General features: G+C 58.3%; 108 protein-coding genes and 2 pseudogenes (1 of these 110 cut by a window edge). 65 read left to right on the forward strand and 45 right to left on the reverse strand.

Translation table 11 applies throughout. The features are described from left to right. The first annotated feature begins 149 nt into the window (after window positions 1-149). Genes F3J36_RS13940 through F3J36_RS13950 form a run of 3 tightly spaced genes read left to right on the forward strand, consistent with a single transcriptional unit; the run spans window position 150 to window position 3443 of the window. Window positions 150-1127, forward strand: a complete 978-nt coding sequence (locus F3J36_RS13940; RefSeq protein ID WP_166719894.1) for a glycosyltransferase family 2 protein — start codon at window positions 150-152, stop codon at window positions 1125-1127. Window positions 1128-1143: 16 nt separating this feature from the next. Beyond that, on the forward strand, window positions 1144-2451 hold the full coding sequence (locus F3J36_RS13945; RefSeq protein WP_166719895.1) for an oligosaccharide flippase family protein: 1308 nt from the start codon (window positions 1144-1146) through the stop codon (window positions 2449-2451). Then, the gene (locus F3J36_RS13950) at window positions 2448-3443 is read left to right on the forward strand and encodes a glycosyltransferase family A protein (RefSeq protein ID WP_166719896.1); all 996 of its coding nucleotides are present in this window, start codon (window positions 2448-2450) and stop codon (window positions 3441-3443) included. Before F3J36_RS13945 ends, F3J36_RS13950 begins: the two co-directional genes overlap by 4 nt. Window positions 3444-3609: 166 nt before the next feature. On the opposite strand, the gene F3J36_RS13955 is transcribed toward F3J36_RS13950, so the two are convergent. Next, on the reverse strand, window positions 3610-3855 hold the full coding sequence (locus F3J36_RS13955; RefSeq protein WP_127833726.1) for a hypothetical protein: 246 nt from the start codon (window positions 3853-3855) through the stop codon (window positions 3610-3612). Here F3J36_RS13955 and F3J36_RS13960 point away from each other — a divergent pair. Next, window positions 3843-5132, forward strand: coding sequence for an HAAAP family serine/threonine permease (locus F3J36_RS13960; RefSeq protein WP_021507261.1), 1290 nt, complete (start codon window positions 3843-3845; stop codon window positions 5130-5132). The genes F3J36_RS13955 and F3J36_RS13960 overlap by 13 nt on opposite strands. Before the next feature lie 99 nt (window positions 5133-5231). Here the strand turns inward: F3J36_RS13960 and F3J36_RS13965 are convergent, their stop codons facing one another. Beyond that, window positions 5232-6788, reverse strand: a complete 1557-nt coding sequence (locus F3J36_RS13965; protein WP_058758001.1) for a methyl-accepting chemotaxis protein — start codon at window positions 6786-6788, stop codon at window positions 5232-5234. Window positions 6789-7264: 476 nt separating this feature from the next. On the opposite strand from F3J36_RS13965, the gene F3J36_RS13970 reads away from it, so the two are divergent. Next, window positions 7265-7600 carry a hypothetical protein gene (locus tag F3J36_RS13970; protein WP_166719897.1) on the forward strand — a complete coding sequence of 112 codons (336 nt, stop codon included), beginning with the start codon at window positions 7265-7267 and terminating at the stop codon, window positions 7598-7600. A 564-nt stretch (window positions 7601-8164) separates the two neighbouring features. Here F3J36_RS13970 and F3J36_RS13975 read toward each other — a convergent pair. After that, window positions 8165-9127, reverse strand: coding sequence for a chemotaxis protein (locus F3J36_RS13975; protein WP_021507259.1), 963 nt, complete (start codon window positions 9125-9127; stop codon window positions 8165-8167). Between the two features lie 141 nt (window positions 9128-9268). After that, window positions 9269-10648 (reverse strand): ATP-dependent RNA helicase DbpA, encoded by a 1380-nt coding sequence (gene dbpA, locus F3J36_RS13980; protein ID WP_159377459.1) that lies wholly within the window; start codon window positions 10646-10648, stop codon window positions 9269-9271. A gap of 391 nt (window positions 10649-11039) precedes the next feature. Here dbpA and F3J36_RS13985 point away from each other — a divergent pair, with 391 nt between their 5' ends. Beyond that, entirely contained in the window at window positions 11040-11237 is a 198-nt protein-coding gene (locus F3J36_RS13985; protein WP_010618157.1) for a hypothetical protein, read from the forward strand. Window positions 11238-11346: 109 nt separating this feature from the next. Here the strand turns inward: F3J36_RS13985 and F3J36_RS13990 are convergent, their stop codons facing one another. Together F3J36_RS13990 and F3J36_RS13995 are read right to left on the reverse strand one after the other, a co-directional pair. Beyond that, window positions 11347-12708, reverse strand: a complete 1362-nt coding sequence (locus F3J36_RS13990; RefSeq protein ID WP_166719898.1) for an amidohydrolase family protein — start codon at window positions 12706-12708, stop codon at window positions 11347-11349. An 89-nt stretch (window positions 12709-12797) separates the two neighbouring features. Beyond that, window positions 12798-13658, reverse strand: a complete 861-nt coding sequence (locus F3J36_RS13995) for a LysR family transcriptional regulator (protein WP_031279666.1) — start codon at window positions 13656-13658, stop codon at window positions 12798-12800. Window positions 13659-13745: 87 nt separating this feature from the next. Between F3J36_RS13995 and F3J36_RS14000 the strand changes: the two genes are divergently transcribed. From F3J36_RS14000 to yniD, 6 genes are all read left to right on the forward strand, one after another. Continuing rightward, entirely contained in the window at window positions 13746-14918 is a 1173-nt protein-coding gene (locus F3J36_RS14000) for a cyanate transporter (RefSeq protein WP_166719899.1), read from the forward strand. A gap of 227 nt (window positions 14919-15145) precedes the next feature. Next, window positions 15146-16795 carry an L-lactate permease gene (lldP, locus tag F3J36_RS14005; RefSeq protein ID WP_136546371.1) on the forward strand — a complete coding sequence of 550 codons (1650 nt, stop codon included), beginning with the start codon at window positions 15146-15148 and terminating at the stop codon, window positions 16793-16795. Further along, window positions 16792-17577 carry a transcriptional regulator LldR gene (gene lldR / locus F3J36_RS14010; RefSeq protein WP_166719900.1) on the forward strand — a complete coding sequence of 262 codons (786 nt, stop codon included), beginning with the start codon at window positions 16792-16794 and terminating at the stop codon, window positions 17575-17577. Before lldP ends, lldR begins: the two co-directional genes overlap by 4 nt. Beyond that, on the forward strand, window positions 17577-18767 hold the full coding sequence (lldD, locus tag F3J36_RS14015) for an FMN-dependent L-lactate dehydrogenase LldD (protein ID WP_088516211.1): 1191 nt from the start codon (window positions 17577-17579) through the stop codon (window positions 18765-18767). The genes lldR and lldD overlap by 1 nt, the downstream gene beginning before the upstream one ends. Window positions 18768-18829: 62 nt before the next feature. Continuing rightward, window positions 18830-19258 (forward strand): OsmC family protein, encoded by a 429-nt coding sequence (locus F3J36_RS14020; protein ID WP_021313986.1) that lies wholly within the window; start codon window positions 18830-18832, stop codon window positions 19256-19258. Window positions 19259-19337: 79 nt separating this feature from the next. After that, complete coding sequence (gene yniD, locus F3J36_RS24225) at window positions 19338-19445, forward strand: small membrane protein YniD (RefSeq protein ID WP_021507251.1); 108 nt, start codon at window positions 19338-19340, stop codon at window positions 19443-19445. Between the two features lie 111 nt (window positions 19446-19556). Here yniD and F3J36_RS14025 read toward each other — a convergent pair whose 3' ends face one another. After that, window positions 19557-19796, reverse strand: a complete 240-nt coding sequence (locus F3J36_RS14025) for a hypothetical protein (protein WP_021507249.1) — start codon at window positions 19794-19796, stop codon at window positions 19557-19559. A 111-nt stretch (window positions 19797-19907) separates the two neighbouring features. After that, window positions 19908-20078: a hypothetical protein gene (locus F3J36_RS14030; protein ID WP_007887091.1), complete on the reverse strand. Its 171-nt coding sequence runs from the start codon at window positions 20076-20078 to the stop codon at window positions 19908-19910. Window positions 20079-20289: 211 nt separating this feature from the next. On the opposite strand from F3J36_RS14030, the gene F3J36_RS14035 reads away from it, so the two are divergent. From F3J36_RS14035 to F3J36_RS14055, 5 genes are all read left to right on the forward strand, one after another. Further along, entirely contained in the window at window positions 20290-20475 is a 186-nt protein-coding gene (locus F3J36_RS14035; RefSeq protein WP_021507248.1) for a hypothetical protein, read from the forward strand. Between the two features lie 208 nt (window positions 20476-20683). Further along, a complete protein-coding gene (locus F3J36_RS14040; RefSeq protein ID WP_031279665.1) occupies window positions 20684-20992 on the forward strand; it encodes a PTS sugar transporter subunit IIB in 309 nt (102 codons plus the stop codon). An 88-nt stretch (window positions 20993-21080) separates the two neighbouring features. After that, window positions 21081-22397, forward strand: a complete 1317-nt coding sequence (locus F3J36_RS14045; RefSeq protein ID WP_166719901.1) for a PTS sugar transporter subunit IIC — start codon at window positions 21081-21083, stop codon at window positions 22395-22397. Then, window positions 22397-22711: a PTS lactose/cellobiose transporter subunit IIA gene (locus tag F3J36_RS14050; RefSeq protein WP_010618140.1), complete on the forward strand. Its 315-nt coding sequence runs from the start codon at window positions 22397-22399 to the stop codon at window positions 22709-22711. The genes F3J36_RS14045 and F3J36_RS14050 overlap by 1 nt, the downstream gene beginning before the upstream one ends. 12 nt (window positions 22712-22723) lie before the next feature. Beyond that, a complete protein-coding gene (locus F3J36_RS14055; protein ID WP_159377453.1) occupies window positions 22724-24163 on the forward strand; it encodes a glycoside hydrolase family 1 protein in 1440 nt (479 codons plus the stop codon). A gap of 51 nt (window positions 24164-24214) precedes the next feature. Here F3J36_RS14055 and F3J36_RS14060 read toward each other — a convergent pair whose 3' ends face one another. Further along, a complete protein-coding gene (locus F3J36_RS14060; protein WP_021507244.1) occupies window positions 24215-25594 on the reverse strand; it encodes an NAD-dependent succinate-semialdehyde dehydrogenase in 1380 nt (459 codons plus the stop codon). A gap of 152 nt (window positions 25595-25746) precedes the next feature. On the opposite strand from F3J36_RS14060, the gene F3J36_RS14065 reads away from it, so the two are divergent. Further along, window positions 25747-26631, forward strand: coding sequence for a LysR substrate-binding domain-containing protein (locus F3J36_RS14065; RefSeq protein ID WP_058757992.1), 885 nt, complete (start codon window positions 25747-25749; stop codon window positions 26629-26631). On the opposite strand, the gene F3J36_RS14070 is transcribed toward F3J36_RS14065, so the two are convergent. After that, on the reverse strand, window positions 26626-27645 hold the full coding sequence (locus F3J36_RS14070; RefSeq protein WP_141097292.1) for a LacI family DNA-binding transcriptional regulator: 1020 nt from the start codon (window positions 27643-27645) through the stop codon (window positions 26626-26628). The genes F3J36_RS14065 and F3J36_RS14070 overlap by 6 nt on opposite strands. Window positions 27646-27738: 93 nt before the next feature. Further along, entirely contained in the window at window positions 27739-28386 is a 648-nt protein-coding gene (locus tag F3J36_RS14075; RefSeq protein ID WP_021507241.1) for a CPBP family intramembrane glutamic endopeptidase, read from the reverse strand. A 534-nt stretch (window positions 28387-28920) separates the two neighbouring features. Between F3J36_RS14075 and F3J36_RS14080 the strand changes: the two genes are divergently transcribed. Together F3J36_RS14080 and F3J36_RS14085 are read left to right on the forward strand one after the other, a co-directional pair. Further along, window positions 28921-29220, forward strand: a complete 300-nt coding sequence (locus F3J36_RS14080; protein WP_058758053.1) for an I78 family peptidase inhibitor — start codon at window positions 28921-28923, stop codon at window positions 29218-29220. A gap of 248 nt (window positions 29221-29468) precedes the next feature. Beyond that, window positions 29469-29786, forward strand: coding sequence for a hypothetical protein (locus F3J36_RS14085; protein ID WP_021507239.1), 318 nt, complete (start codon window positions 29469-29471; stop codon window positions 29784-29786). A gap of 12 nt (window positions 29787-29798) precedes the next feature. Here the strand turns inward: F3J36_RS14085 and F3J36_RS14090 are convergent, their stop codons facing one another. Continuing rightward, window positions 29799-30050, reverse strand: coding sequence for a biofilm development regulator YmgB/AriR family protein (locus F3J36_RS14090; protein WP_021313231.1), 252 nt, complete (start codon window positions 30048-30050; stop codon window positions 29799-29801). A 393-nt stretch (window positions 30051-30443) separates the two neighbouring features. Here F3J36_RS14090 and F3J36_RS14095 point away from each other — a divergent pair, with 393 nt between their 5' ends. Beyond that, window positions 30444-31742 (forward strand): multidrug efflux MFS transporter, encoded by a 1299-nt coding sequence (locus F3J36_RS14095; RefSeq protein ID WP_088516215.1) that lies wholly within the window; start codon window positions 30444-30446, stop codon window positions 31740-31742. Here the strand turns inward: F3J36_RS14095 and F3J36_RS14100 are convergent. Both F3J36_RS14100 and F3J36_RS14105 read right to left on the reverse strand, forming a co-directional pair. After that, the gene (locus F3J36_RS14100; protein ID WP_088516216.1) at window positions 31675-34761 is read right to left on the reverse strand and encodes a beta-galactosidase; all 3087 of its coding nucleotides are present in this window, start codon (window positions 34759-34761) and stop codon (window positions 31675-31677) included. The genes F3J36_RS14095 and F3J36_RS14100 overlap by 68 nt on opposite strands. 489 nt (window positions 34762-35250) lie before the next feature. Then, window positions 35251-35403: a hypothetical protein gene (locus F3J36_RS14105; protein WP_155519908.1), complete on the reverse strand. Its 153-nt coding sequence runs from the start codon at window positions 35401-35403 to the stop codon at window positions 35251-35253. 18 nt (window positions 35404-35421) lie between these two features. Here F3J36_RS14105 and iraP point away from each other — a divergent pair, with 18 nt between their 5' ends. The 4 genes from iraP to F3J36_RS14125 all read left to right on the forward strand — a co-directional run bounded on the left by iraP (window position 35422) and on the right by F3J36_RS14125 (window position 38851). Continuing rightward, a complete protein-coding gene (iraP, locus tag F3J36_RS14110) occupies window positions 35422-35676 on the forward strand; it encodes an anti-adapter protein IraP (RefSeq protein ID WP_021507236.1) in 255 nt (84 codons plus the stop codon). A gap of 85 nt (window positions 35677-35761) precedes the next feature. Further along, entirely contained in the window at window positions 35762-36067 is a 306-nt protein-coding gene (locus F3J36_RS14115) for a PsiF family protein (RefSeq protein WP_058757988.1), read from the forward strand. A gap of 199 nt (window positions 36068-36266) precedes the next feature. Next, on the forward strand, window positions 36267-37178 hold the full coding sequence (gene lpxO / locus F3J36_RS14120; protein WP_166719902.1) for a lipid A hydroxylase LpxO: 912 nt from the start codon (window positions 36267-36269) through the stop codon (window positions 37176-37178). A gap of 146 nt (window positions 37179-37324) precedes the next feature. Beyond that, entirely contained in the window at window positions 37325-38851 is a 1527-nt protein-coding gene (locus F3J36_RS14125) for an FAD-dependent oxidoreductase (RefSeq protein ID WP_166719903.1), read from the forward strand. A gap of 116 nt (window positions 38852-38967) precedes the next feature. Here F3J36_RS14125 and proC read toward each other — a convergent pair whose 3' ends face one another. Continuing rightward, window positions 38968-39780 (reverse strand): pyrroline-5-carboxylate reductase, encoded by an 813-nt coding sequence (gene proC / locus F3J36_RS14130; RefSeq protein ID WP_021507232.1) that lies wholly within the window; start codon window positions 39778-39780, stop codon window positions 38968-38970. A gap of 144 nt (window positions 39781-39924) precedes the next feature. On the opposite strand from proC, the gene F3J36_RS14135 reads away from it, so the two are divergent. Next, window positions 39925-40368, forward strand: coding sequence for a YaiI/YqxD family protein (locus F3J36_RS14135; RefSeq protein WP_010616571.1), 444 nt, complete (start codon window positions 39925-39927; stop codon window positions 40366-40368). Here the strand turns inward: F3J36_RS14135 and F3J36_RS14140 are convergent, their stop codons facing one another. After that, on the reverse strand, window positions 40369-41055 hold the full coding sequence (locus tag F3J36_RS14140; protein WP_058775202.1) for a DUF2076 domain-containing protein: 687 nt from the start codon (window positions 41053-41055) through the stop codon (window positions 40369-40371). A gap of 332 nt (window positions 41056-41387) precedes the next feature. On the opposite strand from F3J36_RS14140, the gene aroL reads away from it, so the two are divergent. Next, window positions 41388-41912, forward strand: coding sequence for a shikimate kinase AroL (gene aroL, locus F3J36_RS14145; RefSeq protein WP_021507230.1), 525 nt, complete (start codon window positions 41388-41390; stop codon window positions 41910-41912). A gap of 110 nt (window positions 41913-42022) precedes the next feature. Continuing rightward, window positions 42023-42214: a YaiA family protein gene (locus F3J36_RS14150; RefSeq protein WP_021507229.1), complete on the forward strand. Its 192-nt coding sequence runs from the start codon at window positions 42023-42025 to the stop codon at window positions 42212-42214. Window positions 42215-42290: 76 nt separating this feature from the next. Here the strand turns inward: F3J36_RS14150 and F3J36_RS14155 are convergent, their stop codons facing one another. Beyond that, entirely contained in the window at window positions 42291-42485 is a 195-nt protein-coding gene (locus F3J36_RS14155; RefSeq protein ID WP_132466392.1) for a hypothetical protein, read from the reverse strand. Between the two features lie 17 nt (window positions 42486-42502). Between F3J36_RS14155 and F3J36_RS14160 the strand changes: the two genes are divergently transcribed. From F3J36_RS14160 to ppnP, 5 genes are all read left to right on the forward strand, one after another. Further along, window positions 42503-43261 carry an IclR family transcriptional regulator gene (locus tag F3J36_RS14160; RefSeq protein ID WP_058757986.1) on the forward strand — a complete coding sequence of 253 codons (759 nt, stop codon included), beginning with the start codon at window positions 42503-42505 and terminating at the stop codon, window positions 43259-43261. Window positions 43262-43443: 182 nt separating this feature from the next. Continuing rightward, window positions 43444-45003, forward strand: coding sequence for an OPT/YSL family transporter (locus F3J36_RS14165; RefSeq protein ID WP_166719904.1), 1560 nt, complete (start codon window positions 43444-43446; stop codon window positions 45001-45003). Between the two features lie 15 nt (window positions 45004-45018). Next, on the forward strand, window positions 45019-45951 hold the full coding sequence (locus F3J36_RS14170) for a DUF1177 domain-containing protein (RefSeq protein ID WP_021507226.1): 933 nt from the start codon (window positions 45019-45021) through the stop codon (window positions 45949-45951). Between the two features lie 2 nt (window positions 45952-45953). Next, window positions 45954-46631 carry an AroM family protein gene (locus tag F3J36_RS14175; protein ID WP_166720000.1) on the forward strand — a complete coding sequence of 226 codons (678 nt, stop codon included), beginning with the start codon at window positions 45954-45956 and terminating at the stop codon, window positions 46629-46631. Between the two features lie 104 nt (window positions 46632-46735). Then, a complete protein-coding gene (gene ppnP, locus F3J36_RS14180; protein ID WP_010616577.1) occupies window positions 46736-47020 on the forward strand; it encodes a pyrimidine/purine nucleoside phosphorylase in 285 nt (94 codons plus the stop codon). Window positions 47021-47215: 195 nt separating this feature from the next. On the opposite strand, the gene rdgC is transcribed toward ppnP, so the two are convergent. Beyond that, on the reverse strand, window positions 47216-48127 hold the full coding sequence (gene rdgC / locus F3J36_RS14185) for a recombination-associated protein RdgC (RefSeq protein ID WP_021507129.1): 912 nt from the start codon (window positions 48125-48127) through the stop codon (window positions 47216-47218). Between the two features lie 147 nt (window positions 48128-48274). Here rdgC and mak point away from each other — a divergent pair, with 147 nt between their 5' ends. After that, window positions 48275-49186, forward strand: coding sequence for a fructokinase (mak, locus tag F3J36_RS14190; RefSeq protein ID WP_021507130.1), 912 nt, complete (start codon window positions 48275-48277; stop codon window positions 49184-49186). 60 nt (window positions 49187-49246) lie between these two features. Here mak and F3J36_RS14195 read toward each other — a convergent pair whose 3' ends face one another. From F3J36_RS14195 to eat, 3 genes and pseudogenes are all read right to left on the reverse strand, one after another. Continuing rightward, the gene (locus F3J36_RS14195) at window positions 49247-50179 is read right to left on the reverse strand and encodes a LysR family transcriptional regulator (RefSeq protein WP_166719905.1); all 933 of its coding nucleotides are present in this window, start codon (window positions 50177-50179) and stop codon (window positions 49247-49249) included. 126 nt (window positions 50180-50305) lie between these two features. Next, a pseudogene (locus F3J36_RS14200) lies at window positions 50306-51303 on the reverse strand (aldo/keto reductase). Between the two features lie 209 nt (window positions 51304-51512). Then, complete coding sequence (gene eat / locus F3J36_RS14205; RefSeq protein ID WP_058758051.1) at window positions 51513-52877, reverse strand: ethanolamine permease; 1365 nt, start codon at window positions 52875-52877, stop codon at window positions 51513-51515. Window positions 52878-53144: 267 nt separating this feature from the next. On the opposite strand from eat, the gene F3J36_RS14210 reads away from it, so the two are divergent. Together F3J36_RS14210 and F3J36_RS14215 are read left to right on the forward strand one after the other, a co-directional pair. Continuing rightward, complete coding sequence (locus F3J36_RS14210; RefSeq protein WP_125309098.1) at window positions 53145-54149, forward strand: phosphotransferase enzyme family protein; 1005 nt, start codon at window positions 53145-53147, stop codon at window positions 54147-54149. A 229-nt stretch (window positions 54150-54378) separates the two neighbouring features. Continuing rightward, window positions 54379-55518 carry an AraC family transcriptional regulator gene (locus F3J36_RS14215; RefSeq protein ID WP_021507136.1) on the forward strand — a complete coding sequence of 380 codons (1140 nt, stop codon included), beginning with the start codon at window positions 54379-54381 and terminating at the stop codon, window positions 55516-55518. On the opposite strand, the gene F3J36_RS14220 is transcribed toward F3J36_RS14215, so the two are convergent. Then, window positions 55400-55780 (reverse strand): cell envelope integrity TolA C-terminal domain-containing protein, encoded by a 381-nt coding sequence (locus F3J36_RS14220; protein ID WP_247653185.1) that lies wholly within the window; start codon window positions 55778-55780, stop codon window positions 55400-55402. The two genes, F3J36_RS14215 and F3J36_RS14220, sit on opposite strands and share 119 nt — an antisense overlap. Window positions 55781-55980: 200 nt before the next feature. Between F3J36_RS14220 and F3J36_RS14225 the strand changes: the two genes are divergently transcribed. Genes F3J36_RS14225 through F3J36_RS14235 form a run of 3 tightly spaced genes read left to right on the forward strand, consistent with a single transcriptional unit; the run spans window position 55981 to window position 57679 of the window. Continuing rightward, on the forward strand, window positions 55981-56658 hold the full coding sequence (locus F3J36_RS14225; RefSeq protein WP_021507138.1) for a CsgG/HfaB family protein: 678 nt from the start codon (window positions 55981-55983) through the stop codon (window positions 56656-56658). Window positions 56659-56669: 11 nt separating this feature from the next. Then, window positions 56670-57026 (forward strand): DUF4810 domain-containing protein, encoded by a 357-nt coding sequence (locus F3J36_RS14230; RefSeq protein WP_021507139.1) that lies wholly within the window; start codon window positions 56670-56672, stop codon window positions 57024-57026. Then, the gene (locus F3J36_RS14235; RefSeq protein ID WP_104189124.1) at window positions 57023-57679 is read left to right on the forward strand and encodes a DUF799 domain-containing protein; all 657 of its coding nucleotides are present in this window, start codon (window positions 57023-57025) and stop codon (window positions 57677-57679) included. Before F3J36_RS14230 ends, F3J36_RS14235 begins: the two co-directional genes overlap by 4 nt. A gap of 45 nt (window positions 57680-57724) precedes the next feature. On the opposite strand, the gene F3J36_RS14240 is transcribed toward F3J36_RS14235, so the two are convergent. Next, a complete protein-coding gene (locus tag F3J36_RS14240; protein WP_166719906.1) occupies window positions 57725-61402 on the reverse strand; it encodes an AAA family ATPase in 3678 nt (1225 codons plus the stop codon). Beyond that, window positions 61399-62616, reverse strand: a complete 1218-nt coding sequence (gene sbcD, locus F3J36_RS14245) for an exonuclease subunit SbcD (protein WP_166719907.1) — start codon at window positions 62614-62616, stop codon at window positions 61399-61401. The genes F3J36_RS14240 and sbcD overlap by 4 nt, the downstream gene beginning before the upstream one ends. A 197-nt stretch (window positions 62617-62813) precedes the next feature. On the opposite strand from sbcD, the gene phoB reads away from it, so the two are divergent. The 6 genes and pseudogenes from phoB to proY all read left to right on the forward strand — a co-directional run bounded on the left by phoB (window position 62814) and on the right by proY (window position 70196). Continuing rightward, complete coding sequence (gene phoB / locus F3J36_RS14250) at window positions 62814-63503, forward strand: phosphate response regulator transcription factor PhoB (protein ID WP_021507143.1); 690 nt, start codon at window positions 62814-62816, stop codon at window positions 63501-63503. 15 nt (window positions 63504-63518) lie between these two features. Next, entirely contained in the window at window positions 63519-64832 is a 1314-nt protein-coding gene (phoR, locus tag F3J36_RS14255) for a phosphate regulon sensor histidine kinase PhoR (protein WP_021507144.1), read from the forward strand. Between the two features lie 18 nt (window positions 64833-64850). Next, window positions 64851-65777 (forward strand): PstS family phosphate ABC transporter substrate-binding protein, encoded by a 927-nt coding sequence (locus F3J36_RS14260; protein ID WP_058781206.1) that lies wholly within the window; start codon window positions 64851-64853, stop codon window positions 65775-65777. A gap of 165 nt (window positions 65778-65942) precedes the next feature. Then, a pseudogene (locus F3J36_RS14265) lies at window positions 65943-67049 on the forward strand (cobalamin-independent methionine synthase II family protein). 402 nt (window positions 67050-67451) lie between these two features. Further along, window positions 67452-68771 carry a branched-chain amino acid transport system II carrier protein gene (gene brnQ / locus F3J36_RS14270; protein WP_088516226.1) on the forward strand — a complete coding sequence of 440 codons (1320 nt, stop codon included), beginning with the start codon at window positions 67452-67454 and terminating at the stop codon, window positions 68769-68771. 69 nt (window positions 68772-68840) lie between these two features. Beyond that, a complete protein-coding gene (proY, locus tag F3J36_RS14275; RefSeq protein ID WP_166719908.1) occupies window positions 68841-70196 on the forward strand; it encodes a proline-specific permease ProY in 1356 nt (451 codons plus the stop codon). Between the two features lie 42 nt (window positions 70197-70238). On the opposite strand, the gene F3J36_RS14280 is transcribed toward proY, so the two are convergent. The 4 genes from F3J36_RS14280 to F3J36_RS14295 form a co-directional block, all read right to left on the reverse strand. Beyond that, window positions 70239-72191, reverse strand: a complete 1953-nt coding sequence (locus F3J36_RS14280) for an acyltransferase family protein (RefSeq protein WP_166719909.1) — start codon at window positions 72189-72191, stop codon at window positions 70239-70241. Window positions 72192-72467: 276 nt separating this feature from the next. Continuing rightward, window positions 72468-73703: a histidine-type phosphatase gene (locus tag F3J36_RS14285; protein ID WP_166719910.1), complete on the reverse strand. Its 1236-nt coding sequence runs from the start codon at window positions 73701-73703 to the stop codon at window positions 72468-72470. Continuing rightward, window positions 73700-74509 (reverse strand): inositol monophosphatase, encoded by an 810-nt coding sequence (locus F3J36_RS14290; protein WP_021507151.1) that lies wholly within the window; start codon window positions 74507-74509, stop codon window positions 73700-73702. The genes F3J36_RS14285 and F3J36_RS14290 overlap by 4 nt, the downstream gene beginning before the upstream one ends. Window positions 74510-74671: 162 nt before the next feature. After that, on the reverse strand, window positions 74672-75253 hold the full coding sequence (locus F3J36_RS14295) for an ACP phosphodiesterase (RefSeq protein WP_166719911.1): 582 nt from the start codon (window positions 75251-75253) through the stop codon (window positions 74672-74674). A gap of 104 nt (window positions 75254-75357) precedes the next feature. On the opposite strand from F3J36_RS14295, the gene queA reads away from it, so the two are divergent. Genes queA through secF form a run of 5 tightly spaced genes read left to right on the forward strand, consistent with a single transcriptional unit; the run spans window position 75358 to window position 80802 of the window. Further along, entirely contained in the window at window positions 75358-76428 is a 1071-nt protein-coding gene (gene queA / locus F3J36_RS14300; protein WP_166719912.1) for a tRNA preQ1(34) S-adenosylmethionine ribosyltransferase-isomerase QueA, read from the forward strand. A 39-nt stretch (window positions 76429-76467) separates the two neighbouring features. Beyond that, entirely contained in the window at window positions 76468-77592 is a 1125-nt protein-coding gene (tgt, locus tag F3J36_RS14305; RefSeq protein ID WP_021507154.1) for a tRNA guanosine(34) transglycosylase Tgt, read from the forward strand. A 25-nt stretch (window positions 77593-77617) separates the two neighbouring features. Continuing rightward, entirely contained in the window at window positions 77618-77950 is a 333-nt protein-coding gene (gene yajC / locus F3J36_RS14310) for a preprotein translocase subunit YajC (RefSeq protein ID WP_021507155.1), read from the forward strand. A gap of 25 nt (window positions 77951-77975) precedes the next feature. After that, window positions 77976-79823: a protein translocase subunit SecD gene (secD, locus tag F3J36_RS14315; RefSeq protein WP_071813591.1), complete on the forward strand. Its 1848-nt coding sequence runs from the start codon at window positions 77976-77978 to the stop codon at window positions 79821-79823. A 10-nt stretch (window positions 79824-79833) separates the two neighbouring features. Further along, window positions 79834-80802 carry a protein translocase subunit SecF gene (gene secF / locus F3J36_RS14320; protein WP_058769379.1) on the forward strand — a complete coding sequence of 323 codons (969 nt, stop codon included), beginning with the start codon at window positions 79834-79836 and terminating at the stop codon, window positions 80800-80802. 64 nt (window positions 80803-80866) lie between these two features. On the opposite strand, the gene F3J36_RS14325 is transcribed toward secF, so the two are convergent. Both F3J36_RS14325 and lysM read right to left on the reverse strand, forming a co-directional pair. After that, window positions 80867-81439 carry a DUF3251 domain-containing protein gene (locus F3J36_RS14325; protein WP_031279646.1) on the reverse strand — a complete coding sequence of 191 codons (573 nt, stop codon included), beginning with the start codon at window positions 81437-81439 and terminating at the stop codon, window positions 80867-80869. Between the two features lie 15 nt (window positions 81440-81454). Continuing rightward, window positions 81455-81892 carry a peptidoglycan-binding protein LysM gene (gene lysM / locus F3J36_RS14330; RefSeq protein WP_166719913.1) on the reverse strand — a complete coding sequence of 146 codons (438 nt, stop codon included), beginning with the start codon at window positions 81890-81892 and terminating at the stop codon, window positions 81455-81457. 171 nt (window positions 81893-82063) lie between these two features. Here lysM and nrdR point away from each other — a divergent pair, with 171 nt between their 5' ends. The 6 genes from nrdR to pgpA all read left to right on the forward strand — a co-directional run bounded on the left by nrdR (window position 82064) and on the right by pgpA (window position 86125). Continuing rightward, the gene (nrdR, locus tag F3J36_RS14335) at window positions 82064-82513 is read left to right on the forward strand and encodes a transcriptional regulator NrdR (protein WP_031279647.1); all 450 of its coding nucleotides are present in this window, start codon (window positions 82064-82066) and stop codon (window positions 82511-82513) included. A gap of 3 nt (window positions 82514-82516) precedes the next feature. Beyond that, window positions 82517-83620, forward strand: coding sequence for a bifunctional diaminohydroxyphosphoribosylaminopyrimidine deaminase/5-amino-6-(5-phosphoribosylamino)uracil reductase RibD (gene ribD, locus F3J36_RS14340; RefSeq protein WP_166719914.1), 1104 nt, complete (start codon window positions 82517-82519; stop codon window positions 83618-83620). Window positions 83621-83713: 93 nt separating this feature from the next. After that, window positions 83714-84184 carry a 6,7-dimethyl-8-ribityllumazine synthase gene (gene ribE, locus F3J36_RS14345; RefSeq protein WP_021507162.1) on the forward strand — a complete coding sequence of 157 codons (471 nt, stop codon included), beginning with the start codon at window positions 83714-83716 and terminating at the stop codon, window positions 84182-84184. Between the two features lie 19 nt (window positions 84185-84203). Further along, window positions 84204-84623: a transcription antitermination factor NusB gene (gene nusB / locus F3J36_RS14350; RefSeq protein ID WP_031279648.1), complete on the forward strand. Its 420-nt coding sequence runs from the start codon at window positions 84204-84206 to the stop codon at window positions 84621-84623. Window positions 84624-84669: 46 nt separating this feature from the next. Further along, on the forward strand, window positions 84670-85647 hold the full coding sequence (gene thiL, locus F3J36_RS14355) for a thiamine-phosphate kinase (RefSeq protein WP_166719915.1): 978 nt from the start codon (window positions 84670-84672) through the stop codon (window positions 85645-85647). Continuing rightward, a complete protein-coding gene (gene pgpA, locus F3J36_RS14360) occupies window positions 85634-86125 on the forward strand; it encodes a phosphatidylglycerophosphatase A (protein ID WP_166719916.1) in 492 nt (163 codons plus the stop codon). Before thiL ends, pgpA begins: the two co-directional genes overlap by 14 nt. Window positions 86126-86279: 154 nt before the next feature. Here the strand turns inward: pgpA and F3J36_RS14365 are convergent, their stop codons facing one another. The 4 genes from F3J36_RS14365 to xseB form a co-directional block, all read right to left on the reverse strand. Further along, a complete protein-coding gene (locus tag F3J36_RS14365; RefSeq protein ID WP_021507166.1) occupies window positions 86280-87254 on the reverse strand; it encodes an aldo/keto reductase in 975 nt (324 codons plus the stop codon). A gap of 67 nt (window positions 87255-87321) precedes the next feature. Further along, the gene (gene dxs / locus F3J36_RS14370) at window positions 87322-89187 is read right to left on the reverse strand and encodes a 1-deoxy-D-xylulose-5-phosphate synthase (protein ID WP_021507167.1); all 1866 of its coding nucleotides are present in this window, start codon (window positions 89185-89187) and stop codon (window positions 87322-87324) included. 19 nt (window positions 89188-89206) lie between these two features. Continuing rightward, window positions 89207-90106 carry a (2E,6E)-farnesyl diphosphate synthase gene (ispA, locus tag F3J36_RS14375; protein WP_166719917.1) on the reverse strand — a complete coding sequence of 300 codons (900 nt, stop codon included), beginning with the start codon at window positions 90104-90106 and terminating at the stop codon, window positions 89207-89209. After that, window positions 90106-90348 (reverse strand): exodeoxyribonuclease VII small subunit, encoded by a 243-nt coding sequence (gene xseB / locus F3J36_RS14380; RefSeq protein ID WP_021507169.1) that lies wholly within the window; start codon window positions 90346-90348, stop codon window positions 90106-90108. Before xseB ends, ispA begins: the two co-directional genes overlap by 1 nt. 234 nt (window positions 90349-90582) lie before the next feature. Between xseB and thiI the strand changes: the two genes are divergently transcribed. Further along, complete coding sequence (gene thiI, locus F3J36_RS14385; RefSeq protein WP_021507170.1) at window positions 90583-92031, forward strand: tRNA uracil 4-sulfurtransferase ThiI; 1449 nt, start codon at window positions 90583-90585, stop codon at window positions 92029-92031. A 141-nt stretch (window positions 92032-92172) separates the two neighbouring features. On the opposite strand, the gene yajL is transcribed toward thiI, so the two are convergent. Beyond that, window positions 92173-92784, reverse strand: a complete 612-nt coding sequence (gene yajL / locus F3J36_RS14390; protein ID WP_058781215.1) for a protein deglycase YajL — start codon at window positions 92782-92784, stop codon at window positions 92173-92175. Next, the gene (panE, locus tag F3J36_RS14395; RefSeq protein ID WP_166719918.1) at window positions 92738-93658 is read right to left on the reverse strand and encodes a 2-dehydropantoate 2-reductase; all 921 of its coding nucleotides are present in this window, start codon (window positions 93656-93658) and stop codon (window positions 92738-92740) included. Before panE ends, yajL begins: the two co-directional genes overlap by 47 nt. A gap of 127 nt (window positions 93659-93785) precedes the next feature. Between panE and F3J36_RS14400 the strand changes: the two genes are divergently transcribed. Then, a complete protein-coding gene (locus F3J36_RS14400; RefSeq protein ID WP_021507173.1) occupies window positions 93786-94277 on the forward strand; it encodes a YajQ family cyclic di-GMP-binding protein in 492 nt (163 codons plus the stop codon). Here the strand turns inward: F3J36_RS14400 and F3J36_RS14405 are convergent. Then, complete coding sequence (locus F3J36_RS14405; protein ID WP_166719919.1) at window positions 94274-96040, reverse strand: sigma-54-dependent Fis family transcriptional regulator; 1767 nt, start codon at window positions 96038-96040, stop codon at window positions 94274-94276. The genes F3J36_RS14400 and F3J36_RS14405 overlap by 4 nt on opposite strands. 261 nt (window positions 96041-96301) lie before the next feature. On the opposite strand from F3J36_RS14405, the gene F3J36_RS14410 reads away from it, so the two are divergent. Both F3J36_RS14410 and adhP read left to right on the forward strand, forming a co-directional pair. Further along, window positions 96302-97822 carry an aldehyde dehydrogenase family protein gene (locus F3J36_RS14410; RefSeq protein WP_127833753.1) on the forward strand — a complete coding sequence of 507 codons (1521 nt, stop codon included), beginning with the start codon at window positions 96302-96304 and terminating at the stop codon, window positions 97820-97822. Window positions 97823-97852: 30 nt separating this feature from the next. Beyond that, window positions 97853-98893, forward strand: a complete 1041-nt coding sequence (adhP, locus tag F3J36_RS14415) for an alcohol dehydrogenase AdhP (protein ID WP_058757960.1) — start codon at window positions 97853-97855, stop codon at window positions 98891-98893. Between the two features lie 56 nt (window positions 98894-98949). On the opposite strand, the gene F3J36_RS14420 is transcribed toward adhP, so the two are convergent. The 8 genes from F3J36_RS14420 to F3J36_RS14455 form a co-directional block, all read right to left on the reverse strand. After that, window positions 98950-100314 (reverse strand): MFS transporter, encoded by a 1365-nt coding sequence (locus F3J36_RS14420; protein ID WP_166719920.1) that lies wholly within the window; start codon window positions 100312-100314, stop codon window positions 98950-98952. A gap of 203 nt (window positions 100315-100517) precedes the next feature. Continuing rightward, window positions 100518-101405, reverse strand: a complete 888-nt coding sequence (cyoE, locus tag F3J36_RS14425) for a heme o synthase (protein WP_021507178.1) — start codon at window positions 101403-101405, stop codon at window positions 100518-100520. A gap of 13 nt (window positions 101406-101418) precedes the next feature. Then, window positions 101419-101748, reverse strand: coding sequence for a cytochrome o ubiquinol oxidase subunit IV (locus F3J36_RS14430; protein WP_022549333.1), 330 nt, complete (start codon window positions 101746-101748; stop codon window positions 101419-101421). Beyond that, window positions 101748-102362 (reverse strand): cytochrome o ubiquinol oxidase subunit III, encoded by a 615-nt coding sequence (locus F3J36_RS14435; RefSeq protein ID WP_021507179.1) that lies wholly within the window; start codon window positions 102360-102362, stop codon window positions 101748-101750. Before F3J36_RS14435 ends, F3J36_RS14430 begins: the two co-directional genes overlap by 1 nt. After that, a complete protein-coding gene (gene cyoB / locus F3J36_RS14440) occupies window positions 102362-104344 on the reverse strand; it encodes a cytochrome o ubiquinol oxidase subunit I (RefSeq protein ID WP_021507180.1) in 1983 nt (660 codons plus the stop codon). Before cyoB ends, F3J36_RS14435 begins: the two co-directional genes overlap by 1 nt. Window positions 104345-104348: 4 nt before the next feature. Continuing rightward, window positions 104349-105272 carry a cytochrome o ubiquinol oxidase subunit II gene (cyoA, locus tag F3J36_RS14445; RefSeq protein ID WP_031279652.1) on the reverse strand — a complete coding sequence of 308 codons (924 nt, stop codon included), beginning with the start codon at window positions 105270-105272 and terminating at the stop codon, window positions 104349-104351. A 438-nt stretch (window positions 105273-105710) separates the two neighbouring features. After that, window positions 105711-107198 carry a muropeptide MFS transporter AmpG gene (gene ampG, locus F3J36_RS14450; protein ID WP_166719921.1) on the reverse strand — a complete coding sequence of 496 codons (1488 nt, stop codon included), beginning with the start codon at window positions 107196-107198 and terminating at the stop codon, window positions 105711-105713. Window positions 107199-107253: 55 nt separating this feature from the next. Next, window positions 107254-107832, reverse strand: coding sequence for a lipoprotein (locus F3J36_RS14455; protein WP_021507183.1), 579 nt, complete (start codon window positions 107830-107832; stop codon window positions 107254-107256). A gap of 268 nt (window positions 107833-108100) precedes the next feature. On the opposite strand from F3J36_RS14455, the gene bolA reads away from it, so the two are divergent. From bolA to lon, 5 genes are all read left to right on the forward strand, one after another. Then, on the forward strand, window positions 108101-108415 hold the full coding sequence (bolA, locus tag F3J36_RS14460; RefSeq protein WP_058757958.1) for a transcriptional regulator BolA: 315 nt from the start codon (window positions 108101-108103) through the stop codon (window positions 108413-108415). A gap of 303 nt (window positions 108416-108718) precedes the next feature. Beyond that, on the forward strand, window positions 108719-110023 hold the full coding sequence (gene tig, locus F3J36_RS14465; RefSeq protein ID WP_021507185.1) for a trigger factor: 1305 nt from the start codon (window positions 108719-108721) through the stop codon (window positions 110021-110023). A gap of 336 nt (window positions 110024-110359) precedes the next feature. After that, a complete protein-coding gene (gene clpP / locus F3J36_RS14470; RefSeq protein WP_010616837.1) occupies window positions 110360-110983 on the forward strand; it encodes an ATP-dependent Clp endopeptidase proteolytic subunit ClpP in 624 nt (207 codons plus the stop codon). A gap of 127 nt (window positions 110984-111110) precedes the next feature. Beyond that, the gene (clpX, locus tag F3J36_RS14475) at window positions 111111-112382 is read left to right on the forward strand and encodes an ATP-dependent protease ATP-binding subunit ClpX (RefSeq protein WP_021507186.1); all 1272 of its coding nucleotides are present in this window, start codon (window positions 111111-111113) and stop codon (window positions 112380-112382) included. Window positions 112383-112571: 189 nt separating this feature from the next. Continuing rightward, window positions 112572-113919: the 5' portion of an endopeptidase La gene (gene lon / locus F3J36_RS14480; RefSeq protein WP_059010556.1), read on the forward strand. The gene runs 1007 nt beyond the window's last position; the window shows 1348 of its 2355 coding nt (coding positions 1-1348); it begins with the start codon at window positions 112572-112574; the stop codon falls past the right edge of the window.

Consider the following 113919-nt stretch of genomic DNA (forward strand, 5'->3'; position numbering starts at 1 on the left):
TTTGCTGAGGAAACTCTGAAAACAGCGGTGTATTAATGTTAAGCCGGATGAAAGCATAGGCCGTTAAACGTTAAGCATTAACGGTTCAGTATCAATTTTTATTTTGTCACGGCGGGTTCAACCCCCAATAAATTATGTTTTGAGGTCATATGCAAACTCCCGTTAACGACGTGCTGATTAGCGTCATTGTGCCGGTGTATAACGCCGCAGCTTATCTGGAAAGATGCATCGACAGCCTGCTGCAGCAGGATGAGGTTCGCTTTGAGGCCATTTTTATTAATGACGGCTCCAGCGATGACTCGCTGGCGATCCTGCAGCGCTACGCCGGTTATCCGCAGTTCCACCTTATCAGCCAGGCCAACGCGGGCGTCTCGGCGGCGCGCAATCGGGGCATTCGCGCCTCGCGCGGCCGGCTGCTGTGTTTTTTAGACGCCGATGACTTTCTGCCGCCCCAGGCCTTCTCGACGTATGTGCGGCTGATGAGTGATGAAACGGCGATGGTGGTGGGCGAATCACAACACTTCAACCCGGACGGCGCACCGCTGGATTTTCCCGCCAACCGTGAACAGGCGCACGCGCTGTCGGTGTCGGCGGCGATTAATGATCTGCTCTATTACCACCCGCGCCACGGTATCTGCGACAAGGTGTTTCGCGGCGATGTCATTCGTCAGCACCGGCTGCGGTTCAACGAAGAGATTGCCAATTTCGAAGACCTGCTGTTTGTCATGAACTACCTGCATCTGCAACAGGATTGCCAGGTAGTGATGACGCAGCGGGTGGTTTATCACTACGTCAAATCCACGCACTCCGCCACGCGTTCGGCGCTGCGGGAAAAACATTTCTCTTTTGCCCGCTCGTTCAGCGGCATGAAGGCGTTTTTATCGAGCCAGCATTATCGCTGCTATTACCACCTCTATTTAAAAGTCACGGCGTCTTACATCCACAAAGGGCTGTACAGCGACAGTCTGAGCCGCGCCTTTATTGATGAATACATCACGCTCTATCGCCGCAGTTTCCGCAGCTGGTGCACCGCCGGACCGCTACTTAATCCGTGGAGCCTGTACTTTGCGCTGTTTTTCATTAGCCCGCGCCTGGTTTCACGGCTGCGCCGGCTGGCAGAGAAATAATCGCACCGGAGGCGTTGTGAAAGACAAATTAAAAAACTCCATGTGGATGATTGCCGAAAAGCTGATTGCGGTATTCGGCCTGATCTTTGTCACCTCCTACGTGGCGAAATACGTCGGGCCCACCACCTTCGGCATTATCTCCATCGCCATGCTGGTATTTCAGTTTATTCAGACCATCGCACTGATGGGCAGCGATGTGATTTTGCTGAAACGCATCGCGCAGAATCATCACTCCGGCCTGCGTCTGATGATGGCGACCTTCCTGCTGGTACTGGTGCTGTATTGCGTGCTGTCAATTGTCGGCATGGCGATTATGGAAGAGGAGTGGAGCGCCGACGCGCTGGTCTTTATCTGCGCGGCAGCCATTGCCTGCCTGTTCTCATCCATTGACCTGGTCAATATTTACAACGAAGCGAGGCTCAACGCGCGTCTCAATGTGATTGCCAACGTCATCGGCCTGGCGATCAGCCTGACGGTGCGCTTTCTGATCTCCTATTACCAGCTGGAACCGGCCTGGCTGGCGATCCCGATTGTGCTCGCCACCTTTATTCCTTTCTCCATCAAGTTAACGCTGTTTCTGCTGTATGAGCGGCGTGCACCGCTTCCGGCGCTGCGCCACGTGAAAAAGTATTCGCGCTACATGCTGGTGTCCGGCATGTCGCTGATCTTCTCTGCGATTGCCGTTGCGCTCTATACCCGCGTCAACCAAATCAGCGTCTCTTATTTTCTCGGCGTGAAAGAGGCGGGCATTTTTTCCGTGGCGCTGACGTTGTCAACCGCCTGGGTATTTTTACCCAGCGCGCTGCTGGCGTCGTTTTATCCGGCGTTTTTTGCTGAGCGGAATGACCAGCAGGTGATCGTCAAAGCGCAGAAACTGCATCTGCTGGTAATTGGCGTTTCCGCTGCGGTAATTGTGGCGATCTGGCTGCTGTCGGGCTGGTTTATTCGTGACTTCTACGGTGAGCAATATCTTGATGCGGTCGCGCCAACGTTATTACTCAGCCTCGGTGCGATGTGCGCGGTGCTGAGCAGCGTTATGGATCGTTTCATCATTAAATATAACGGCTATCGCTATCTGGTGAAGAAAACCTTCGCGGTATTGGTGATTTGCGTGCTGTCGTCGCTGCTGCTGGTGCCACATTTCGGTTTAACCGGTGCCGCCATGAGCGTGGTATTAACCGAGTTTTTATCGTTCTCCCTGCTGAATTACTTTTTCCCGGCACAGCCGGTCATGCGTATTCATCTGATCTTTTTCAACCCCAGGAAACTATGGCAGCTCTTTAGCACTATCAAAACCTCAGACAGTAAAGAGAGTTTATCATGAATGAAAAAACGCTATTTAGTATTATCATTCCCGTCTATAACGCGCAAAACACTATCAGGCGTACGCTGCAAAGCGTATTAAATCAAACCTTCAGTAGCTATGAAATAATTGTTGTCAACGATGGCAGTCGCGATAACAGTGCCCGGATTTTGCAGGAGTTTGCGCACTATCCGCAGGTTACGGTGCTTAATCAAATTAACGCAGGCGTCAGTGCGGCACGCAATAGCGGGCTGCAGCAGGCCTGCGGGGAATATGTCCTGTTTCTCGATGCGGATGACTGGGTTGACGATAACTTCCTGATGAGTTTCAAACTCAATCTCAATGCCTGGCCGGCCGAAGCGGTGGACTTAATGGTTGGCAATCTCAACGACAACCGTATCGGCAAAGTCTCGCAGGCGGGATTCTTCAGTCAGCAGGATATTCCTTACGTGCTGGGCGAGCTGGAGATGAGCGACAACATTGGCTATCTGCATAATAAATGTTATCGCCGCCAGATTATTGACGATCTTCATCTGCGCTTCATGGAAGGCGTCTCGATGAGTGAGGACCTGCTGTTTAACCTGAAGTTTTTCAGCTGCGTCAGTAATTTTCTGATCACCCCAGGCGCGGCTTATCATTATGAGGATGTGGCGGGATCGCTGTCGAAACGTAAAGTGCAGTACAGCGAACTCAAAGTGCGTAAACAGTCGCTCACCGATTTGTACGATTCGATTGTGGAAAAGTACGCGTCGGGTAATCTCGACCATTTTTTAAAAGCAATCTCAAAACGCGTGCTGGCACTGGATATGCAGATTGTCACCGCTATGTATCACGCCTCGTTTTCACCTGCCGATATTGCGCAGGAAATTAATCAAATCAAGCGCGGAAAATATTCTAAAGGTATTTTTACGCTGCTGAATAAAAATGAAAAACTGAAGTACATGATTATGAATTTGAATACTATCACAGCGTACTATTTCCTTTATGCTCTCTACAGAATGCGGGCGTTCTGATTTTTAATTCTCCCGGCGTTATCCTCTGGCGACGTGCTGCATTGCCCGAGGCTAGCTGCCGGGGGAGTTTCCTCCCCAGCGCTCTGCTGCAGGCAACACCCCCGCACTTCATTCTCCCGCTCACGTCCACTTCGCGCTGTGTCTTGCACTCCTGACGCTTCTCAGGTCAAATAGCGCCCCAGGCAATCGATTGCGTGCGTGTTTCGTGCGTTATTGTTGCTTTTATCGCCATCTCGCGCATTTTTACCGCCTTTGTGATGCATGTCTTGCGTTGCGGCAATCCACGCCGGGCAAAAACGGGTAGCATAGGCGCGTTTTGTGAAGCGACCGCACGCTGCAGGCCGCCGCGAATTTTTAGCCGTCGTTCCGGCTGCATTTGAGACAATTTTGGAGAGACAGATGGATAACTCACAAACCGGTACCCTTGGTACGGTGGAGGCGGCAGCAACCGGCTGGCGCAAGAGTGATACGGTGTGGATGCTGGGCCTGTACGGCACCGCAATTGGCGCAGGGGTGCTGTTTCTGCCGATTAACGCCGGCGCGGGCGGGCTGATTCCATTACTCATCATGGCGATTCTCGCTTTCCCGATGACCTTCTTTGCGCACCGTGCGCTGACGCGCTTTGTGCTCTCCGGCAAAAATCCCGGTGCGGATATCACGGACGTAGTGGAAGAGCACTTCGGTGTTGGTGCCGGTAAGATCATCACGCTGCTCTACTTCTTTGCCATCTACCCGATCCTGCTGATGTACAGCGTAGCGATCACCAATACCGTGGACAGCTTTATTGTGCACCAGCTCGGGCTGGTATCGCCGCCGCGTGCGCTGCTGTCGCTGATTTTGATTGCGGGCATGATGACGGTGGTGCGCTTCGGCGAGCAGATGATTGTCAAAGCGATGAGCGTGCTGGTGTTTCCGTTTGTGGCGGTACTGATGCTGCTGGCTGCGTATCTGGTGCCGCACTGGCACGGCGCGGCGCTGGAGACCTTATCGTTTGCGCAAAGCGGCAGCGACAGCAGTATCTGGATGACGCTGTGGCTGGCGATTCCGGTGATGGTGTTCTCCTTTAACCATTCGCCGATTATCTCGTCTTTTGCCGTGGCGAAACGCGCCGAGTACGGTGCCGGCGCGGAGAAGAAGTGTTCACGCATTCTGGCCAGCGCCCATCTGATGATGGTGGTGACCGTAATGTTCTTTGTGTTCAGCTGTGTGCTGAGCCTGTCGCCCGCCGATTTACAGGCAGCAAAGGCGCAGAACATCACCATTCTCTCCTATCTGGCGAACCACTTTAACGTGCCGATGATTGCCTGGATGGGGCCGATTGTCGCCATTGTGGCGATCACCAAATCGTTCCTCGGCCACTATCTGGGCGCGCGCGAAGGCTTTAACGGCATGGTGGCGAAGTCGCTGCGCAGCCGCGGCAAAACCATCACGCCGCAGAAAATGAATCGCCTGACCACCCTGTTTATGCTGCTGACCACCTGGCTGGTTGCCACTCTGAACCCAAGCATTCTCGGCATGATTGAGACGCTGGGCGGGCCGGTGATTGCGATGATTCTGTTCCTGATGCCGATGTACGCTATTCATAAAGTCCCGGCGATGCGCCAGTACAGCGGCAAAATCAGCAACCTGTTTGTGGTGCTGGTGGGGATTCTGGCGATTTCTTCCATCGCTTATTCGCTGATGAATTAACAGCAGGGCGCGGTGCGCCGGACCCGATGCGCACCGCCATGACAATGCCAGCGACACTGAACGGCCCCGTCTGACGCATGCAGAACGGGGCTGTCTGTTTTAAACCGCAGCGGTTTTAAACACGCTCATCGACTGCGCCAGACGGTCGGCCTGTTCCTGCAGCGCCTGAGATGCAGCGGACGCTTCCTGTACCAGCGCGGCGTTCTGCTGCGTCACCGCTTCCATCTGCGTAATGGCCTGATTGATTTCACTGATGCCGCTGCTCTGTTCGCTGCTGGCGATGGTGATTTCGCTCATGATCTCCGCCACACTGCTTACGCTGTTGACCACTTCACCAATGGTCGAACCGGCGTGCGTCACCAGACGGCTGCCTTCATCCACCTTCGCCACCGAGTCTTCAATCAGCACTTTGATCTCTTTCGCCGCGGAGGCAGAACGCTGCGCCAGGTTACGCACTTCGGTAGCGACAACGGCAAATCCGCGACCCTGTTCACCGGCGCGCGCCGCTTCGACCGCCGCGTTGAGCGACAGGATGTTGGTCTGGAAGGCGATAGAGTCGATCACGCTGATGATGTCGACAATCTTCTTCGAGGAGAGGGCAATCGCCTCCATCTTCACAATCACCTGCTCCATCACTTCACCGCCTTCTTTGGCGACGCCGGAGGTTTTCGCCACCAGCGAGTTGGCTTCGCGCGCATTGTCGGCGTTGTGCTTCACGGTAGCGGTCATCTGCTCCATCGCGGACGCCGTCTCTTCCAGCGAGCTGGCCTGCTGTTCAGTGCGCGAAGAGAGATCGATGTTACCGCTGGAGATCTGGTTGGACGCCACGGCGATGGTGTCGGATCCGGCGCGTACGTCGGAAACAATGGTCAGCAGGTTATCGTTCATCGCCTGCAGAGCCTGCATCAGCGCGCCCGTTTCATCTTTGCTGCGTATTTCAATGCGCGAGCTGAGATCGCCGGCAGCCACTTTGCTGGCGATGGTCACCGCTTCATTCAGCGGATGCACAATCGAACGGGTCAGCAGCCAGCCCATCACCACGGCAGCGAGAATGGCGAGCGCGGAGAACACCAGCGTGACTTCAATCGCCGTGGTGCCATCGTCGATAATGCCGGCGCCTTCCTGCTGGAGCTGCGAGGACTGGGAATCAGCAAACGCCACCGCCAGGTCAAGGTAGGCATTCTGCACGGCGGTAATTTTTTTCAGTACGTAGTAGCTGGCGTCATCGGCTTTACCGGCCCGCACCAGATCCAGCACCTCATTTTTCTGCTGTTCAAACTGCTGACTGGCAGCCAGCAGGCTGGCAATTTTCTTCTTGCCCACGGCGGTAATCTGAATCGCTTCGATCTTCTTCATCGCCGCGTTGGTACGGGCGGTGGCGTCTGCCAGCTGCTGAAAGCGCTGCACGTTGAACTGCGGCCGGGTGGTATCGATGACGATGCCGCGCAGATATTTGATCTGATCGTTGACGCCATCGCGCACGTCAAAGCCGAGCCGCACTTTTACATAGCGATCTTCCACAATCGAGGTAATGCCGCTCTTGATGTTGTTGATCTTCATGATTGAGGTGATACCAATCACCACCAGTAGTGCCACCACTAAACCAAAGGCGATGCCCAGACGGACGCCGACCTTCATATTCTTTAAGCTCAACATTGGATCTCCCCGCAATGCCAGAATGCTGTTGTATTAAAACGGAAACGCAGACGATGGGCCTGCAATATGTCGATGATGTGTAAAGGAAAGATTTTTTGCCATTGCGACGAGACGGGTCTGGCGCCACCAGCGCAGGCGCTAAAGTTATCGGTTGCTAATGTTTTAACTTTAATTTTTTAGGGATTTGTCACAAAACGGTTAAGAGGGCTTAAGGTTGATTAATCACTGGTCGTAATTAGCTGGCGTCACGGCCTATCCCGGTGCGCAAAATTGCGCACCCTACAAAAACGCGCAGAGGCGGATGCGATATCTGCATTATCCCGTCGCACAAACCGTAGCGGCGCGATTCATCGCGCATGTCAATTCCTGCACCGTGGCGGAATGCGCAATAAATTGCGCCGCTACCACCCGTGCGGTTATCAGCGGCATCACATGGAAGGAATATCAGTCAACCGTGCGGTTATCAGCGGCATCACATGGCAGGAATATCAGTTACCCGTGCGGTTATCAGCGGCATCGCATGGAAGGAATATCTGCGCGATACGTCGCGCCATCATGATTCATTGCGGATGCGATATCTGCATTATCCCGTCGCACAAACCGTAGCGGCGCGATTCATCGCGCATTTCATTTCCCGCACCATGGCGGAATGCGCAATAAATTGCGCCGCTACTACCCGTGCGGTTATCAGCGACATCACATGGAAGGAATATCAGTCACCCGTGCGGTTATCAGCGGCATCACATGAAAAGAATGTCGGTCACCCGTGCGCTTATCAGCGGCATCACATGAAAGGAATATCTGCGCGATAAGTCGCGCCATCATGATTCATTGCGGATGGGATATCTGCATTATCCCGTCGCACAAACCGTAGCGGCGCGATTCATCGCGCATTTTATTTCCCGCACCGCGGCGGAATGCGCAATAAATTGCGCCGCTACTACCCGTGCGGTTATCAGCGGCATCACATGGAAGGAATATCAGTCACCTGTGCGGTTATCAGCGGCATCGCATGGAAGGAATATCAGTCACCCGTGCGCTTATCAGCGGCATCACATGAAAGGAATATCTGCATGATACGTTGCGCCATCATGATTCATTGCGGATGGGATATCTGCATTATCCCGTCGCACAAACCGTAGCGGCGCGATTCATCGCGCATTTCATTTCCCGCACCGTGGCGGAATGCGCAATAAACTGCCCACTGCAAAAAACACGCAGAGGCCCTGTAGGGTCACCATTCATGGTGACCTCAGACGATTAATAGATCAGTAAGACAGGATAAATACGCCGTTACGGTAATGCTGCGAATGACAGGCGAGCGGGCACAAAAAAGGCGCGAATATCGCGCCTGAGGGGAAAATCGGGGCAAGCGCTTAGCGCTTCTTCTCCAGCACGCGATAAATCACGCTGGAAAGCTCGTTGATTTCAAACTTAGCGACGTAACCGTCAGCGCCCACTTTGCGCACGTGATCTTCGTTGGCGCTGCCTGAGAGCGAAGAGTGAATCACCACCGGAATCTGCCGCAGCGCGTCGTCGCGCTTGATGTTACGCGTCAGGGTAAAGCCGTCCATCTCCGGCATTTCGAGGTCGGTCAGCACCAGCGCGATTTTGTCGTGAATCGACTCGCCGTTAGCCTGCGCTTCTTTCTGCATCTCGCTGATTTTAATCCACGCTTCAAGCCCGGTATTGTGCATGATGGCCGGAATGCCCATGCTTTTCAGCCCCTGTTCCAGCAGCTGACGCGCCACTTTGGAGTCTTCAGCAACAATCGCTACCTGGCCGGGTTTAAGGTTGAAATTCTTCGCCGTCTCTTCGCTCGGCTCAACGCCGCGCACCGACGGAATGATGTCATACAGAATCTGCTCGACGTCGAGCACCAGTGCCAGATTGTTGCTCTGACCGTCGGTGTCCAGACAGGCGATGCTGGTGATGTTACGGCTGCCGATGCCTGCTTCCGCCGTGTGCACCTGATTCCAGTCAAGACGCACAATGTTCTCCACCGATTCCACGGCAAATGCCTGGGTGCTGCGCGCGTATTCGGTCACTAGCAGCAGGTTGAGGCCGGTTTCCGGTTTACAACCGGTTACTGCCGGCAGGTCGATTACCGGAATAAACTGGCCGCGAATGCTGGCCATGCCGAGCAGCGGTGAATTCATGCCGGCGGCGCGGGTAATGGTCGGCATCGGCACAATTTCACGCAGTTTGAATACGTTGATGCCGTACAGCTCAGACTTGCCTTTCAGCCGATCGGAACCCAGCCGGAACAGCAGCAGTTCGAATTTGTTAGAAAGCGCAAGGTTGGCGCGTTCATCGATCTCTTTCTGAAAATTATCCATTGTGGCCTCGGGGCAGAATCTGGGCGGAGTAAAGGGCAGGGCAATAGCGCCATGATTAACTTATCGGCAGCGGAGAAAAAAAATGAAGGGAAGGGCGATGAAAATTTAGCGTAAGGGCGATCGCCCTCACGCTCACGACTGTTACTTCAGCAGAATCGCGCGCACGCTTTTGCCTTTGATCTTGCCCTCTTTCAGCTTGATCAGCGCTTTCTTCGCCTGCGCGGCGTCGATGGCGACATACGCATGGGTCGGGGTGAGATCGATTTTACCGATCTGATCGCCGCTGAAACCGGCTTCACCGGTCAGGGCACCCAGAATATCGCCGGGACGCATCTTGGCTTTGCGCCCACCGTCAATGCACAGCGTCATCATCGCCGCCGGCAGCGGCTGTGCGCCTTTGCCTTTCAGCGTGCTGGCCGGCTGCCAGTTGAGCTTCTGCTGCAGGTAATCTTCCAGCGCATGGGCGCGCACCATTTCGTCGGCCGCCACAAAGCTGACCGCCAGCCCCTGTTCGCCGGCGCGGCCGGTACGGCCAATGCGGTGAATGTGTACTTCCGGATCCCACGCCAGCTGAAAGTTAACCACCAGCGCCAGCGATTTAATGTCGAGGCCGCGCGCGGCGACGTCGGTGGCGATCAGCACGCGGATGCTGCCGTTGGCAAAGCGAATCAGCACGCGTTCGCGATCGCGCTGTTCCAGATCGCCGTGCAGCGCCAGCGCGCTGATCTGGCGATCGTTGAGCGCGGCCGCAATCTCATCGCATTCCCGTTTGGTGTTACAGAACACCACGCAGGAAGCCGGTTGCTGCTGGCTGAGCAGGGCACTGAGCAGGTTGATACGCTCGCTGGCGCTGGTTTCAATAAACTGCTGCTCAATCGCCGGCAGTTCCGATTGCGCTTCGGTCGCTACCGCCAGCGCATCGCGCTGAAAGCGCTGACTCAGGCTGGCAATGGTATCGGGCCAGGTGGCGGAGAACAGCAGCGTCTGACGCGAATCCGGCGTAAAGCCAATGATGGCTTCCATATCGTCGCGAAAACCCATCTCCAGCATGCGATCGGCTTCGTCCAGCACCAGGCTCTGCAACTGACTTAAATCGAGATTGTCACGCTTGAGATGATCGAGGATGCGCCCCGGCGTGCCGACCACAATATGCGGCGCATGCACCAGCGAATCGCGCTGCGCGCTCATTGGCTGGCCGCCGCACAGCGTCAGGATCTTGATGTTGCGGGTGAAGCGCGCCAGCTGACGCAGCACGTTGCTGACCTGGTCGGCCAGTTCACGCGTCGGGCACAGCACCAGCGCCTGGGTATGAAAACGCCCGCTGTCGATGCGGTTCAGCACGCCGATACCGAAGGCGGCGGTTTTGCCGCTGCCGGTTTGCGCCTGCGCCCGCACATCGCGTCCGCTAAGGATGGCCGGCAGGGAAGCGGCCTGAATCGGCGTCATGGCGTCGAAGCCCATCTCGCGCAGGTTGTCGAGCTGGCTGGCAGGCAGTTGCGTCAGGGTAGAAAAAGCAGTCACAGGAGCATCTCAGGTAGTAGCAGGAATAGCGGCGGCCAGTCTGGCAGAAAGGCGGGCTATCGGCAACGGCAATTGCGGTAATAATCACGCGGTGAAATTAGTCAGCCGTTGCGCTTTGTCAGTTCAATGATGAGGTGCAACTATCGCAAAGTTTTAATGAATGTTCCGAATTTCACACGAGGCAGCACGAACGGTAAAAACGCTTTTTCGAGGGAAAAAATGATATTAGCGGCAGGTAAGCGGCAATATCGCGGCATGTTACGGCTATTTTCAGTAAGATTTCGCTTATATGTTACCTGTTATGCGGAAAATCTGAGTAAAAATCCTAACCGCTTTGCTTTATATTTAGCGCGCCATTTGGCAATTAATAATTACTTCAGAGGTCACCTCATTGAGTCACTATGTCCAGGGACAAAACGAAGACGTTCTGAAAATCGTCGGCCGCGCCGTGCTAACGCTGCATCTGCATGGAGAGACGTTATCCTCCGATAAAGTCAGCTCCATGATTGCCTGTTATGCGGAAGAAGAGCCTGTTAATGACGATGAGCACCAGCGCCTGTATGCGCTGGCGATTCAGATGTTGTCTTAAATCCAGCATTATCATCGGGCTTGCCGCGCCGGTGTCACCTTCCAAAGCCTCCTGCGGGAGGCTTTTTTCTGGCCGGGTCTGGCGTGCTGGTGCTGGCTGCGATGCGCCTTCAGGCGCTGAATACCGGCGTGCCGCGCTGGAACGTAGCGCGCACCGGCGCAATGCGCGCCACGGCTTCCGCCGAGCAGCTGGCTTCGACCAGCATCATACTGGCTTCATCCTGCAGCTGCGGCCACTGGCGCTCACCGCTATTGGCGAGCGTCAGAATGCCGCCGGTGGCGATATGCAGTGCGCGGCTCAGGCCAAATTCATCCGATCCGCGATACAGCTGGGCATACAGATTGGCTTTCTCCAGCATGCTGCCGGTGCCGAATGGCGACCAGTGATCAACCACGCTGTCGGTGCCGGTCATCACCGTCACGCCCGCCGCCTGCAGCTGCGGCAATGGCATCGTCAGCTTGCCAATCGGAATCGTTGATGCCACGCTCATCTGCTGTTCGGCCATGCCGGCGATAATCTCATCCAGCGCCTTACCTTCCAGCGTGGCGAGCGCGAAACCGTGGCTCAGTGTCACTTTGCCTTTCAGCTGCGGGTTACGGGCGATGGTGGCGACCATGTACTGAATGGCTGCCACGCCGGCGGCGCTGGTCTCATGCAGATGAATGTCCACGCCGCGATCGTAATCGAGCGCGATGCGGAACATCGCATCAAGCGAAGCCTGCATGGCACCATCCACGTTGGTGGGATCCAGCCCACCGACATACTGCACGCCGAGCTGCATCGCCTCACGCATCAGACCATCGACCTGCGAATGCAGCAAACCATGCTGCGGAAAGGCGACGATCTCACAGCGAAACGCCGGATGGTTGGCCAGCGCCAGCTGCAGATGTTCGAGACTTTTCAGGCCACTGACTGGATCGATGTTGCAGTGGCTGCGCGCTTCGGTGCTCCCTTTGCTTTGCAGCAGGCCAATCAGCGCTTCGGCGCGCGCCTGCGAGGTTGGCAACAGCTGGGGAATCAGCACCTGCTCGCGCGCAATCATATCCATGATGGTCTTGCCCTGCCGCGGGCGCGGTGCCTGCCATGGTCCGCCGTAGAAGGTTTTATCCAGATGGATGTGCATGTCCCGCGTGCGCGGTAACAGCAGCGCACCGCCGGCATCCCACTGCGGCAGGGCAGGCTGGCGCGCCTGGCCGGCGGCGCTAATGGCGCTGAACTTGCCTTCTTTAATGGTGATGTCGTACAGCGCAGTGCGGGTGGCGACTATCTCCGCGCCGTCGCGCTCAAATCCCTCTTCGAGGCGCACATTCAGCAGCTGATAGTGCGCCACGGCAGGCGGCGGGGTGGACGAGACCGGTGGTGTGTCGGGACGGGCGGCGCTGCTCATGCCAGCCATCATCAGGCTGCCTGCGGCAGTAAGGCGCACGCCGTGGCTGAGGAAATCACGGCGGCTGGAAGCGGTCAGAGGCATCGGAAACTCCAGGCAAAAGGAAAAAACCTAATCTGGCAAAACCGACGCCGCCGCGCTGCGATATTTCCCACTGCCAGGCAGTGGAAAAATCACTGCCACTGTAGCTGGCAGAATTGCACCAGCGCAGCGGCCAGCGCCTGTTGCAGCGCATCCTGCGGCTTACGGCAGAACAGCGCCAGCTCGAAATGGCTGATCACTGGTAAACCCTCAGCGCTGCCCAGCACGCGGTGACCGGGCAGGCGGCAGCTGGCGGGCAGCAGCGTCAGGCCGAGACCGGCGGCGCTGGCGCTGGCGAGGGCCACGAGGCTGGCGCTGCTGTAGCTGATGCGCCAGCTGCGGCCGAGCGCATCCAGCGTCTGACACATCTCTTCGCGATACAGCCCCTGCTGCGGAAACACCACCAGCGGCAGCGGCGTCTGGTCAAAGCAGGGATGTTCAGCACTGTCCAGCCACAGCAGCGGCTCGGGCCGGGCGGCCAGCGGGCGATCGCCGCCCGGCTGCTTGATCAGCATCAGATCCAGCTCTTCGCGCTGCCATGCGCGATGCAAATCGACGTACATGCCGCTCATCACGTCAAGACGCAGTTGCGGATGCTGTCGGCTGAATCCGGCCAGCAGGCTGGCGGTCGGGGCGGCAAAATCCTCCGGCACGCCAATGCGCACAATGCCGTCGCGCCACTTATCGCTCAGCACATCGTGCGCTTCGCCGTTAAGGGCGATGATGCGCCGCGCGTAGCCGAGCAATTTTTCTCCCTCTTCAGTCAGCGCCACCTGATGTGAGGTGCGCTGTAACAGCGCTTTACCCACCATCTCTTCCAGCCGCCGCACCTGCTGACTGACCGTCGACTGCGACAGGTGCACACGCTCGGCGGCGCGGGTAAAGCTGGCGGTCTCGCACACCGCCACAAAGCTTAATAGCTGCTGCGGCGTAAACATTGGCTGACGATTCATTTATCCACTGCCCATCATGGTGTTATTTCATTTCCAAATAGTACTGTCTGCTGCGATGCTGACAACCTTTTCACAGCAGGATGGGTTATGAACCGACATGCCAATACGTTAACGCTGGCTGCGCTGGTGCTGGCCGGGCTGAACATGCGCCCGCTGCTGACCTCGGTCAGTCCGCTGCTGGGCCAGCTGCGCCACAGCCTGCATCTGTCAGGGCTGGCCGCCTCGCTGCTGCCGGCGGTGCCGATGGTGATGATGGGCGCGGTGGCGCTGTCCAGCGCCAGGCTGATGCAGCGCGTGGCCTTAAAGCCCTTACTGCTGGCCGGGTTGACGCTATTGCTGCTGGCACTGGCGGCGCGCGTCGTGATCGACAGCGGCAGCGGGCTGGTGCTCAGCGCGCTGTTTGCCGGCATCGGCGTCGGCGTGGTGCAGATGGCGATGCCGGGACTGATTCGACAGCGTTTTAGCCGGCGCAGCGCGGCGGTCACCGGGCTGTGGGCGGGCGCACTGATGGGCGGCGGCGGACTGGGCGCGGCGCTGTCGCCGTGGCTCAGCGCGCAGCTTGGCGTACCGCTGGCGCTCAGCGGCTGGGCGCTGCCGGTGCTGCTGGCTATCCTGCTGTGGCTACGGGTGCGCGTGCCTGCCGCGCCGGATGCCGCACAGGTAACGCTGCCGCCGCTGTGGCGTAAGCCGCGCGCCTGGTCGCTGGCGCTGAGCTTTGGCCTGGTCAACGGCGGCTATGCCACCTGCGTGGCCTGGCTGCCGGATGCGTATCACCGGCTGGGCTGGTCGGCACAGGCCGGCGGCTCGCTGCTGGGCGTGATGATTCTGAGCCAGGTTGCCGGCGCGCTGCTGATGCCGCTGCTGGCGCGCGGTGCCGATCGCCGTCCGCAGCTGATTGTCAGTCTGCTGTGCCAGCTGGCCGGGATGAGCGGGTTTCTTTTTGCGCCGCTGCTGGCGCCGTGGCTGTGGGCCGCCATCGCCGGCTTCGGTCTCGGTGCCGCGTTCCCGCTGGCGATGGTGCTGGCGCTCGATCATCTGCCGCAGCCGCAGGCAGGCGCGCGGCTGGTGGCCTTCATGCAGGGCGCAGGATTCATCATCGCCGGCTGCATGCCGTTTATTGCCGGTCAGCTGCAGGTGCTCACCCACAGCTTTGCCAGCGTATGGCTGATGCAGGGCATCGTGACGCTGGGGCTGATCGGACTCAATCTGCGTTTTCATCCGCGCAGCTATGCGAGCGCCTTTGGTGCGGCAACGCGCTGATTGGTCCTACCAATGTTATAAAAATGTAGCCACATGGTCACATAACACGAAAAATCACGCCTGCCGCGTTGCTTTGGGTTAACAATGCATTAACTATCTGGAGCCAGAAAGCCCGTCAGCCGCAATGTGGTCCTACCAATTGTGGTCCTGAACCGGGCAACAATCTGCGGCGCACGCCTGCTTTTGCCGATGCGCCGCATCCCTCTGGTGACCTCTGGAGAAACGGCATGCAGGTGTGGCAACAAAACTACGATCCGCTCAACAATTTGTGGCTATCCAGCCTGGTGGCGGTGATCCCGATTGTTTTTTTCTTCTTTGCGCTGATTAAGCTCAAGCTGAAGGGCTATCAGGCCGGTACGATCACCGTGGTGCTGGCGCTGCTGGTGGCGCTGTTGCTGTATGGCATGCCGGTGCCCCAGGCGCTGGCGTCGGTGGCGTATGGTTTTTTATACGGCCTGTGGCCGATTGCCTGGATTATCGTGGCGGCGGTATTTGTCTACAAGATCTCGGTGAAAACCGGCCAGTTCGATATCATTCGCGCCTCGATTCTCTCCATCACGCCAGACCAGCGTTTGCAGATGCTGATTGTCGGCTTCTCGTTTGGCGCGTTTTTAGAGGGCGCGGCAGGCTTTGGGGCACCGGTGGCGATCACCGCCGCACTGCTGGTCGGGCTGGGCTTTAATCCGCTCTATGCCGCCGGCCTGTGCCTGATTGTCAACACCGCACCGGTGGCGTTCGGCGCGATGGGGATTCCGATCATCGTCGCCGGTCAGGTCACCGGGCTGGACAGCTTCCAGATTGGCCAGATGGCGGGACGCCAGCTGCCGTTTCTCACCCTCATCGTGCTGTTCTGGATCATGGCGATCATGGATGGCTGGCGCGGCATCAAAGAGACCTGGCCGGCGGTGATGGTGGCCGGCGGTTCGTTTGCCATCGCCCAGTACCTCAGCTCTAACTTCCTTGGCCCGGAGCTGCCGGATATCATTTCGTCGCTGGCTTCGCTGATCTGCCTGACGCTGTTTCTGCGCCGCTGGCAGCCGGTGCGCATCTTCCGCTTTAAAGAGCCCGCGCCAGAGACTGCGCCCTCAGGGACGCAACGCTACACGCTGGCGCAGATTGTGCGTGCCTGGATGCCGTTCCTGTTCCTTACCGCGACCGTTACGCTGTGGAGTATTCCGCCGTTTAAAGCGCTGTTCGCCAAAGGCGGCGCGCTGTATGACTGGGTGTTTAGCGTGCCGGTGCCGCTGCTGCACGAGCTGGTGGCACGCATGCCGCCGGTGGTGAGCGCAGCAACGCCGTATGCGGCGCTGTTCAAATTTGACGTGGTTTCCGCTACCGGCACTGCGATTTTGCTGGCGGCGGTGATTTCGGTGATTTTCCTGCGCATGAAGCCGGCGGCGGCGCTGCGCACCTTTGGCGAAACCCTGAAGGAGCTGGCGCTGCCGATCTACTCCATCGGCATGGTGCTGGCCTTTGCGTTCATCTCAAACTACTCCGGGCTGTCGGCCACGCTGGCCCTGGCGCTGGCGCACACCGGCCAGGCCTTCACCTTCTTCTCGCCGTTCCTCGGCTGGCTGGGCGTCTTTCTGACCGGCTCCGATACCTCTTCCAACGCGCTGTTCGCCGCGCTGCAGGCGACCACCGCGCAGCAGATTGGTGTGTCGGATGTGCTGCTGGTGGCCGCCAATACCACCGGTGGTGTCACCGGTAAAATGATTTCGCCGCAGTCGATCGCCATCGCCTGCGCCGCCGTGGGGCTGGTGGGGCGCGAGTCCGATCTGTTCCGGTTTACCGTTAAACACAGCCTGATTTTTACCTGTATGGTCGGCGTGATCACCACGCTGCAGGCGTATGTCTTTACCTGGATGATTCCATGACTGAACCCACACCGCGGCTGGCGGATACGCTGCGCGCGCGTCTTGGCGCCTGGATTGAAGAGCATCAGCTGAAACCCGGCATGCGTTTACCCTCGGAGCGTGCGCTGGCCGCCCGCTTCGGCGCGTCGCGCTCGTCGGTGCGTGAGGCCATCCAGCAGCTGATCAGCAGTGGTATGCTGATCAGTAAACGCGGCGGCGGCACCTGGCTGTGCGAGCCGCAGGAGCCATGGTCAGAACAGCGCATCGTTGAGCCGATTCGTCAGCTGCTGGCCGCCGATCCTGACTACCGCTGGGATATTCTTGAGGCGCGCCACGCGATTGAGGCCAGCACCGCCTGGCACGCCGCGCAGCGCGCCACTGAGGCGGATAAAGAGCGGCTGCGCTATGCCTTTGACGCGCTGATACAAATGAACGACTGCGACGACCCCGAACTGGCCGCGCAGGCGGATCTGCGCTTCCACCTCGCCATTGCCGAAGCCTCGCATAATCTGGTGCTGCTGCAGACCATGCGCGGATTTTTCGATCTGCTGCAATCCTCCGTGCTGCACAGCCGCCAGCGTATGTACACCCAGCCGGTGATCTTCAACCAGCTCAACGCCCAGCATCAGGCGATGTTCGATGCGGTGATGGCGGGCGACGCCGACGCGGCGCGCCAGGCGGCGATGGATCACCTCGGCTTTGTTCACACCACCATGAAAACGCTGCATGAAGACGAAGCGCGCCAGGCCCGCATCACGCGGTTACCGGGCGCCACGCAGGTTACCCGTAAGGAAGACAACTGATGATTATTTCTGCTGCCAGTGACTATCGCGCCGCGGCGCAACGTATCCTGCCGCCATTCCTGTTTCACTATCTGGACGGCGGGGCCTACGCAGAACATACCCTGAAGCGCAACGTGGCCGATCTCTCTGACGTGGCGCTGCGCCAGCGCGTGCTGAAAAACATGGCTGAGCTGAGCCTGGAAACGCGGCTGTTTAATGAAACTCTGTCGATGCCGGTGGCGCTGGCGCCGGTCGGCCTGTGCGGCATGTACGCGCGACGCGGTGAAGTGCAGGCGGCGCGTGCGGCAGCCAATCGCGGTATTCCATTTACCCTGTCGACGGTGTCGCTGTGCCCGATAGAAGAGGTGGCACCGGCGATTAACCGCCCGATGTGGTTTCAGTTGTATGTGCTGCGCGATCGCGGCTTTATGCGCAACGCGCTGGAGCGGGCCAAAGCGGCAGGCTGTTCGACGCTGGTGTTTACCGTCGATATGCCGACGCCGGGCGCGCGCTACCGCGATGCGCACTCCGGCATGAGCGGCCCGCATGCCGCGCTGCGCCGTTACTGGCAGGCGGTCACCCATCCGCAGTGGGCATGGGACGTCGGGCTGCACGGGCGTCCGCACGATCTCGGCAATATCTCAACGTACCTCGGTAATCCTACCGGACTGGAAGATTATATCGGCTGGCTGGCGAAAAATTTCGACCCGTCGATCTCGTGGCAGGATCTGGAGTGGATTCGCGAATTCTGGGAAGGGCCGATGGTGATCAAAGGCATTCTCGACCCGGAAGATGCGCGCGATGCGGTGCGGTTTGGCGCCGATGGCATCGTGGTCTCCAACCACGGCGGACGTCAGCTGGATGGCGTGCTGTCGTCGGCGCGCGCGCTGCCGGCCATCGCCGACGCGGTAAAGGGCGACATCACCATTCTGGCCGACAGCGGCATTCGCAACGGGCTGGATGTGGTGCGCATGATCGCGCTGGGGGCTGACAGCGTGCTGCTGGGACGCGCGTTTATCTATGCGCTGGCGACGCACGGCCAGCGCGGCGTGGAGAATCTGCTGAGTCTGGTTGAGAAAGAGATGAGGGTGGCGATGACGCTGACCGGCGCGAAAACCATTGCGGACATCACCCAGGATTCGCTGGTGCAGGCGAATGCGCTGCTGAGCGAAGCCGGACTCAGCCCGGCGCGCCCGCACGCGGTGCGCTAAGCCAGGCAAAGCGCCGGCTCTTGTCTATACTGAATAGCTGTCTGACTAACAGGAGGAATGACATGACCATTCATAAGAAAGGATCGGCCCATTGGGAAGGCGACATCAAAGGCAAAGGCACGGTTAGCACTGAAAGCGGCGTGCTCAGCAACCAGCCATACGGTTTTAACACCCGTTTTGAAGGCGAGAAGGGCACCAATCCGGAAGAGCTGATTGGCGCGGCACACGCCGCCTGCTTCTCCATGGCGCTGTCGCTGATGCTGGGCCAGGCCGGTCATCCACCGAAAAGCATCGACACCACCGCCGATGTTTCACTGGACAAAAAGGGCGACGGCTTCGCCATCACCAAAATTGCCCTCAACAGCACCATTGCGCTGCCGGGCATCGATGATGCCAAATTTGATGAAATCATTCAGAAAGCCAAAGCCGGCTGCCCGGTGTCTCAGGTGCTGAATGCCGAAATCACCCTCGACTATACGCTGAATAATTAATCGCCCTCACGGGTGACCAGCGGTAGACTATGCGATGCGCCTGCGGGCGCATCGTTGCTTTCTGCTGTCTGGAGGAGACGTGGCAAAAAAACTGGCTGCGACAAAACACTGGAAGATGATTGTGGTGTTGCTGTGCATCTGCGGCGCGCTGATGCTGATTCGCTGGGCGGCGATGATATGGGGCTAAAGGATTGGGTATGCCGCCACAAGCTCGGGGTGCTGGTGATGATTATTCTGGTGCTGGAACTGGTGCACTACCTGCTGACAGCCTCGTGGCTGCCGTGGCAGTTCTGATGCCTCAGGCATATTCGCCGTCATGCTCATGCTGGCGCAGATTGCGCACGCTGCTGCGCGCAATGCGGTAGGCCTTGCGCGGATCGCCCGCGACAAATTCAAAGGTGGGCGAATAGTAAAATGGCAGCCAGCCGCCGAAGCCGCTCTCCCACTCCCAGCGCACCGGACAGGGCCAGAGAATGCCGTCATACAAAATGTAATAAACCCAGCGTCCGTTGGGACGACGGGGGCGAGTTTTTTTCATGGGATTCACAACTGTAATAGTGTAAAGCAGCTTATATTTTGAACGCTGCGGGCCCAGGTTGCAATGCCGTCTGGCTGTTTTTTATGCAATTGATGACGCACTGGCACCGAATTAACGGTGCACTTCCCCACAAAGCAGCACCACGTTCGGCCGGACTTTATGGATGCGATCGGCCATCTGTTCGCAGGCCACTTTCGTGGGGTAAATCCGCTCCGACACCGGCAGGGCATCACAGGCATCGTGGCCGCAGGCGCTCACTAACAAGACAAAACCAATCAACATAACCGACTCCTTCTGCACCATTCCCGTGGTACGGAATGCGTGGCTGTGTGTTCCTTTTTTTGATCCAGTATAGCTAAACGCCTCAGGCGTCAATGAACAGCCTGAGCGGCTTTTTTGTCCGAACAGAGTGATGATAACCAGCGCCGCGCCCATTAGCAGCACAATCTGGGCTAAACTGTGCGGCACTGACAACAATAAGGAGTGATATCTGATGTCTCATGAAATTGCCCATCCGGCCAGCAGCCCAAAACAGGCCGCCCTGCAACTGGTCATCGAACTGGTGCGCGCCGGTAAACTGAGCCCGCTGCACGGCGATGCTTCCAATATGATCTCCATCTACGAACAGTTCAAGGCACACTTCGAAGCCGACAAGCAAAAAGATTCCGCCATCTCCTGACGTTCTGCCCCCGGTGGCGCGCTGTGTCTGGCCGCGCCACTGTTCCCCGACTTTCACATAATCTCTTCCGTTTATTATTGCATCCCGATTAAATTTGCAGCGCGCTTTTTGATATTTCTCACAGATCCGTAACGCAAATCTGAAACCGGTTGCAGAAAATCTTTAGCGCGGGTATTCGTTAATTAAACCCCACACTGAGGATTGAATGATGCCAAAGATTCTACTCTGCTGCGCCGCCGGAATGTCCACCAGCATGGTGGTGCAGAAAATGGAGAAGGCCGCCAAAGAGAAGGGCGTCGAGGTTGAGATAAAAGCCGTTGGCATTGAAGAGTTTAACGATCAGATCGCGAACTTTGACTGTTGCCTGCTCGGGCCGCAGATTAAATACAAACTGGCGGACTTCCAGCCGCTGGCGCAGCAGCTAAATAAGCCTATCACTGTGATTAATAGCATGGATTACGGCATGATGAATGGCGCGAAAATATTAGATGATTCGCTAAAGCTGATTCACGCCTGACGATTGTTCCGAAAATAAAATAATTGTTTACGCCTGTGCGCCAATGCACAGGCTTATTCTGTTGTTGCCTGATGCAAGGAGCTCGCCGATGAGCAGCATAAGCGAATCGTTATTTGGTGTGATTGAAAACCGCATCAGCCCGCTGGCCGGACGCCTCTCCAGCCAGCGCCATGTGATTGCCATCCGCGATGGATTTATTGCCTCGATGCCGTTTCTGATTGTGGGCTCGTTTATGCTGCTGTTTGCCCATCCGCCGTTCTCAGCTGACAGCTCATGGGCGTTTGCCCAGTGGTGGCTCGGTATGGTGCGCGCGCATGAAGCGCAAATCATGATGCCGTATAACATGACCATGGGCATCATGGCGCTGTATATCGCCAGCGCCATCGCCTATAACCTGGCGAACAGCTACAAGATGAACGGCTTTATGGCGGCCAGCCTGGCGCTGATGGCGTTTCTGGTGGTGGCCGCGCCGCAGAGCAACGGCACGCTGCCGGTTGGCTCACTTGGCGGCGAGGGCATTTTCACCGCGATTCTGGTGGCGCTGTTCGCCACTGAGCTGATGCACTTCCTGCAAAAGCACAACATCGGCTTTAAGCTGCCGGAGCAGGTGCCGCCCAAAATTCGTCAGTCGTTCGATCTGCTGATCCCGATCATCGCCATCTTCATCACGCTGTTTCCGCTCAGCCTGTGGGTGCAGGCGCAGTTTGGCCTGCTGCTGCCGCAGGCGATCATGGCGCTGTTCGCACCGATTATCTCCGCCTCGGATTCGTTACCGGCGGTGCTGGTGGCGGTGCTGCTGTGCCACATGCTGTGGTTCGCCGGCATTCACGGTGCGGTGATTGTCGGCGGCATTCTGCAGGCGTTCTGGCTGACTAACCTCGGTCTCAACCAGCAGGCGCTTAACGCAGGTGAGCCGATCACGCACGTGTTTATCGAGCCGTTCTGGCAGTTTTTCATCGTTATTGGCGGCTCCGGTTCCACCATGGGGCTGGTGCTGCTCTACCTGCGCAGCCGCTCGGCGCATCTGCGCTCGATTGGCAAGCTGAGCATTGTGCCCAGCATGTTCAACATCAACGAGCCGGTCATCTTCGGTTCGCCGGTGGTGATGAATCCGATTCTGTTCATTCCGTTTATCTGCGCGCCGTTAGTCAACGCCACGCTCGCCTGGACAGCCACCAAAACCCACCTGATTAACCACGTGGTGTCGCTGGCCCCCTGGACCACGCCGGCACCGATCGGGGCGGCCTGGTCGACCGGCTGGGACTGGCGCGTCATCGTGCTGATTGCCGTGCTGGTAACCATCGCCACGCTGATTTACTACCCGTTTTTCAAAATTTATGAGCGGCAACTGCTGCAGCAGGAGTTTGAGCAGGCCGCTGCAGCGCAACCGGTTAAGGAGGCATGATGGAAATTGATGAGAGCACGGTCATGGAACTGATTATTCAGGCGGGAGAAGCGCGCTCCTGCTCGATGGAAGCGCTGCGCGCTGCGCGGCGCAAAGAGTGGCCACGCGCCGATGCGTTGCTGAGCGAAGCCAGCGAGGCGGCCAGAGCCGCGCACCGTATCCAGACCGAATTGATTGGTGCCGACGAAGGCTGCGGCAAAATTCCGGTCAATCTGATCATGGTACATGCGCAGGATCACCTGATGAACGCCATGCTGTGCCGTGAACTGGCGGAAGAGATCATCCAGCTGCGGCGCGAGCTGGCTGCGGACTAACAAGGAGGCAGTATGCAACATCCTAACCCCGGTGCGTTTCCGCACGGCTTTCTGTGGGGCGCTTCAACCTCGGCGTATCAGGTTGAGGGTGCCTGGAACGAAGACGGCAAAGGGCCGTCGGTGATCGATAAAGGCCATTTTCCTGAGGGGATGACGGATTTCACCGTCACCAGCGATCACTATCATCGCTTCCGGGAAGATATCGCGCTGCTGGCGGAGCTGGGCCTGAAAACCTATCGATTCTCCATCGCCTGGAGCCGCATCTATCCGCAGGGTGACGGCGAGCTGAATCCGGCGGGCATTCAGTTTTATCAGCAGCTGATTGATGAAATTTGCCGCCACGGCATTGAGCCGCTGGTCACGCTCTATCACTTCGACCTGCCGTGGGCGCTGCAGCAGGATGGCGGCTGGTCAAACCGGCGTACCGTGGCCGCTTTTGAGCGCTTCGCCATCACCTGTTTCGAGCACTATGGCGACCGGGTGAAATACTGGCTGACCATCAATGAACAGAACATGATGATCCTCAAAGGTGAGGTGATTGGTACGCTGCCGGCCGGCACGGTGGATGCGCAGAAGACGCTGTATCAGCAGAACCACCATATGATGCTGGCGCAGGCTAAAGCGATGATTGCCTGTCACCAGCGCTTGCCGCAGGCCAAAATTGGCCCGGCACCGAACATCTCCTGTATCTATGCCGCCAGCGCCAGACCGGAAGATGTGCTGGCCGCCGATAACTTTTCAGCGATCCGCAACTGGCTCTACCTCGACCTGGCGGTGCACGGCCATTACAACAACGTGGTGTGGGCGTTTCTGCAGCAGCGCGGCTGGCTGCCGCATATTGAGGCGGAGGATATGGCGACCATCGCCGCTGGCCAGCCGGACTTTATCGCCTTCAACTATTATGCATCGGCCACCGTCAGTGCTGACATGCCTGAGGTCGCGCGTGGTGAGCTGAACAGCAAGCAGCAGGCCGACCAGCAGATGGCCGGCATCGACAAATCGGTGTACGTCGGCTGTAACAATCCGCATCTGCAGCAGAATCAGTTTGGCTGGTATATCGATCCGGTCGGTTTCCGCATTACCGCGCGCGAGATCTACGCGCGCTATCGCCTGCCGCTGATTGTGACAGAAAACGGTCTCGGTGCGTTCGACACGCTGGAGGCGGGCAACAAAGTGTATGACGACTATCGCATCGCCTATCTGCGCGAGCATATCGCTCAGCTGCGGCTGGCAATTGCCGATGGCGTCGAGCTGTTTGGCTACTGTCCGTGGTCGGCCATCGATCTGGTCAGCACCCATCAAGGCATCAGCAAACGTTACGGCTTTATCTACGTTAACCGCGATGAACACGATCTGCGCGATCTGGCGCGCTATCGCAAGAAGAGCTTTTTCTGGTATCAGCAGTTGATCCGCAATAACGGTGCACAGCCTGATGCGGAGGTGGAATACTAACGCGCGGCGCGGCGGCATCCCGGCTGGGTCGCCGCCGCGCCAGCAGCGTGATTAGCGGTGTTGTCCCGCCATCAGCACATATTTTACCTGCACATACTCTTCAATACCGTAATGGCCGCCCTCGCGGCCGTAGCCGGAGTGCTTGATACCGCCAAACGGCACTGACGCCGTACCGACTGAGCCGGAATTGAGGATCACCATGCCGGCTTCCAGTTTTTTCGACAGGCGGAAAGCGCGGCCAACGTCCCGCGTCCACGCATAGGCCACCAGACCGTATTCGGTGTCGTTAGCGCAGCGAATCACCTGCTCTTCATCACTGAAACGGTACAGGGCAAATACCGGTCCGAAAATCTCGGTGTTGTGCACGGCAAACGAGGCGTCCAGATCGCACAGGATGGTGGGTTCATAGAACAGCCCGCCCTTCGCGTGTGGCTTGCCGCCGAGGCGCAGCGTCGCCCCCTGTGCTACCGCATCATCCACCAGCGCGGTGACTTTATCGAGCGCCATGCGGTTAATCAGCGGGCCAACCACAAATTCCTGCTGCATACCCTGATCGACACGGATCTCACTGACTGTTTTCACCAGTTGCTGCACAAAGGCATCGTAAATCGCGTCATGCACAAAGATGCGGTTAGGCGAAATACACACCTGGCCGGAGTTACGCAGTTTGGCGCTGACCAGCCCGGCCACGCTCTCTTCCAGCGGGCTGTCGGCGAACACGATAAACGGCGCGTTGCCGCCCAGCTCCATGGTCATCTTTTTCAGCGTGGCCCCGCACTGCTGCGCCAGCAGTTTGCCGACGCGGGTAGATCCGGTGAAGGAGATTTTGTGGATGCGCGTATCGCTGGTAAAAGCTTCGCCGATGGCTTGCGGATCGCCGGTTACCATCTCAAACACGCCCGCGGGAATACCGGCCTGACGTGCATACTCCAGCAGTTTATACGCGGTAAGCGGCGTCTCTTCTGCCGGTTTGATGATCATGGTGCAGCCCGCGGCCAGCGCGGTAGCGATTTTGCGGGTGATCATCATAAACGGGAAGTTCCACGGCGTGATGGCCGCGGTCGGGCCGACCGGCTCTTTTACTACCAGCACGGAGGCGTTAGCATCGTGCGACGGCAGGGTATCACCGTTGACGCGTTTGGCCTCTTCCGCATACCACTCAATAAAGCCGAGACCGTACTCGATTTCGCCCAGCGCTTCGCTCAGGCATTTGCCGTTCTCCCTGACCATCAGTTCAGCAAACAGGTGCTTATCGGCGCGTACCAGATCGTACCAGCCACGCAGCAGGTCGCTGCGCTGTTTCGCGCTTTTTGCCGCCCATGCCGGAAACGCGGCACAGGTGCGATCAATAGCGGCCGCGACCTCGTCGTGGCGCATGAACGGTGCTTCGCCGACGAGGCTGCCGTCGGCAGGATTGGTGACTTTAATCATTCCAGTGTGCTCCAGTGTCAGAATCAATGTGACAACCTGGCAGTCAGCGTTATCGGGCTGGCTGCCGCTGTGCAGAAATGATGCGCGCCTGGCCTTTTCGCCACAATCGATTAAAATTGCTCCATCATTGAGAAAAACTGAACGGTTAACTGATGCGTGATTTGCCACCCCTGAATGCCTTGCTGGCGTTTGAATATGTCGCCCGTAGCGGCAGTGTGCGGGCAGCGGCTGATGGCCTGTCGGTGACGCCAGGCGCGGTGAGTCGTCAGATTCGTCTGCTGGAAGAGTACTTTGGCACGGCGCTGTTTCAGCGTCAGGGGCGCGGGCTGGTACTGACGCTGCCCGGCAATGCCTATTTTCTGCAAATCAGCCAGCACCTCGACGGTATTCGCCAGGCGAGCGCCACGCTGCAGCGCAATGCCGGCCGCACGGTCATCCGGCTGCACTCCTTCACCACCTTCGCCACCCGCTGGCTGATTCCGCGGCTGGCACAGTTTCAGCTGGCGCATCCGGCGATTGACGTGCGCCTGACGACCGCGTCGGAATGGGACGATACGGTGGATTGCGACGCGGCGATTCGGCTTGGTGACGGTACGTGGCCGCAGCAGCACGCCACGCCACTGGTGAAAAACGTGCTGGTGCCGGTGTGTCGTCCGACGGCTGACCGGCGCGCCAGCATGCATCTGGCCGGGCTGGCGCAGCATACCCTGCTGCTGGTGCGCGGACGTCCTGATGACTGGCAGCGCTGGTGCGAAGCATTTGGCGTGGAAATGGACGCGCTGCCGCACCGGCGGCAGATGGAAAGTTCGGCGCTGGCCTATCAGGCCGCCATTGAAGGGCAGGGGATTGCGCTGGCGCAGCGCGTGCTGGTGGAAGCGGAGCTGAAGGCAGGCACGCTAATCGCCATGGAGGATTACCAGCTGGACTGTGGCCGGCACACCTATTACCTGGTGCGCCCGCAGGAGAGCGTTAAGGCTGCTACGCTACAGCAGCTGGAGCAGTGGCTGGTCACGCAGGATGCCGGCGAGGCGTTATGAGCGGCGAAACGGTCCATCGGCCACGGAAGCGCGCTCAATCAGCCGTCCGCTGAACGGCGGCAAAGGCGCAATCGCTTCGCCCTCCAGCATCGCCACCAGCTGCGCCAGCGTGTGCTGAATCATCTCCGCCACCGGCACGTGAACCGTCGTGAGCGGCGGCAGGAAAAATTCGGCCATGCGAATATCATCAAAGCCCATCAGCGATACATCCTGCGGCAGCCGTTTGCCCGCCGCATTCAGCGCCAGCGCGGCACCAATCGCCATATCGTCATTGCTGGCCATCAGCGCGCTGAACGGTACGCCGGCACTCAGCAACTGGCGTGCCGCTGCCTGACCACTCTCCGGCGTCCACGCGCCCGGCAGTACGCGCGCCGCTTCATACGGCAGCTGATGATCGGCCAGCGCCTGCTGATAGCCAGCCAGACGCGCGTCGGCGGTGGGCGATCCCGCCAGTCCGGTGATAAACGCGATGTCATGGTGACCGCGCGCAATCAGGTAATTCATCGCATCACGGGTATTTTGCTGGTGCGAAGCCCAGACGCAGTTCGCCGCGTGCTGCGTCAGACGGCGGTTAACCACCATGATCGGGATATCGTGTTGGTCGATGATCGCTTCCAGCGCGGCGGTGTCGAGAAAACGCGGGTAGATAATGATGGCGTCGCAGCGCAGATCGAGCAGAAACTCGATTGCCGCGCGCTCATCGTCAGCGCTGGTTTTGCCATCGGCGAGGATCAGCTGGCGGCCATAGTTGTTGGTCAGCGTGGCCGTCTGGTACAGCAGCTCGCTGAAATAGGGGCCGTTAAACAGCGAATGGGTGACGATCAGGCCGATATTCTGCGATTTTTGCGTCGCCAGACTGCGCGCCAGCAGATTCGGGCGGTAGCCTGTTTCCTCTATCGCCTGAAACACTTTCTGCTGCGTGGATTTGCTCACATAGCGGTTGCCCGCCAGCACGCGCGACACGGTGGCTTTAGAAACGCCCGCTTTGCGGGCCACATCCAGCATAGTAATCATCAGCGCTTCGACCATCATTCCTGCAGGCTAAAAAGCGATAGTACCTGAAAATGCAGGGAAATTAATGGCATCGTTAGCAAACAGTGAGGGGGATCAGGCGTAGAACCAGGCGGGCAGGATGGCGATCAGGTTATTCAGCGTATGCAGAAAAATCGGCAGCGCCAGGCTGTTGCTGCGCAGACGCGCGTAGCACAGCAGCAGCGAGAACAGCGTCAGCGCAACGATGGTTTCCCAGTGCACGTACTGCGTGTGCAACGCGGCGAACAGCAGCGATGTGAGCAACATGCAGGCAAAACGGCTTTTGGGCGCCCACAGCAAAAACGCCTGCAGCAGGAAGCCGCGGAACAGCACCTCTTCAAACACCGGCGCCAGCAGCACGGCGGTGAGCAGCAGAATCAGCATTGAGCTGCGTCCCTGCTGGCTCTGTTCAATCAGCCAGCCTTCCGGCTGCAGGAACTGCGTCTGCGCCACCATCAGCACAAACAGCGCGCCGATAAACAGCAGTGCCTGGCCGGGGCGCAGAAAGCCCAGAGGAATGTCGCTGCGGCGCTGGCAGTAGAAACGGTACAGGGGATAGATCACGGCAAATTCAAACAGGCACAGCACTGGCACCAGCAAGCCGTTATTGCGCAGCGTCCCGTAATTGGGAAACAGCGTAATCAGCATGGTCACGAGGTAATAAACCACAAAGCTACCCACGTAAAACAGGGTCAACGTAACTTTGTCGGATTGAGTGTCCATAGGCGACTCAGCGGGCAGAGGAAGACGCATAGTAGCAACGGCGATCGGTGCTGTCGAGGTGCGTTTGCGGAGATTTTCGCCGGTTCAGATACGCCACAATCGCGGCGCTAACTGACCGCCTCATCGCAGGCGATGCGCGGCATGACGGCTTGCGCTTTCATCGCTGACGAGCAGGCGGAGAGGGAACCGAATCATTTATCTGGCGCGGAGGATGCCGCTGGCACCGTTTAGTGCACAACGGCAGAGAGAAAATTAACGAGGCTTAACGCACCCGGACGGCCACGAAGGTCATCACGATGGCGAAGCCGATAAAAATAGCCAGTTCCATCATTATCTCCTCAGAAAAGTCTTAGGTAATTGTAGCGTCTGGCCGGGTGATTTTTAGACACAGTGTGCGATTAATCCGAAAATGTGAGCAGAAAATCGCGCCTTTTGTCACGCAATGCGACCAGTCTGCTGGAAAAATTTTCGCATCGGCGGCACGCTTTGTTACTCTCAGGAACCCGCTTGTTCATTATCCAGGAGGAGAAAATTGTGAACCATTATGGAAAAGCGCTGCTGCTGACGGCGATGCTCGCCTTAACGGCCTGTCAGTCAGCCAGTAAAACTGACAGCAGTCACGCCGTCAGCCACGATCCGGAAACCGACCAGTGCGGTGCCTCGCAGTATCAGAATTACCTCGGTCAGCCGTTGAGCGCGCTTGATACCCAGCGCTTTGCCGTACCGGTGCGTGCGATTCCGTGGAACGGTGCCGCCACCATGGACTTCAATCTGCGCCGCCTGAATTTCCTCGGCGATCAGAACGGGAAAATTTCCCGGGTTTACTGCGGGTAACACCAAACGGACACGGCATTGTCATCGGGCTGTCACGGCGGCGGGCGAGGATAGCTGCGCATTACGGAGATTTCCTCGTCACTCTCGAATATGCAATGCTCGTCTTGTTTCTTCCCGCTACGGCGGGAATTTTTTTCGCTATAACCTGCCTGCTGCGCCATATTGCCCCCGCCATAGCGCGATGAATCGCGGCTCTGCGACGCCAGGCGTACAGGCAGCAATAACAGACTGACCTTACAGGAGTGACGATGAAATACCTGACCCGAACGCTATGTTTGACGCTGCTGCTCAGCCCGCTGGCGCAGGCCTCAAGCGAGGCGGCATGGCAGCAACACGATAAAAACCTGCAGCAGGCGTGTGTGCAGGCCAGCGGTCTGAAAGCGGTGAAAGTGGTAGGCAAGCCGATCATGTACGACGACAGCGTTGGCTACGATGCGCTGTTGCTCGAAGGCCGCTATCCGCAAAAGCACATGAAGAATCAGCTGGGGCGGGAACTGTGCCTGTATCAGCGTCAGAGCGGTAAAGCAGTGGTCAGCGAAGCCGACCAGCTGCGGGTGGTGAAATAATCTCCGGGGCCGCTATTTTTGCGGCCCTGCTTCTAACAGCTGCGCCAGCAGGTTGCGGTAACTCTGCAGGCGCTGTTCATCGCCTTCCACTTCCAGCCGGGTAATCACGCGGGCAATCACCGCTTTATTGGTGGCGGGCTGGCCATCATCCATCAGCTCGCGCATGATGGCGGCCAGCAAATCGCTCTCGTGCGGCGCGTGCCAGGCGGGGCTGTTGAAATAGTCGGTAATCGCCCGACTGGCGCTGTCATGGTGCGTTCTCATAGCCGACCTCCGCAGAGACAACGAAGCCTGCCACCCACGACGGGCAGCAACTGAAAACCTGAATTAAGCATGCGGACTGTCCAGGACGGGCAGCGCCTCGCCAGTGATGACTGGTGATTTTTTAAACATAGATGCGGTGTGGAATATTGTCAGTAACGAATCGTCATATTTTTTCACGTTTCCCGTCTCTCGCGATGCGCTTATCGGGCCTTAGGCCGGGTAACCGCACATAAAGACACTACAAAAGTGAGGCATTGCCCTATTTGCTGTGAGCAGAATCACGCCCGGCAGCGAAAAACTGCGTTTTCATCCTCATGCCATGTTTTGCCGTCCGGTAATGTTACGAGGTTGTTAGACTGAACCCTCATTTCATTTTTTCTGACATCTGCGCTCATGCTACGCTCCATCGAATCCTGGAAGATCAATCTGATATCCGTCTGGTTTGGCTGCTTTTTTACCGGCCTGGCCATTAGTCAGATCATTCCTTTCCTGCCGCTTTACGTGGAAGAGCTGGGTATCCGTGGCGGCAACGCGCTCAGTATCTGGTCAGGTCTGACCTTCAGTGTCACCTTTATTGTTTCTGCCGCCGTGGCGCCGCTGTGGGGCAGCCTTGCCGATCGCAAAGGGCGCAAGCTGATGCTGCTGCGCGCTTCGTTTGGCATGGGCGCGGTGATTCTGCTGCAGGCGTTTGTCACTCAGGCGTGGCAGCTGTTGCTGCTGCGCGCGCTGATGGGACTGACGTCCGGTTATATTCCCAACGCCATGGCGCTGGTGGCCGCGCAGGTGCCGCGTGAGCGCAGCGGCTGGGCGCTGAGCTGCGTGTCGACCGGACAAATTGGCGGCGTGATCCTCGGGCCGATGATTGGCGGTCTGCTGGCCGACTGGCTGGGCCTGCGCATGGTGTTTATCGTTACCGCGGTACTGCTGATGGTCAGCTTTCTGGTGACGCTGTTTCTGATTAAGGAGACCGGCTACACGCCGGTGAGCAAGCAGGACAAACTGAGCGGACGCGAAGTAATGCGCAGCCTCGATAATCCACGTCTGATGTTCTGCCTGTTCGTCACCACCATGGTGATTCAGATGTGTAACGGCTCGGTGAATCCTATCCTGACGCTGTTCGTGCGTGAGCTGGCGCCGGATGCGCAGAATATCGCGTTTCTCAGTGGTGTGATTGCCGCGCTGCCCGGCGTGTCGGCACTCATCGCCGCACCGCGTCTCGGCAAACTCGGCGATCGCATCGGTACCCAGCGTATTTTGCTGGCGACCATGATCGCCTCGCTGCTGCTGCTGATTGCCATGTCGTTTGTCACCAGCGCCACGCAGCTGGGCGTCCTGCGCTTTCTGCTCGGCTTTGCCGATGGCGCGATGATGCCGGCGGTGCAAACTCTGCTGGTGCGTCATTCACGCGATAACGTCACCGGCCGTATTTTTGGTTATAACCAGTCGTTCATGTACCTCGGTAACGTCGCCGGACCGCTGCTGGGCGCAGCGGTCTCAGCCGCCACCGGTTACCGCTGGGTATTCTTCGCTACCGCGGTCGTCGTTCTGCTCAACGTGCTGTTGCTGCGGCGCTTCTATCGCCGGCCAAAAACCGAGCTGAAACCCCTTAGCCCGGCGGCCGCTACTAAGCCGGCTGACGCAGCGTCAGCGCATAGTGCCAGCGCCGCTGAGAAAGCAAAAACTCCGGGCTGACGCTCGGGCTCCACGAATCGTCGCCGCCGACGCCCATATGGAAGCCGTCGAGATGCAGCCAGCAGCCGGGTTCGTCCTGCAGCAAATGGCGGTGCGAGGTGGCGCGCAGCTGCTCAAGGCTGTGGCGGCTGAGCGAGAAGGCAAAGTCGCCGCTGATCTGCCAGCTGCCGCTATCCAGCTGGCGCGTGCCGCAGCGCAAGCCATTCTCACCCGGAAAGACATAGCCGGTGCTGAGCGCCGCCAGCGGCAGCTGCCAGCGTGAAAACTGCGCCGCCAGCTGGCGATCCGGATAGTTTTCATGAGGCCCCAGACCCAGCCAGCTCACCTGGTGCGGGACCTGAGCCAGCTGGCAGCGCAGGCCGATGCGCGCGGGCGGCGGCAGACCGGCGGCCTGTTGTACATCGACGCTGATAGTCAGTTCGCCATCGCCGCTAATGCCATAACGCTTATGGCTGGTAAACAGGTGCTGACCCTCACCCAGCACGCGATGCCAGGTTTCGATCTGCACGCCGTGCTGCAGGCTGTCGACCTGCATCGCCAGCAACTCTGTTTGCAGCCGATCATAGCCCGCGCGTTTCCAGCGCTCGACCCAGGCGTTAGGGTCGATATTGGCAGCTTCGCTGGTGCCGATATCATTATCGATCGGTGCGCGAATAAAGCACTCCTCCAGCGGTGTCAGCATGGTTTCACGATCGTTCACCCACCACTGCAGCAGCGCGCCGCTGCGGCGACAGAAGTGCCAGCGCTGCGTGGGCAGCACCACCGCCACCAGATTGTGATTGGTTTCCAGCTGGGGCGCGCAGGCGCTGAGCGGCGGCAACGTAACCGGCAGCGCGGCCGGCAGCGCCCACTGATCCCAGGCCACGCGATGATCCGCCTCAGACCAGGGCGTGGCGGCGATCTGATGCACCGCGAGGTTGAGCCACGCTTCACCCTGCAGCGCTTCAGGCGCGGGCACGGTAAAGGTGTGGCTGCCTTCGGCATCGAGATCCAGCACCCATTCACCGCGCGCGAGGGTTACACCGTCCTGCTCAATCCACCAGCGCAGCCGTTCGTTGTCGCTGCGGCGGAATAAATATTCGCTGGTGACGGTCACGCGATACGCATCGCCGGGATCGCGCGTAAACCGGAAAAACTGCTGGGCGCGCTGTGCTTCAAACAGCGCCGGATGCGGCGTGCGATCGGCAAACACCAGCCCGTTCATGCAGAACTGGCGATCGTTGGGCGCGTCACCGAAATCGCCGCCGTACGCCTGCCACGGCTGGCCGTGTTCGTCATAACGCGTCAGGCTTTGATCGACCCAGTCCCAGACGAAGCCACCCTGCAGCCGCGGAAACTGGCGAAATGCCTGCCAGTATTTGGCAAAGCCACCAAAGCTGTTTCCCATCGCATGGGCGTATTCACACAGAATCAGCGGACGCGCTTCATCCGGCAGGCTGATCCATTTTTTCAGTGACCACTTCGGCACCGCCGGGAAGGGCTGATCCTGATCGACGCGCGCATACATCGGGCACAGAATATCGGTGGCTGCCGTGTTGGCACCGCCGCCCTCATATTGTACCGGGCGCGTGCTATCGCTGCTTTTCACCCAGCGGTACAGCGCATCATGCGTGCTGCCGTGGCCGGACTCATTGCCCAGCGACCAGATGATGATGCAGGCATGATTACGATCGCGCTGCACCATGCGCGTTACGCGTTCGCTATAGGCGGCAAACCAGCGCGGGTCGTCGGAGAGGCGGTTCATCGGCTGCATGCCGTGCGTTTCGATATTGGCTTCGTCAACCACGTACAGGCCGTACTCATCGCACAGCCGATACCACAGCGGATGGTTAGGATAGTGAGCGCAGCGCACCGCGTTAAAGTTGTGGCGCTTCATCAGTTCAATGTCCTGACGCATGCTGGCTTCATCCACCACCTGACCGCGCTCGGGATGGTGCTCATGACGATTAACGCCGCGTATCAGCAGCGGCTTGCCGTTGAGGCACAGCTGGCCGTGCTCAATGCTGACGCGTCGGAAACCCACATCATAAGCTTCGGCTTCAATCACCTCGCCGGCATCATCAAGCAGCGTGACGACCGCGCGGTAGAGATGAGGCGTTTCGGCGCTCCACAACAGCGGTTGCAGTACCGGCAACACCATCAGGGTGCGTTCCGGATAGTGGCCACGTTCATCAATGATGGCGCTGCCCGGCGGCTGTTCGTGCTGCGCAATACAGTCGCCGTTGCGCCATAGCGTGACGCGCACCCGACACTGACTGAGCGGGCGCGCGCTGGCATGGATTTTGACACTCACCCGTAAATCGCCGCGCAGATATTCCGGGCTGAGCGCGGTTTCGATCTGCACATCGCTCAGGCGGGTGTCCGGTTTGTGCAGCAAGGTCACGTCGCGGAAAATGCCGCTCATGCGCCACATATCCTGATCTTCCAGATAGCTGCCGTCGCTCCAGCGCAGCACCATGACCGCCAGACGGTTGTTTCCCGGCTGCAGCGCGTGGCTAAGATCAAACTCGGCGGGTAAGCGGCTATCCTGCGAATAGCCCATCCACTGTCCGTTGCACCACAAATAAAAGGCCGAGCTGACACCATCAAAGATGATGCGCGTCTGCCCCTGGCTTAACCAGCCGTCATCAACTTTAAATGTGAGCGAGTAACATCCGGTGGGGTTCTCGCGTGGAACCAAAGGGGGATTGACCGGAATGGGATACTGCACGTTGGTATAAATGGGCGCGTCGTAGCCGTGCAACTGCCAGTTGGCAGGCACCGGCAGCGTTGCGGCGTCCGGTAAGTCCTGTAGCAGCCAGCTGTGCGGCACCGCTTCCGGCGCGGTAAAATAACTGAAGGCCCACTGACCATTCAGCCGCTGCTGCGCAGGTGAGGAATGGCCATCGCGCGCGCTGACTTCATCGCGCCAGCTGGCAAACGGTGGATGCGCGTCCAGGCGATGCAGGCTGGTGATAACCGGGTTTTCCCAGTCACGGCGCGCCAGCACTTCACTCAGAGAAACAGCCGCTAAGGTCATAGTGAGATCTCATTAATTGTATTGCGCTCACATTGCGTGAAATGGCGTTAGCTGTAAAGACGCAGCGCGCAATTTTGTTACTGCGCGCACAGCGAGCAGCACTGACGTTTGCGGCACAGCGTTCGCTGTAACTTAAGCTGGTGTATTGCGCGGTCTGTGAGGCTTTTTTAGCGGTTTCTTGCCACTAAAACGTTAAGCGTGGTGAGCAGGCATGAATAGCGCCGGGTTGCGGAGCATTCTGTATTGCCGTGTTAACTGCCGCTTCATACACTCAGCGCAATTTCAGCAACCTGAGGTCAATATGATCCGTATCGTTAAGCTCGCTGCCGTTGTGGCGCTGGTGTCCGCGTTAAGCGGTTGTCTTTTTCCCCCGCCGGGCGGCGGAGGAGGAGGTTGGGGTGGTCCTGGCGGTGGCGGTCCCGGCCATGGGTATCAGGGTCCGCGTTAATTTAGCGCCAGTGCATAATTAATGCAGCGATGCGAAACGTTTTATCTGCGGCGTATTTTGTCAGTGAAACGTTTCGCCGTTATATATTGAATTTCAGCCACTTTTTTTACGCTTCGGCTAACCATTATTTTTCCTCTGGCCGGCAAAAATTCTTGTTGTTTTAATCCTGCCAATGCTAATTTTTGTTTTCCCATTCTGACTGAGTCCATCGCATGAAAAACCTGATTGCGGAACTCCTGCTCAAGCTGGCAGAAAAAGAAGAAGAGTCTAAAGAATTAGTGGTCCAGGTTGAGGCGCTGGAAATCGTGCTCACCGCCATGCTGCGCAGACTGGATGCCGCCCAGGTTAGCGACATCGCGGCGGGTATTGATCGCGCGATGCCGCCCGCCGCTTCCGTGCAGGAAAATCCGGACGCGCTGATGCTGCGCAATTACGTCGAAAAGTTGCTCAACCACCCGCGCGAATAATCCCGCCGTACGCGCATAGATTTTTTTCCGCTTTGCTTATTCCGTGCCATGCTTAACAGGCAATAATCACACGGAGAAACCGGCAATGAAATCGTGTCTTGTGGCAATAATGGCAGCAGGCCTGCTGCTGGCTGGCGGTGCGGGCGCGGCGGAGAAAACCGCGCAGCAGGAAAAAATGACGCTGTGTAATCAGCATGCAGGCGCGCAAAATCTGAAAGGCGATGCGCGTAAAAGCTTTATGAGCGAATGCCTGAAGAAAGACAGCAAAATGGGCAATATGACGCCGCAGCAGATGAAAATGAAAAGCTGTAATAGCGAAGCAGGAGAGAAAAAACTCAGCGGCGATGCGCGTAAAACCTTTATGAGCAGCTGTCTGAAGAAGAGTGCTTAAACCTCTGGCGGCCTGCGGGCCGCTTTTTTGTGTCCGCACTCGCAGGGTTAATACGCGGGGTATTTTTTCTGTCATAAACGGCACGCGTTGCCAAAACTTTACAAAATCCTTACATAAAATTCCATTTCTCCCCATCCAGTCTCTCTGACGCTTAACCGTGGCCAGAGCGGCTTTACGTGCAACATAAGGAACCTGTTGTATGGTCGCTGCGATCATTATTGGTGTATTTATCGTTAGTGTGCTTTACGCCCACTCACGCGGCGTGGAAAAGCAAAAGTTTTCCCGTCAGTTATTTGATCACTCCACTTTTATGGCGCCGATCAATATGTTTATGACCGGGCTGTCGCGACTGCCGGCTAAACAGCCCTATTTTCCGGTTGAGGATTTTCCTGAGCTGCGTCAGCTGACCGATAACTGGCAGGTGATTCGCGATGAAGCCATTCGCCTGCAGGATCACATTAAAGCGGCGCAGACGCATAACGATGCCGGATTTAATACCTTCTTCAAGCGTGGCTGGAAGCGCTTCTATTTAAAATGGTATAGCGATGCGCATCCGTCAGCGCGCGAACTCTGTCCGGTAACCACCGAACTGGTGAGCAACATTCCCGGCGTTAAAGCGGCCATGTTTGCTGAACTGCCGCCGGGCAGCCATCTGGGCAAACACCGCGATCCTTATGCCGGTTCGGTGCGCTATCACCTCGGGCTGCAAACGCCCAACGACGATCGCTGCTTTATTGAAGTGGATCGTCAGCGCCACAGCTGGCGCGATGGTCAGGCGGTGATCTTCGACGAAACTTACGTGCACTGGGCGCAGAATGAAAGCGAGCAGACGCGTATCATCCTGTTTTGCGATATCGAGCGGCCAATGAAATGGCGCTGGGCGCAGGCGGTCAATCACTGGGTGGGCTCGACGTTAATGTCAGCAGCGGCGTCGCCCAACGACGAAAACGATCGTACCGGCTTCCTCAACCGCATCTTCAAATACGTTTATGCGCTGCGCGATGCCGGTCAGAACCTGAAGAAACGTAATCGCCGGTTGTATTACTGGGTCAAACATGGACTGATTGTGGCGATTTTCGCGCTGATCATCGTGCCCAGCGTCTTCTTCTGATCCTTTCGTGCCGCTTAAAACGGCGGTTTAACAGTCAGTTAACCGCCGTTTCGCTTTGTTTCTCCTGCTAAATCCTCACGCTTTGCCACACTTACTCTTTGTAAGGAATTGTCGTATCAGACGAATAACCCCGAAGGAGGCGAACCGTGAGCTATCAATCTGTCGTGGAACTCAAGGCGCTGGCGCAGCGTAAACCCACTAAAGTGACCGTCGGCGAAACGGATATGGTGCTGATTCGCGATGGCGACCGCGTGCAGGCGCTGCAGGCAAAATGTCCGCACGCGGGCGCACCGCTGGAGCAGGGCGCAGTGTGCGGCGACAAACTGGTGTGTCCGTGGCATAAGGCGGTGTTTGAGCTGCGCGATGGCAAAATGTGCGAGCCGCTGGCGCTGGCCAATCTCAAACGCTATCCGGTGCGCATTGAACAGGGGCAGGTGCTGATCAATCCGCAGGCGATGTCGCCGGCCAGTGCGCCGGTGGCCCAGGGTGAAGCGCCGGTGTGCGTGATTCTCGGCTCTGGCGCGGCGGGCAGTGCTGCGATCTGGACGCTGCGCGATGAAGGCTTTAGCGGCCGTATTGTGCGTATTGAGCGTGAAAGCGACGCCCCCTACGATCGCACCACGCTGAGTAAATTTGTCCCCTCCGGCAAGATGGCCATCGACGAGGTACCCAAGCTGCTGAAACAGGATGTGCTGGGCCCGGTGGTGTGGCTGCAGGGGGAGGTGGTGCAGCTGAAGGCGCAGGAGCAGACGCTGGTGCTGAAAGACGGGCAGCAGGTGAAGTTTGACCAGCTGCTGATCGCGACCGGCGGCGTGCCGCAGCCGCTAGATATCCCGGGCAAAGATCTGGATGGCGTGCATTTGCTGCGTTCACTGCGCCAGGCCGACACGCTGATTTCGCAGGTGGATGAGGCGCAGCAGCTGGTGATTATCGGCAACAGTTTTATCGGTATGGAAGTGGCCGGTGCGCTGCGAAACCGCGACATTGATGTCACAGTGGTGGCGCGTCATCCGCTGCCGTTTGCCAGCCAGTTCGGCGAAGAGATTGGCCGTCATTTTTATGAGCTGCACCGCAGCAACGGCGTGAAATTTGTCGAGGGTGAAACGGAAGCGCTGACCGGTGAAGGTGCAGTGAGTGGCGTGCGGCTCAAAGGTGGCAAAACCGTGCCAGCCAGCCAGGTGCTGTTTGCCACCGGCATTGTGCCGGCCACCCATTTTATTCACGACCTGCCCTTACAGAAGGATGGCAGCCTGCTGGCCGACAGTCAGCTGCGGGTCAGTGAAAACATCTGGGTCGCGGGAGATATTGCCAGCTATCTCACGCCGCGTGGCGTGCAGCGCATTGAGCACTATCGCGTGGCGCATCAGCAGGGGCGCATTGCCGCGCTGAATATGCTGGGCAAACGCATCATGTACGATCGCGTGCCGTTCTTCTGGACTGCGCATTACGGCACCCGCTATGAGTATCTGGGGCATGCAGAGGAGTGGGATGATTATCGCCTGCTGGGATCGCTGCAGGACAAACGCTTCATCGCTTTTTACTGCCAGCAGGGCATGATTGCGGCAGTGTGTTCAGCCGGCATGTACACGCTCACCGCCGCGCTGGTGCATGAGATGCAGCAGCCAATGACGCTGGAACAAGGCCTGGCGCTGTTTGAAGCGTATCAGGGTTAAGGTTCAAGCCGGCACCCAACCGTTCCCTCTCCCGCCTGCGGGAGAGACAAACGAGCACCCAACAGTCCCCTCTCCCGCCTGCGGGAGAGGGTTAGGGTGAGGGAAAACCCGCACCATCACTGCTTACTCAGCGCCTCGGACTTCGCCATGCACTGCTGCATCGCGCCCATCACCGCAGCGCGGAAGCCTTTCTCTTCCAGCACCTTCACCGCTTCAATGGTGGTGCCGCCCGGTGAGCACACCATATCTTTCAGTTCGCCAGGGTGTTTGCCGGTCTCCAGCACCATCTGGGCAGAACCTTTTACCGCCTGCGCCGCAAACTGATAAGCCTGCGCCCGCGGCATGCCGCCCAGCACGGCGGCATCAGCCATCGCTTCGATAAACATAAACACGTAAGCCGGTGCCGAGCCGCTGACACCCACCACGGCATGAATCAGATACTCGTTCACCACCGCCGCTTTGCCGAAGCTCTCAAAAATGGTCACCACCTCGTCCACTTCCTGCGGTTCCACCAGCACGTTCGGCGTAATAGAGGTCATGCCTTCATTGACCAGCGACGGCGTATTCGGCATCACGCGGATGATTTTACGATCGTGACCGAGCACCGCCGCCAGCGAATCCAGCGTCACGCCTGCGGCAATCGACACCACCAGCGCATCTTTCTTCAGCTGGCCGGCCAGATCCTTGAGCACTTTGAGAATCACGTTGGGTTTCACCGCGCCAAACAGAATGTCCACTTCACGTGCCAGACTCTCGACGCTTTCCGCCGCCGTCACGCCATACTGCTGCGCCATCGCCTGGTTGGTGTCGGGTTTTCGATCGTGCACCCAGATATTGGCCGGGGCGATCTGCCCGCTGTTCACCAGGCCGCTGATGATGGCTTTCGCCATATTGCCGCAGCCGACAAACCCGATTTTCTTCTCCAGCATCGCTTTATCCTTAACGTGGTTCGGTTTTCTCAGTGGGTTAGCTTACGTCAGCGGCGGTGAATAACAAGTCGCGCACAAATAACATTTGCCATTCGCGGCCAGCGCGGCAAGATCGCAGGCATTGCCCGTTAATAAGGATTAAACATGTCGATTTGGGTGGATGCCGATGCGTGTCCCAATGTCATCAAAGAGGTGCTGTATCGCGCCGCTGAGCGCACCAAAGTCACCGTGACCTTCGTTGCTAACCAGCCGCTGCGCGTACCGCCGTCGCCGTTTCTGAAAACGCTGCAGGTAGCTGCCGGCTTTGATGTGGCCGATAACGAGATTGTGAAACGCGTGCAGCCGGGCGAGCTGGTAATTACCGGCGATATTCCGCTGGCAGCAGAAGTACTGGAGAAAGGGGCGGCAGCGCTGAATCCGCGCGGGGAACGTTACAGCAGCGATACCATTCGCCAGCGCCTGACCATGCGCGATTTTATGGAAACGATGCGCGCCAGCGGCATTCAGAGCGGCGGCCCGTCGGCATTAAGCCCACGAGACCGCCAGCAGTTTGCCAACGAACTGGATAAATGGTTACGTCAGCGTTAATCAGACGAAGCTGTCGTCGTCGTCAAAATCACCGCCGCTGCCGAAATCGTTGAAATCATTGTTATCGGCAAAGCTGTTGTTGTCCCAGCCTGAATTGTCATTCAGGAAGGCATTGTTGCTGTCATTGCCGTTGAAGGTGTCCAGATTATCATCCACCTGCGGCAGCGCCGGTTCGTTGATGATATTGACGATCTCTTCCGGCTGCGAATGGTGGAACAGGCTGGTGAGCATGTCCGCCATCACCACACCGCCGGCCACGCCGACAGCCGTTTGCAGTGCGCCACCCAGGAAACCGGTACCGCGCGCCGGTGCAGCATACTGCTGCTGAGGCGGTGCGGCATATTGTGGCTGTTGCGGTGCGCTGTTCCATGCCGGCTGTTGCGGCTGCGCCGGGCGTGAACCGCCGCCAAATAGGCTCGACAGGAAACCGCCGCTGCTTTGCTGCGGGGCCTGCTGCTGCGCCTGCGCCAGACGGCTCTCTAACTCCGATACCTGCGCGTTGAGCTTTTTCATCGCCGCTTCCTGAATCAGGATCGCCTGCGCCATGTAGTAGGGCGCACCGGGCTGGCTCTGTAAATGCTGATTGATTAACTGTTCGGCACCGGCATCACGCGGGCCGCTCTGGCTTTCTGCCTGTTTCAGACGGCTGAACAGGCTTTCAATAAGTTGTTGTTCCTGGCTCTGCATGGTGAACCTCCGGTTAGGCATAGCGTGTTGTTCTTCAGGCGACCAACAGGACGTCCGTTGCCTGAACTATAAAGCGTATATGCGGGCTGCGTGACAGAAAGTAAATCAGCGGCCTGGTAAGCAAATGTTGCCCCGCGCTTACAAATCGCCTGATGCACGAAATGCGCATCGTTTTCCCTTTAAAAATCAAAACAATGGCATTAGCTATCGCTGAAATACGCGTAATTCGTGCTTCGCGGCTGGCTGATAAAATAAAATCCAGGTATCATGCGACGCATTATTGACCTGATGACGTTGCCCGCGCGGCAGACTACGGCGGAGGATGAGCCCGGATGTCATTACCCATCTATCTGATCGGCGCACGCGGTTGCGGTAAAACCACCATTGGCCAGGCGCTGTCGCAAGCGCTGGGCTATGCCTTTCGTGACACCGACCACCACCTGCAGCTCACCACACAGCGCAGCGTGGCAGAGATTGTGGCGACGGAAGGCTGGGACAGCTTTCGCGCGCGTGAAAGTGAATCGCTGCGGGCGGTTACCGCGCCTGCCAGCGTAATCGCCACCGGCGGCGGCATGGTGCTGGCTGACGTCAATCGCCACTTCATGCGCGAGCATGGCCAGGTCATCTGGCTCAACGCGCCCTCTGGCGTGCTGGCCGATCGGCTGGAGCGCCAGCCAGAAGCGGCACAGCGTCCGACCCTGACCGGCCGGCCCATTGCGGAAGAGATGGAAGATATCCTGCGTGAACGCGCGCAGCTCTATCGTCAGGCCGCGCACCATGAAGTCAACGCGATGCAGGCGCCGGAGCAGGTGGTGGAACATATTCTGCAATCGCTGTCTCTCGCCCGCGCCAGCTAACTGCCTAAGAATTCTCCCTCTTTTTTACAGCGATCCTCGATTGTCTATACTGAATAGCAGGCAGAGGATCATCGCTGTCTGTGTGGAAACCTGACATAAGAGGGAAAACGATGCCAACCAGACCACCCTATCCGCGAGAAGCGCGCATTGTTGCCGTTGAAAAAGGGCAGGCGGGCAATACCGTCACCTGGTATGAATTACGGGCCGACCATCCACGTCCGGATACCTTAATTAGCGAACATAAATCGGAAGCGGAAGCGCAGGATGCCAAAGACCGCTATGAAGATGTGGAAAAAGAATAATCCCGGCGGGCAGGGATGCCCGCTTTAGTTTAATTACGTCCGGTCGCTAAATAGATTTTTTATTTTCCCTGATGCGCTAATTACGGCGATAAAAGCTGCCGTCTTTTCTGTTTAATCGCTCTCCTGCCTGATAACGTCTTTTTATTTTGCCTTTAGCCCTTATTTTCTGCTGCCTTAAATAGCCTGCGTTTTGTCCGGTGCAAAATTTGCGCTTGACCGATAAACCGTCGCGTTTTACTTTCGGGTTATCGATACAGGAACTCAGTTCCATATAGTGAAACCAGCGCCATGACCACACTCGAAAATGCCGCCGCCGTGCTTAAGCTGTTTCAGCGCTTTGGCGTGGCGCAGGGCCATCCCGGCCTGACCTTTACCGAGGTGGTGGAGGCGCTGGGGCTGCCGAAAAGTACCGTGTCGCGCCTGCTGGCGACCATGGAAAGCGAAGGTTTACTGGAGCGCGATCCCGACAGCCGCTGTTTTCAGATTGGCCGCGTGCTGTTGTCCGTTGCCGGGCACTATCTTTCGACACCGCTGATTGACAGCGCATCGGCGCCGATGGCGCGCCTGGCGGCCAGCAGCGGCTGCATGGGCTATATCTCGGTGCTGGACGGTGACGATGTGCTGGTGATGCGCATGTACCACGGTCGCTTCTTTACCCAGCTGGTGACGCCGCCGGGTACACGGGTATCGGTTACCGGCACGTCGACCGGCCGCGTGCTGTTAGCGCAGCTGAGCGATGACGAGGTGCGCGCGCGCTTCAGCGATAACTGGCAAACCGCGTCGATCAATTCACCGCTGAATATCGATGCACTGTGCAAAGAGCTGGCGCTGATTCGTCAGCAGGGCTGGGCACTGGCCCGCAATGAAACGCTGCCTGGCATTAGCTCGCTTGCCGTAGCGGTAACCAATAAACACCGCGGTGAAAGTGCCGCATTGTGTCTCTCATTTCTTTCGCAGGAAGCGGCCCCGGGTTATCCGGAAGCGCTGCTCAGCGAATTGCGCGCAACGGCTGCACTGATGGCCGAAAAATATGGCGCAGCGTCCTGAATAAAACAGGACAACCCTAATTTGATTTCAAGGCGTAATACTTCGCGCCACACCGGGGAAATAGCAGGTCTTCGGACCTGCTTATTTCAATAATCAGGGAACGATGAATAAAACGTTGAGGTTCCGCGTGTCGGGCACAATGTCATTGCGCGTTTTCTAAAGGGTGAAAATACGGGGATAATATGCGTCTGGATAATCCAATAAAAAATATTGGCGTGGGCCTGATGCTGGTTCTGCTGTCAGTTGCAGGGGCCATCATTGGGGTACAGCTGATCACAACTATTGGGGTAACGCCCAATACTTCTATTATCGGCGCGCTATTTGCCATGCTGCTGGCGCGCATTCCACTGCGGTGGTTTCGCCGCTACCGTTCGGTTGAAGTGCAAAACCTTGCACAGACCGCTATCTCTTCCGCCACCTTCGGCGCTGCCAATAGCCTGCTGATGCCGATTGCCGTGCCGTGGGCGCTGGGTGAGCCGCAGCTGGTGCTGCCGCTGTTTGTCGGTGTCAGCGCGGCAATGCTGCTGGATGCGTGGCTGTTGTATCGTCTGTTCGACACGCGCGTGTTCCCGGCCAGCAATGCATGGCCACCGGGCGTGGCAGCGGCAGAAGCGATTAAAGCCGGTGATAAGGGCGGTCGCCAGGCGTGGCTGCTGGTGGCTGGAATCGTGGGCGGCGTCGCGGGCTCAATGCTGAAAATCCCGATGTCCGCCTTTGGTACGGCATTCATTGGCAATATCTGGGCGCTGACCATGCTCGGCATCGGCTTCCTGCTGCGTGCCTATGCGCAACCGGTTGCCGGTATCGATATTAACGCGCTGTACATTCCGCACGGCGTCATGGTCGGAGCCGGTCTGGTGGCGCTGATTCAGGTGGTGCAGGTGATTCGCAGCCGCCGTCACGACAACCTCAACGTTAGCCGCAGCGACAGCGAAGTCAAACGCGCGCTCGGCCTGGGGACTGTCGGCTATATCGTGATCTCGGCACTGCTGGCGCTGGGCGGCGGCCTGTGGAGCGAAATGGGCCTGCCGATGCTGCTGCTGTTTATTATCTACGCGGCCTTTGCCGCCTTTGTGCATGAGCTGATTGTCGGCATCGCCGCCATGCACTCGGGCTGGTTCCCGGCCTTCGCGGTGGCGCTGATCACCCTGATCCTCGGCATCCTGCTCGGCTTCCCGCCGCTGGCGCTGTGCCTGCTGTGCGGCTTCACCGCGGCCACCGGTCCGGCCTTCGCCGATATGGGCTATGACCTGAAGGCCGGCTTTATTCTGCGCGGCAACGGGGCCGATGTGCAGCAGGAGCTGTGGGGCCGCCGCATCCAGCTGATCGCCGCGATGATCGCTTTCGTCATCGCAATCCCGGTGGTGTGGTATGCGCATAACCTGTTCTTTGTCGATAATCTGCTGCCGCCGGTGGCGCGCGTTTACGCCAAAACCATTCAGGCCGGCGCGGAGCCCGGCATTGCCGGTAGCCTGCTGATGTGGGCGATTCCGGGGGCGATTATTCAGCTGATCGGCGGGCCTAAGCGCCAGCTCGGCGTGCTGCTAGCCACCGGTCTGTTAATCAACAACGCCGCCGCAGGCTGGGCGGTGCTGGTCGGGATTGCGTTACGTGTCCTGATCCTGCGCGTGTGGGGCGAGCGTGGACGTTCACCGATGGAGGTGATGGCCGCTGGATTCATTGCGGGCGACGCGCTGTACAGCTTCTTCCACTCACTTTTTGCCAGTAGCAGTAAGAAATAATCCAGGGATTTAGCGATGAGTTTACAGCAGACACTACAGGTTTTTGAGTTACTCGACAGCGCCTACGTGGATGGCCAGCAGGTGGTCGATCTGTTCGCCGCCTATCCGGGCGTGCAAGCCAGCTTTAAGCGCGTCAGCGGGCCTAAAGGGCGCACCGATTTTGTGCGCATCGATATTCCGGGGGCCCAGGGCAAAAGCCGGGGCGGCAGCGCGCCGACGCTGGGGATCATTGGCCGTCTCGGCGGCATCGGTGCTCGCCCGACGCGCATCGGCATGGTGTCCGACGCCGACGGTGCGGTTGCTGCGGTGAGCAGCGCGCTGAAGCTGGCACAGATGCAAACCAAAGGCGACGTGCTGGCCGGCGATGTGATCGTAACCACCCATATTTGTCCGGATGCGCCGACCCGGCCGCACGAGCCGGTGGACTTCATGGATTCGCCCTGCGACGACATCACCATGAATGACAACGAAGTGGTTGCGGGCGTCGACGCGATTCTCTCTATCGATACCACTAAAGGAAACCGCATCCTCAACCATAAGGGCTATGCGCTGTCTCCCACGGTGAAAGAGGGCTACATCCTGCGTGTATCGGAAGATCTGCTGCGCATCATGGAGATGACCAGCGGTCAGCCTGCGGTGACGTTCCCGATCACTACGCAGGACATCACCCCTTACGGCAACGGCGTGTATCACCTTAACAGCATCCTGCAACCGTCCACCGCCACCGATGTGCCGGTGGTGGGCGTCGCGATTTGTGCGCAATCCGTGGTGCCTGGCTGCGGCACCGGCGCCAGCCATGAAGTGGACATCGCGGCGACCGTGCGCTTTGCGGTGGAAGTGGCCAAAGAGTTTGGCCGTGAGACCTGCCAGTTTTATGACCCGCAGGAGTACGCGCTGCTGCTATCTTTGTATGGTAGCCTCAGCCACCTGCGCAGCCGGAAAGCCTGATGATGAAACCGTCGCTTGTAACCTTAACCATTGGCCAGTCACCGCGTAGCGATATTTTGCCGCTGCTGCAGGAGCATTTGCCCGCCGACGCCGTCGCGCATGCCGGTCTGCTGGATGGCCTGACGCTGGCCGAAGTGGAGCAGTTATACGCTCCCGCGCCGGGCGATAAAGTGCTGGTTTCGCGCATGAGCAGCGGCGAACAGGTACGGCTGGCGGCGGCCACCGTCGAACAGGGACTGCAGCGTAAAATTACCGCGCTGGAGCAACAGGGTTACGACACCATTCTGCTGCTGTGTACCGGTGAGTTCGACACGCTGAAAACCACGTCGGCGCTGCTGCTGGAGCCGGATCGCATCATTCCGCCGCTGGTCAGCGCCATCGTACAGACGCACAAAATCGGCATCGTGGTGCCGGTTGAGGAACAGATCGCTGAGCAGGCCAGCAAATGGCGTAACCTGCAAAGCTCGCCCTGTTTTGCCGTCGCCAGCCCATACCTGGCGCAGCAGAGCGAACTGATGGAAGCCGGATTGACTCTGCAGGAGCAGGGCGCTGATGTGGTGGTGCTCGACTGTATCGGTTATCACCAGAAACACCGCGATTTCCTGCAGAACATGCTGGGCATTCCGGTGCTGCTGTCGAATGTGCTGGTGGCGAAACTGGCGGCTGAACTGATCGTCTGATCGAGGCCGATCACAACTTGCGACGGGCGGCGCTAATTCGCGTGACAGATCAGCGAGTTCCCTTGTAATCTGCCGGTAACCCTAATGTGCTGTGAGGAAGTAACATGCTCAACGTAAGTGAGTATTTCGACGGAAAAGTGAAATCCATTGGTTTCGACAGCGTGACCATTGGCCGGGCCAGCGTTGGCGTGATGGCGGAAGGCGAATACACCTTTGGTACCGGCCAGCCGGAAGAGATGACGGTAGTGAGCGGCGCGCTGAAAGTGCTGCTGCCGGGCGAAGCCGAGTGGAAATGGTACGAAGCCGGATCGGTATTTAACGTGCCGGGCCACAGCGAATTCCATCTGCAGGTGGCGGAGCCAACGTCTTACCTGTGCCGCTATCTTTAAGCGTTAAAGCAGCATCCATTATCAACCGGTAAAGCCTGTGCGGCGTTACCGGTTTTTTTATGCGCCAGCATGGGGTGTGGCCTGCGGTCAGCATAAATGCTGACCCTACAGGTATGAATCAGCATATTTGCAGGGGCGCCATTCATGGCGACCGTTAAACACACCCGTACTATCCTTTCTGCCGGCGATGCCCGCTTATCGCTGCGCTTCGCCGCCTAACGCTTCCACCAGATTGCTGATCAATGCCGCCAGCTCGCTGGTCATCAGAATGAAATCGGCATCAAAACGCTGGGCGAAATCATCGCGATCGATATCGTCATTCTGCTCGCGCAGCGTGTCGCTAAACTTCAGACGCTTCACCGAGGCATCATCGGCGATCACCAGCTGAATACGCTCCTGCCAGTCGAGCGCCAGTTTGGTGACCACTTTACCGGCTTCGATGTGGGTGGCGATCTCGTCGGAAACCAGATCCTGCTTTTTACAGCGGATCACGCCGCCATCTTCCAGTATCGCCTTCAGCTCAGCCTCGTCCATCAGGGTGAAACCTGCCGGCAATTCACCGGAACGCACCCATTCGGTCAGCGTCAGCTCAATCGGATTTTCCAGCGTCAGCGGCACCACCGGCAGCGAGCCGAGGCTCTTACGCAGCAGCGCCAGCGTATCTTCCGCTTTCTTCGCGCTGGCGCAGTCGACGATGATCAGATTATTGACGGTGTCGATCCACATAAAGGTCTGACTGAAACGGCTGAAGGCGCGCGGCAGCAGGCTGTGCAGCACTTCATCTTTCAGCGAATCCTTTTCGGTCTTTTTCAGCTTGCGGCTCTGTTCCGCTTCCAGCTTCTCAATTTTGGCTTCCAGCGCCTGCTTCACCACCGGCGACGGCAGAATTTTCTGCTCGGTGCGGGCGCAGATCACTATCTGACCGTTAATCACATGCGTCAGCGCTTCGCTGCGGTTGCCCATCGGCGAGACCCAGCCGGTTTTGGCCATGTCCTGGCTGCCGCACGGCGTGAAGGTGAAGGCGTCGAGCTGTTTTTCCAGATCGTCTGCGGACAGCGGGATGTCCCGATTCAGACGATAAACCATCATATTTTTAAACCACAACATCAGGATTCCTTACCGTGGGTGCGATCGGGCGCACAAGTCTAAAACAGTCAGCGCGCATGATAGCGAAACATCGGAGTGGTTTCATTGCCTTTCCCGATTCAGCCTTCTACTGTATCTGTCACCTGAACGAATAATGAGGAATAAATCGTGCGTATCGGTATTGATTTAGGCGGCACCAAAATTGAAGTGATTGCGCTGTCTGACCAGGGCGAGGAGCTGTTCCGCCACCGCGTGAATACCCCGCGTGACGACTACGCCGCCACGGTGCAGGCGATTGTCGATTTAGTCCTGCTGGCAGAAGCACAGACCGGGCAGCAGGGGACGGTCGGCATCGGTATTCCCGGCACGATTTCTCCTTATACCCAGCGGGTAAAAAATGCTAACTCGACGTGGCTCAACGGCCAGCCGCTGGACAAAGATTTGGCGCGTGCGCTGAATCGTGACGTGCGCATCGCCAACGACGCGAATTGCCTGGCGGTTTCCGAAGCGGTGGATGGCGCAGGCGCAGGCCAGCCGCTGGTGTTTGCGGTGATCATTGGCACCGGTTCCGGCGCAGGCGTGGCCATCAACGGAGAATCACGCATTGGCGGTAACGGTAACGCAGGCGAGTGGGGGCATAATCCGCTGCCGTGGATGGATGAAGACGAACTGCGTTATCGCGCGGAAGTGCCGTGCTACTGCGGGCTGCAGGGCTGTATTGAGACGTTTGTCTCCGGCACCGGCTTCGCCATTGATTATCAGCGTCTCAGCGGACAGGCGCTGAAGGGCGCGGAGATCATCCGGCTGATCGAGCAGCAGGATCCGGTGGCCGAGCTGGCGATGAGCCGTTATGAAACGCGGCTGGCCAAATCGCTGGCGCAGGTGGTCAACCTGCTCGATCCGGATGTGATCGTGCTCGGCGGCGGCATGAGCAACAACGATCGGCTGTACCAGACGGTGCCGACGCTGATGAAGCAGTGGGTGTTTGGCCGCGAGTGCGAAACGCCGGTGCTGAAAGCGGTGCACGGTGACTCCAGTGGCGTGCGCGGTGCCGCCTGGCTGTGGCCGGTGAAAGGGTAGCGTAACGACGCTTTATGCGTGCTTAACCCCTCTTCCAGCGGAAGAGGGGGCCGAAGCGGGTCAGTGTTGGCTTAACTGACCGGCGTGACACACGATATCGTGCGCATGCAGCACGGCTGGCCGGTTTTCATTCAGTCGGATGGCGGCATAAATATCGATATGCAGATTTTGCGCTTCATCGTCAGTCAGTGCGCGATAACACAACCCTTCCTGATGAAAGGTACATTTCGACTGTGGCATCAGGGCAAAGCCTTTTCCTCTGGCAATGTGTGTCAGCATAACCAGTGAATCATCGGGCTCTTTAACTCTTTTAAGCGGGGTGTGGAGCTGTGAAAACAAGCGTTCACATTTATCGTAGAACGACGGATTGGCGCTTCTGGCAAACCAGAACAGCGGTAAATCACCGATCGCTTCCAGCGAGACTTTTTCTTTCAGGCTGGCCGGATGTCTGGCCGGCATTGCTACCAGCAACGGCTCACGACCGATCCATTGGTACTGAACGGTATCTTCGTGGCCGGTTGCCCTTTCGCCCGTCAGTACCAGGTCCAGGCGGTTTTTTGCCAGACACTGCAGCAACTGCGCAGACGTCAGATCGGGCGTTTCCACATCGTCGGCGGCGTCCAGTTTCAGCAGTTGCTGGTGAATGGGCGCAATCAGTGCAAAATTCAGCGTGCGGGTGAGGCCGATACGCAGGCGCTTTTCTGAAGAAAGCGAGCCTGGCTTGAGTTCATTCAGCGCCTGAAGGATCTTCTCCGCTTTGATTACCAGCGCCCGGCCAGCGTCCGTCAGACTAACGTCATGGGTGCTGCGGCTAAACAACGGCTGCTCCAGCACGGCTTCAAGGCGCTTAATCTGTCGGGTTAGCGGAGGCTGAGTCATTCTGAGCCGTTCGGCGGCCCGGCGAAAGTTCAGCTCGTGCGCAACCGCAAGAAAGCATTGAAGCTGTTTCACGCTGGGGAGATGGTTGCTGATAAGGTGCTCTGCCGTCGCCATAGAGTCCATCCGGGTAATCAAAGACGTTATTCTACCCCGCGAAAGATCAGCAGGATATGGGGTTAATCGGTCTGGCCGCGCGGCGCGACGTCAGAAAAAATAACCGGGCGTTACCCGGTTATGGCTTCAGGCATTAATGCTTTTCATCCCTTCCTGAGAATAGCGCTCGCCCCTGATCTCAATATGCTGGTGGATAGCGTTCAGTAAGGCGATATCTGCCTGCTCCAGCACGATATCGGCGGCCTGCGCATTTTCCGCCAGATAGCGGGTCTGTTTCGTTCCCGGAATGGGGATCAGCTTGTCGTACTGCGCCAGTAGCCAGGCCAGCGCAATCTGCCCCGGCGTGCAGCTGTACTTTTCAGCAAGCGGGTGCACCGCGTCAAGAAGCTGGGCGTTATGGTCGAGGCTGGATTGACTAAAGCGCGCATTATTTTTGCGGAAATCACCCTCAGCGAAGTCGCTGTTATGACGATACTTTCCGGTCAGAAACCCTCTGCCCAGCGGAGAGTAGGGAACTAAACCTATACCCAGCTCTTTCACCACCGGCAGAATCTCAGCTTCGATATCGCGCGTCCACAGTGAATATTCGGTTTGCAGGGCAGTGAGCGGGTGAATGGCATGGGCCCGGCGCAGGGTTGAAGCAGAAACCTCACACAATCCAATGTGGTTGATCTTACCCGCTTTAACGAGGCGGCTCAGGCATTCCATGCTCTCTTCAATCGGCGTGCCTGGCTCACGCGGTGAAGATAGAACAGATCGATGCGCTCAACGCCAAGCCTTTTAAGCGATTCATTACAGCAGCGGGTGATGTAGTCAGGTTGGTTGTTAATCGTCCGGGCATAAGCCTGGTCCGCAGGGCGATCGATTCCGCACTTGGTGGCAATGTTAAACTGCTCACGCGTGGTGTTATCCAGACCGGCAAGAAAGTGGCCAATCAGCCGCTCATTATGGCCCCGCCCGTACATATCCGCGGTGTCGATAAACGTGATATTCAGGTCGATAAGCGTGTGTAACAGCTGCAGTGAAGCGTGGTCGTCTGTCTGGCCATAAAATTCGCTCAGTCCCATGGCACCATAGCCGATCGAACTGACAGTCAGGGTTTGCGATAAATGTCGGGTGTGCATAGTGGCTCCTTTTGTGGTTTTTTTGATTGTTGCACCCCGATTACGCGTAATGAATTGTCATTTTCGTCATGCAAAAAAGGTATCACAGCAGCATGACCGGAGCGGTGCTGTGGTGGGATGGATTTATCGCGTGGGGCAGAAAGAGGCGGGTACACAAAGAGCTCTGTGTACCCGCCTCCGTTGCCTGAAGGGCAGGGGCAATGCGTTGCTTACTCGCCGACCAGCATGGAATCCTGCGGTGCGCGCTCGCGCTGGGCTTTGGTGGCGAGGAAGTAAAGGTAGCCGAGCACCATAATCGCCACAAACAATCCGCCAATCACCGGGTTGAACCACAGCATCGCCACCAGACACACCAGCGACAGCACCAGTGCGATGCCCGGTACCAGCGGATAGCCCGGCGCACGGAAGCTGCGCTCCAGATCCGGTGCGCTGCGGCGCAGCTTAAACAGGCTCAGCATACTCATCAGGTACATCACGATCGCGCCGAACACTGCCATGGTGATCATCGCCGCCGTCAGCGTCATGCCCTGCAAATTGATCAGTCCGTCGCTGTAAATGGCGGCGATACCGATGACACCGCCGGCGATGATGGCACGGTGCGGCGTCTGGAAGCGCGACAGCTTCGCCAGGCTGGGCGGCAGATAGCCCGCGCGCGCCAGGGCAAAGAACTGACGCGAGTAGCCAAGGATGATGCCGTGGAAGCTGGCGACCAGGCCAAACAGGCCGATCCACACCAGCATATGCATCCAGTTAGAGTGCTCCCCGACGATCATCTTCATCGCCTGCGGCAGCGGATCGTTGATGTCCGACAGCTTGCGCCAGTCGCCCGCGCCGCCGGCCAGCAGCATCACGCCAATCGCCAGCACCACCAGGGTAAGAATGCCGCTGATGTAGGCTTTCGGGATGGTGCGCTTCGGATCTTTGGCTTCTTCGGCCGCCATGGCCGCGCCTTCAATGGCGAGGAAAAACCAGATAGCGAACGGAATGGCGGCAAAGATGCCGGACAGCGCTGGCATGCCAAAATGATCGCTGCCAGCCCAGCCGTTGGCGGCGAAGTTAGCGACGCTGAAACCCGGCGATACCACGCCCATGAACACCAGCAGCTCCAGCACTGCCAGCACCGTCACCACCAGTTCGAACATCGCGGCCAGCTTCACGCCGAGAATATTCAGTGCCATAAACAACAGATAAGCCCCGACCGCCGCCGTTTTGGGGTTGAGATCGGGATACTGCACGTTGAGGTAGGCGCCAATCGCCATGGCGATGGCCGGCGGGGCGAACACAAACTCAATCAGCGTCGCCAGACCGGCAATCAGACCACCGGTTTCGCCAAATGCCCGACGGCTGTAAGCGAACGGCCCGCCAGCGTGCGGAATCGCCGTGGTCAGTTCGGTAAAGCTAAAAATAAAACAGGTATAAAGCGTGGCGATCAGCGCGGTGGTGATCAGGAATCCCAGCGTCCCGGCCACGCCCCAGCCATAGCTCCAGCCGAAATACTCACCGGAAATCACCAGTCCAACCGCAATACCCCATAAATGCAGGGTGCCCAGCGTGGGTTTTAGTTTGCCTGTCATCTTCATCTCCCCGTCATGCTTGTTGTGCGGCGTTGGCACCGCGCTATTGTGGGTTTGCGCTACAGTGAAGGGATAATGCCGCTGCCCGGGACGGGAAAACTTGACGCCGGCGCAGTGAGTTTTGTCCTCTGCGGTCAACTCGCTGCCAGAAAAAGCGCGGGCTGTACGCTGCGGTCAACTTTTGCTGTTCTGCGGTCAGGCAGTCAGGACGACCTCATCCCATGCTGATAACACTGGTTTAAAGAGACTGATGCTGGAGAGTGATGAATGAGCGCCAAACAAGCCGAATCCCTGACCGATGCCGAGATCACCCTGCTGGCGCAACGTGCGCTGGCCTGCTATCCCGCCGCGCTGCACGGTGAGCTGCAATTGCTGTGCCGTTCGGAGAACGCCACCTTTTTGCTGCGTGCCGGCGGCAAACGCTACGCGCTGCGCCTGCACCGGCCGGATTACCATAGCAAAGCGGATATTCTCAGTGAACTGATGTGGCTCGATGCGCTGCGCGAGACCGGCATCATGGTGCCGCAGGCCATCCCGGCGCGCGACGGTGAAAGCGTGCTGACGCTGACGCTGGCGGACGGCAGCACGCGTCATGCGGTGCTGTTCCACTGGATTGACGGCGAGATGCCGACCACCGACGTCGATCCCAAAGCCTTTCAGCAGCTCGGTACCATCACCGCGCGCCTGCATCAGCACAGCCGCAGCTGGCAGAAACCCGAAGGTTTTCAGCGCATTATCTGGGATCATCACACCATGGTCAGCGAGCACAGCCACTGGGGGCGCTGGCAGGATGCGCCGCATCTCGATCCGGCCGATCACGGCATTATCGCAGCGGCGGTGGATCGCGCCGGGCAGGCGCTGGCGGAATTTGGTAAAGAGCGCGATCGCTACGGCCTGATCCACGCCGATCTGCGTCTGACCAATCTGCTGCTGCACAAAGGCGAGACCCGGGTGATCGACTTCGACGACTGCGGCATGGGCTGGTATCTGCACGATCTGGCGGCCGCGATCAGCTTCGTCGAGCACCATCCGCGTGCGGCGGAGTGGGTGGATAACTGGATCCTCGGCTATGAACGCGTGGCGCACATCAGCGATGCTGAGATGGCGCTGGTGCCGACGCTGCTGATTCAGCGTCGTATTCAGATGACGGCGTGGATGGGCACGCACGCCGATACCGAGATGGCGCTCAGCCTCGGGCCGCACTGGGCCAGCCATTCGGTGCGGCTGTGCCGTCGCTATCTTGAGAGCAGCGAACTGCCGGTAGGCGCGTGACCTGCACCAGCAGAGGGCAGCGGCGCGCGCTGATGGCGTAATCTGGTGCCTGCGCATCAAGCGCGCCGGCCGTCACAGGCGCGCTGACAGGCACGCAGATCTTCGCCGGGAGCGCGCCAGCGGCGGCCAGGCGGTGCATTGCCTTGCACCGCGCGCCGCCGGGTGACGCTGGTATGAAAATTGCTGGATCCCTTCATTCTGTTATCCGCGCGATCCCTGAGAGGTTCCCATGCAATCACTCATCTCTGCTGCAGATGCCTTCAGCGCGTTTGCCACACCCGCCAGCAACCGTGGCGTTCTGGCGGCGGCGGCGACCGGTCTGAGCGCCTTCATTACGGATAAAGGTGGCGATGTCGATCGCATCTTTGGCATCAGCGGTATCGATTCCGAACTGCTGGCCAGCCCGACACTGAGCCTCGGGCTGGTGAACTATTGCCGCGTGATGGAAGAAGCGGCGCGCCACTCCGGCTTTGATAACTTCGGTTTGCATTACGGCAGGCAGTTCAAACCGCAGTCATTAGGGTTAATTGGCTACATCGGACTGTGCTCGCCGACGCTGGAGCAGGCGCTGCACAATGTGGTGAACGCGTTTCCCTGGCACCAGCACGATACGCTGACGCGGCTGGTGGACAAGGGCGACTGCTGGCGGCTCGATTATCAGGTGCGCCACGGGGCGATCCTGGCACGCCGTCAGGATGCGGAGCTGACGCTCGGCATGTTCCTCAACCTGATTCGCCACGTGGCGGGCAAAAACTGGGCGCCGCGCGAGGTGCACTTTGAACATCCGCGTCCGGAGCAGTGGCACGAGCACTGCAAAGTGTTTGATGCGCCGGTCTGGTTCGATCAGCCGTTTAACTCACTGCTGATCGCGAAACGCGACCTGCAGCGCGCCATGCCGGAGCAGGATGCGATGCTGCTGATGGTGATGCAGGATGCCATTCGCCGCCTCAACAGCAGCGCCAGCGTGCAGAGCGTGGTCGAACAGGCGCGTTCGCAGGTCAGCCTGACGCTCATTCAGGGCGAACCGGTACTGGAGGAGATCGCCGGCAAAATGGGGTTGTCGAGCTGGTCGCTGCAGCGACGCCTGCGCGAAGAGGGCATTAGCTTTAGCGCGCTGGTGGATAAGGTGCGCTGCGAAATGGCCACGCACTACCTGCAGCAAAGACAGCTGCCCATCTCGGAGATGGCGCTGCTGCTCGGCTATTCCGAGGTCAGCGCGTTTTCCCGCGCCTTCCGCCGCTGGTTCGGCATCAGCCCGCGCCAGTGGCGCCAGGATGGGCTGGTAAGTCAGGCCGGTGTGGCGCAAAGCCAAACCACGCTGGCTGGTCGCGCTGCGGCGGAGGCGGTAAGCCGCGCGACTGACCAATAAGTTGCCACGCACGCAAACACAGCGCTTCGTCGCCCTGGGTTTGCGTCACCGCGTAGCGCCCACTGTTCTGCCACTCCAGGCGCACCCAGCACTGCTGTCCGGCATAGCGCGCCGCATCGTGAAACTGTTTATTGAGCTGCTGCTGCAGTGCTTCACTCCAGTGGCAGGCGGCGCTGTCAGCATTGTCCTGCGGCTGGCACTGATTGGCCAGGCTGGGGGCTGGCGCGGCCACCTGCTGGCAGGCGCTGAGCCCCACCATCATTACTAACCCACCTGATAGTCTCGCTAATCGATTAATTAAATTCATTAATAAGCCTGCATTTTCGCTAAAGATTCCTGGCGCTGCTGCCGACAGTCTACAGACCGCAGCAGGGAATGCTATGGCATTACTCTGACTGTCGGCATAACCAGAATTTGCCGCCTGGTGGCGGTGTTATCCCTTCCTTTATTCATGGACCAGAAATGCAGAAGAAATATGCCTTTGCGGCACTCTCCTTGTTAAGCGCCGCGCTGCTCAGTGGCTGTGCCACCGAGTCGTCGCGCGCTATCGATGCGCCTCAGGTTCGCGCCGCAAGCCAGCCGGCTTATCAGGGCGTGCGCAGCCCAATCGCGGTGGGACAGTTTGATAACCGTTCGTCATACATGAATGGGATTTTCTCCGACGGCGTTGATCGTCTGGGCAACCAATCCAAAACCATTCTGATTACGCATCTGCAGCAGACCAATCGCTTCAACGTGCTGGATCGCAGCAACCTGAAAGAGCTGCAGCAGGAAGCCGACTTCAAACACAGCCAGCAGAACATCAAGGGCGCTAACTACATCATCACCGGTGACATCACCGAGTTCGGGCGCAAAGAAGTGGGCGACCAGCAGCTGTGGGGCATCCTCGGGCGCGGTAAAAGCCAGATCGCTTACGCCAAAGTGAACCTGAATGTGGTGGATGTGACCACTTCAGAAGTGGTGTACAGCGTGCAGGGCGCGGGTGAATACCAGCTGTCAGCGCGTGAGGTGATCGGCTTTGGCGGCACCGCCAGCTATGACTCTACCCTGAACGGCAAAGTGATGGATCTGGCGATCCGTGAAGCGGTCGACCACCTGGTGGATGGCATCAATAACGGCGCATGGCGCCCGGTGAAATAAGGATATTGACGATGAAATTACTGCAACTGAGCGCCGCGCTGATCGCGGCAGGCGTGCTGGCCGGCTGTGCGCCAAAAGGACCGGAGCCGATCTACTACTGGGGTGATTACCAGCAGCAGGTCTACAGCTATTACCAGAAAGACAGCGATCCGCAGAAGCAGATTGATGCGCTGAATCTGGATATCGAAAAGGCCAAAGCGGTGAACAAGCCGGTAGCACCGGGTCTGCACGCCCAGCTGGGCCTGCTGTACGCCAAAAACGGCAATACGGATAAAGCTTTCAGCCAGTTCGCCCTTGAGAAGCAGCTGTTTCCGGAATCGGCGCCGTACATGGACTTTCTGATGAAGAAAAAAGGAGTGAACCAATGAAAAAACTGATTGCCGTGTGCAGCGTATTCGCGGCGCTGCTGCTGACCGGCTGTGCCCAGAATAAGAAACCCTATGACTACAGCGCCTTCCGTGCCAGTAAGCCGGCGTCAATTCTGGTGCTGCCTGCCGATAACCGTGCGCCGGATATCAACGCGTCGCACAGCTTCACCTCGCTGGTGACCCAGCCGCTGGCGGAAGCGGGTTACTACGTGTTCCCGGTGGCGGTGGTGGAAGAGACCTTCCAGCAAAACGGCCTGAGCAACGGGCATGAAATTCAGGCGGTGAGCACGAAGCGCTTGCATGACATCTTCAACGCAGACAGCGCACTGTACATTTCGATTACCGATTATGGCAGCAGCTATCTGGTGGTTGATTCGGTGACCACGGTCTCGGCCACTGCCCGTCTGGTTGATCTGCGCAGCGGTAAAGAGCTGTGGCAGGGCATGGCCACCGCCAATGATTCTGAGAACAGCAACAACAGCAACGGCGGCATCATTGGCATGCTGGTGTCGGCGGCGATCAAACAGATCGCCAGCAACGCGGGTGACAAAGCGCACACCATTGCGGGTGTCACCAGCGCACGTCTGTTAGCGCAGAACGAGCAGGGTGGTCTGCTGGCCGGTCCGCGCTACAAAGCGCCGGTTACGCGTTAATCTACCTGGCGCGGCGATCGGCTGATCGCCGCGCCACTTCACGCATCACTCGCCCGGCAGCTCCAGTTTACTGTAGCCGAGCCCGTTCATTTTACGCACCCGGATTTGCACCGGGATGCGCTCTTTCATCGCTTCCACATGACTGATCACGCCGATGGTTTTCCCGCTGGCGTTGAGGGCATCGAGCGCATCCAGCGCGGTGTCCAGCGTTTCGGCATCCAGCGTGCCGAAGCCTTCGTCGAGAAACAGCGATTCAATGCGCGTTTTATGGCTGACCAAATCGGACAGCGCCAGCGCCAGCGCGAGGCTGACGAGGAAGCTCTCGCCGCCGGACAGCGTACGCGTGTCGCGCGTGGCATCGGCCTGCCAGGTATCGACCACTTCCAGCTCCAGCTCATCGCTGACGCGGCGCTGCAATAAATAGCGGCCGTGCAGGCGATCGAGCTGGCGGTTTGCCAGCCACACCAGATGATCGAGGGTTAAGCCCTGAGCAAAGCGGCGGAACTTGTCGCCTTTGGCCGACCCGATCAGATCGTTGAGGCGGCTCAGCTGTGCCAGTTCCGCTTCGTCAGCGGCGATCTGCGCCAGCAGCGTTTGCTGCTGCTGACGCTGTTGGGTATCGCTGTGCAGCTGCTGCTGCGCTTCGCCCTGCTGGCGTGCGTTGTCACGCAGCGCCACGCGCAGCTGCTCCAGCCGGATGGCGATGGAGCCAGCATCGGCATCGCTGAGCGCGGCCGGGCGCTGCTGCTGGTGATCGCTCAGCCGCTGCGCCAGTCTGGCATGCAGCGCGGTGTGCTGCTGATGCTGCTGCTCCAGCGTTTGCAGCCGCTGGCGCAGCGTCTGCACCTCATCTTCCGCCAGCAGCGCGGCGCGCAGGGCGCTTTCGTCAGCGAAATCACTGAGCAGCAATGCCTGCCGGAAGGCGCTTTCGGCGTCCGCTGCGCGCTGCGCCAGCGTCTGCTGCTGGCTGACAATCTGTTCATACTGACCTTTCAGGCCGTGCAGCTCGCTTTGCGCCTGCTGCCAGCGCTGCAGCTGTTGCGCCAGCGCCTGGTCATGCTGTTGCAGCGTGACGTGCTGCTGCTGACGCGCGTCCGCCACGCACCGCTCGCCAAACAGCTGCTGGCGCTGCTGCTGCTGGGCCTGCTGCTGCTGTTGCAGGTGGTTAAGGGCTTGCTGCAGCCTGGCAACCTGCTGCTGTTCACGCGCCAGAGCGTGCTGCAGGCTGCTGCCTTCCGTTTCGCTTTTCGCCAGCTGCGGCTGTAGCTCAGCAAGTAACCGCTCACTTTCCTGCCACTGCTGCCAGCGCTGCTGCAGCGTTTGCAGCCAGCCGGCGCGCTCGGGCGCTGCCGGCAGGCTAAGCTGATGGGCAGCCAGCTGCTGTTCCAGCTGCTGTAATTGCTGCTGCCATGCCTGACGTTCACCGCTGACGCGCTGATCGAGCTCATCCCGCTGCTGCCGGGCGCTGGCAAGCTGCTGCTGTGCCAGCTGTTGCTGCTGCTGGTGTTGCTGCCAGCGCTGCTGCTGTTGCAGATGCGCGTCTTTGGCCTGCTGCAACGTGACGGCCGCCTGTTCACGCGCCTGCAACTGCTGCTGCTGGCGGGCTTCGAGCGCGTCCTGCTGCTGCAGCCAGGCGCTGAATTCTGCGTGCTGTTCAGCGCTGAAGGTAAGCGCCAGCTCACCGCACAGCGCCTGCCAGCGCTCGCGGGTGGCGGCGATCTGCTGGTCGAGATCGGCGATTTCCTGTTGCAGCGCCTGCTGTTGCTGCTGCGACAGTTTGAGCTGCTCGCCCCGCGCAGTGCCGGCTTCCCTGAGCTGCATCACGCGGCTCTCCAGCGCGGCCAGGCGCTGCTGATTTTCGTCCGGCTGCAACTGCTGGTAGCGGTCGATGGCCGGATGCTGGCAGGAGCCGCACAGCGGGCAGGGCTGTTCCGGCTGCAGCTTCGCCCGCTCGTCGGCCAGCTGAATAATCGTGCGCTCCAGTTCACACAGGCGACGCACATCCAGTAGCGTCTGATGCTCGCGCTTGTACTCCTCGCGCAGCTGCTGCAACGCCAGCGCTTCCTGCTCAGCATGCTGCTGTAACTGCTGCAGCTTAAACTGGCGCTGCTGGCGCTGCGGCTGGAGCGTTTGCCACTGTGCCGCCAGCAGGCTGAGCTGCTGACGTACGCCGCGCTGCTGCTGATGCTGCGCCAGCGCCGTCCGCAGCGCCGGGCTGGCGATCTCCGCTTCCAGCGAAGTAAGCACCTGCTCCGCCTGCTGGCGCGGCTGCTGTGCCGCGGCTTCTGCCTGTTGCAGCGGCTGTGCCGCCTGTTCGCGCGCCTGCAGCGCCTGCTGCTGCTGTTCCAGCTGGCTTTGCAGTTGTTGCTGCTGCGCGCTGAGCTGCGTCAGCGTTTGCTCACGCTCTTCAAGCCGGGCGAGTTCGGCCTGCCAGCGCGCCAGTTCGCCGCCCCAGCGGGCGACAGCGGCTTCACTCAGGCGAAACGCCTGCTGCTGCGCCAGCTGCTGTTGTAAGCGTTCACTTGCCTGCTGATGCTGATCCAGCGCCTGCTGGCTGAGTAACAGGGTTTTTTGCTGTTCACTCAGCAGCGCCTGCTGCTGCTCAAGCTGCTGTGCACGGCTGGCGATCTGCTGATCGAGCGGGATCACCTGTTCGCTCAGCAGCGTCTCCAGCTGTTGCTGTTCGGCCAGCGCGCGTTCACGTGCCTGCTGTGCGGCCTGATAGTGGCTTTCACCCTGCTGCAGCGCCGCTTGCGCCTGTTGCTGTTGCTGCTGTAATTGCTGCGCCTGCTGGTTCAGTGTCTGCTGGTCGCGCTGCAGCTGTTCGCGCTGCTGCAGTTTGTCGCGCAGCTTCTCCGCCGGTTCAGCACGCGCCAGCCGCTGGCGATCGCCTTCCGCCTGCTGCCAGGCCGTGGCGGCAGCCTGCAACGCCTGCTGCGCCTGCTGTTGCTCCGCGTTGAGCTGCTGCTGCTGCGTCAGCCACTGCTGCTGCTGCTGGGCCTGCGCCAGCTGCTCGCTCAGATCCTGTTCGGTGCGGGTGAGCTGCTCCAGCTGCTGCGCCAGTTCGGCGCGGCGGGCGTCGTCGAGCAACTGCACCGCACCGGCGCGGGCGCGCAGCGTGTCGAGTGCCGCGCGCGCCGTGCGCCAGCGCTCGTAGATCTGCATCGAGATGTGACCGTAGATTTCGGTGCCGGTCAGCTCCTCCAGCAGCTCGGCGCGCTCGCCGGGTTTGGCATTGAGGAAGGCGGCAAACTGCCCCTGCGACAGCATCATCGAACGGGTGAAGCGGGCAAAATCGAGACCGGACAAGGTTTCGATGGCTTTGAGCTTGTCACCGACTTTATCGGCGACGATCTGGTTGTCCGCCACGCGCGCCAGTTCGACGCGCGGCGCCTGCAGTTTACCTTCCGCCAGGCCGCGCGCGCGGTTCTGGCTCCAGAAGGCGCGCCAGGCTTCACCTTTGATCTCAAACTCCACTTCGGCGAGGCATTCAGCGGTGTCACGCGTCATCAGCTGATTTTCGCTCTGCGACAGGCCACCAAGGCGCGGCGTCTGGTGATAGAGCGCCAGACAGATGGCATCCAGCAGCGTGGTTTTACCCGCGCCGGTGGCGCCGGTGATGGCGAACAGCCCGTTGCTGGCAAACGGCTCGCGGCGGAAATCGATAAACCACTCACCGCGCAGCGCGTTGAGGTTTTTAAAACGCAGCGTCAGAATTTTCATGCGCCCGGATCCTCCAGCGTCGCCAGCGTGCTGCGAAACAGCTGCGTTAACTGCGCGCGCTGTTCATCCTCCAGCTGCTCCTCCAGCGCCAGCCGGCGGGCAAATACCTCTTCAACTTTCAGTTCGCTCAGGGTTTCGTTCTCCAGCCGCGCCAGGCTGCGCTGACGCTGATCGCGACTGCGGCGCACCAGCAGCACCTCAACCGGCAGCGCGTCGGTAAGCTGTTCGATGCGGCGCTGCAGGTCGCTCAGGTATTCCTGAGTAGTGATTTCGATATCCAGCCACACCGGCAGATCGCCTTCATGGGTGTGAAACGCGGTCAGCTGCTGTTCAATCTCTGCCATCGCGCCTTTTAACATCTGCATCGGCTGGAATGACGGAATAACCAGCGGTGTGACGGACTCCAGCCGGGTGCTAAATTCCAGCAGGAATACGCTTTTCTCGCGGCCCAGCTCATCAAAACTGAGCGCAATCGGCGAACCGCTGTAGCGGATGTGATCGCTGTCGGCGATGCGATGCGCACGATGGATGTGGCCCAGCGCAATGTAGTCGGCTGGCGGGAAGGCCTGCGCCGGAAAGGCGTCCAGCGTGCCGATGTAGATATCACGCACCGAATCGCTCTTGCTGACGCCCACGGTGGTGAGATGCCCGGTAGCGATGATCGGCAGCGTACTGCCCATGGCTTCGCGCTGCGCCACGGCGGCGGCATAACAGTGCTGATAGTGCTGCTCAATCGCCTGCAGCAGCGACAGCTGCTTATCGCGTCCGGACTGACCCGCCTGGCTGCGCAGAATATCGCGCGGACGCAGATAGGGAATGGCGCACAGCAGCGCCCCCGGCGTGCCGTCGCGCTGTTGCAGCGTCAGCACCTGCTGCTCGCCGCCGGGCGTGGCGCTGGTAATGACGCGGGTATTGAGGCAGGCCAGCAGCTCGCGCGATTCATTCAGCGTGGCGACCGAATCATGGTTGCCGGCCAGCACAATCAGCTGGCAGCCGCTGGGCTGCAGCGCCACCACGAAACGGTTAAACAGTTCGCGCGCGTAGCTGGGCGGCGAACCGGTATCAAACAGGTCGCCAGCGACGATCAGCGCATCCACCTGATGCTGCACAATCGCGGCCAGCAGCCAGTCGAGGAATTGCTGGTGCTCGGCGGCGCGGCTTTTGCTGTAAAAGAACTGACCGAGATGCCAGTCAGCGGTGTGAATAATGCGCATGAATGCTCCGTGCCTGCTATCGCAAAACGGCAGTATAACCGCTTAACAACGCAATGAAAAAAAAGCGAAACCGGTTGTCACAATTGCGCTTTTTATCTGATTATCATGAGGTGGGTTTTTCATAAAAGTGTCACAAAACTGACGCATAATGGCGCCGCAAACCCCCGTGACATGCCGTCACAATCGCAGGAGTAATAATGGCTAAGCGCATTTTGGTTGTGGAAGACGAAGCTCCCATCCGTGAAATGTTATGTTTCGTGCTGGAACAAAACGATTACCAGCCGATTGAGGCTGAGGACTATGACAGCGCGATTGGCAAGCTGATCGAACCCTGGCCCGATCTGATTCTGCTGGACTGGATGTTACCCGGCGGCAGCGGCATTCAGTTCATCAAACATTTAAAGCGTGAAGCCATGACGCGTGATATTCCGGTGATGATGCTGACGGCGCGCGGTGAAGAGGAAGATCGCGTGCGCGGGCTGGAAGTGGGCGCCGATGATTACATCACCAAGCCGTTCTCGCCCAAAGAGCTGATGGCGCGCATTAAAGCCGTGATGCGCCGCATCTCACCGATGGCGGTGGAAGAGGTGATTGAGATGCAGGGGCTGAGCCTCGATCCCTCCTCGCATCGCGTGATGTCCGAAACCACGCCGCTGGAAATGGGGCCGACCGAATACAAACTGCTGCACTTCTTTATGACGCATCCGGAGCGCGTATACAGCCGCGAACAGCTGCTGAATCACGTGTGGGGCACTAACGTGTATGTGGAAGACCGCACCGTGGATGTGCATATCCGTCGTTTACGTAAAGCACTGGAAGTTTCCGGCCACGATCGCATGGTACAAACCGTTCGCGGAACAGGGTATCGTTTCTCTGCCCGCTACTAAACGGAGTCTTTTACCGTGCTGGAACGACTCTCCTGGAAGAGATTACTGACCGAGCTGGCGCTGGTGTGTCTGCCTGCGCTGGTGCTGGGGCTGCTGGTTGGCTATCTGCCGTGGTGGCTGTTACTGGCCGTATGCGGCGTGCTGTTCTGGCACTTCAAAAATCTGATGCGGCTGTCGCACTGGCTGTGGATTGATCGTTCAATGACGCCGCCCACCGGGCGCGGCAGCTGGGAACCGCTGTTTTACGGCCTGTATCAAATGCAGTTGCGCAATCGCCGCCGCCGGCGCGAGCTGGGCAATCTGATCAAACGCTTTCGCAGCGGGGCCGAGTCGCTGCCGGACGCGGTGGTGCTCACCACCGAAGAGGGCACCATTTTCTGGTGTAACGGTCTGGCTCAGCAGCATCTCGGGCTGCGCTGGCCGGAAGATAATGGCCAGAATATCCTCAACCTGCTGCGCTACCCTGAATTCTCCCGCTATATCCGCCAGCGCGACTTCAACAAGCCGCTGACGCTGGTGCTGAATAATCAGCATCACATGGAGTTCCGCGTCATGCCTTACAGCGAAGGGCAGTGGCTGATGGTGGCGCGTGACGTCACCCAGATGCACCAGCTGGAAGGGGCGCGGCGTAACTTCTTCGCCAACGTCAGCCATGAACTGCGTACCCCGCTGACGGTGCTGCAGGGCTATCTGGAGATGATGGACGATGCCGGGATGAACGAGCGCACCCGCAGCAAGGCGCTCAGTACCATGCAGGAGCAGACGCGACGCATGGACAGCCTGGTGAAGCAGTTGCTGACGCTGTCACGCATCGAAGCGGCCCCCGCCATTGATCTGAAAGAGACGGTGGATGTGCCGACCATGCTGCTGCTGTTACAGCGCGAGGCGGAAACCCTCAGCCAGGGCCGTCACAGCATCCATTTCCATACCGATCCACACCTGAAGGTGTTCGGCAATGATGAACAGCTGCGCAGCGCGATTTCCAATCTGGTGTATAACGCGGTGAACCACACGCCGGATGGCACGCGCATCGACATCAGCTGGCTGCGCACCAAACAGGGCGCCGAATTTAAAGTGTGCGACAACGGGCCCGGCATCAGCGAGGAGCATCTGCCGCGCCTGACCGAACGCTTCTACCGCGTGGATAAAGCGCGCTCGCGCGCCACCGGCGGCAGCGGGCTGGGGCTGGCCATTGTTAAGCACGCGCTCGGCCACCACACCACGCGGCTGGAGATCAGCAGCGTGCCGCATCAGGAAACCTGCTTCCGCTTCGTGCTGCCACCGCGCTTGATTGTGGCGAACGGAATCCGCGAGAATGTGGCGCAGTAAACGCCACCGGACTCTGTGATGAAATCACTGCTGCTCTCTCTTTTATTACTGTGCCCGCTGCTGGCGACGGCTCAGCAAAGCATGCTGACCGGCAACCTGAGCAGCGTGGGCTCGGACACGCTGGGCTATCTGATGACGCTATGGGGCGAAGATTTCAGCCGTCAGTCGCCGGGCGTTAATGTGCAGGTGCAGGCGGCGGGATCGTCGACGGCGCCGACCGCGCTGGCCGCCGGGGCCGCTCAGCTTGGCGCCATGAGCCGGCCGATGCAGGTGGATGAGCGTCAGCTGTTTATCGCGCGCTATGGCTATGCACCGCTGGCGGTGCCGGTGGCGATGGATGCGCTGGTGGTGGTGGTTAATCAGGACAATCCGCTGCCGTCCATCAGTCAGCCGCAGCTGGATGCGCTGTTCTCCGTGACGCGGCTATGCGGCGCACAGCAGGTGCCACAGCGCTGGGGCGATGTTGGTCTGCATACGGCGAACTGGGCAACGCGCAGTATTCAGCGCTTTGGCCGTAACTCCGCTTCCGGCACCTGGGGCTTTTTCAAGCAGCAGGCGCTGTGTCGCGGCGATTTCCGCGCTGACGTCGCGGAGTTTCCCGGCTCGGCAGCGGTGGTGCAGGCGGTCGCCAGCACGCCCAACAGCATCGGCTACGCCAGCTTTGGCTTTCACCTGAGCGGCGTGAAAACCCTGCCGATCGTCACCGCCAGCGGCGACAGCGTTATGCCAGATGCCGAATCGATCCGCAGCGGCCGCTATCCGTGGTCGCGCCCGCTGTATATCTACGTTAACAAGGCGCCCGGCAAACCGCTGCCGCCGCTGGTCGCCGCCTTTCTGCAGCAGGTGCTCTCTGCGCAGGGCCAGCGCCGCGTAACAGAGGCCGGCTACCTGCCGCTGTCCGACAGCCAGATCGCGCAGGCGCGCGCGGCGATTGCGCAAAACTAATTCACGCTGACCGATCATGAATTTTTTTCACGTCCCCTGAATTTTCTTCTATTGCCGCCGGCAGGGCGGCATGTCACTCTTATGGACATATAGCCATCCAGATGGCCAAAAATAACCATGCGCAATTATACCCTGATGCAATTATGCGCCAGTGCAGGAGTGAATATGCAACGCAACACCGCCCCGTTCCGCGCCGATACCGTCGGCAGTTTTCTGCGTCCCACTGCCATTAAGCAGGCACGCGAGCAGTTCGCCAGTGGCACCCTCAGCGCCGACCAGCTGCGTTAGGTAGAAGACGATGCAATTCGCCAGGTGGTGGAGCAGCAGCGCGCCAGCGGTCTGCAGGTGGTGACCGACGGTGAATTCCGCCGCGCCTGGTGGCACTTTGATTTCTTTGGCCATCTGCACGGCGTCGAGCTGTTCGAGGCCGATCAGGGCATTCAGTTCAACGGCGTGCAGACCAAAGCGCACGGCGTGAAGGTCACCGGCAAAGTCGCTTTTAACCCGCAGCATCCGATGCTGGACCATTTCCGCTTCCTGCAAAGCGTGGCTGGCGATGCGGTGGCGAAAATGACCATTCCCAGCCCGAGCGTGCTGCACTTCCGCGGCGGCCGTAAAGTGATTGATGCCACGGTGTATCCGGATCTGGAGCAGTACTTCGCCGATCTGGCACAGACTTACAAAGAGGCGATTAAGGCGTTTTACGACGCTGGCTGCCGCTATCTGCAGCTGGATGACACCGTGTGGGCGTACCTGTGTTCAGGCGATCAGCAGCAGCAAATTCGCGAGCGCGGTGAAGATCCGCAACAGCTGGCGCACATTTATGCGCAGGTGCTGAATCGCGCGCTGGAAGATAAACCGGCGGATCTCACCGTCGGCCTGCACGTGTGTCGCGGTAACTTCCGCTCGACCTGGATCTCGGAAGGCGGCTACGAGCCGGTGGCGGAAATTCTGTTTGGCAGCGTGAATATCGACGCGTTTTTCCTCGAGTACGACAACGCGCGCTCCGGTGGCTTTGAGCCGCTGCGTTTCATCAAACCGGGTCATCAGCAAGTGGTATTAGGGCTGATTACCACCAAAACCGGCGAGCTGGAAGACGCTGCACAGGTGAAGGCGCGCCTGCAGGAAGCGGCGCAGTTTGTCAGCCTCGACCAGATTTGCCTCAGCCCGCAGTGCGGCTTTGCGTCAACGGAAGAGGGCAACAGCCTGACCGAAGCGCAGCAGTGGCAGAAGATTCGTCTGGTTGTCGACATCGCACAACAGGTGTGGTGATGCTGTAAAGTTGTGCAAACAGGCGCGTAAAGCGCGCCTTTTGTGCATCCCTGCGGCGGTTTCTGCAAGGAGATCGCCCGCTTTGCAGAAACTTTAAGCAAATCATCTCAGGTGTTTTCCGACTATTTCCTGCTTATCCACTGCGTTCTGACGCTTTCCTGTTATATCCTTCTGGTTTTCCGATCCCGTATTGCCTTTCTTCGCTATAAACGTTTTAATTTGCGCCGTTGTCGATTCATCCCTCTGTGAACAGAAGAAAAGCAGTTTAAATCACCTGCGCTGTACCGATTCGGCCCGCATAACGCACTGGCCAAGCCAGTTAAGCCATTGTTTTCGCGCATTCAGGGGACAACACAAACCCAACTTCCACCGCAACATCAGCTACAGGCAGTACAGAAGTTTATGACACATCGTTTAACCTCCAGGGATATCCTGGCGCTGGGCTTCATGACCTTTGCCCTGTTCGTTGGCGCAGGAAACATCATTTTCCCGCCTATGGTCGGTATTCAGTCTGGTGAACATGTCTGGATTGCCGCCTTCGGCTTCCTGATCACCGCGGTTGGTTTGCCGGTGATGACCGTGATCGCGCTGGCGCGCGTTGGCGGCGGTATTGATGCGCTCAGCTCACCGATTGGTAAAGCGGCCGGTCTGCTGCTCGCCACCGTGTGCTATCTCGCCGTCGGCCCGCTGTTTGCCACGCCGCGCACCGCGACCGTTTCATTTGAAGTCGGGATTGCGCCGCTGACCGGCGACGGCCCGCTGCCGCTGTTTATCTATAGCCTGGTGTACTTCGCACTGGTGATTGGCATTTCGCTCTATCCGGGCAAGCTGCTGGACACCGTCGGCCACTTCCTCGCGCCGCTGAAAATTGTCGCGCTGACCATTCTGGGCGTCGCGGCGCTGCTGTGGCCGGCTGGCGGCATTTCGCCGGCTACCGCCGACTACCAGCGTGCGGCCTTTTCCAGCGGTTTCGTGAACGGCTATCTGACCATGGATACGCTCGGCGCGCTGGTGTTCGGTATCGTCATCGTTAATGCGGCGCGTTCACGTGGCGTGGAAGACAGCAAACTGCTGACCCGCTATACCATGCTGGCCGGCGTGATCGCCGGTGTTGGCCTGACGCTGGTGTACCTCAGCCTGTTCAAGCTGGGCTCCGGCAGCGGCGCGATTGTCGATCAGAACGCCAACGGCGCCTCGATTCTGCATGCTTACGTGCAGCAGACCTTCGGCGGCATGGGCAGTGTCTTCCTCGCCGCGCTGATTTTCGTCGCCTGTATGGTTACGGCGGTGGGCCTGACCTGCGCCTGCGCAGAATTCTTTGCGCAATACCTGCCGCTGTCGTATAAAGCGCTGGTGTTTATTCTCGGCCTGTTCGCCATGCTGGTGTCGAACCTCGGTCTCAGCCACCTGATTCAGATTTCGATTCCGGTGCTGACGGCTATCTATCCGCCGTGCATCGTACTGGTGGTACTGAGCTTTACCCTGAGCTGGTGGAATCGCAGCACGCGCATCATTGCGCCAACCATGCTGATCAGCCTGCTGTTTGGTATCGTCGATGCCATCAAAACCACCAGCTTTAAAGATGCGCTGCCGCTGTTTAGCCAGCATCTGCCGCTGGCCGATCAGGGTCTCTCCTGGCTGCCGCCGTCGCTGGCAATGCTGGTGATTGCTGCGGTGGTTGACCGGGTGAAAGGGCGTGAGCAGGTTGCCGTTCACCAGTAAGCGACATCGCTGTTAATTCCGACCACGGGCTTGCCCGTGGTTTTTTCATTTCCACAGGTACTGTTTGTTATGCAAGAAACCAATAAGCTCAAACGCGGACTGAGCACGCGCCACATCCGTTTTATGGCGCTGGGATCGGCGATCGGCACCGGGCTGTTTTACGGCTCGGCAGATGCCATCAAAATGGCAGGCCCCAGCGTACTGCTGGCCTACATCATCGGCGGCGCCGTGGCGTATATCATCATGCGCGCGCTGGGCGAGATGTCGGTTAACAATCCGCAGGCCAGCTCGTTTTCACGCTACGCGCAGGATTATCTCGGACCGCTGGCGGGCTATATCACCGGCTGGACGTACTGCTTTGAAATCCTGATTGTGGCGATCGCCGACGTCACGGCTTTTGGTATCTACATGGGCGTGTGGTTCCCGGAGGTGCCGCACTGGATTTGGGTGCTGTCGGTAGTGCTGATCATTGGTGCCATCAACCTGATGAGCGTGAAGGTGTTTGGCGAAGTGGAGTTCTGGTTCTCCTTCTTCAAAGTTGCCACCATCATCATCATGATCGTGGCCGGTTTCGGCATGATTTTCTGGGGCATCGGCAACGGCGGTCAGCCGACCGGCATCCATAACCTGTGGACCAACGGCGGCTTCTTTGCTCACGGTATCGTCGGCATGCTGCTGTCGCTGCAGATGGTGATGTTCGCCTACGGCGGCATTGAGATCATTGGTATCACCGCCGGCGAAGCTAAAGATCCGGCGAAATCGATCCCGCGTGCCATCAACTCCGTACCGCTGCGCATTCTGGTGTTCTATGTCGGCACGCTGTTTGTGATCATGTCGATCTATCCCTGGAACCAGGTCGGTACCGCAGGCAGCCCGTTCGTGCTGACTTTCCAGCACCTTGGCATCGCCGCCGCCGCCTCCATTCTGAACTTTGTGGTGCTGACTGCCTCGCTGTCGGCGATTAACAGCGATGTGTTTGGCGTCGGCCGCATGCTGCACGGTATGGCGCAGCAGGGTCATGCGCCGAAGATGTTTATGAAGGTGTCGAATCGCGGCATTCCGTGGGTCACGGTGCTGGTGATGATGCTTGCCATGCTGGTGGCGGTGTACCTCAACTATCTGATGCCGGAAAAAGTGTTCCTGGTGATTGCCTCGCTGGCGACGTTTGCCACCGTGTGGGTGTGGATTATGATTCTGCTGTCGCAGATCTCGTTCCGCCACAAAATCGGCAAAGAGCAGGCCGGTAAGCTGCAGTTTGCTCTGCCGGGCGGCAGCGCTACGGCGTGGGTGGGGGTGCTGTTCCTTGCCTTTATCATCGCGCTGATTGGCTACTTCCCGGATACGCGTATCTCGCTGTACGTCGGGTTTGCGTGGATTGTTCTGCTGCTGCTGGCGTGGCCGCTGGCGAAGAAACGTAAAGCGTAAGAAGCTTTACCACGGGCGAAGCGAGACTTCGCCCGTGGTGCATTACCAGTTTTTCCCCAGCGCCATCTCTCCGCCGTACGGATTCAGGTGATTGTTGTCGTACCAGAGCGGCATGCCCTGATGAGTGACCAGACACCCCTGCGCATTACATAACGTCTCCTGCAGTGACAACACGCGTACGCCATACTGCTGATAGTCCTTTAACAGCTCTGCCACCGATGCGTTTGGCATCTGCAACTGCTGCGTGCGTTCCGCCGCCAGCGCCGCGCCATCCTGCGCGCTGAGCCAGCTATTCAGGCTGCGGCGCAGCGGCATATTGCGGTTATGGCTGTAGCGCAGCGGATCGAGCGTGATGGTCGGCACATCGTCAATCAGGGTGATCTTTTTCCCCGCCGCCAGCAGCTGCGCCACCACGGTATCCAGCCCGCTTTTCAGCGCCTGCAGATTGTCCTGCGCCGGATCGCGGAGACTGCGGAATCCGCTGCCCGGCTGATCACTGAGGCCCGCCGCCCAGAACGCGCTGATCACCACTTCGTCTATTTTATCGCTCAGGATGATCGGCAAAACCCGCTGATTAAAATCGAGGCACTGCTGTGCATGCTGCGGTTTTTGCGGCATCGCGCGCGTGGCGTCAAGCAGGAAAGGGCAGGAGGCTTTGGTCAGCTGAAACAGCGGTTTCTGCTGCCGCCGGGCGTAATCGGCGACGTTGGCCGCCAGTGCGGCGGCATGGCTGTCGCCGATCAGCGCTATCGCCGGTGTGTCACTCTGCGGCTGGCACTGCGCATCACGGGCGGGCCGCGTGGCGCCGTAATCCAGCAGGCAGGGATCGCGCTGGGCGGCGACTTTCCATTCGTCGCCGAGCTTCACCGCTTCACTGACGCGCGATTTCAGGCCACCGCTCTGCCACAGCAGCACCATGGCACCGGCTGCCAGCAGCGACGAGGCGCAGTAGCCGGGGATCAGCCAGCGCGTACCGCTGCGCGCCCGACGGAATGGCTGTTCGATGAAGCGCCAGGAGAGCCAGGCGATGACCAGCGCCACGGCACAGATGCTCAGCGCCTGCCAGATGCTGAGCGGCCGATCGCTGCAGATGCGCGCCAGACTGAGCAGCGGCCAGTGCCACAGATACCACGAGTAAGAAACTTTGCCGATGAAGCGCATCGGCGCATTCTCCAGCAACCGCTGATTGAGCGGGCTGCGTGCACCGATCATCAGACAGGCCGCCAGCACCGGCAGCAGCGCCAGCCAGCCGGGGAAGCGATCGCTATGGCTGAGTAACAGCGTGGCACCGATGATCAGCAGCCAGCCAGCAAGATGACAGAGGCTGGCCAGCCGGCCGGTGACGGGGCGGGGTTGCCACAGCGCCAGCAGCACGCCGGCACCCAGTTCCCAGGCGCGGGTTGGCAGCAGATAAAACGCCTGAGTGCTGGAGAGGGGCGTTAACCACAGGCAGCCGGCCAGCGACAGCAGGCTGAGCAGTAGCACCATGCCGGTCATTGTGCGCCGCAGCCGCACGGCCAGCAGCAGAACAAACGGCAGCACGATATAGAACTGCTCCTCAATGCCCAGCGACCAGGTCATCAGCAGCGGATTGAGATCGGCATCCGCACTGAAATAGTCGCCGCTCTTCAGTAACAGCATATTGGGCACCGAGAGAAATACCGCCATGCTGTATTTTGCCAGCTGGCTTAATTCCAGCGGTGATAACAGCAGATAACCGAGCAGCAGCAATACCATCAGCATAAAAAACAGGGCGGGCGCAATACGCCGGATGCGGCGTAAATAAAACTGATAAAACGAGAAGGTGCCGGCGGTAATTTCTTTACTGATAATACCGCCAATTAAAAAGCCGGAAATAACAAAAAATATATCGACGCCAATAAAGCCGCCCGGCACGGCGCTGACGCCGCAGTGAAACAGCACAACCAATATAATGGCGACAGCGCGCAGACCATCGATGTCCGGACGATAGCGCAGCGAGACAGGTACAGACATAACAGGATCCCAGTTATTCAATGTTAATTTGCGATTTTATTACTGCGGGTAAAAATAGCTCGGCGCATCCTGTCGCCGAAAAATGTAAAAAGAGAAAGGTATTACTAAGGGATGATTGACCCGTGCAGCATATCGCAGTTTTACAGCGCTAACGCTTTTAAGGGAAAAAAAAGAAAAGTCTCAGATAACCGTGCCCATCAGCTTGCAGTTTATTGCTGTAATTTCGCTGCAGGAATAAGCCGGCGTAATCTGTCTGGCTTAACCCGGTGGCTGGCGTCAGGGATAGTCCACGGGGATTACCGCGCGCTGATCAATGGCGGTGCGCCAGTGCTCAAGCGTCGATTGATAAGGGCACAGCGTGCCCACCGCCGTCTGGCGACAGTTTTGCTGATGCCTCTCCTGGCGCAGCAGCGGGTGCTGCCGATCGATCGGCGTTAGCTGGCGCAGCGCATCCAGACTTTGCGCCTGAAAATAGACGCGCAACAGCAGCGTCTGCGTCTGGTTATCGCGCCAGCGCTCAAACACCAGACTGCTGCCGGGCGGAATATTACCGCGCGCGTAACCGGGCAGTTGCCAGCTGAAGCCGATCAGCGTGCGTAACATGGCGATATTGGTGTCGTGTGCCACCAGCAGCAGCCAGCGGGTGGAGGGCGTCGCCGCATCGTCCTGCAGGTTGCGCACCACCGCGTCCAGCAGAATCGACGCACGCTTTTGCGCGATATACGGTACATCATTACTCAGATCGTAATTGGCGGTCAGCAGCGGCAGCAGGGCGCTAATCTGCTGCGCCCGGGTGATGTTGCCCCACGCCAGCTGGCTGAACGGCAGATTTTCGCTCCAGCCGAGCCGTAAGGTTTCGGCCATGCTGGCCAGCACGCTGAGACCCTGCACGTAGGTATGGCCGCTTTTACTCTGCTTCAGCTGCCAGGGGCGATCGAAGAACGGGCAATCTGCCGCGCACACCGCCTGCCTGAGCTGCTGCACGGCGGGCTGTAAACGCTGCTGCAGTGCGGCGAGATCGCCGGCGCGCGCCGCGACCGCTACCCGCTCCGTGGCAGCATCCGTTTGGCCAAACGGCAGTTTTTCGCTCTGAAACAGCGGATCGACCGTCCCCGCGACGTGATGAACTGCCACATCGCAGCCAGGAAAGGCGCCCTGCAGCAGTGCCTGCGCCGTGGCGCGGGTGCGCTGCAGCGGACTGGCGCGCACGTAGATTTGCCCGGCATCGGGACAGCCGGCGCGCAGCAGGCCGAGCTGGCGATAGTGTTCACCCTGCCAGCGACCTTTATTCACGACCGCTGCATAACCGTGTGCGGTGAGTTCGCCGTCGGCGCTGCGCCAGCGCGGCCAGGCGCGCTGGGTGGCGGCTTCGATTTCCGTACGGTTACCTGCGGTGGGTGGACGCACGCCGTGACGGCTGATCTCTACCACTTTTTCCAGCTGGTAGCGCGACTGCGCCTGCGCGGTGAGCGCCAGCAAAGCCAGCAGCGCGCTCAGCAGCAGACGTGTCATAGCGTTGGCTGTGCCGGCAGCAGCGCTTTGAGCTGCGGATAGAGCACCGCGTTGGCCAGCAGCACCGGATTACCCTGTTGCAGGCCATGGTGGCTGAGATAATCGTTGGTGACGCCGCCCGCTTCGCGCATCAGCACAATGCCAGGCAGGCCATCCCACGGATTCATGTGCGCTTCGTAATAGCCAATCAGCCGGCCGGCGGCCGCCCAGGCGCTCATCAGCGCACCGGAACCGTTGCGGATAAACATGCCGCCCTGCGCCAGCAGCTGGCTGATAAAGGTGGTCAGCGGTTCAATCGGCTGGCTGTTCGAGCTGCTGAGGCCCAGCAGCCCCTGGTCGAGCCGCTGCGCGCTGTGTGCCTGAATGCGCTTGTCATTCACCCAGGCACCTTTGCCGCGGCAGGCGTGGAAGGTTTCCTGATGATTAGGATCGCTGACTACGCCAATCACCGGCTGATCGTCACAGACAATCGCCAGCGAGACGCACCAGTTGTGCAGTCCGTTAAGAAAGCTGCTGGTGCCGTCAATCGGATCGATGACCCAGATAAAGCGCGCGCCGCTGACGTCACCGCCGCTCTCTTCACCCAGCACCGCATCGTCAGGAAAACGCTCATGAATCAGGTGTTTTACCAGCAGCTCAACGTTGCGATCCGCCTCGCTGACCACATCCTGCAAATCCTTCTTGTGCTCCACCACCAGCTGATGGCGCTGCTGATACCACGCCAGCGCGCGGCTGGCGGCGGTTTTCGCCACCTCACAGGCATAGTGATAACGGGCATCTAATTCGGTTAGCGTAGCTGATGACATTTTTCCCTCTTATCATTCACTGGCAATCGACGTGGCGAACCACGCCGGATAAAGCGCCATGGCTGTGTGACTGGCTTAACAAAAGTTAAGCAAGGCTTCATTAAGCCGCAGATGGCTGCGGCTGGCAAGGGGAGGCAATGCGGGGCAGCGGCAAATTGTGCTTCACAGCTGCCGGGCGCGCGCGGCGGCCATCAGGCGTGGATAGAACTGGAAAAACAGCGGTTCGAGCCGGGTGTAGTGGTCGACAAAATCCTGATACGAGTCGCGCAGCGCCGCCAGCCGTGGCCGGCGATGCGCCATGCCGCTTAGTACGCGCGCCAGCCGCGCCGGGTCAGCATAGTGTTCAAACCAGCGTTCGCGCCACATTACCGCGTTGAGCTCGATAAAATCGCCCGGCGTGCCGGGGAGCTGCGGCACAATGTCGCGCTCGGCGGCGGCGCTAAAATCAGACAGCGACTGCGCCGGATGCAGCTGATCCCAGTGGCGCGCCAGGAAGTGGTCCCAGATCACGTCGAGGGTGATGGGCGCGACGCGGCGCGTTTCGGCGCGGAACAGCTGACGCGCGCTGCGCACTTCCGGCAGGTTATCGGTCAGCACGTCAATGCGCCGGTGCAGGGCAATACCGGCCACCACCGGCTGCGGCCACTGCGCCTCAACGTTGCCGCGCACGAAGTCGGCCAGCAGATTACCCAGCAGTGAGCTGTCGGCCAGGGTTGCGAGGTGAAGGTGAGCAAGAAAGTTCATGGCGCATTATAGGCAGAATCACACCGGCGCAGCCAGTTGTTCAGAATTGCCCACTTTTCCGCTAAACTATGCCGCCTGTTTTTTGAGTCCTGAAGAAGTGATGCATGCGTGTAGCCGATTTTGCCTTTGAATTACCGGAATCTTTGATCGCCCACTATCCGCAGGCGCAGCGCAGCGGATGTCGTCTGCTGTCGCTGGATGGCCCGAGCGGGGCGCTGAACCATGGCGTGTTTACTGATGTGCTGGATAAGCTCAATCCGGGCGATCTGCTGGTGTTCAATAATACCCGGGTGATTCCGGCGCGCGTCTATGGCCGTAAAGCCAGCGGCGGCAAAATTGAGATGCTGGTTGAGCGCATGCTGGATGACAAACGTGTGCTGGCGCACGTGCGCGCCTCCAAAGCGCCGAAGCCGGGTGCCGAATTACTGCTGGGCGACGACGAAAGCGTCAAAGCCACCATGGTGGCGCGCCACGATGCGCTGTTCGAAATCGAGTTTGCGGACGATCGCGCGGTGCTGGATATCCTGAACAGCGTCGGCCATATGCCGCTGCCGCCTTACATCGATCGTCCGGATGAGGAAGCTGACCGCGAGCTGTACCAGACGGTGTACAGCGCGCGCCCCGGCGCGGTGGCAGCGCCGACCGCCGGTCTGCACTTCGATGAGCCACTACTGGCGGCGCTGAAGGCGAAAGGCGTGGAGATGGCGTTTGTGACGCTGCACGTCGGCGCTGGCACCTTCCAGCCGGTGCGCGTAGAGAACATCAACGATCACATCATGCACTCTGAATATGCCGAAGTGCCGCAGGACGTGGTGGACGCGGTGCTGGCGTGCAAATCGCGCGGTAACAAAGTGGTGGCGGTGGGTACCACCTCGGTGCGATCGCTGGAGAGCGCAGCGCAGGCCTGCCAGGATGGGCTGATCGCGCCGTTTTTCGATGACACGCAGATCTTTATCTATCCGGGCTATCACTACCAGGTGATTGATGCGCTGATCACCAACTTCCACCTGCCGGAATCGACGCTGATTATGCTGGTCTCGGCGTTTGCCGGTTATCAACACACCATGGCGGCTTATCAGAGCGCGGTGGCGGAGCAGTACCGTTTCTTTAGCTACGGGGATGCGATGTACATCACCCGTAATCCACAGGCTCCCGACGAAATCGTTGGTGGCTGAGTAATCAGACTGTTTCTCTGATTATCGAAAGAGGTCAATGTGAAATTTGAATTAGATACCACCGACGGGCGCGCGCGCCGTGGCCGTCTGGTCTTTGATCGCGGCGTCGTGGAAACCCCGGCCTTTATGCCGGTCGGCACCTACGGCACGGTCAAAGGCATGACGCCGGAAGAAGTGAAAGAGACCGGCGCGCAGATCCTGCTGGGCAACACTTTTCACCTGTGGCTACGCCCGGGGCAGGAGATCATGAAACTGCACGGCGACCTGCACGATTTCATGCACTGGCAGGGACCGATCCTGACCGACTCCGGCGGCTTCCAGGTGTTCAGCCTCGGCGATATCCGTAAAATCACCGAAGCCGGCGTGCATTTCCGCAACCCGATCAACGGCGACCCGATTTTCCTCGACCCGGAAAAATCGATGGAGATTCAGTACGATCTCGGTTCCGACATTGTGATGATCTTCGACGAATGTACGCCGTATCCGGCGGACTGGGATTACGCTAAACGGTCAATGGAGATGTCACTGCGCTGGGCGCAGCGCAGCCGCGACCGCTTTGACGCGCTCGGTAACAAAAATGCGCTGTTTGGCATTATTCAGGGCGGGGTTTACGAAGATTTACGTGATGTCTCGGTTAAAGGTCTGGTAGAGATTGGCTTTGATGGGTACGCTGTGGGCGGCCTGGCGGTGGGTGAACCGAAAGAGGACATGCACCGCATCCTGGAACACGTCTGTCCGCAAATTCCGCAAGACAAACCGCGTTATTTGATGGGCGTCGGCAAACCGGAAGATCTGGTGGAAGGCGTTCGCCGCGGTATCGATATGTTTGACTGTGTTATGCCAACGCGTAACGCGCGCAATGGCCATCTGTTCGTCACCGATGGCGTGGTGAAAATCCGCAATGCGAAATACAAAGATGACACCGCGCCGCTGGATGCGGAGTGTGATTGTTACACCTGTCGCAATTACACGCGTGCCTACTTGCATCATCTTGATCGCTGTAACGAAATACTGGGCGCACGTCTGAACACCATCCACAATCTGCGCTATTACCAGCGTCTGATGGCGGGTTTACGCCAGGCCATCGAAGAGGGTAAATTAGAGCACTTTGTTAGCGAGTTCTACCAACGGACGGGCAAAGCGGTTCCACCGTTAAACGTCTGATAATTCTATCAATGAGGGAAATTTAATGAGCTTTTTCATTTCTGACGCCGTGGCCGCAGCTGGCGCTCCGTCTCAGGGAAGTCCGTATTCTCTGGTGATCATGCTGGTGGTTTTTGGTCTGATTTTCTACTTCATGATCCTGCGTCCACAGCAGAAGCGCGCCAAAGATCACAAAAAGCTGATGGATTCCATCTCCAAAGGTGATGAAGTGCTGACCAACGGTGGCCTGGTGGGCCGCGTAACGAAAGTGGCTGAAACCGGCTACATCGCTATCGCCCTGAACGACACCACTGAAGTAGTGATTAAACGTGATTTCGTGGCCGCCGTTCTGCCGAAAGGTACAATGAAGGCGCTGTAATTTATTCTTCCCGAAGGGAACTGCCGTGTTAAACCGTTATCCTTTGTGGAAGTACATCATGCTGGTCGTCGTGATTCTCGTCGGCCTGCTGTATGCGCTTCCTAACCTTTATGGTGAGGATCCGGCCGTTCAGATCACTGGTGCGCGCGGTGGCGCCGCCAGTGAGCAAACGTTGGATCAGATCCAGACCGTATTAAAACAAGACAATATCCAGAGCAAATCCCTCGCGCTGGAAAATGGTGCCATTCTGGCCCGTTTCGCTAACACGGATATTCAGCTGCGCGCGCGTGAAGCCATCACCAATGCGCTGGGCGAAGATTTCGTCGTGGCGCTCAACCTGGCCCCTGCCACACCGCGCTGGCTGACCATGCTGGCCGCTGAACCGATGAAACTCGGCCTCGATCTGCGCGGCGGCGTGCACTTCCTGATGGAAGTCGACATGGATACTGCCCTTGGCAAGCTGCAGGAGCAGAATGCTGATGGCCTGCGCAGCGATCTGCGCGAAAAAAATATCCCTTACACCAACGTTAGCAAAATCGCTAACTACGGCACCGAAATACGCTTCCGCGACGGCGCCAGCCGTGATGCGGCCATCAGCTATCTGACGCCGCGCCATCGCGACCTGGTGATCACCAGCGCTGGCAGCGACACGCTGCGTGCGGTGATGACCGATGCGCGTCTGAGTGAAGCGCGCGAATATGCGGTGCAGCAGAACATCAACATCCTGCGTAACCGTGTGAACCAGCTGGGTGTAGCTGAGCCGCTGGTACAGCGTCAGGGCGCTGACCGCATCGTGGTTGAGCTGCCGGGTATCCAGGATACCGCGCGTGCTAAAGAGATTCTGGGTGCTACCGCAACGCTGGAGTTCCGCCTGGTCAACACCTCGGTGGATCCGAGCGCAGCCGCCAGCGGCCGCGTGCCGGGTGACTCGGAAGTGAAAAAGACGCGTGAAGGTCAGCCGGTGGTGCTGTACAAGCGCGTGATTCTCACCGGTGACCACATCACCGACTCGACGTCCAGCATGGATGAGTACAACCAGCCGCAGGTGAATATCTCGCTTGATGGCGCCGGCGGTAACATCATGTCCAACTTCACCAAGGACAACATCGGCAAGCCGATGGCGACCCTGTTTGTGGAGTACAAGGACAGCGGTAAGAAAGATGCAAACGGTCGTGCGATTCTGGTGAAGCAGGAAGAAGTGATTAACGTGGCGAACATTCAGTCGCGCCTCGGCAACAGCTTCCGAATTACCGGTATCAGCAACCCGAACGAAGCGCGTCAGCTGTCGCTGCTGCTGCGTGCCGGTGCGCTGATTGCGCCAATCCAGATTGTGGAAGAGCGGACCATCGGTCCAACCATGGGCCAGCAGAACATCACGCAGGGTCTCGAAGCCTGTCTGTGGGGTCTGATTGCCTCCATCATCTTTATGGTGGTGTTCTACAAGAAGTTTGGTCTGATTGCGACCAGCGCACTGCTGTGCAACCTGGTGCTGATTGTCGGCATCATGTCACTGTTACCGGGCGCCACGCTCACCATGCCGGGTATTGCCGGTATCGTGCTGACGCTGGCGGTGGCGGTGGATGCTAACGTGTTGATTAACGAACGTATTAAAGAAGAACTGCGTAACGGACGCTCGGTACAGCAGGCGATTCATGAAGGCTATAAAGGCGCCTTCTCCAGTATCGTCGACGCCAACGTCACCACGCTGATTAAAGTTATCATTCTTTATGCGGTCGGTACCGGCTCGATCAAAGGGTTTGCGATTACCACGGCTATCGGTATCGCGACTTCCATGTTCACCGCTATCGTCGGCACCCGTGCCATCGTTAACCTGGTGTACGGCGGCAAACGCATCAATAAGCTGTCTATCTGAGGAGTGCGTTGTGGCACAGGAATATAGTATTGAACAGCTGAACCATGGGCGTAAAGTCGTCGACTTTATGCGCTGGGACACGCTGGCCTTTATCATCTCCGGCCTGCTGATTGTGGCGTCCATCGCCATTATCGGTGTGCGCGGCTTTAACTGGGGGCTCGATTTCACCGGCGGGACGGTGATTGAGATCAACCTCGAGAAGCCGGCGGATCTGGATGCGCTGCGTGACGGGCTGGTGAAGGCAGGCTTTGAGGAGCCGCTGGTACAGAACTTTGGCAGCAGCCGTGATGTGATGGTGCGTATGCCACCGACCACCGGCAATGCAGGCCAGGAGCTGGGCAACAAAGTGGTCGCCTCGATCAACCAGACGACGCAGCAGAACGCGACCGTGAAGCGAATTGAGTTCGTGGGCCCGAGCGTGGGCAGCGATCTGGCGCAGGCCGGGGCGATGGCGCTGCTGTCGGCGCTGATTGCGATTCTGATCTACATCGGCTTTCGCTTTGAGTGGCGTCTGGCGCTGGGCACCGTGCTGGCGCTGGCGCACGACGTGATCATCACCTGCGGCATTCTGTCGCTGTTCCACATTGAGATCGATCTGACGATTGTGGCGTCGCTGATGTCGGTGATTGGTTACTCGCTCAACGATAAGATTGTGGTTTCCGACCGTATTCGTGAGAACTTCCGCAAAATCCGTCGCGGTTCTTCTTACGACATCACTAACGTGTCGCTGACCCAGACGCTGAGCCGTACGTTGATCACCTCGATCACCACACTGGCGATGATCCTGATCCTGTTCATCTTTGGTGGCGCGCTGCTGAAAGGCTTCTCGCTGACCATGCTGATCGGTGTCACCATCGGTACCATTTCGTCGATCTACGTGTCGTCCGCGCTGGCGCTGAAGCTGGGCATGAAGCGTGAACACATGCTGGTGCAGAAAGTAGAGAAAGAGGGCGCCGATCAGCCTTCGATTCTGCCGTAATTGTGCCGGAGAAATGAAACGGGCTGCCTGAGTGCAGCCCGTTTTTTTATGCCTGACGCCAGAGTTACTGGCCTGCAACGACCGTGCTGGCATCCGTCACCGCCTGCACATCATGCACGCGCACGTAGCCGAGCTGACCCGGTGCCAGCCCGCTGAGTCGCAGCGGTACGCTGACCGAACTGCGCGGCATCAGACTGGCGGGCACGGTAATGGTCTGGCTCAGGCTGTCGGCGTTCAGCGGCTTGCCGCTGGCGGGATCCATTTCGCCCCATACCACGCGGGCGCTGAGCGCCGGCACCGGCTTATCATCGGTTGAACGGATATTCAGGTTAGCGCGGCTGCCGCTGGCTTCCCCCTCAACGTGCGACAGCGACAGGCGCAGTTTACCCAGCTGCGTCTGCAGCTCTACCGGCGTATTCGCCTGCGGGAGTAACCATGCGCCCTGCGTCGACTGGCTGTTGAGCTGCCCCTGAATCTCCAGCGCGCTGGCCTGACTGGTCAGTTTGCGCATCTGCTGGTTGAGCTGGCTCACTTCCTGATGCAGCGCTTTGACCTGAGGTGAAGCGGGGGTGGAGCTGCAACCACTGAGCACCAGCGCAGCAAGCGCTGCCGGCACCCAAATCATCCTGAACGTCATGCAATGTCCTTCCGGTTATTTAGGGATACGTAAAACCTGGCCGGGATAGATCTTATCAGGATGCGTCAGCATTGGCTTGTTCGCTTCATAGATCTTGTTGTATTCGTTCGGCGTGCCGTACACCTGCTTCGAGATAGCGCTCAGGGTATCGCCTTTTTTCACCGTGTAGAATTCGGCCTGCGCGGCGCTGTCACTGGTGGTGACGTTATCTTCCACTTTGGTGATGCCGGCCACGTTACCCGCCGCCACCAGAATCTTCTCTTTCAACTCCTGCGAGATACCGTCACCGCTGACCTTCACGGTATCGCCCTGGACATCGACTTTCACTTTATCGCTGTCGGGCAGGCCGAGTTGATTAATGTGCTCCTGCAGCTTTTTGCTCTGGTCATCGCCGCCTGACACCGCATCCCACAGTTTTTCACCCGCTTCTTTGACGAAATTGAATAAACCCATACATCCTCCTGTCATTAAGCCGGATTGGCTCTCTAAGCTTAGTAACTTTTCACGGTTTGCTGTAACCGTCAGGCGTCGCTGTGAGCCAGGTGGCGATTCTGCGCCCTGTATTTTGTTGCAACCGGGAACGCGCTACACTATCTGCCCCCAATTCTCGCGACAGGAAACGTCATGCATTGCCCATTCTGCTCCGCTGTGGACACCAAAGTGATTGATTCACGTCTGGTTAGTGAAGGCTCCTCAGTGCGCCGCCGCCGCCAGTGCCTGGTGTGCCATGAGCGTTTTACCACCTTTGAAGTGGCCGAGCTGGTAATGCCGCGCGTGGTGAAAAGCAACGACGTGCGCGAACCCTTTAACGAAGATAAGCTGGCCAGCGGCATGATGAAGGCGCTGGAGAAGCGTCCGGTGAGCGCGGATGCCGTCGACAATGCGGTCAATCACATCAAAACCCAGCTGCGCGCCACCGGCGAACGTGAAATTCCCAGCAAGCTGATTGGTAACCTGGTGATGGAAGAGCTGAAGAAGCTGGATAAAGTTGCTTATATTCGCTTCGCATCGGTGTACCGCAGTTTTGAAGATATTCGTGATTTTGGCGAAGAGATCGCCCGCTTACAGGATTAATCCATGACCGATGCGCACTACATGGCGCGCGCGCTGGAACTGGCGCGGCGCGGACAATATACCACCACCCCAAATCCTAACGTCGGCTGCGTTATCGTGCGCGACGGCGAGAGCGTGGGCGAAGGCTGGCATCAGCGCGCCGGTGAACCGCACGCGGAAGTGCACGCGCTGCGCATGGCGGGTGACCACGCACGCGGTGCGACCGCGTATGTCACGCTGGAACCCTGCAGCCATCACGGTCGGACGCCGCCGTGCTGCGATGCGCTGATTGCCGCCGGCGTCAGCCGGGTGGTCGCGGCGATGCAGGATCCTAATCCGCAGGTGGCCGGGCGCGGCTTGTATCGTTTACAGCAGGCGGGCATCGACGTGAGTCACGGCCTGATGATGAACGAAGCGGAAGCGCTTAATCGTGGTTTTCTCAAACGCATGCGTACCGGTTTTCCGTGGATTCAGCTCAAACTGGGTGCCTCGCTCGATGGCCGTACCGCCATGGCCAGCGGCGAAAGCCAGTGGATCACTTCCGCAGCGGCAAGGCGCGATGTGCAACGTTTACGTGCCCGCAGTTCAGCTATCCTTACCACCAGCGCCACCGTGCTGGCGGACAATCCGTCGCTGACGGTGCGCTGGGATGAACTGAGCGAGACCGTGCGCCAGCAGCTGGATGAGAGCCAGCTGCGTCAGCCGGTGCGGGTGGTGATCGACAGCCAGCAGCGCGTGACGCCACAGCATCGTTTGATCGCCCAGCCCGGCGAAACCTGGTTGATGCGCACGGAGGCTGATGCACAAAGCTGGCCGCCGGGCGTGAGTCAGATTGAGGTGCCGCCGCGCGGTGAGCAGCTCGATCTGGTGGCGATGATGATGCTGCTCGGTCAGCGTCAGATCAACAGCGTGTGGGTCGAGGCCGGTGCCGGTCTGGCCGGTGCGCTGCTGCAGGCCGGACTGGTGGATGAACTGATCGTTTATCTGGCGCCGAAACTGCTGGGTAATGCCGCGCGCGGCCTGTGTGCGCTGCCGGGACTGGAAACGCTGGCCGATGCGCCAGCGCTGAATTTTAGCGACGTGCGTCAGGTCGGCGACGATTTACGGCTGACCCTGACACCGCGCTGAGCATGCACGGAAAAGCCTGAGCGCGTTGCCGAAGAGTATGATAGAATCCGCCCCCTTCTGCGGGGCCATAAAACAAACACCCAAAGGATATGTATGAAAGTTATCGAAGCTGCTGTTGCCACGCCTGATGCCAATATTGCCATCGTAATCGCGCGTTTTAACAATTTCATCAATGACAGCCTGCTGGACGGTGCGGTTGACGCGCTGAAGCGTATCGGCCAGGTCAAAGCGGAAAACATCACCGTGGTCTGGGTACCGGGCGCTTACGAGCTGCCGCTGGCGGCACGCGCCCTGGCGAAAACCGGCAAGCACGACGCGATCGTTGCACTGGGCACGGTGATCCGTGGCGGTACCGCACACTTCGAATACGTGGCGGGTGAAGCCAGCTCCGGCATCGCTCACGTAGCGATGAACAGCGAAATTCCGGTGACCTTCGGCGTCCTGACCACCGAAAACATCGAGCAGGCGATTGAACGCGCCGGCACCAAAGCGGGTAACAAAGGCGCCGAAGCGGCCCTGACCGCACTTGAAATGATTAACGTATTGAAAGCCATCAAAGCCTGATTTTTGTAAGGGGAATTTTGTGAAACCTGCTGCTCGTCGTCGCGCCCGTGAGTGCGCTGTCCAGGCGCTTTACTCCTGGCAGTTGTCTAACAACGACATTGCCGATGTGGAATACCAGTTTCTGGCGGAACAAGACGTCAAAGACGTCGATATTAGCTATTTCCGCGAACTGCTGGCCGGTGTGGCGACCAACAGCGCGTTCCTGGACGGCCTGATGAAGCCTTACCTGTCGCGCCAGCTGGAAGAGCTGGGCCAGGTAGAAAAAGCCATCCTGCGCATTTCGCTCTATGAACTGAGCAAGCGTGACGATGTGCCGTACAAAGTGGCGATCAACGAAGGTATCGAACTGGCTAAAGTGTTTGGTGCTGAAGACAGCCATAAATTTGTTAACGGCGTGCTGGATAAAGCCGCTCCGCAAATTCGACCGAACAAAAAATAAGTGCAAAAGGCCGGCTCACCGGCCTTTTTTCATTGAGACCTGACTTATGTCCTGTGGTGAATTCGAACTGATCGCACGTTATTTTAACCGCGTCACCAGCTCCCGCCGCGATGTGGAGAAGGGAATTGGTGACGACTGCGCGTTACTTAACGTGCCGGAAAAACAGACGCTGGCCATCAGCACCGATACGCTGGTGGCGGGCGTGCATTTCTTACGTGATATCCATCCGGCCGATCTCGGCTACAAAGCGCTGGCGGTTAACCTGAGCGACCTGGCTGCGATGGGCGCCGATCCGGCATGGTTAACGCTGGCGTTAACCCTGCCCGAAGTGGATGAGTCCTGGCTGGCGGCGTTCAGCGACAGCCTGTTTGAGCTGCTGGATTACTACGATATGCAGCTGATCGGCGGCGATACCACGCGCGGGCCGCTCAGCCTGACGCTGGGCATTCATGGCCTGGTGCCGGCCGGCCGTGCGCTGAAGCGCGCCGGGGCCAAACCGGGTGACTGGATTTTTGTCACCGGCACGCTGGGCGACAGCGCTGCTGGTCTGTCGCTGCTGCAGCACCATCATCGCCTGAACGATCCGGCAGTGCATGAAGTGCTGATCAAGCGTCATCTGCGCCCGATGCCGCGCGTGCTGCAGGGCCAGGCGCTGCGCAATCTGGCGACATCAGCCATCGATCTGTCCGATGGCCTGATCTCCGATCTCGGCCACATTCTCACCGCCAGCCGCGTGGGTGCCCGCATCAATCTGGATGCGCTGCCGCTGTCGGCTGCGTTGCGCGATCACTTCGAGCCGGAACAGGTGCTGCGCTGGGCGCTGAGCGGGGGTGAGGATTATGAGCTGTGCTTTACCGTGCCGGAAGTCAATCGTGGTGCACTGGATGTGGCGCTGGGCCATCTTGGCGTGGCGTATACCTGCATCGGCCAGATCGCGCCGGAAGCAGAAGGGCTGACGCTGCTGGAGAACGGCAAGCCGCGCAGTTTCCATCACAAGGGATTTGATCACTTTGACGCTAAATAAAGATGTGGCCAAAGGCCGTTTGCGCATGGCCAATCCGTGGCACCTGCTGGCGACCGGTTTTGGCAGCGGCCTGAGCCCGATTATGCCCGGCACCGCCGGTTCAATTGCCGCCATTCCCTTCTGGTGGCTGATGACGCTGCTGCCGCTGCAGCTGTATTCGCTGCTGGTGCTGATTGGCATCAGCGTGGGTGTCTACCTGTGTCACCGCACCGCGCGTGATATGGGCGTGCACGACCATGGCAGCATCGTGTGGGATGAGTTCATCGGCATGTGGATTACGCTGATGGCGATACCGGCGATGAGCTGGCAATGGGTGCTGGTCGGCTTTGTGATTTTCCGTATTTTCGACATGTGGAAGCCGTGGCCGATTCGCTGGTTCGACCGTAACGTGCACGGCGGCATGGGCATTATGGTCGATGACATTATCGCCGGGGTCATTTCAGCGGCGATTTTGTATGGGTTGGGGCTGGTGCTTTAATGCGCCAGGTGCGCATGAATGCGCACCCTACAGAAAGCGTTGCCATGAATGCGTTGCCGCAGGCAGGTCGCCAGGAATGCGTAGCCCGCAGGCAGGTCGCCATGCATGCGCTGCCTGTGACATCAGGTCGCCCTGAAGGCGACCTGACTGGACGTTACTCGAATCCCACCACCGGATGCGGTTGGTAGACGCTCTCCAGCTCGGCGATGTCGGTTGAACTCAGCTCCACGTCGACGGCTTTCACCAGTTCGGCAAACTGCTGCTCGCGCGAGGCACCAATAATCGGCGCGGTAACCACCGGCTTATGCAGCAGCCACGCCAGCGCCACCTGCGCGCGCGTTACGCCTTTGTCCGCAGCCACCGTTGCCAGCCGTTGCGCAATGGCCGCGTCATTCTCTTCGGTGCCGGTATAGAGTTTTTCCATTACGTTATCCGACACCGAACGCGCAGTGGTTTCTCCCCACGGACGCGTCAGCTTACCGCGCGCCAGCGGGCTCCACGGCAGCACCGCGATGCCTTCGCGCTGGCACAGCGGATGCATCTCTTTCTCTTCTTCGCGCTGAATCAGGTTGTACTGATCCTGCATACTGACAAAACGCGCCCAGCCATGCTGCTGCTGTAACTGCAGCGCCTGCGCAAACTGGGTGGCATGCATCGAGGAAGCCCCGATGTAACGCGCTTTGCCTGACCGAACTACCTGATCGAGCGCTTCCAGCGTCTCTTCAATCGGCGTGGCGTAATCCCAGCGATGAATCTGCAGCAGATCGACATACTCCATGCCAAGCCGCGTCAGGCTGTCATCAATCGACTGCAGAATATTGGTGCGCGACAGCCCCTGCGACAGGTTGCTCAGCGGAAAATAGACTTTGGTCGCCACCACCACCCGATCGCGCTGCGCATAATCTTTGAGCGCGCGGCCGAGGATCTCCTCACTGCTGCCGTCGGAGTAGCTGTTAGCGGTGTCGAAGAAGTTGATGCCCGCGTCCAGCGCCTGCTTAATCAGCGGTCGGCTGCTCTCTTCCGGCAGCGTCCAGGCGTGGTTACCGCGCAGCGGATCGCCATAGGTCATACAGCCTAAACAGAGACGTGAAACCTGCAGATCGGTCTGGCCTAAACGAACGGTTTTCATGAAGGGCTCCTGCTCTTATGCGTGGGGTTTTACCCTCAAGCATAGCAGCAGGAGCGGGGAAGGGCGGTTACTGCGCCAGCCAGGCGGCGATTTGCTGCTGGATGCCTGCGGCGTCCAGCTGATAATCCTGACGCACTTCTTCCTGCGTTCCCTGCGGAATAAACTCATCCGGCAGGCCGAGGTTAAGCACCGGCACGCGCAGGCGTTTCGCCATCACGTATTCGTTGACGCCGCTGCCGGCACCGCCTTTGATCGCGCCTTCTTCCAGCGTAATCAGCGCGTCGTGGCTGGCCGCCAGCTCGCTAATCAGGGCTTCATCCAGCGGCTTAACAAAGCGCATGTCGACCAGCGTGGCGTTGAGCGCGTCGGCGGCGGCCTGCGCTTCCGGCAGCAGAGTACCAAAGTTGAGGATGGCCAGCTGCTCGCCGCGACGCCGGATGACCCCTTTGCCAAGCGGCAGGCTGGCCAGCGGTTCCAGCGTGGCGCCGGTGCCGGTGCCGCGCGGATAGCGCACCGCGCTCGGGCCATCCTGATAGTGGTAGCCGGTGTAAAGCATCTGCCGGCACTCGTTTTCATCGCTAGGCGTCATGATCACCATGCCCGGCACGCAGCGCAGATAGGCGATATCAAACGCCCCCTGGTGCGTCTGGCCGTCGGCACCCACGATACCGCCGCGATCGATAGCAAACAGTACCGGCAATTGCTGAATTGCCACGTCGTGAATCACCTGGTCGTAGGCGCGCTGCAGGAAGGTGGAGTAAATCGCCACCACCGGCTTATAACCGCCGATGGCCATGCCCGCGGCGAACGTCACCGCATGCTGCTCGGCGATCGCCACGTCAAAATACTGCTGCGGATAATCACGCGAGTAGCTCACCATGCCGGAGCCTTCGCGCATGGCCGGCGTCACCGCCATCAGCCGCGCATCGTCGGCGGCCATCTCGCTCAGCCAGTTACCAAAGATTTTCGAGTAGCTCGGCAGGCCCGGCGCGCTTTTCGGCAGCGAGCCGCTGGCCGGATCGAATTTTGGCACCGCGTGCCAGGTTATCGGATCTTCTTCCGCCGGTGCATAGCCCTTGCCCTTTTTGGTCATGATGTGCAGGAACTGCGGCCCTTTCAGATCGCGCATATTCTTCAGCGTGCTGACCAGCGTCAGTACATCGTGACCATCGACCGGACCAATATAGTTAAAGCCCAGCTCCTCAAACAGCGTGCCCGGCACCACCATGCCTTTCAGGTGCTCTTCAGTGCGCTTCACCAGCTCTTTGATCGGCGGCAGGCCGCCCAGCACGCGCTTGCCGCCTTCGCGCAGGCGTGAATAGGTTTTCCCCGAGAGAATTTGTGCCAGGCGATTGTTCAGCGCGCCCACGTTCTCAGAGATCGACATCTCGTTGTCGTTGAGGATCACCAGCATGTCCGGCTTGATATCACCGGCGTGGTTCATGGCTTCAAACGCCATGCCCGCGGTAATCGCGCCGTCGCCAATAATACAGGCGGTGCGGCGACCTTTGCCTTCGCGTTCGGCGGCCACGGCCATGCCGAGCCCGGCACTGATGGACGTCGACGAGTGGCCTACGCTCAGCACGTCATATTCGCTTTCGCCGCGCCACGGGAACGGGTGCAGGCCATTTTTCTGACGGATAGTGCCGATACGGTCGCGGCGGCCGGTCAGAATCTTGTGCGGATAGGCCTGATGGCCGACGTCCCACACCAGATGATCAAACGGGGTGTTGTACACATAATGCAACGCGACGGTCAGCTCGACGACGCCCAGACCCGAAGCAAAGTGGCCGGACGAGCGGCTCACGCTGTCCAGCAGATACTGACGCAGCTCGTCGCACAGGTCCGGAAGTTTTTCTTTAGGCAGTAAACGTAATTCCTGAACCGTGCCTGCTAACGCCAGTGTCGGGTATTTTGCAATATCAAAACTCATCAGAGACTCATTATATAAGTTATTTATCGCGTTCAATTATAAAGCTGGCCAGCGCCTGCAGAGCGGACGTGTCATACGACTGTGCCGCCAGCACCTCCAGCGCGCCCAGTGCTTCGCGATAGAGATCCTGCGCTTTGGCCCGCGCGTTATCCAGTCCCAGCAGCGCCGGGTAAGTGCTTTTCCCCAGCGCCTGATCGGCTCCCTGGGTTTTGCCCAGAACGGCGGTATCGCCGACCACATCAAGGATGTCATCCTGCACCTGAAACGCCAGTCCGATGGCGTTGGCGTAGATATCCAGCTGCGGCAGCGCATCGCGGCCCGCGGCACCCGCAGTGAGGGCGCCGAGACGCACGGCGGCGCGGATCAGCGCGCCGGTTTTGTGGCGATGGATCTGCTCCAGCTGGTTCAGGTCCACGGATTGGCCTTCGGCGGCTAAATCCAGCGCCTGGCCACCGCACATGCCGGCCACGCCGCTGGCCTGCGCCAGTTCGGAAATCATGGCAATGCGATCCTGCGGGCTTACGCCGGGCATCGGCTGGTCCGCAAGAATGGTAAACGCCAGGGTTTGCAGGGCATCGCCGGCCAGAATCGCCGTGTCTTCGCCAAATTTGATATGGCAGGTTGGCTGCCCGCGACGTAACGCATCATCGTCCATCGCCGGCAGGTCATCATGAATCAATGAGTAAGCGTGAATGCACTCCACCGCTGCGGCGGGGGCATCCAGGCTGGCCGCCTCGGCGCGCAGCATCTCGCCAGTGGCATACACCAGAAACGGGCGCAGGCGCTTACCGCCTAATAGTGCCCCATATTGCATGGCGTTCACCAGAGGAGAACTCTGAAAAGGAAGTGGATCTATTAAGCGCGTCAACGCCTGGTTCACGCGCTCATGGTAGGCGCGCTGCAGTTGCACGAAATCCATTACTCATTTTCCGGCGTGAAAGGGGTGAGCGGGGCGTCTTTGTCGTCGCTCAGCAGAATCTGCACGCGCTGTTCCGCCGCCTGCAGGGTTTGCTGGCCGCTGCGTGCCAGCTGTACGCCGCGCTCGAATTCATTCAGCGCCTCTTCCAGCGGCAGTTCGCCACTCTCCAGACGGCTGACAATCTGTTCCAGCTGCTGCAGTGCGTTTTCAAAACTCACGGGCGCTTCGGCTTTTTTCGGCATAATCAGTGTCGACTCACAGGTTGGGACATTATGTTGCAATCGGTCATGGTAGCCGACGGGCATTGATTAGCAAAATAATCAATGCGGCGAAGGTTGCTTACAGCAGTCACCCGACAAAGGTGATATACTTGCGCGCCTCGGATGCGGTGGCTGATGCCAACCCGCAATTATATGATTTTACCAGCTAAGTGTTGATGATTTTAGCACTTATTTGCCCAACGAAGCTGTGTCGCCATGAAGTTTATCATCAAGCTCTTCCCTGAAATCACCATCAAAAGTCAGTCGGTGCGCCTGCGCTTTATCAAAATTCTGACCGGTAACATCCGTAATACCCTGCGCACCCTCGACGAAGAGATCGCCGTGGTGCGCCACTGGGATCACATCGAAGTGCGCGCGAAGAAGGAAGCGCTGCGTGCCACCGTCACGGAAGAGCTGACGCGCATTCCCGGTATCCACCATGTGCTGGCCGTCGAAGACCGCGCCTATACCGACATGCACGATATCTTCGAGCAGACGCTGGCGCTCAACCGCGAGCGGCTGGAAGGCAAGAGCTTCTGCGTGCGCGTAAAGCGTCGCGGCAAGCACAGCTTTAGCTCGCAGGATGTGGAGCGCTACGTCGGCGGCGGTCTCAATCAGCACATTGAAAGCGCGCGCGTGCAGCTGAATCACCCGGATGTGACGGTGAATCTGGAGATTGAAGACGATCGCCTGCTGCTGATTACCGGCCGCTATGAAGGCCTGGGCGGCTTCCCGATCGGCACCCAGGAAGATGTGCTGTCGCTGATTTCTGGCGGCTTTGACTCCGGCGTCTCCAGCTATATGCTGATGCGCCGCGGCTGTCGTGTGCACTACTGCTTCTTTAACCTTGGCGGCGCGGCGCATGAAATCGGCGTGCGTCAGGTGGCGCACTATCTGTGGCAGCGTTTTGGCCGTTCACATCGCGTGCGTTTTGTCGCCATCAATTTTGAGCCGGTGGTGGGCGAAATTCTGGAAAAAGTTGATGACGGCCAGATGGGCGTGGTGCTGAAGCGCATGATGGTGCGTGCGGCGTCGATGGTGGCTGAGCGTTACGGCGTGCAGGCGCTGGTGACCGGTGAGGCGCTGGGCCAGGTCTCCAGCCAGACGCTGACTAACCTGCGTTTGATTGATAACGCGTCCGACACCCTGATTCTGCGCCCGCTGATCTCGCACGATAAAGAGCACATCATCAATATTGCGCGTCAGATCGGCACCGAAGACTTTGCCCGCACCATGCCGGAGTACTGCGGCGTGATTTCGAAAAGCCCCACGGTGAAAGCGGTGAAGGCGAAGATCGAAGCCGAAGAGCAGAACTTCGATTTCGACATTCTGCAGCGCGTGGTGCAGGAAGCCAGCAACGTCGATATCCGTGAAATCGCGGAGCAGACGGAAGAAGAAGTGGTGGAAGTGGAAACCGTGGCGTCCTTCAGCGGCAACGATGTGGTGCTGGATATCCGCTCAATTGATGAACAGGACGACAAGCCGCTGGCGCTGACCGGCGTGGAAGTGAAATCGCTGCCGTTCTATAAGCTGAGCACCCAGTTCGGCGATCTCGATCAGAGCAGAACCTGGTTGCTGTACTGCGATCGCGGCGTGATGAGCCGGTTGCAGGCGTTGTATCTGCATGAGCAGGGCTTTAAGAACGTGAAGGTGTACCGTCCGTAACCGCGGCGGGAGTTAAGCCTGGCGCGCCTGATTTCGGATGCACGGGCAAAACCCGGTGCGCAGGAATGCGCACCCTGTAATCACCGCGACGAATAAAACTGTGCGCTGATCTCGTGGGGTCGCCATTGATGGCGACCTTTTTTACGCGCGCTCTTCAAATTCCTGATAATTATAAATCCCTGCCGCCAGCACCAGCTGTGATGCGACTTCACGCGCTTGCTCTTTATCCACCAGCAGATCAATCAGCTTCAGGGCAAAATCGATCGCCGTGCCCGGCCCCTGGCTGGTCAGCAGATTAACGCGCGGATCCCACACCACGCGGCGCTCCATCCATTTTTCTTCCGGAATGGTGTGCTTCAGGCCGGGAAAACCGGTCATGTTGCCCACCGGAAACAGGTCATGCGGTACCAGTACCGTGCCCGGCGCGGCACAGATCGCCGCGACAATTTTGCCTGACAGATGACACTGGCGTACCGTCTCCACCAGCAGCGGGCTGTCGCGGAAGGTTTCAGCGCCTTTGAGGCCGCCCGGCAGGACGATGGCGGCAAAATCGTTATCCGCCACTTCAACCAGCGGTGCGTCAGCCAGCAGGCGTACGCCGCGGGAGCAGACAATCTCGCGCGTGCCGTCGCTCTCCACGCTGGCGGTGGTCACCTTCAGGCCGGCGCGGACCAGCAGGTCAATGGTGGTGACTGCTTCGGTCTCTTCACTGCCATGGGCCAGGCAAACCAGCACTGATGCGTTCGCGCTCATATTGGGACTCCTTGCGTTTAATCAGGTCGTACAGGCGGGTGTTTTCCGGCAGCGCAATCCCCTGCGCACGGGCGCGGCGCAGCAGGTAGCCGGTAATGTAATCAATTTCAGTCTGACGCTGCGCACGCACATCCTGCAGCATTGAGGAGACGTTAGCGGCGGTGTTGTCGATGACGTCGTAAATAATGTCGCGCAGGTTATCCAGCGCAATGTGCTGGCCCTCGCGCTCCATCACCCAGGCCAGCTCCTCGCACAGCCGGTTAATCTGCTCCGGCCAGGCGCGCAGCGCGCCGTTCTGGCAGTCGTGCTCAACGGTCAGCGTGTTGATCACGCAGTTAACTGCCAGTTTGCGCCAGCTGGCAGACGCGATGTTATCGTGCCACGCCACGTCCGGCAGTGCCTGATGCAGAATATCGGCGATATCGCTCAGCGCCGCGCTTTCGCGGCTGGCAGGCCCGATGTGGGTGATGCCCTGCGCGACATGTTTAATTACCGTGCCGTCGCGCATCGCCGCGTGCGTGGTGATGCCGCGCAGCAGCGGCTGCTGCACTTCTTTGAGCTCTTCGATGGTACCCATGCCGTTGTGCAGCAGCAGGATCGGCGCGTGGCGCGGCAGCACGCTTTGCAGGTTTTTCACCGCAGGTGAAACCTGTGGCGCTTTCAGGGTCACCAGTAGCAGCTGGCTTTCAGCCAGAAACAGCGGATCGTTAGCGATGAAGGTGTGATTGCTGACGTGGCCCTGCGGATCGACCACGTTGACCGAACAGTACGGCTGCGGTACGCGCAGCCAGCCCTGAACGTCATGTCCCTGGCGTGCAAGGGCCGCGAGCCAGATTTGCCCCAGGGCGCCGCAACCCAACACGGTAATTTTCATTATGCCTCCCGCTGGCGGGTGGGTGAATGGGTGTCACACCCTTAATTATAGCTTTCCGCGTCGCGTGTTTTATTAGCGCGACAAGACGCGTATTATGCATGTCACTTTAGTATCAGGAGAAGAAAAGATGCCATCTTTCGATATCGTTTCCGAAGTCGAACTGCCGGAAGTGCGTAATGCGGTGGAGAATGCCAACCGTGAGATCTCAACCCGTTTCGATTTCCGCAACGTGAGCGCCAGCTTTGAGCTCAACGAAAAGAATGAGACCATCAAAGTCACCAGCGAATCGGATTTTCAGGTGAAGCAGCTGGTGGATATTCTGCGTGAAAAGCTGCTGAAGCGCGGCATTGAAGGCGCGGCGATTGAAGTACCGGAAGAGATTGTGCACAGCGGTAAAAGCTGGAGCGTTGAAGCGAAGCTGAAAAAAGGCATCGAAAGCGATGTCGCGAAGAAAATCGTTAAGCTGATCAAAGACAGCAAACTGAAAGTGCAGACGCAGATTCAGGGTGAAGAGCTGCGCGTCACCGGTAAATCCCGCGACGATCTGCAGGGTGCGATGGCGCTGGTGCGCGGTGGCAACCTGGGTCAGCCGTTCCAGTTCAAAAACTTCCGCGATTAATCCCCTCTGTCGCGCGCCGCACGACGATACAGCGTGCTGCGCGCGACCCCCAGCGCCTGCGCCGCTTTACTGATATTGCCGTCATAGCGCTGCAGCGTTTCACTGATCAGCTGTTCATCGTGGCGTTCGCGCAGCGGCGGGGCCGGCGGGCGGCGATACTCTGCCGGCAGGTGACTTTCCGTCAGCGTTTCGCCCTCATCGGCGAGCGCCAGCAGCACGCGCAGCAGACTGCGCAGCTGGCGCACATTGCCCGGCCATGGCTGCTGCGCCAGCGCCGTCAGCAGCGTCGGAGAAAGCTGTACGCCACGCTGCGCGGCTCCCAGTTCCTGCCATAAATCACGGATAAACCCGGCGACGTTCGGCCAGGCGCGCAGCGGCGGAAGGGTCAGCGCGAACTCCTGCAGACGATAGAGCAAATCCTCTCGAAATTCGCCGGCGGCCACGCGCTGGGCCAGATCGCGATGCGTGGCGCAAATCACGGCAAAATTCACCGGCCAGCTGCGACTGGAGCCGAGCGGCGCCACCTCTTTTTCCTGCAGCACGCGCAGCAAACGGGTCTGCAGCGTCAGCGGCATATCACCGATTTCATCCAGAAACAGCACGCCGCCATCCGCTTCGCGAATTTTGCCGATGTAGCCATTTTTACTGGCGCCGGTAAATGCGCCGGGCTGGTAGCCAAACAGTTCGGATTCAATCAGTGCTTCGGGGATGGCGGCACAGTTGATAGCGACAAACTTGCCCGTGCGCCAGCGGCTTTGCTGGTGCAGCGCGCGGCTGACATACTCCTTGCCGCTGCCGGTTTCACCATAAATGCACAGCGAAACGCCGGCATCCAGCAACCGCAGCATTTTTGCGCCGTCAGCTCCCAGCACGCGCGGCAGATCATGCGTGCGACTGTCCCGCACGCTGACGTGGCTGCGCTGCGGCGCGCGCAGGCGGAACCAGTAGCGCTGCGTGCCAATGTCGACCGCGGCGGGAACGCTGTTGGCCTGCTGCTGCAGTTGCGGAAACAGCTGCTGAAACGTCAGGCTGGCAAAGCGGTCGGCGCTGAGAGCCAGTTCGCGCATCGCCAGCCGGTTGGCTGCGGTCAGCACATTGTCAGAGAATACCAGCAGCAATTCATCACTGGTGTCGATGCCCTGCGGCTGCGGATGCAGACTGAGCAGCCACTGCTGCGGATGCAGGCTCTGCTTCACCCACAGGTACTCGATCTGCTTTGCCGCTGCTTTCACCCGGTTCAGGGTATGCGGATGCGGAAAGTGTGCCGGACCCGAGATATCCAGCACGCCGGCTATCTGTCCGTTGGGCATCTGCAACGGCATCGCGGCACAGTACAGACCCTGATTGCGCGTCAGGAAATGCTGCTGGCCATCAATTTCACAGCCGTCATCAATCGCCAGCGCGGTGCCAATCGCATTGGTGCCGCGTCCGCATTCACTCCACAGATTACCGGGTGCCAGGGCAAAGCGCTGGGCTTTCTCCAGCGCCTGCATATCGCCAAAGGTGTTCAGCACCAGGCCGCTGGCATCGGACAGGATCACCACCGACTGCGTCTCCGCCATCTGCTGCGCCAGCTGGCGGATGACCGGTTGCGCAAACTGCTGCAGCCCTGCGTTGCTGGCCAGTACATCGGCCAGCTCGCCCTGACGCACGCGCGGGAAATCATCGGCGCTGCGCTCTAATCCATACAGCTTGCTGCGGAACCAGGAGTCGCTTAACAGCGGGTTGGCGTGCACGGCAGACGCGGCTGAATTTCCCTGCATGAGTGACCTCAGAACGGCGTGTAAGTGTTGCAACATTGTAGCGTTCGGGTTTCTGCACTGTTGCGATACGCAACACAGATACAGTGTTTGTCCCGGGGAACTGGCAGGGTTGCTGGCGGGGTATGATTTTATTTGATTGATAAATAGAGCATTTATCGCTTTTGCGCCTGATGAGAAAAAACTGGCACGCGCGCTGCAATACCAACACAGGCAGTTGCGCTGCCTGTTCAGACCCTCTGACCTGATAATAAGGAGTTTGCGATGCGTTATGCACATCCCGGCACGCCCGGCGCGCTGGTCTCTTTCCAGGCGACCTACGGCAACTATATCGCCGGCAACTTCACCGAGCCGCTGAGCGGCCAGTACTTTATGAACACCTCGCCGGTAGACGGCAGCGATATCGCCCGGTTCCCGCGCTCCGACGCGCGCGACATCGATCTGGCGCTGGATGCGGCGCATCAGGCCGCCGATGCGTGGGGCAAAACCAGCGTACAGCAGCGCGCCAACCTGCTGCTGCAGGTGGCCGATCGCATGGAAGCCAGTCTTGAGAAGCTGGCGGTAGCGGAGAGCTGGGATAACGGTAAACCGATTCGCGAGACGCTCAACGCCGACTTACCGCTGGCGGTCGACCATTTTCGCTACTTTGCCGGCTGCCTGCGCGCGCAGGAGGGCAGCACCGCTGAGATCGACGAAACCACGGTGGCCTATCACTTCCACGAGCCGCTCGGCGTGGTCGGACAAATCATCCCGTGGAATTTCCCGCTGCTCATGGCGGCGTGGAAGCTGGCACCGGCGCTGGCCGCCGGTAACTGCGTGGTGCTGAAACCGGCTGAGCAGACGCCGCTTGGTATTACGCTGCTGATGGAGCTGATTGGCGATCTGTTCCCACCGGGCGTGCTGAATGTGGTGCAGGGCTTTGGCCGCGAAGCCGGCGAAGCGCTGGCCACCAGCAAGCGCATCGCTAAAATTGCCTTTACCGGATCCACGCCGGTCGGGCGGCATATCATGGCCTGTGCGGCGGAGAACATCATTCCCTGCACCGTCGAGCTGGGCGGCAAATCACCCAACATCTACTTCGCGGATGTGATGTCGGGTGAAGAGGCGTTCATCGAGAAAGCGGTCGAGGGGCTGGTGCTGGGCTTCTTTAATCAGGGCGAAGTCTGTACCTGTCCATCGCGCGCGTTGATTCATGAATCGATCTACCAGCCCTTTATGGAGCGGGTGCTGGCCAAGGTTGCCACCATTCGCCGTGGCGATCCGCTCGATACCGACACCATGATCGGGGCTCAGGCTTCCCGCCAGCAATTCGACAAAATCCTGTCTTATATCAACATCGCCCGTGAAGAAGGCGGTCAGATTCTGACAGGGGGCGAGCGTGCGCATATCGCCGCGGAGCTGGATAACGGATTCTACATCCAGCCCACCCTGATCAAGGGCAGCAACCAGATGCGCTGTTTCCAGGAGGAGATTTTTGGGCCAGTGATTGGCGTCACCACGTTCCACGATGAGGCAGAGGCGCTCGCGATCGCCAATGAAACCCAGTTTGGTCTGGGCGCGGGCGTGTGGACGCGCGATACCAATCTGGCGTATCGCATGGGCCGCGGCATTAAAGCCGGTCGCGTCTGGACCAACTGCTATCACATCTATCCCGCTCATGCGGCATTCGGTGGCTACAAGCAGTCGGGCGTCGGGCGTGAAACCCACAAAATGGCGCTCAGCGCCTATCAGCAAACCAAAAATCTGCTGGTCAGCTATGGCACAGCGCCACTGGGGCTGTTCTGAGTCCGCATCCGTTCAAATGGAGAGTGAAAGATGAATATGCAAATCAAAACCACCATGAAAGCCGCGATTGTGAAGGCGTTTGGTGAACCGCTGGTGATTGAGCAGGTGCCGGTGCCGTCCGTTGGGCCAGGACAGATTCTGGTGAAAATCGCCGCCACCGGCGTGTGCCACACCGACCTGCACGCCGCCGAAGGCGACTGGCCGATCAAGCCCAATCCGCCGTTCATTCCCGGTCACGAAGGCGTCGGGCAGGTGGTAGCCGTCGGCGAAGGGGTGAAACATCTCAAACTGGGCGATCGCGTCGGTGTACCGTGGCTCTATTCGGCGTGTGGCCACTGCGAGCACTGCCTCGACAGCTGGGAAACGCTGTGTCTGTCGCAGCAGAATGCCGGCTATTCGGTCAACGGCAGCTTTGCCGAGTACTGCCTTGCGGATGCCAACTACGTCGGCATCATTCCGGATAATGTTGAGTTTAATGAAGTGGCTCCGATTTTGTGTGCCGGCGTAACCGTCTATAAAGGTCTGAAGATGACTGATACCAAACCGGGTGACTGGGTGGTGGTTTCCGGTATCGGCGGGCTGGGGCACATGGCTATTCAGTATGCGGTGGCGATGGGGCTTAACGTGGCGGCGGTCGACATTGACGACGATAAGCTGGCGTTTGCCAAACGGCTCGGTGCCAGCGTGGTTGCCAATGCGAAGCAGGTCGATCCGGCGAAGGTGTTTCAGGAGAGCTTTGGCGGTGCGCACGGCGTGCTGGTGACGGCGGTCTCGCCAAAAGCGTTTGAACAGGCGATCGGCACGCTGCGTCGCGGCGGCACCATGGTACTTAACGGCCTGCCGCCGGGGAAATTCGATCTCTCGATCTTCGACATGGTGCTGGATGGCATTACGGTGCGCGGCTCGATTGTCGGCACGCGTAAAGATCTGCAGGAGGCGCTGGATTTTGCCGGTCGCCATAAGGTGAAAGCGAATGTCGCGGTTGAGCCGCTGACTAACATCAACGATATCTTTGCGCGCATGCACGCCGGCAAAATTGAAGGGCGTATTGTGGTGGATATGTCGCTGTAACGTCGCTGAGCGGACCGCGTGGAGCCAGATCATCGCGGTCCGCTGAGGCTAAATCATTAACTGCTGGCGAGCAGCGCCTCCAGCTCCACGCGGCTCGTCACTTTGCTGTCAATTTTAATGTAGGCGCTTTTCTCTTCCGGCACGATAAACACCGACGCCACGCCGGGCTGCGCGCGCAGCCGTTTCTCCAGATTCGGTACTGCCAGCACCGCATCACTCAGCACCAGGCGCAGGCTACTGACGTACGGCGGCTCCTGCATCGACATGGCGACAAACAGCCACGCCGCAGCCACTATCGCGCCGACCAGAAACACCGTTTGCGCATCGAAGTGGCCGAAAATCCAGCCGCCCAGGCTGCCGCCAATCGCGACGCCAATAAACTGGCTGGTGGAATAAATCCCCATGGCCGTACCTTTGTAGCCCGCGGGCGACTCTTTGCTGATCAGCGACGGCAGAATCGCTTCCATCAGGTTAAAGGCGAGGAAAAACAGCTGCACGCCAATCACCAGCGTCCAGAAGTGGCCTGCGGCGCCCCACAGCACAATTTCCGCGATGATGATCAGCGCCACGCAACCGACAAACACCCGCTTCATGCGGCGCTTTACCTCGGCATAGATAATAAACGGCACCACGGCGACAAACGCCACCAGCATGGTCACCAGATACACTTTCCAGTGTTCAGCCGCCGGGAAGCCCGCCTGTTCAAACTGGCCCGGCAGCGCGACGAAGCTCGACATCAGTAAAATGTGCAGGCAGAGAATGCCGATATTCAGCTTCAGCAATTTGGGATTGGCCAGCACTGCGCGAATGCTGCCTTTGACCATGCCGGATTCGCGGTTCAGCACGTGGCCCGGCGCATTGGGCACTAACAGCAGGGTGATCACGATACCCAGGCTGGCGAGCAGGGCAATCATCCAGAACAGCGCGTGCAGACCCAGCGCGTGCGTGACAATCGGGCCGACCACCATGGCAATCGCAAAGGTAACGCCGAAGCTGATGCCGATAAACGCCATCGCTTTGGTGCGGTTCTGTTCACGGGTCAGGTCTGACAGCAGCGCCATCACCGCCGCGGCAATGGCACCGGAGCCCTGCAGTGCGCGACCAAGGATAATGCCCCAGATGGAGGTGCTGGTGGCGGCAATAAGGCTACCGAGCACAAACAGCAGCAGGCCACCGACAATCAGCGGCTTGCGGCCGATACGGTCGGACAGCAGACCAAAGGGGATCTGAAACACGGCCTGCGCCAGACCATAAATACCAATTGCCAGACCGATCAACGTTTCGCTGGCGCCCTGTAAAGCCATACCGTAAGTGGTCAGTACCGGCAGGACCATAAACATTCCCAGCATGCGCAGGGAAAAAACTGTGCCTAAACCCCATGTTGCCCGAAGCTCAACTGGTGTCATTCTATTATCGTTCATTCCAACCTCTGTAAGTTTATGCCCCTGGGACTTCAGGTTGCAGCGGCACAGGTTGCGCGCCCTTATCTGCGACCCGGCTCACCGGGACATGCAGCGCTTATTTTAGAAAGCAGGGCAGGGCGGGTAAAACAATTGTTTTTAAGCAGTGGTAACAAAAAGAAAGGGCGCGAAATTCGCGCCCTTGTCCGGAGTAACGGTCTGACTTACCAGACGTAAGTCAGCAGGTCCTTAGAGGCCGGGGCCATAAAGTCCACCGACATCATCACGCTCAGCGCAGTGATGGCGACAATGGAGAACACGAACAGTTTACGCGCCCAAACTTTATCGTTTGAGGTTTTGTAACCTGACAGTGCCATACCCAGCCACCACACGCTGACGGCGGCAGCCACCACCAGGTATTTGTAGCCAGCATAACCGCCCAGCGACAGCATCAGCGTGGCAATCATGAACGCCAGGATGTACAGCGTAATATGATTTTTCGCCACGGAGATGCCTTTCACCACCGGCAGAACCGGAATATTGGCGGCCTGATAATCTTTGAAGCGGAAGATGGCAATCGCGTAGGAGTGCGGCATCTGCCACAGGCTAAAGATAGCCAGTAAGATTAACGCGCCGGCATCAAACTGGTTAGTCACCGCACAGTAGCCAATCACTGGCGGCGCGGCGCCTGAGAGGCTGCCAATCAGCGTGCCATAGACCGAATGACGCTTCATGTAGAGGCTGTAAATGCCGACATAGACGACGAAGCCCATCACCGCCAGCCACATGGCCAGCGGGTTAGCGCCAAAATACAGCAACGCAAAGCCAGCAATACCCAATGCGGTTGCATAAACCAGGCTTACTTTCGCCGAGATCAGGCCTTTGACCAGAACACGGTTCCGCGTTCTCTCCATTTTGATGTCGATGTCGCGGTCAATCACATTGTTGAATACACAACCGGATGCGACCACCAGCGAAACGCCCACCAAAGCGACGAGAAACAGGGGGTAATCAATGCTGCCTTTTGAAGCCAGCAGGAATCCACCGATCACAGAAATTAAATTGCCGAAAATAATTCCTGGTTTTGTTACTTGCAGGTATTGCTTAATCATTACGCGTGACTCTTTAGTGGGCCATCATGTTGTAGTTGAGGTTCCACATAATCCACAGTGAGCCAATCACCACAATCAGGATAATGACTGCGGAGAAGACAATGGCCACCATGTTCCAGCCACCCTCGGATTTGCTGTCCAGATGCAGGAAGTAGACCAGGTGCACCAGCACCTGAACCACTGCACACACCAGAACCACACCCAGAATGGTGCCGTGAGAAGCACTGCCATCCATCACCATCCAGAACGGGATCGCCGTCAGGATGATCGAGAGGATGAAGCCGATCATGTAAGACTTCACGCTACCGTGAGATGCACCATGTTCGTTTACAGAATGACTCATTACATGGCCCCCATCAGATAGACAACGGTGAATACGCAGATCCACACCACATCCAGGAAGTGCCAGAACAGGCTCAGACACATGATACGGGTGCGGTTGGTGGCGCTCAGACCGCGTTTAGCGATCTGGAACATCAGCACGGCCATCCAGATCAGACCAGAGGTCACGTGCAGACCGTGCGTACCGACCAGAGTAAAGAAGCCAGACAGGAAGCCGCTGCGGTCAGGACCGAAACCTTCCTTGATCAGGTGATGGAATTCATAGATTTCCATCCCGATAAATCCGGCACCGAACAGGAAGGTCAACGCCAGCCAGCTGATGACCGAACCTTTGTTCTGGTTGTTCATCGCAATCACTGCCATACCATACGTGATGGAGCTCAGCAGCAGCAGCGCGGTTTCAACCAGCACAAACGGCAGTTCGAAGATATCTTTACCTGCCGGGCCACCGGCAGTGTTGTTAACCATGACCGCATAGGTCGCAAACAGGGTTGCGAAGATAATGCAGTCACTCATCAGGTAGATCCAGAAGCCAAAGACTTTATTGGCTCCCGCATCGTGATGCCCATGCTCCGCATGGGCGTCGTGGTGGTGTTTAACGGTTTCAGTTGACATTATTTCAGACCTGCTTTGCTGATGTCATCAAAGTGCTTCTTCTCGATCTGCTCGATTTCAGCAACCGGTACGTAGTAATCCACGTCTTCATCGAAGCTCTTCACAATCCAGGTCACGATGGTGCCAAGGAAAGTAAGACCTGCCAGCCACCAGATGTGCCAGATCAGGGCAAAACCGAAGACTGTCATGAAGGCAGCGATAACAATGGCCGCGCCGCTGTTTTTCGGCATATGAATTTCTTCATATTTTTCTGGCTGCTTGTACGCTTCGCCTTTCTCTTTCATTTCCCAGAACGCATCACGCTCGTGGATATGAGGGATCACAGCAAAGTTGTAGAACGGCGGAGGTGAAGAGGTTGCCCACTCCAGCGTACGGCCGCCCCACGGGTCACCGGTCAGATCGCGGTTCTGCTCACGGTCACGTACCGATACCCAGAACTGGATAAGCTGGCACAGGATACCGCAGGCGATCAGCGCCGCACCGCCTGCTGCAACCACCAGCAGAGAGTGGAACTGCGGATCGATGTCCTGGCTCAGACGACGGGTCATCCCCATGAAGCCCAGCGCGTACAGCGGCATAAAGGCAACGAAGAAGCCGATGATCCAGAACCAGAAAGCACGTTTGCCCCAGGTTTCGTTCAGGGTGAAGCCGAAGGCTTTCGGGAACCAGTAGGTCACGCCAGCCATACAACCGAACACCACACCACCGATGATAACGTTGTGGAAGTGTGCAATCAGGAACAGGCTGTTGTGCAGCACGAAGTCTGCGCCTGGTACTGCCAGCAGTACGCCGGTCATCCCACCAACGGAGAAGGTGACCAGGAAGCCGATGGTCCACAGCATCGCCGAGTTGAACTCGATACGACCCTGATACATGGTGAACAGCCAGTTAAAGATTTTCACCCCGGTCGGAATCGCGATGATCATCGTCATGATACCGAAGAAGGCGTTAACGTTCGCACCGGCACCCATGGTGAAGAAGTGGTGCAGCCAAACGATGAACGACAGAACGGTAATGGCAATGGTTGCCCACACCAGCGAGGTGTAACCAAACAGACGCTTTTTCGAGAAGGTGGCCGTGACTTCAGAGAAGACACCAAACACCGGCAGAACGAGGATGTACACTTCCGGGTGACCCCAGACCCAGATCAGGTTGACGTACATCATCATGTTACCGCCCATATCATTGGTAAAGAAATGGAAGTCGAGGTAACGATCAAGCGTCAACAGTGCCAGCGTCACGGTCAGAACCGGGAACGCAGCGATAATCAGGACGTTAGTACACAGTGCTGCCCAGGTGAATACCGGCATCTTGAACAGGTCCATGCCCGGTGCACGCATCTTCAGAATGGTCACGAAGAAGTTGATACCGGTCAGCGTGGTACCAATACCGGAGAGCTGGAGACTCCAGATCCAGTAATCGACCCCGACGCCAGGACTGTATTCTGCCCCCGAGAGCGGTGGATAAGCCAGCCAGCCGGTCTGTGCGAATTCGCCCACACCCAGTGACAGGTTAACCAGGATCACACCGATAGCGGTGAACCAGAAGCTCAGGTTGTTCAGGAACGGGAAGGCAACGTCACGGGCACCGATTTGCAGCGGAACCGCGATGTTCATCAGACCCACCACGAAAGGCATCGCCACGAAGAAGATCATGATCACGCCATGAGCGGTGAAGATCTGGTCGTAGTGGTGCGGTGGCAGTATGCCTGCTTCCCCGGCGGAAGCCATAACCTGTTGGGTACGCATCATTACCGCATCGGCAAAGCCGCGCAGCAGCATGACAAAGGCCATGATGATGTACATGATACCCAGTTTTTTGTGGTCGATGGAGGTTAACCATTCAGACCACAGATACTGCCATTTACCGAAATAGGTAATAGCAGCGATCAGCGCCAGACCACCAATGATGATACCGGCGACCGTAACCATGATAATGGGTTCATGGTAGGGCACTGCATCCAGTGTTAATTTTCCGAACATCGTATTATTCCTCGGCTCCCGCAGCTGCGGCGTGATTCATGTCCATGCCTTCGTGCGACATGTCCATTTTCCCGTGGCTCATCATGAACTTATCAATAACCTGCTTGAACAGTTCCGGATTCGCAGTTGAGAAATATTCCACCGGGTGATTTTCGCTTGGCGCAGCCAGTTTTTCGAAATCATCCATAGTGGTCAGCGTGTTAGGTGCCGCTTTAACTTTGGCAACCCACTGCTGGAATTCCGCATCGTCTTTGGTGGCAATGGCTTTGAACTTCATGCCAGAGAAACCGCGACCGCTGAAGTTAGCAGAGATACCGTCGAACGTACCTGGCTCGTTGGCGATCAGGTGCAGTTTGGTCTGCATACCCGCCATGGCGTAGATCTGGCTGCCGAGCGTAGGAATAAAGAAGGAGTTCATGACGGAGTTCGAGGTGATCTTGAAGTTCACCGGAGTATTTGCCGGGAAGGCAATCTGGTTGACGGTTGCAATACCCTGTTCCGGGTAGATGAACAGCCATTTCCAGTCCAGTGCCACTACGTCGATCTCAACCGGTTTCACGTCAGAGGCCAGCGGTTTGCTCGGCTCCAGCGCGTGGGTTGATTTCCAGGTCAGCACGCCGAGGAAGAGAATGATCAGGATCGGAATGGTCCAGACCACGGCTTCCACTTTGTTAGAGTGTGACCAGTTAGGGCTATACTTCGCGTTGGTATTGGTTGCCCGATATTTCCAGGCGAACACAACAGCCATTAAGACTGCCGGAATAACGACGATCATCATCAAGCCGAAAGCTGTCAGAATCAGTGAACGTTGCTCCAGTGCAATCTGTCCCTTGGGATTTAACAACGCACTATCGCAGCCGCTGAGTAATACAGCGCCTGCAATTAATGACAAAATCCCCAAACTTTTATTGTATTTCCTGAGTCTCATTTAACGACCTCAATGACAAAGGGCTCTATTGTCGTTTAAGTGTGCGCGCATTTTACGGGAAGGTTTATGCAGTGTAAACCAGCTTAAGGATGTGTCAGAAGGCTGTTGACACCTTTTGCTAAGGGTGTCACAGATGTTGCGCAGGGTGACAAATTATTAACTGCGACAAGCAGTTGGCGGCAATATAACAAAAACCAATGACATTAACCGCAGAGAAAACAGGGAAAGCATAAACCGGAGTTTTAATACTCATTTATTTAACAATTCTGCATCATTTTGGCGATGAAATTTCTACAAATTAATTGCTCACCGGATTTAAATATTACGCGGGTTTGTTAATTTAATGTTTCTATTTCGCGTTAAAAAAAATGCTATCGCTTAAAATTCGCCGGGGGCTATTTTTAAGCGATTTATCCCCGTCTGGCAAATAGCGCAGCGTTAATGTGCACGATTTGACGCTGTTTTTCTTAATGCCAGCCAGTCCAGCATCACGCCGAGCAGCACCGCCAGTAGCGCCAGCGCCATCCCTGCCTCAAACAGATGAGTTGGCAGCGTCGCGCTGTGCCAGATATCCGCCGCACGCAGTGCCAGCGTCAGTAGCCAGAGCGCCAGCAGCGTACAGCCCGCCGCGAACAGGCGTACCGTCCAGCGATAACCCTGTGGCCACAGGCTGCGCTTCATGAATTCACCGCTGTGCTGCATTGCCTGTAGCGTGCCGCGACACGCCCACAGCAGCAGCAGGCCTGGTACGGCGGCCACCACGGTAAAGGCGTAAAATACCGGCCAGCCCCACAGTTCGACCAGCCAGCCAGCCGCCGGACCGACATACACGCGTCCAACCGCTGACAGCGCTGACAGCAGCGCGAACTGCGTGGCCGAGAACGATTTGTTGCACAGCGTCATCAGCAACGCCACAAAGGCGGCGGTGCCCATGCCGCCGCACAGGTTTTCGATAAATACCGCGCTGGCCATGCTCCACAGATGCGGTGGCGTTACCGCCAGCATCCAGTAAGCGAAATTAGATACTGCCTGCAGCACGCCGAAGATCATCAGCGCGCGGAACAGGCTCAGGCGCTGCATCAGCACGCCGCCGTACAGCGCACCAATAATGGTCGCCAGCAGGCCGAGCGTTTTATTCACCAGACCGACATCACCGGCGCTGAAGCCCACGCCGCGAATCAGGAAAGTGGTGGTGAGCGAAGCGGCGAACGCGTCGCCCAGCTTGTAGAGAATGATTAAGGTGATCAGCAGCCAGGCGTTGTTGCGCTGAAAGAAATCCTTCAGCGGAAACGCGACGGCCTGACGCAGCGAGTGCGGCTCGCGCACCGGCGCCTCAGGTTCACGCGCCAGCAGCGTAGCGATCAGACCGGGCACCATCAGCAGCGCCATCAGCCAGTAGGTGGCCTGCCAGCCGAGATAGCGATCCGCCAGCCACAGCGCCAGGCCGCCGGAAATCAGCATCGCCAGCCGGTAACCGAGCACGGTAATCGCCGCGCCGCTGCCACGCTCTTCCGGCGGCAGCACATCGGTTTTCCACGCATCAAACACAATATCCTGCGAGGCTGAGCAGAAAGCCACCAGCACCGCCAGCGCCGCCAGCAGGGTAAGGTCGCGTGACGGCTGCATAAAGCCCATCGCCACAATGCCGGCAATCAGCGCTAACTGCGTGACCAGCAGCCAGCCGCGCCGCCGGCCAAGAAAGGGCGGGGTATAGCGATCCATCATCGGCGACCACAGGAACTTAAACACGTAAGCCTGACCGACGAGGGAGAAGAAACCAATGGTTTTCAGGTCGACATTCTCTACCGTCATCCACGCCTGGAGCGTACCGGCGGTCAGCGCCAGCGGCAGACCGGAAGCGAAACCGAGCAGCAGCAGGACCGCAGCGTTACGTTGGGTAAAAATACGCAGATAGTGAGATGTCATAGCCAGCCTGAAATGAAGCCCGGTCAGCGGGGACCGGGCAGGTTACTGCGGAAAATTAACGCGCGTTTTGCTTGATGAAGTTATTGACGCTGGTGTCCTGCGCCATATCGGCAATCACGTCGCTCAGGGTCGAGTTAACCGCGTTGGTGATCTTATCGTTAGTGGCGCTGAAGGCACCCTCTACGCTGTAAGTCTGACGGTAGTTTTTCACCTGCTTGTTGCCGTTTTTCGCGGTAGCGATAATAGAGATATCCGCTTTGGTGGTGATGCTGTAACGCACGTTGCCCTGAGTAACATCGGCGTACAGGCCATTAACCACGATCTGCAGGTCTACCGCGCCGTTCGGGCCAATCATGTAGCCGCGCGAGGTCATCTGCTTCTCCAGCACTTCCTGCAGCAGGAAACGCAGGTCACGTGATGGGGTCAGGGTGATCAGCTGGCCGTCGCGGTTCACTTTGGCCAGCGCCTGATCGCTTCGCTGATCGGCACCGTTAACGCTGACGGTAACGCCCATCAGGCTCGGATCCTGCTGTGGCAGCTGGATTTTTGGCTGGATGTTCAGCGTGGTGTTATTGCTGGCGCAGCCGGCCAAAATAAAGGCAGCCAGCAGAGGGAATAACAGTTTTTTCAACATACTCATTCTCGTTAGCATATGGGTTGGTTTGCAAAACTGCGGCCATCATAGCATTGCGGCACGGCGAAAAAAGCCCCGCACCAGGGGAAATTGATTGTAAAGGATTTTTTCGGACAGCCGGACGCGGTAACCGATTGACCGGCAGCCTCAGCAGGCTAAGATGCGCAGCGCAGCAGGATTTATTTCCTGCCAGACTGCGGGAAAGATAAAAAACCTACTAATATTTAAACAGATGGGGCACAGCGCTCGCCGTAGAGGAGTGTTAACAATGATTCGCGAACAAATAGAAGAAAAGCTGCGTAACGCTTTTGAGCCTGCACATCTTGAAGTGCATGACGAAAGCTATCGTCATAACGTGCCTGCCGGTTCTGAAAGTCACTTCAAAGTGGTGATCGTCAGCGACCTTTTCACCGGACAGCGCTTCCTGCAGCGTCACCGCGCCATTTATGGCGAGCTGGCGACCGAACTGGCAGGCAGCGTCCATGCGCTGGCGCTGCATACCTACACGCGCAAAGAGTGGGATGGACTGCAGGATACCGTACTCGCCTCACCGAACTGTCGCGGGGCCGGTACGCTGGCCTGAGTTTTCCTCTCCAGCTTTCTCCAAAACGGCCTGCGGGCCGTTTTTTCTTACCTCAATGATGCACAAACGCGATCTGCGGCGCAAAAAAGCAGCAAAACCGTTAAAAAGTGGTGAGTTTGCAGCCTCGACTCATTCCGGGGATGCCGCTATAATGCGGCGTCTATTTTTCCGGAATGTCTTCGGGACGCTTCTGGTGACAGGGATTAGGTTCTGCCTGCAGAGGCCGTCCCGGTTGTTGGATACGGCGCATTAATTGTGTGGTGTCTGAAGTTGACCGAGCACGTGATTTTTTGAGGTAACAAGATGACAGTTTCAGTAGAAACCACTCAGGGTCTGGGCCGTCGCATTTCGATTACTGTTCCTAAGGACAGCATCGAAAGCGCAGTGAAGAAAGAACTGGTGGAAGTGGCTAAGAAAGTCCGTATCGACGGTTTCCGTAAAGGCAAAGTGCCGGCTACCATCATTAATCAGCGCTACGGTGCCTCTGTTCGTCAGGACGTCCTGAGCGAGCTGATGACGCGTAACTTCGTTGACGCCATCATCAAAGAGAAGATCAACCCAGCTGGCGCACCGAACTACGTGCCGGGTGAGTATAAAGAAGGTGAAGATTTCACCTACGCGGTTGAGTTCGAAGTGTATCCGGAAGTTGAGCTGAAAGGCCTGGATGCAATCGAAGTTGAAAAACCGGTGGTTGAAGTGACCGACGCTGACGTCGACACCATGCTGGAAACCCTGCAGAAGCAGCAGGCGACCTGGAAAGAGACCGATGCTGCGGCGTCAGCAGAAGATCGCGCGACCATCGATTTCACCGGCTCTGTAGACGGCGAAGAGTTCGAAGGCGGCAAAGCGTCTGACTTCGTGCTGGCGATGGGTCAGGGTCGTATGATCCCAGGCTTCGAAGAAGGCATCACTGGCAAGAAAGCCGGCGACACCTTCACCATCGACGTGAAATTCCCGGATGACTACCACGCGGAAAACCTGAAAGGCAAAGATGCGAAGTTCGACATCGTGCTGAAGAAAGTGGAAACCCGCGAACTGCCGGAGCTGACCGCTGAATTCATCAAGCGTTTCGGCGTGGAAGATGGCTCCATCGAAGGTCTGCGCGCTGAAGTGCGTAAGAACATGGAGCGCGAACTGAAAGGCGCTATCCGTAACCGCGTGAAGACGCAGGCGATTGACGGTCTGGTTAACGCGAACGAAATCGACGTGCCAGTGGCACTGATCGACAGCGAAATCGACGTTCTGCGTCGTCAGGCTGCACAGCGTTTCGGCGGCAACGAGAAGCAGGCGCTGGAACTGCCACGTGAACTGTTCGAAGAGCAGGCAAAACGTCGCGTTGTGGTCGGTCTGCTGCTGGGCGAAGTAATTCGCATCAACGAGCTGAAAGCCGATGAAGATCGCGTTAAAGCGCTGATCGAAGAGATGGCTTCTGCGTACGAAGATCCGCAGGAAGTGATCGAGTTCTACAGCAAAAACAGCGAGCTGATGAACAACATGCGCAACGTTGCGCTGGAAGAGCAGGCGGTTGAAGCGGTACTGGCGAAAGCCAAAGTGACTGATAAAGCCACTAACTTCCAGGAGCTGATGAACCAGACCTCTGCGGCCTGATTCGTGAGTTAACCCTGAGTGCTAAAGCCCGCGACCGCTGTGTCGCGGGCTTTTTCGTTTCTGGCGGAAACCAACCACATTTGTGCGCTATTTGACTAATTAATCGGCAAATTCTTCGCTAAGCTGTTTTTCCGTGTTAGCGAATGGGGAAAAGGTTGTTATGCTTGAAACAACTGGGCTGCATCCCCAGATACAGGGAGAATGCGTGAAAACAGTAAGACTGGCTGATTAACCGTCCTGTTATGTCGGAACGAGACCGCTGCGCATAGTTTTCGCCGCGCGCCTCGCGTAAAATCGGTACAGAATGTTGCCAATGAAATTTATCAGGAGACGGTAATGTCATACAGTGGCGATCGTGAATTTACTGCACCAACCAATGCGCTGGTGCCAATGGTGGTCGAACAAACCTCGCGCGGCGAGCGTTCTTACGACATCTACTCCCGCCTGCTTAAAGAGCGCGTGATCTTCCTGACCGGTCAGGTTGAGGATCACATGGCGAACCTGATTGTGGCGCAGATGCTGTTTCTGGAAGCTGAGAATCCTGAAAAAGACATTTACCTCTACATTAACTCGCCTGGTGGTGTGATTACCGCCGGTATGTCGATTTATGACACAATGAAGTTCATCAAGCCGGACGTGAGCACCATCTGTATGGGCCAGGCCTGTTCGATGGGCGCATTCCTGCTGACGGCGGGGACCAAAGGCAAGCGCTTCTGTCTGCCAAACTCACGCGTGATGATTCACCAGCCGCTGGGCGGTTATCAGGGCCAGGCGACGGATATTGAGATCCACGCGCGTGAAATCCTGAAAGTGAAGCAGCGTATGAATGAGCTGATGGCGGAACATACCGGCAAATCGCTGGAGCAGATTGAACGCGACACCGAGCGCGATCGTTTCCTCTCTGCCAGCGAAGCGGTAGAGTATGGCCTGGTCGACTCCATCCTGACGCATCGCCAATAAGACACATCTGTCTGCCCCTTACGCTATAGTTAACGGGTGCAGACAGGTGAGTTGCATGCATATCGGCCGTTGCTGTGCGGCCATTGCCGTACACCAATTAGGTCTGAGAACGAAAAGAGGTTAGCTGATGACAGATAAGCGCAAAGACGGTTCAGGTAAGTTGCTGTACTGCTCTTTCTGCGGCAAAAGCCAGCATGAAGTCCGTAAGCTGATTGCCGGGCCGTCAGTGTATATTTGCGACGAGTGTGTCGATCTGTGTAACGACATCATTCGCGAAGAGATAAAAGAAGTGGCCCCGCACCGCGAGCGCAGCGCGCTCCCGACGCCGCATGAGATCCGCCATCACCTTGACGATTATGTTATCGGTCAGGAGAAGGCGAAAAAAGTGCTGGCGGTGGCGGTGTACAACCACTACAAACGTCTGCGTAACGGCGACACCAGCAACGGGATTGAACTGGGCAAAAGTAACATTCTGCTGATCGGTCCAACCGGTAGCGGTAAGACCCTGCTGGCGGAAACACTGGCGCGCCTGCTGGATGTGCCTTTCACCATGGCGGATGCCACCACGCTGACCGAAGCCGGTTATGTGGGCGAGGATGTGGAAAACATCATCCAGAAACTGCTGCAGAAGTGCGACTACGACGTACAGAAAGCGCAGCGCGGCATCGTGTACATCGATGAAATCGATAAGATTTCCCGTAAATCAGACAACCCGTCTATCACCCGTGATGTGTCAGGTGAAGGCGTACAGCAGGCGCTGCTGAAACTGATTGAAGGCACAGTGGCTGCCGTGCCGCCGCAGGGTGGACGTAAGCATCCGCAGCAGGAGTTTCTGCAGGTCGACACCTCGAAAATCCTGTTTATCTGTGGCGGTGCGTTTGCCGGCCTCGATAAAGTGATTTCACAGCGTGTTGAAACCGGCTCCGGTATTGGCTTTGGCGCGACCGTTAAAGGTAAATCGCAGAAAGCCAGCGAAGGCGAGTTGCTGTCACAGGTTGAGCCGGAAGATCTGATCAAATTTGGTCTGATTCCGGAGTTCATTGGTCGTCTGCCGGTGGTGGCGACGCTCAACGAGCTGAGCGAAGAAGCGCTGATCCAGATCCTGCGTGAACCGAAAAACGCGCTGACCAAGCAGTATCAGGCGCTGTTTAACCTGGAAGGCGTGGAGCTGGAGTTCCGTGACGAAGCGCTGACGGCGATTGCGAAGAAAGCGAACTCGCGTAAAACCGGGGCACGTGGTCTGCGTTCTATCGTAGAAGCGGCGCTGCTCGAAACCATGTACGACCTGCCATCAATGGAAGGCGTAGAGAAAGTGGTGATCGATGAGTCAGTGATCGAGGGGCAATCTGACCCGATGCTGATTTACGGTAAGCATGAAGCCCAGGCTTCTGGCGAATAAATAATCAATTACACCACGTTGTTATCTTAAAAAAGGGGAAAATGTTTCCCCTTTTATTTTTCTCACCTCTGTGACATTGAATGTCGTGCAAGCATCCCCATATACTCATAATCCTGTGGGTCTAACTGCATACAGCCTGTATCACGCGGTTCCCATCACCTGGCGGACATTAAACTAAGAGAGAGCTCTATGAATCCTGAGCGTTCTGAACGCATTGAAATCCCCGTGTTGCCGTTGCGCGACGTGGTGGTTTATCCGCACATGGTAATTCCGTTGTTTGTTGGTCGGGAAAAATCGATTCGTTGCCTCGAAGCGGCGATGGATCATGACAAGAAGATCATGCTGGTTGCCCAGAAAGAGGCTTCAACGGATGAACCTGGTATTAACGATCTCTTCGCGGTAGGGACCGTTGCTTCCGTACTGCAGATGCTGAAACTGCCAGACGGCACCGTTAAGGTGCTGGTGGAAGGTCTTCAGCGCGCACACATCACCACTTTAGCGGACAATGGCGACCACTTTGTTGCCCAGGCCGAATACCTGATCTCGCCGGAAATTGAAGAGCGCGAGCAGGAAGTGCTGGTGCGTACCGCCATCAATCAGTTTGAAGGCTACATCAAGCTGAACAAAAAAATCCCGCCGGAGGTGCTGACTTCACTCAACAGCATCGACGACGCGGCGCGTCTCGCCGACACCGTGGCGGCGCACATGCCGCTTAAGCTGGCTGACAAACAGTCAGTGCTGGAGATGTCCGACATCAATGAGCGTCTGGAATATCTCATGGCGATGATGGAATCGGAAATCGATCTGCTGCAGGTTGAGAAGCGTATTCGCAACCGCGTTAAAAAGCAGATGGAGAAAAGCCAGCGCGAGTACTATCTGAATGAGCAAATGAAAGCGATTCAGAAAGAGCTGGGCGAGATGGATGATGCGCCGGATGAATACGAAGCGCTGAAACGCAAAATCGACGCGGCGAAAATGCCGGCCGAGGCGCGCGAGAAGGCCGAAGCCGAACTGCAGAAGCTGAAGATGATGTCACCGATGTCAGCGGAAGCCACCGTGGTGCGCGGCTACATCGACTGGATGGTGCAGGTTCCGTGGAACGCGCGCAGCAAGGTGAAAAAAGACCTGCGGAAAGCGCAGGAGACGCTGGATACCGACCATTACGGTCTGGAGCGCGTGAAAGACCGCATCCTTGAGTATCTTGCGGTGCAGAGTCGCGTCAGCAAAATCAAAGGGCCGATTCTGTGTCTGGTCGGACCGCCGGGCGTGGGTAAAACCTCGCTGGGACAGTCAATCGCTAAAGCCACCGGCCGTAAATATGTGCGTATGGCGCTGGGCGGCGTGCGTGATGAAGCGGAAATCCGCGGCCACCGTCGTACCTATATCGGGTCGATGCCGGGCAAACTGATCCAGAAAATGGCCAAAGTCGGCGTGAAAAACCCGCTGTTCCTGCTGGATGAGATCGACAAAATGTCATCCGACATGCGCGGCGATCCGGCTTCAGCGCTGCTGGAGGTACTGGATCCGGAGCAGAACA

Source organism: Pantoea sp. Cy-640, from assembly GCF_011752635.1.
In the GTDB taxonomy this organism is placed as follows: domain Bacteria; phylum Pseudomonadota; class Gammaproteobacteria; order Enterobacterales; family Enterobacteriaceae; genus Pantoea; species Pantoea dispersa.

Coding starts and splice junctions, on each gene's coding strand:
- F3J36_RS13940 (WP_166719894.1), top strand. CDS start 150: ATGCAAACTCCCGTTAACGACGTGCTGATTAGCGTCATTGTGCCGGTG.
- F3J36_RS13950 (WP_166719896.1), top strand. CDS start 2,448: ATGAATGAAAAAACGCTATTTAGTATTATCATTCCCGTCTATAACGCG.
- F3J36_RS13960 (WP_021507261.1), top strand. CDS start 3,843: ATGGATAACTCACAAACCGGTACCCTTGGTACGGTGGAGGCGGCAGCA.
- F3J36_RS13965 (WP_058758001.1), bottom strand. CDS start 6,788: ATGTTGAGCTTAAAGAATATGAAGGTCGGCGTCCGTCTGGGCATCGCC.
- F3J36_RS13970 (WP_166719897.1), top strand. CDS start 7,265: ATGGCAGGAATATCAGTTACCCGTGCGGTTATCAGCGGCATCGCATGG.
- F3J36_RS13975 (WP_021507259.1), bottom strand. CDS start 9,127: ATGGATAATTTTCAGAAAGAGATCGATGAACGCGCCAACCTTGCGCTT.
- F3J36_RS13990 (WP_166719898.1), bottom strand. CDS start 12,708: ATGCCTCTGACCGCTTCCAGCCGCCGTGATTTCCTCAGCCACGGCGTG.
- F3J36_RS13995 (WP_031279666.1), bottom strand. CDS start 13,658: ATGAATCGTCAGCCAATGTTTACGCCGCAGCAGCTATTAAGCTTTGTG.
- F3J36_RS14000 (WP_166719899.1), top strand. CDS start 13,746: ATGAACCGACATGCCAATACGTTAACGCTGGCTGCGCTGGTGCTGGCC.
- lldP (WP_136546371.1), top strand. CDS start 15,146: ATGCAGGTGTGGCAACAAAACTACGATCCGCTCAACAATTTGTGGCTA.
- lldR (WP_166719900.1), top strand. CDS start 16,792: ATGACTGAACCCACACCGCGGCTGGCGGATACGCTGCGCGCGCGTCTT.
- lldD (WP_088516211.1), top strand. CDS start 17,577: ATGATTATTTCTGCTGCCAGTGACTATCGCGCCGCGGCGCAACGTATC.
- F3J36_RS14020 (WP_021313986.1), top strand. CDS start 18,830: ATGACCATTCATAAGAAAGGATCGGCCCATTGGGAAGGCGACATCAAA.
- F3J36_RS14025 (WP_021507249.1), bottom strand. CDS start 19,796: ATGAAAAAAACTCGCCCCCGTCGTCCCAACGGACGCTGGGTTTATTAC.
- F3J36_RS14030 (WP_007887091.1), bottom strand. CDS start 20,078: ATGTTGATTGGTTTTGTCTTGTTAGTGAGCGCCTGCGGCCACGATGCC.
- F3J36_RS14035 (WP_021507248.1), top strand. CDS start 20,290: ATGTCTCATGAAATTGCCCATCCGGCCAGCAGCCCAAAACAGGCCGCC.
- F3J36_RS14040 (WP_031279665.1), top strand. CDS start 20,684: ATGCCAAAGATTCTACTCTGCTGCGCCGCCGGAATGTCCACCAGCATG.
- F3J36_RS14045 (WP_166719901.1), top strand. CDS start 21,081: ATGAGCAGCATAAGCGAATCGTTATTTGGTGTGATTGAAAACCGCATC.
- F3J36_RS14050 (WP_010618140.1), top strand. CDS start 22,397: ATGGAAATTGATGAGAGCACGGTCATGGAACTGATTATTCAGGCGGGA.
- F3J36_RS14055 (WP_159377453.1), top strand. CDS start 22,724: ATGCAACATCCTAACCCCGGTGCGTTTCCGCACGGCTTTCTGTGGGGC.
- F3J36_RS14060 (WP_021507244.1), bottom strand. CDS start 25,594: ATGATTAAAGTCACCAATCCTGCCGACGGCAGCCTCGTCGGCGAAGCA.
- F3J36_RS14065 (WP_058757992.1), top strand. CDS start 25,747: ATGCGTGATTTGCCACCCCTGAATGCCTTGCTGGCGTTTGAATATGTC.
- F3J36_RS14070 (WP_141097292.1), bottom strand. CDS start 27,645: ATGATTACTATGCTGGATGTGGCCCGCAAAGCGGGCGTTTCTAAAGCC.
- F3J36_RS14075 (WP_021507241.1), bottom strand. CDS start 28,386: ATGGACACTCAATCCGACAAAGTTACGTTGACCCTGTTTTACGTGGGT.
- F3J36_RS14085 (WP_021507239.1), top strand. CDS start 29,469: ATGAAATACCTGACCCGAACGCTATGTTTGACGCTGCTGCTCAGCCCG.
- F3J36_RS14090 (WP_021313231.1), bottom strand. CDS start 30,050: ATGAGAACGCACCATGACAGCGCCAGTCGGGCGATTACCGACTATTTC.
- F3J36_RS14095 (WP_088516215.1), top strand. CDS start 30,444: ATGCTACGCTCCATCGAATCCTGGAAGATCAATCTGATATCCGTCTGG.
- F3J36_RS14100 (WP_088516216.1), bottom strand. CDS start 34,761: ATGACCTTAGCGGCTGTTTCTCTGAGTGAAGTGCTGGCGCGCCGTGAC.
- F3J36_RS14105 (WP_155519908.1), bottom strand. CDS start 35,403: ATGGGAAAACAAAAATTAGCATTGGCAGGATTAAAACAACAAGAATTT.
- iraP (WP_021507236.1), top strand. CDS start 35,422: ATGAAAAACCTGATTGCGGAACTCCTGCTCAAGCTGGCAGAAAAAGAA.
- F3J36_RS14115 (WP_058757988.1), top strand. CDS start 35,762: ATGAAATCGTGTCTTGTGGCAATAATGGCAGCAGGCCTGCTGCTGGCT.
- lpxO (WP_166719902.1), top strand. CDS start 36,267: ATGGTCGCTGCGATCATTATTGGTGTATTTATCGTTAGTGTGCTTTAC.
- proC (WP_021507232.1), bottom strand. CDS start 39,780: ATGCTGGAGAAGAAAATCGGGTTTGTCGGCTGCGGCAATATGGCGAAA.
- F3J36_RS14135 (WP_010616571.1), top strand. CDS start 39,925: ATGTCGATTTGGGTGGATGCCGATGCGTGTCCCAATGTCATCAAAGAG.
- F3J36_RS14140 (WP_058775202.1), bottom strand. CDS start 41,055: ATGCAGAGCCAGGAACAACAACTTATTGAAAGCCTGTTCAGCCGTCTG.
- aroL (WP_021507230.1), top strand. CDS start 41,388: ATGTCATTACCCATCTATCTGATCGGCGCACGCGGTTGCGGTAAAACC.
- F3J36_RS14150 (WP_021507229.1), top strand. CDS start 42,023: ATGCCAACCAGACCACCCTATCCGCGAGAAGCGCGCATTGTTGCCGTT.
- F3J36_RS14155 (WP_132466392.1), bottom strand. CDS start 42,485: ATGGAACTGAGTTCCTGTATCGATAACCCGAAAGTAAAACGCGACGGT.
- F3J36_RS14160 (WP_058757986.1), top strand. CDS start 42,503: ATGACCACACTCGAAAATGCCGCCGCCGTGCTTAAGCTGTTTCAGCGC.
- F3J36_RS14165 (WP_166719904.1), top strand. CDS start 43,444: ATGCGTCTGGATAATCCAATAAAAAATATTGGCGTGGGCCTGATGCTG.
- F3J36_RS14170 (WP_021507226.1), top strand. CDS start 45,019: ATGAGTTTACAGCAGACACTACAGGTTTTTGAGTTACTCGACAGCGCC.
- F3J36_RS14175 (WP_166720000.1), top strand. CDS start 45,954: ATGAAACCGTCGCTTGTAACCTTAACCATTGGCCAGTCACCGCGTAGC.
- ppnP (WP_010616577.1), top strand. CDS start 46,736: ATGCTCAACGTAAGTGAGTATTTCGACGGAAAAGTGAAATCCATTGGT.
- rdgC (WP_021507129.1), bottom strand. CDS start 48,127: ATGTTGTGGTTTAAAAATATGATGGTTTATCGTCTGAATCGGGACATC.
- F3J36_RS14195 (WP_166719905.1), bottom strand. CDS start 50,179: ATGGCGACGGCAGAGCACCTTATCAGCAACCATCTCCCCAGCGTGAAA.
- eat (WP_058758051.1), bottom strand. CDS start 52,877: ATGACAGGCAAACTAAAACCCACGCTGGGCACCCTGCATTTATGGGGT.
- F3J36_RS14210 (WP_125309098.1), top strand. CDS start 53,145: ATGAGCGCCAAACAAGCCGAATCCCTGACCGATGCCGAGATCACCCTG.
- F3J36_RS14215 (WP_021507136.1), top strand. CDS start 54,379: ATGCAATCACTCATCTCTGCTGCAGATGCCTTCAGCGCGTTTGCCACA.
- F3J36_RS14220 (WP_247653185.1), bottom strand. CDS start 55,780: ATGATGGTGGGGCTCAGCGCCTGCCAGCAGGTGGCCGCGCCAGCCCCC.
- F3J36_RS14225 (WP_021507138.1), top strand. CDS start 55,981: ATGCAGAAGAAATATGCCTTTGCGGCACTCTCCTTGTTAAGCGCCGCG.
- F3J36_RS14230 (WP_021507139.1), top strand. CDS start 56,670: ATGAAATTACTGCAACTGAGCGCCGCGCTGATCGCGGCAGGCGTGCTG.
- F3J36_RS14235 (WP_104189124.1), top strand. CDS start 57,023: ATGAAAAAACTGATTGCCGTGTGCAGCGTATTCGCGGCGCTGCTGCTG.
- F3J36_RS14240 (WP_166719906.1), bottom strand. CDS start 61,402: ATGAAAATTCTGACGCTGCGTTTTAAAAACCTCAACGCGCTGCGCGGT.
- sbcD (WP_166719907.1), bottom strand. CDS start 62,616: ATGCGCATTATTCACACCGCTGACTGGCATCTCGGTCAGTTCTTTTAC.
- phoB (WP_021507143.1), top strand. CDS start 62,814: ATGGCTAAGCGCATTTTGGTTGTGGAAGACGAAGCTCCCATCCGTGAA.
- F3J36_RS14260 (WP_058781206.1), top strand. CDS start 64,851: ATGAAATCACTGCTGCTCTCTCTTTTATTACTGTGCCCGCTGCTGGCG.
- brnQ (WP_088516226.1), top strand. CDS start 67,452: ATGACACATCGTTTAACCTCCAGGGATATCCTGGCGCTGGGCTTCATG.
- proY (WP_166719908.1), top strand. CDS start 68,841: ATGCAAGAAACCAATAAGCTCAAACGCGGACTGAGCACGCGCCACATC.
- F3J36_RS14280 (WP_166719909.1), bottom strand. CDS start 72,191: ATGTCTGTACCTGTCTCGCTGCGCTATCGTCCGGACATCGATGGTCTG.
- F3J36_RS14285 (WP_166719910.1), bottom strand. CDS start 73,703: ATGACACGTCTGCTGCTGAGCGCGCTGCTGGCTTTGCTGGCGCTCACC.
- F3J36_RS14290 (WP_021507151.1), bottom strand. CDS start 74,509: ATGTCATCAGCTACGCTAACCGAATTAGATGCCCGTTATCACTATGCC.
- F3J36_RS14295 (WP_166719911.1), bottom strand. CDS start 75,253: ATGAACTTTCTTGCTCACCTTCACCTCGCAACCCTGGCCGACAGCTCA.
- queA (WP_166719912.1), top strand. CDS start 75,358: ATGCGTGTAGCCGATTTTGCCTTTGAATTACCGGAATCTTTGATCGCC.
- yajC (WP_021507155.1), top strand. CDS start 77,618: ATGAGCTTTTTCATTTCTGACGCCGTGGCCGCAGCTGGCGCTCCGTCT.
- F3J36_RS14325 (WP_031279646.1), bottom strand. CDS start 81,439: ATGACGTTCAGGATGATTTGGGTGCCGGCAGCGCTTGCTGCGCTGGTG.
- lysM (WP_166719913.1), bottom strand. CDS start 81,892: ATGGGTTTATTCAATTTCGTCAAAGAAGCGGGTGAAAAACTGTGGGAT.
- nrdR (WP_031279647.1), top strand. CDS start 82,064: ATGCATTGCCCATTCTGCTCCGCTGTGGACACCAAAGTGATTGATTCA.
- ribD (WP_166719914.1), top strand. CDS start 82,517: ATGACCGATGCGCACTACATGGCGCGCGCGCTGGAACTGGCGCGGCGC.
- ribE (WP_021507162.1), top strand. CDS start 83,714: ATGAAAGTTATCGAAGCTGCTGTTGCCACGCCTGATGCCAATATTGCC.
- thiL (WP_166719915.1), top strand. CDS start 84,670: ATGTCCTGTGGTGAATTCGAACTGATCGCACGTTATTTTAACCGCGTC.
- F3J36_RS14365 (WP_021507166.1), bottom strand. CDS start 87,254: ATGAAAACCGTTCGTTTAGGCCAGACCGATCTGCAGGTTTCACGTCTC.
- dxs (WP_021507167.1), bottom strand. CDS start 89,187: ATGAGTTTTGATATTGCAAAATACCCGACACTGGCGTTAGCAGGCACG.
- ispA (WP_166719917.1), bottom strand. CDS start 90,106: ATGGATTTCGTGCAACTGCAGCGCGCCTACCATGAGCGCGTGAACCAG.
- xseB (WP_021507169.1), bottom strand. CDS start 90,348: ATGCCGAAAAAAGCCGAAGCGCCCGTGAGTTTTGAAAACGCACTGCAG.
- thiI (WP_021507170.1), top strand. CDS start 90,583: ATGAAGTTTATCATCAAGCTCTTCCCTGAAATCACCATCAAAAGTCAG.
- yajL (WP_058781215.1), bottom strand. CDS start 92,784: ATGAGCGCGAACGCATCAGTGCTGGTTTGCCTGGCCCATGGCAGTGAA.
- panE (WP_166719918.1), bottom strand. CDS start 93,658: ATGAAAATTACCGTGTTGGGTTGCGGCGCCCTGGGGCAAATCTGGCTC.
- F3J36_RS14400 (WP_021507173.1), top strand. CDS start 93,786: ATGCCATCTTTCGATATCGTTTCCGAAGTCGAACTGCCGGAAGTGCGT.
- F3J36_RS14405 (WP_166719919.1), bottom strand. CDS start 96,040: ATGCAGGGAAATTCAGCCGCGTCTGCCGTGCACGCCAACCCGCTGTTA.
- F3J36_RS14410 (WP_127833753.1), top strand. CDS start 96,302: ATGCGTTATGCACATCCCGGCACGCCCGGCGCGCTGGTCTCTTTCCAG.
- adhP (WP_058757960.1), top strand. CDS start 97,853: ATGAATATGCAAATCAAAACCACCATGAAAGCCGCGATTGTGAAGGCG.
- F3J36_RS14420 (WP_166719920.1), bottom strand. CDS start 100,314: ATGAACGATAATAGAATGACACCAGTTGAGCTTCGGGCAACATGGGGT.
- cyoE (WP_021507178.1), bottom strand. CDS start 101,405: ATGATTAAGCAATACCTGCAAGTAACAAAACCAGGAATTATTTTCGGC.
- F3J36_RS14430 (WP_022549333.1), bottom strand. CDS start 101,748: ATGAGTCATTCTGTAAACGAACATGGTGCATCTCACGGTAGCGTGAAG.
- F3J36_RS14435 (WP_021507179.1), bottom strand. CDS start 102,362: ATGTCAACTGAAACCGTTAAACACCACCACGACGCCCATGCGGAGCAT.
- cyoB (WP_021507180.1), bottom strand. CDS start 104,344: ATGTTCGGAAAATTAACACTGGATGCAGTGCCCTACCATGAACCCATT.
- cyoA (WP_031279652.1), bottom strand. CDS start 105,272: ATGAGACTCAGGAAATACAATAAAAGTTTGGGGATTTTGTCATTAATT.
- ampG (WP_166719921.1), bottom strand. CDS start 107,198: ATGACATCTCACTATCTGCGTATTTTTACCCAACGTAACGCTGCGGTC.
- F3J36_RS14455 (WP_021507183.1), bottom strand. CDS start 107,832: ATGTTGAAAAAACTGTTATTCCCTCTGCTGGCTGCCTTTATTTTGGCC.
- bolA (WP_058757958.1), top strand. CDS start 108,101: ATGATTCGCGAACAAATAGAAGAAAAGCTGCGTAACGCTTTTGAGCCT.
- tig (WP_021507185.1), top strand. CDS start 108,719: ATGACAGTTTCAGTAGAAACCACTCAGGGTCTGGGCCGTCGCATTTCG.
- clpP (WP_010616837.1), top strand. CDS start 110,360: ATGTCATACAGTGGCGATCGTGAATTTACTGCACCAACCAATGCGCTG.
- clpX (WP_021507186.1), top strand. CDS start 111,111: ATGACAGATAAGCGCAAAGACGGTTCAGGTAAGTTGCTGTACTGCTCT.